At 49.9% G+C, this 115343-nt stretch carries 107 protein-coding genes and 2 pseudogenes (1 of these 109 running past the window's edge); 54 read left to right on the top strand and 55 right to left on the bottom strand.

From position 1 onward, the window contains the following. The 5 genes from ACLJRE_RS19005 to ACLJRE_RS18985 form a co-directional block, all read left to right on the top strand. Positions 1 to 1106 carry the final stretch of a nitrate reductase subunit alpha gene (locus ACLJRE_RS19005; protein ID WP_023212392.1) on the top strand. The gene continues 2635 nt to the left of window position 1, outside the view, so 1106 of the gene's 3741 nt are visible here — the last part of the coding sequence; its start codon lies off the left edge, out of view; its stop codon occupies positions 1104 to 1106. Beyond that, positions 1103 to 2647, top strand: a complete 1545-nt coding sequence (narH, locus tag ACLJRE_RS19000; RefSeq protein ID WP_000702591.1) for a nitrate reductase subunit beta — start codon at positions 1103 to 1105, stop codon at positions 2645 to 2647. The genes ACLJRE_RS19005 and narH overlap by 4 nt, the downstream gene beginning before the upstream one ends. After that, positions 2647 to 3342 (top strand): nitrate reductase molybdenum cofactor assembly chaperone, encoded by a 696-nt coding sequence (gene narW, locus ACLJRE_RS18995; protein WP_001166293.1) that lies wholly within the window; start codon positions 2647 to 2649, stop codon positions 3340 to 3342. Before narH ends, narW begins: the two co-directional genes overlap by 1 nt. Then, a complete protein-coding gene (gene narI, locus ACLJRE_RS18990; RefSeq protein WP_000617106.1) occupies positions 3339 to 4019 on the top strand; it encodes a respiratory nitrate reductase subunit gamma in 681 nt (226 codons plus the stop codon). The genes narW and narI overlap by 4 nt, the downstream gene beginning before the upstream one ends. A gap of 105 nt (positions 4020 to 4124) precedes the next feature. Next, positions 4125 to 5018 carry a PhzF family isomerase gene (locus ACLJRE_RS18985; RefSeq protein ID WP_000804290.1) on the top strand — a complete coding sequence of 298 codons (894 nt, stop codon included), beginning with the start codon at positions 4125 to 4127 and terminating at the stop codon, positions 5016 to 5018. 35 nt (positions 5019 to 5053) lie between these two features. Here ACLJRE_RS18985 and nhoA read toward each other — a convergent pair whose 3' ends face one another. Together nhoA and steA are read right to left on the bottom strand one after the other, a co-directional pair. Next, positions 5054 to 5899, bottom strand: a complete 846-nt coding sequence (gene nhoA, locus ACLJRE_RS18980) for an N-hydroxyarylamine O-acetyltransferase (protein ID WP_000200332.1) — start codon at positions 5897 to 5899, stop codon at positions 5054 to 5056. A 283-nt stretch (positions 5900 to 6182) separates the two neighbouring features. Further along, positions 6183 to 6815: a type III secretion system effector SteA gene (gene steA / locus ACLJRE_RS18975; protein WP_001629417.1), complete on the bottom strand. Its 633-nt coding sequence runs from the start codon at positions 6813 to 6815 to the stop codon at positions 6183 to 6185. Between the two features lie 512 nt (positions 6816 to 7327). On the opposite strand from steA, the gene ansP reads away from it, so the two are divergent. Continuing rightward, positions 7328 to 8821 carry an L-asparagine permease gene (ansP, locus tag ACLJRE_RS18970; RefSeq protein WP_000857112.1) on the top strand — a complete coding sequence of 498 codons (1494 nt, stop codon included), beginning with the start codon at positions 7328 to 7330 and terminating at the stop codon, positions 8819 to 8821. 76 nt (positions 8822 to 8897) lie between these two features. Here ansP and ACLJRE_RS18965 read toward each other — a convergent pair whose 3' ends face one another. Beyond that, complete coding sequence (locus ACLJRE_RS18965) at positions 8898 to 9119, bottom strand: YgdI/YgdR family lipoprotein (RefSeq protein ID WP_000825228.1); 222 nt, start codon at positions 9117 to 9119, stop codon at positions 8898 to 8900. A 144-nt stretch (positions 9120 to 9263) separates the two neighbouring features. Next, positions 9264 to 10325 carry a YncE family protein gene (locus tag ACLJRE_RS18960; RefSeq protein WP_000550636.1) on the bottom strand — a complete coding sequence of 354 codons (1062 nt, stop codon included), beginning with the start codon at positions 10323 to 10325 and terminating at the stop codon, positions 9264 to 9266. Positions 10326 to 10588: 263 nt separating this feature from the next. On the opposite strand from ACLJRE_RS18960, the gene pqqU reads away from it, so the two are divergent. Next, positions 10589 to 12709 (top strand): TonB-dependent receptor PqqU, encoded by a 2121-nt coding sequence (pqqU, locus tag ACLJRE_RS18955; protein WP_023212391.1) that lies wholly within the window; start codon positions 10589 to 10591, stop codon positions 12707 to 12709. Between the two features lie 66 nt (positions 12710 to 12775). On the opposite strand, the gene mcbR is transcribed toward pqqU, so the two are convergent. Together mcbR and ACLJRE_RS18945 are read right to left on the bottom strand one after the other, a co-directional pair. Beyond that, positions 12776 to 13441 (bottom strand): colanic acid/biofilm transcriptional regulator McbR, encoded by a 666-nt coding sequence (gene mcbR, locus ACLJRE_RS18950; RefSeq protein WP_001119592.1) that lies wholly within the window; start codon positions 13439 to 13441, stop codon positions 12776 to 12778. A gap of 333 nt (positions 13442 to 13774) precedes the next feature. Beyond that, positions 13775 to 14812, bottom strand: a complete 1038-nt coding sequence (locus ACLJRE_RS18945; RefSeq protein WP_001543095.1) for an NADP-dependent oxidoreductase — start codon at positions 14810 to 14812, stop codon at positions 13775 to 13777. A 210-nt stretch (positions 14813 to 15022) separates the two neighbouring features. Here ACLJRE_RS18945 and mddA point away from each other — a divergent pair, with 210 nt between their 5' ends. After that, positions 15023 to 15538, top strand: a complete 516-nt coding sequence (gene mddA, locus ACLJRE_RS18940; protein WP_000155373.1) for an L-methionine sulfoximine/L-methionine sulfone acetyltransferase — start codon at positions 15023 to 15025, stop codon at positions 15536 to 15538. Continuing rightward, positions 15538 to 15987, top strand: coding sequence for a DMT family transporter (locus ACLJRE_RS18935; protein ID WP_001076565.1), 450 nt, complete (start codon positions 15538 to 15540; stop codon positions 15985 to 15987). Before mddA ends, ACLJRE_RS18935 begins: the two co-directional genes overlap by 1 nt. A 4-nt stretch (positions 15988 to 15991) precedes the next feature. Here the strand turns inward: ACLJRE_RS18935 and ACLJRE_RS18930 are convergent, their stop codons facing one another. Next, the gene (locus tag ACLJRE_RS18930) at positions 15992 to 16225 is read right to left on the bottom strand and encodes a YdcY family protein (RefSeq protein ID WP_000018720.1); all 234 of its coding nucleotides are present in this window, start codon (positions 16223 to 16225) and stop codon (positions 15992 to 15994) included. A 223-nt stretch (positions 16226 to 16448) separates the two neighbouring features. Between ACLJRE_RS18930 and srfA the strand changes: the two genes are divergently transcribed. Genes srfA through srfC form a run of 3 tightly spaced genes read left to right on the top strand, consistent with a single transcriptional unit; the run spans position 16449 to position 22901 of the window. Further along, entirely contained in the window at positions 16449 to 17774 is a 1326-nt protein-coding gene (gene srfA / locus ACLJRE_RS18925; protein ID WP_001605274.1) for a virulence-associated effector SrfA, read from the top strand. A 4-nt stretch (positions 17775 to 17778) separates the two neighbouring features. Continuing rightward, complete coding sequence (locus ACLJRE_RS18920; RefSeq protein WP_023212390.1) at positions 17779 to 20760, top strand: virulence factor SrfB; 2982 nt, start codon at positions 17779 to 17781, stop codon at positions 20758 to 20760. Beyond that, on the top strand, positions 20757 to 22901 hold the full coding sequence (gene srfC, locus ACLJRE_RS18915; RefSeq protein WP_000165641.1) for a virulence-associated effector SrfC: 2145 nt from the start codon (positions 20757 to 20759) through the stop codon (positions 22899 to 22901). Before ACLJRE_RS18920 ends, srfC begins: the two co-directional genes overlap by 4 nt. 44 nt (positions 22902 to 22945) lie before the next feature. Here the strand turns inward: srfC and ACLJRE_RS18910 are convergent, their stop codons facing one another. Then, positions 22946 to 23119 (bottom strand): GhoT/OrtT family toxin, encoded by a 174-nt coding sequence (locus tag ACLJRE_RS18910; protein WP_001522647.1) that lies wholly within the window; start codon positions 23117 to 23119, stop codon positions 22946 to 22948. Between the two features lie 198 nt (positions 23120 to 23317). Between ACLJRE_RS18910 and yncL the strand changes: the two genes are divergently transcribed. Continuing rightward, a complete protein-coding gene (gene yncL / locus ACLJRE_RS18905) occupies positions 23318 to 23413 on the top strand; it encodes a stress response membrane protein YncL (RefSeq protein WP_001103198.1) in 96 nt (31 codons plus the stop codon). Positions 23414 to 23517: 104 nt separating this feature from the next. Here yncL and patD read toward each other — a convergent pair whose 3' ends face one another. The 5 genes and pseudogenes from patD to ACLJRE_RS18880 form a co-directional block, all read right to left on the bottom strand. Then, positions 23518 to 24963 carry an aminobutyraldehyde dehydrogenase gene (patD, locus tag ACLJRE_RS18900; RefSeq protein WP_000158095.1) on the bottom strand — a complete coding sequence of 482 codons (1446 nt, stop codon included), beginning with the start codon at positions 24961 to 24963 and terminating at the stop codon, positions 23518 to 23520. Positions 24964 to 25077: 114 nt separating this feature from the next. Beyond that, positions 25078 to 26502: a GntR family transcriptional regulator YdcR gene (gene ycdR, locus ACLJRE_RS18895; RefSeq protein ID WP_000760687.1), complete on the bottom strand. Its 1425-nt coding sequence runs from the start codon at positions 26500 to 26502 to the stop codon at positions 25078 to 25080. A gap of 135 nt (positions 26503 to 26637) precedes the next feature. Then, a complete protein-coding gene (locus tag ACLJRE_RS18890; RefSeq protein WP_000237721.1) occupies positions 26638 to 27408 on the bottom strand; it encodes a M15 family metallopeptidase in 771 nt (256 codons plus the stop codon). Between the two features lie 259 nt (positions 27409 to 27667). Beyond that, positions 27668 to 27899 (bottom strand): annotated as a pseudogene (locus tag ACLJRE_RS18885) (hypothetical protein). Positions 27900 to 27931: 32 nt separating this feature from the next. Next, positions 27932 to 28330, bottom strand: coding sequence for a hypothetical protein (locus ACLJRE_RS18880; protein ID WP_000747901.1), 399 nt, complete (start codon positions 28328 to 28330; stop codon positions 27932 to 27934). Between the two features lie 514 nt (positions 28331 to 28844). Between ACLJRE_RS18880 and sifB the strand changes: the two genes are divergently transcribed. Together sifB and ACLJRE_RS18870 are read left to right on the top strand one after the other, a co-directional pair. Further along, positions 28845 to 29759, top strand: coding sequence for an SPI-2 type III secretion system effector SifB (gene sifB / locus ACLJRE_RS18875; RefSeq protein ID WP_058109018.1), 915 nt, complete (start codon positions 28845 to 28847; stop codon positions 29757 to 29759). A gap of 273 nt (positions 29760 to 30032) precedes the next feature. Then, entirely contained in the window at positions 30033 to 30263 is a 231-nt protein-coding gene (locus ACLJRE_RS18870) for a YncJ family protein (protein WP_001537894.1), read from the top strand. On the opposite strand, the gene ACLJRE_RS18865 is transcribed toward ACLJRE_RS18870, so the two are convergent. Next, a complete protein-coding gene (locus tag ACLJRE_RS18865; RefSeq protein ID WP_001249761.1) occupies positions 30264 to 32228 on the bottom strand; it encodes a peptidase U32 family protein in 1965 nt (654 codons plus the stop codon). Between the two features lie 78 nt (positions 32229 to 32306). Further along, on the bottom strand, positions 32307 to 32843 hold the full coding sequence (locus ACLJRE_RS18860; RefSeq protein ID WP_000369544.1) for a helix-turn-helix domain-containing protein: 537 nt from the start codon (positions 32841 to 32843) through the stop codon (positions 32307 to 32309). 91 nt (positions 32844 to 32934) lie between these two features. On the opposite strand from ACLJRE_RS18860, the gene ACLJRE_RS18855 reads away from it, so the two are divergent. After that, a complete protein-coding gene (locus tag ACLJRE_RS18855) occupies positions 32935 to 34113 on the top strand; it encodes a benzoate/H(+) symporter BenE family transporter (protein WP_023207794.1) in 1179 nt (392 codons plus the stop codon). A gap of 53 nt (positions 34114 to 34166) precedes the next feature. On the opposite strand, the gene ACLJRE_RS18850 is transcribed toward ACLJRE_RS18855, so the two are convergent. From ACLJRE_RS18850 to tehA, 3 genes are all read right to left on the bottom strand, one after another. Continuing rightward, complete coding sequence (locus ACLJRE_RS18850; RefSeq protein WP_001259021.1) at positions 34167 to 34835, bottom strand: DUF3313 domain-containing protein; 669 nt, start codon at positions 34833 to 34835, stop codon at positions 34167 to 34169. Positions 34836 to 34990: 155 nt separating this feature from the next. Further along, complete coding sequence (tehB, locus tag ACLJRE_RS18845; RefSeq protein ID WP_023207793.1) at positions 34991 to 35587, bottom strand: tellurite resistance methyltransferase TehB; 597 nt, start codon at positions 35585 to 35587, stop codon at positions 34991 to 34993. After that, positions 35574 to 36587, bottom strand: coding sequence for a dicarboxylate transporter/tellurite-resistance protein TehA (gene tehA, locus ACLJRE_RS18840; protein WP_001243996.1), 1014 nt, complete (start codon positions 36585 to 36587; stop codon positions 35574 to 35576). Before tehA ends, tehB begins: the two co-directional genes overlap by 14 nt. A gap of 106 nt (positions 36588 to 36693) precedes the next feature. Here tehA and ydcK point away from each other — a divergent pair, with 106 nt between their 5' ends. Continuing rightward, on the top strand, positions 36694 to 37674 hold the full coding sequence (gene ydcK / locus ACLJRE_RS18835; protein WP_000599088.1) for a YdcK family protein: 981 nt from the start codon (positions 36694 to 36696) through the stop codon (positions 37672 to 37674). Here ydcK and rimL read toward each other — a convergent pair. Then, a complete protein-coding gene (rimL, locus tag ACLJRE_RS18830; protein WP_410957483.1) occupies positions 37671 to 38210 on the bottom strand; it encodes a 50S ribosomal protein L7/L12-serine acetyltransferase in 540 nt (179 codons plus the stop codon). The genes ydcK and rimL overlap by 4 nt on opposite strands. Before the next feature lie 216 nt (positions 38211 to 38426). On the opposite strand from rimL, the gene ACLJRE_RS18825 reads away from it, so the two are divergent. The 8 genes from ACLJRE_RS18825 to aac(6') all read left to right on the top strand — a co-directional run bounded on the left by ACLJRE_RS18825 (position 38427) and on the right by aac(6') (position 44424). After that, complete coding sequence (locus tag ACLJRE_RS18825) at positions 38427 to 39545, top strand: M42 family metallopeptidase (protein WP_000144624.1); 1119 nt, start codon at positions 38427 to 38429, stop codon at positions 39543 to 39545. Then, positions 39542 to 39823 (top strand): PTS sugar transporter subunit IIB SgcB, encoded by a 282-nt coding sequence (sgcB, locus tag ACLJRE_RS18820; protein WP_000976132.1) that lies wholly within the window; start codon positions 39542 to 39544, stop codon positions 39821 to 39823. The genes ACLJRE_RS18825 and sgcB overlap by 4 nt, the downstream gene beginning before the upstream one ends. Positions 39824 to 39833: 10 nt before the next feature. After that, complete coding sequence (sgcC, locus tag ACLJRE_RS18815) at positions 39834 to 41147, top strand: PTS sugar transporter subunit IIC SgcC (RefSeq protein ID WP_023212387.1); 1314 nt, start codon at positions 39834 to 39836, stop codon at positions 41145 to 41147. A gap of 13 nt (positions 41148 to 41160) precedes the next feature. Then, positions 41161 to 41967 (top strand): BtpA family protein SgcQ, encoded by an 807-nt coding sequence (gene sgcQ, locus ACLJRE_RS18810; RefSeq protein WP_000118619.1) that lies wholly within the window; start codon positions 41161 to 41163, stop codon positions 41965 to 41967. A 131-nt stretch (positions 41968 to 42098) separates the two neighbouring features. Beyond that, entirely contained in the window at positions 42099 to 42536 is a 438-nt protein-coding gene (gene sgcA, locus ACLJRE_RS18805) for an SgcA family PTS sugar transporter subunit IIA (protein ID WP_000606454.1), read from the top strand. A gap of 11 nt (positions 42537 to 42547) precedes the next feature. Continuing rightward, positions 42548 to 43180 carry a ribulose-phosphate 3 epimerase family protein gene (locus tag ACLJRE_RS18800; protein ID WP_000600602.1) on the top strand — a complete coding sequence of 211 codons (633 nt, stop codon included), beginning with the start codon at positions 42548 to 42550 and terminating at the stop codon, positions 43178 to 43180. A 15-nt stretch (positions 43181 to 43195) separates the two neighbouring features. After that, positions 43196 to 43987 carry a DeoR/GlpR family DNA-binding transcription regulator gene (locus ACLJRE_RS18795; protein ID WP_015405939.1) on the top strand — a complete coding sequence of 264 codons (792 nt, stop codon included), beginning with the start codon at positions 43196 to 43198 and terminating at the stop codon, positions 43985 to 43987. Then, positions 43987 to 44424: a cryptic aminoglycoside N-acetyltransferase AAC(6')-Iy/Iaa gene (aac(6'), locus tag ACLJRE_RS18790; protein ID WP_023212386.1), complete on the top strand. Its 438-nt coding sequence runs from the start codon at positions 43987 to 43989 to the stop codon at positions 44422 to 44424. The genes ACLJRE_RS18795 and aac(6') overlap by 1 nt, the downstream gene beginning before the upstream one ends. Before the next feature lie 46 nt (positions 44425 to 44470). On the opposite strand, the gene ACLJRE_RS18785 is transcribed toward aac(6'), so the two are convergent. The 5 genes from ACLJRE_RS18785 to ACLJRE_RS18765 all read right to left on the bottom strand — a co-directional run bounded on the left by ACLJRE_RS18785 (position 44471) and on the right by ACLJRE_RS18765 (position 51231). After that, the gene (locus ACLJRE_RS18785) at positions 44471 to 45673 is read right to left on the bottom strand and encodes a lactate oxidase (protein WP_023212385.1); all 1203 of its coding nucleotides are present in this window, start codon (positions 45671 to 45673) and stop codon (positions 44471 to 44473) included. A gap of 11 nt (positions 45674 to 45684) precedes the next feature. Further along, a complete protein-coding gene (locus tag ACLJRE_RS18780; protein WP_001024319.1) occupies positions 45685 to 46260 on the bottom strand; it encodes a YceI family protein in 576 nt (191 codons plus the stop codon). Positions 46261 to 46455: 195 nt separating this feature from the next. After that, complete coding sequence (locus ACLJRE_RS18775) at positions 46456 to 48111, bottom strand: glucan biosynthesis protein D (RefSeq protein WP_001081945.1); 1656 nt, start codon at positions 48109 to 48111, stop codon at positions 46456 to 46458. Between the two features lie 219 nt (positions 48112 to 48330). Continuing rightward, positions 48331 to 49839 carry a carboxylesterase/lipase family protein gene (locus ACLJRE_RS18770; protein WP_023212384.1) on the bottom strand — a complete coding sequence of 503 codons (1509 nt, stop codon included), beginning with the start codon at positions 49837 to 49839 and terminating at the stop codon, positions 48331 to 48333. A 48-nt stretch (positions 49840 to 49887) separates the two neighbouring features. Continuing rightward, positions 49888 to 51231, bottom strand: a complete 1344-nt coding sequence (locus ACLJRE_RS18765; protein ID WP_410957482.1) for a VOC family protein — start codon at positions 51229 to 51231, stop codon at positions 49888 to 49890. A 292-nt stretch (positions 51232 to 51523) separates the two neighbouring features. On the opposite strand from ACLJRE_RS18765, the gene ACLJRE_RS18760 reads away from it, so the two are divergent. Then, positions 51524 to 52447 (top strand): LysR substrate-binding domain-containing protein, encoded by a 924-nt coding sequence (locus tag ACLJRE_RS18760; protein ID WP_023212382.1) that lies wholly within the window; start codon positions 51524 to 51526, stop codon positions 52445 to 52447. A gap of 60 nt (positions 52448 to 52507) precedes the next feature. Here ACLJRE_RS18760 and ACLJRE_RS18755 read toward each other — a convergent pair whose 3' ends face one another. The 3 genes from ACLJRE_RS18755 to ACLJRE_RS18745 form a co-directional block, all read right to left on the bottom strand. Continuing rightward, a complete protein-coding gene (locus ACLJRE_RS18755; RefSeq protein WP_000528501.1) occupies positions 52508 to 54133 on the bottom strand; it encodes a methyl-accepting chemotaxis protein in 1626 nt (541 codons plus the stop codon). Between the two features lie 168 nt (positions 54134 to 54301). Further along, a complete protein-coding gene (locus ACLJRE_RS18750) occupies positions 54302 to 55420 on the bottom strand; it encodes an S-(hydroxymethyl)glutathione dehydrogenase/class III alcohol dehydrogenase (RefSeq protein WP_000842142.1) in 1119 nt (372 codons plus the stop codon). 31 nt (positions 55421 to 55451) lie between these two features. Beyond that, a complete protein-coding gene (locus ACLJRE_RS18745) occupies positions 55452 to 55727 on the bottom strand; it encodes a metal/formaldehyde-sensitive transcriptional repressor (protein ID WP_001120770.1) in 276 nt (91 codons plus the stop codon). Positions 55728 to 56250: 523 nt separating this feature from the next. On the opposite strand from ACLJRE_RS18745, the gene ACLJRE_RS18740 reads away from it, so the two are divergent. Beyond that, positions 56251 to 56652, top strand: coding sequence for an effector protein (locus tag ACLJRE_RS18740; protein ID WP_077905323.1), 402 nt, complete (start codon positions 56251 to 56253; stop codon positions 56650 to 56652). Between the two features lie 128 nt (positions 56653 to 56780). Here the strand turns inward: ACLJRE_RS18740 and ACLJRE_RS18735 are convergent, their stop codons facing one another. Continuing rightward, complete coding sequence (locus ACLJRE_RS18735) at positions 56781 to 57497, bottom strand: hypothetical protein (RefSeq protein ID WP_001527697.1); 717 nt, start codon at positions 57495 to 57497, stop codon at positions 56781 to 56783. Between the two features lie 425 nt (positions 57498 to 57922). On the opposite strand from ACLJRE_RS18735, the gene sseJ reads away from it, so the two are divergent. Beyond that, complete coding sequence (gene sseJ / locus ACLJRE_RS18730) at positions 57923 to 59149, top strand: SPI-2 type III secretion system effector SseJ (RefSeq protein ID WP_001131418.1); 1227 nt, start codon at positions 57923 to 57925, stop codon at positions 59147 to 59149. 120 nt (positions 59150 to 59269) lie between these two features. On the opposite strand, the gene ACLJRE_RS18725 is transcribed toward sseJ, so the two are convergent. Next, complete coding sequence (locus tag ACLJRE_RS18725) at positions 59270 to 59614, bottom strand: DUF1294 domain-containing protein (RefSeq protein WP_000281190.1); 345 nt, start codon at positions 59612 to 59614, stop codon at positions 59270 to 59272. A gap of 925 nt (positions 59615 to 60539) precedes the next feature. Here ACLJRE_RS18725 and ACLJRE_RS18720 point away from each other — a divergent pair. The 6 genes from ACLJRE_RS18720 (at position 60540) to ACLJRE_RS18695 (ending at position 66200) form a co-directional block, all read left to right on the top strand. Continuing rightward, positions 60540 to 61301: a transporter substrate-binding domain-containing protein gene (locus ACLJRE_RS18720; protein ID WP_000897695.1), complete on the top strand. Its 762-nt coding sequence runs from the start codon at positions 60540 to 60542 to the stop codon at positions 61299 to 61301. A 6-nt stretch (positions 61302 to 61307) separates the two neighbouring features. After that, complete coding sequence (locus ACLJRE_RS18715; protein ID WP_000094442.1) at positions 61308 to 61955, top strand: amino acid ABC transporter permease; 648 nt, start codon at positions 61308 to 61310, stop codon at positions 61953 to 61955. Positions 61956 to 61979: 24 nt separating this feature from the next. Further along, positions 61980 to 62711 carry an amino acid ABC transporter ATP-binding protein gene (locus ACLJRE_RS18710; protein WP_023212380.1) on the top strand — a complete coding sequence of 244 codons (732 nt, stop codon included), beginning with the start codon at positions 61980 to 61982 and terminating at the stop codon, positions 62709 to 62711. Beyond that, positions 62708 to 63388: an amino acid ABC transporter permease gene (locus tag ACLJRE_RS18705; protein ID WP_000560165.1), complete on the top strand. Its 681-nt coding sequence runs from the start codon at positions 62708 to 62710 to the stop codon at positions 63386 to 63388. Before ACLJRE_RS18710 ends, ACLJRE_RS18705 begins: the two co-directional genes overlap by 4 nt. A 136-nt stretch (positions 63389 to 63524) precedes the next feature. Beyond that, the gene (locus tag ACLJRE_RS18700) at positions 63525 to 65075 is read left to right on the top strand and encodes a glycosyltransferase family 39 protein (protein ID WP_001666977.1); all 1551 of its coding nucleotides are present in this window, start codon (positions 63525 to 63527) and stop codon (positions 65073 to 65075) included. A 462-nt stretch (positions 65076 to 65537) separates the two neighbouring features. Continuing rightward, positions 65538 to 66200, top strand: coding sequence for a class I SAM-dependent methyltransferase (locus tag ACLJRE_RS18695; RefSeq protein WP_023197416.1), 663 nt, complete (start codon positions 65538 to 65540; stop codon positions 66198 to 66200). A gap of 271 nt (positions 66201 to 66471) precedes the next feature. Here the strand turns inward: ACLJRE_RS18695 and cybB are convergent, their stop codons facing one another. From cybB to hrpA, 3 genes are all read right to left on the bottom strand, one after another. Beyond that, positions 66472 to 67002, bottom strand: a complete 531-nt coding sequence (gene cybB, locus ACLJRE_RS18690; protein ID WP_000527275.1) for a cytochrome b561 — start codon at positions 67000 to 67002, stop codon at positions 66472 to 66474. Between the two features lie 116 nt (positions 67003 to 67118). Then, on the bottom strand, positions 67119 to 67919 hold the full coding sequence (locus ACLJRE_RS18685; RefSeq protein ID WP_001629371.1) for a YdcF family protein: 801 nt from the start codon (positions 67917 to 67919) through the stop codon (positions 67119 to 67121). Positions 67920 to 67982: 63 nt separating this feature from the next. Next, positions 67983 to 71885 (bottom strand): ATP-dependent RNA helicase HrpA, encoded by a 3903-nt coding sequence (gene hrpA, locus ACLJRE_RS18680; protein ID WP_001550139.1) that lies wholly within the window; start codon positions 71883 to 71885, stop codon positions 67983 to 67985. Positions 71886 to 72085: 200 nt separating this feature from the next. Here hrpA and azoR point away from each other — a divergent pair, with 200 nt between their 5' ends. Further along, positions 72086 to 72691 carry an FMN-dependent NADH-azoreductase gene (gene azoR, locus ACLJRE_RS18675; RefSeq protein ID WP_000048931.1) on the top strand — a complete coding sequence of 202 codons (606 nt, stop codon included), beginning with the start codon at positions 72086 to 72088 and terminating at the stop codon, positions 72689 to 72691. Here azoR and ACLJRE_RS18670 read toward each other — a convergent pair. The 4 genes from ACLJRE_RS18670 to ACLJRE_RS18655 all read right to left on the bottom strand — a co-directional run bounded on the left by ACLJRE_RS18670 (position 72688) and on the right by ACLJRE_RS18655 (position 76439). Continuing rightward, positions 72688 to 73137, bottom strand: a complete 450-nt coding sequence (locus tag ACLJRE_RS18670) for a GFA family protein (RefSeq protein ID WP_001518898.1) — start codon at positions 73135 to 73137, stop codon at positions 72688 to 72690. The genes azoR and ACLJRE_RS18670 overlap by 4 nt on opposite strands. Before the next feature lie 143 nt (positions 73138 to 73280). Next, entirely contained in the window at positions 73281 to 73604 is a 324-nt protein-coding gene (locus ACLJRE_RS18665; protein WP_000760414.1) for a YdbL family protein, read from the bottom strand. A 7-nt stretch (positions 73605 to 73611) separates the two neighbouring features. After that, positions 73612 to 73803 (bottom strand): YnbE family lipoprotein, encoded by a 192-nt coding sequence (locus ACLJRE_RS18660; protein ID WP_000784063.1) that lies wholly within the window; start codon positions 73801 to 73803, stop codon positions 73612 to 73614. Next, positions 73803 to 76439 carry a YdbH family protein gene (locus ACLJRE_RS18655; RefSeq protein ID WP_053296631.1) on the bottom strand — a complete coding sequence of 879 codons (2637 nt, stop codon included), beginning with the start codon at positions 76437 to 76439 and terminating at the stop codon, positions 73803 to 73805. The genes ACLJRE_RS18660 and ACLJRE_RS18655 overlap by 1 nt, the downstream gene beginning before the upstream one ends. A gap of 239 nt (positions 76440 to 76678) precedes the next feature. On the opposite strand from ACLJRE_RS18655, the gene ldhA reads away from it, so the two are divergent. Beyond that, on the top strand, positions 76679 to 77668 hold the full coding sequence (gene ldhA / locus ACLJRE_RS18650) for a D-lactate dehydrogenase (protein WP_000762206.1): 990 nt from the start codon (positions 76679 to 76681) through the stop codon (positions 77666 to 77668). Between the two features lie 110 nt (positions 77669 to 77778). Beyond that, positions 77779 to 78189: a heat shock protein HslJ gene (gene hslJ / locus ACLJRE_RS18645; protein ID WP_000725238.1), complete on the top strand. Its 411-nt coding sequence runs from the start codon at positions 77779 to 77781 to the stop codon at positions 78187 to 78189. A 43-nt stretch (positions 78190 to 78232) separates the two neighbouring features. Here hslJ and ACLJRE_RS18640 read toward each other — a convergent pair whose 3' ends face one another. Continuing rightward, positions 78233 to 78499, bottom strand: coding sequence for a DUF333 domain-containing protein (locus ACLJRE_RS18640; RefSeq protein WP_001200684.1), 267 nt, complete (start codon positions 78497 to 78499; stop codon positions 78233 to 78235). Between ACLJRE_RS18640 and ACLJRE_RS18635 the strand changes: the two genes are divergently transcribed. From ACLJRE_RS18635 to uspF, 3 genes are all read left to right on the top strand, one after another. Beyond that, positions 78403 to 78714 (top strand): reverse transcriptase, encoded by a 312-nt coding sequence (locus tag ACLJRE_RS18635; RefSeq protein WP_410957485.1) that lies wholly within the window; start codon positions 78403 to 78405, stop codon positions 78712 to 78714. The two genes, ACLJRE_RS18640 and ACLJRE_RS18635, sit on opposite strands and share 97 nt — an antisense overlap. Before the next feature lie 60 nt (positions 78715 to 78774). Next, a complete protein-coding gene (gene nifJ / locus ACLJRE_RS18630; protein ID WP_023212667.1) occupies positions 78775 to 82299 on the top strand; it encodes a pyruvate:ferredoxin (flavodoxin) oxidoreductase in 3525 nt (1174 codons plus the stop codon). 481 nt (positions 82300 to 82780) lie between these two features. Continuing rightward, on the top strand, positions 82781 to 83215 hold the full coding sequence (gene uspF / locus ACLJRE_RS18625; RefSeq protein ID WP_001082296.1) for a universal stress protein UspF: 435 nt from the start codon (positions 82781 to 82783) through the stop codon (positions 83213 to 83215). A gap of 52 nt (positions 83216 to 83267) precedes the next feature. On the opposite strand, the gene ACLJRE_RS18620 is transcribed toward uspF, so the two are convergent. Then, on the bottom strand, positions 83268 to 83606 hold the full coding sequence (locus ACLJRE_RS18620) for an SMR family transporter (protein ID WP_000159242.1): 339 nt from the start codon (positions 83604 to 83606) through the stop codon (positions 83268 to 83270). 274 nt (positions 83607 to 83880) lie between these two features. Then, positions 83881 to 85713: a DUF4765 family protein gene (locus ACLJRE_RS18615; protein ID WP_053296630.1), complete on the bottom strand. Its 1833-nt coding sequence runs from the start codon at positions 85711 to 85713 to the stop codon at positions 83881 to 83883. 429 nt (positions 85714 to 86142) lie between these two features. Between ACLJRE_RS18615 and ACLJRE_RS18610 the strand changes: the two are divergent. Continuing rightward, positions 86143 to 86294: pseudogene (locus ACLJRE_RS18610) on the top strand (tyrosine-type recombinase/integrase); the annotation flags it as partial. Positions 86295 to 86388: 94 nt separating this feature from the next. Continuing rightward, the gene (ttcA, locus tag ACLJRE_RS18605) at positions 86389 to 87324 is read left to right on the top strand and encodes a tRNA 2-thiocytidine(32) synthetase TtcA (protein WP_001156208.1); all 936 of its coding nucleotides are present in this window, start codon (positions 86389 to 86391) and stop codon (positions 87322 to 87324) included. Between the two features lie 42 nt (positions 87325 to 87366). On the opposite strand, the gene dbpA is transcribed toward ttcA, so the two are convergent. The 4 genes from dbpA to smrA all read right to left on the bottom strand — a co-directional run bounded on the left by dbpA (position 87367) and on the right by smrA (position 92484). Beyond that, the gene (gene dbpA, locus ACLJRE_RS18600; protein WP_000123693.1) at positions 87367 to 88740 is read right to left on the bottom strand and encodes an ATP-dependent RNA helicase DbpA; all 1374 of its coding nucleotides are present in this window, start codon (positions 88738 to 88740) and stop codon (positions 87367 to 87369) included. A 486-nt stretch (positions 88741 to 89226) separates the two neighbouring features. After that, positions 89227 to 90210, bottom strand: coding sequence for a zinc transporter ZntB (zntB, locus tag ACLJRE_RS18595; protein ID WP_000387367.1), 984 nt, complete (start codon positions 90208 to 90210; stop codon positions 89227 to 89229). A gap of 145 nt (positions 90211 to 90355) precedes the next feature. After that, positions 90356 to 91510 carry a methyl-accepting chemotaxis protein gene (locus ACLJRE_RS18590; RefSeq protein WP_000945613.1) on the bottom strand — a complete coding sequence of 385 codons (1155 nt, stop codon included), beginning with the start codon at positions 91508 to 91510 and terminating at the stop codon, positions 90356 to 90358. Between the two features lie 410 nt (positions 91511 to 91920). Further along, complete coding sequence (gene smrA, locus ACLJRE_RS18585; RefSeq protein ID WP_001046799.1) at positions 91921 to 92484, bottom strand: DNA endonuclease SmrA; 564 nt, start codon at positions 92482 to 92484, stop codon at positions 91921 to 91923. Positions 92485 to 92741: 257 nt separating this feature from the next. Between smrA and ogt the strand changes: the two genes are divergently transcribed. From ogt to uspE, 3 genes are all read left to right on the top strand, one after another. After that, positions 92742 to 93257: a methylated-DNA--[protein]-cysteine S-methyltransferase gene (ogt, locus tag ACLJRE_RS18580; protein ID WP_000945036.1), complete on the top strand. Its 516-nt coding sequence runs from the start codon at positions 92742 to 92744 to the stop codon at positions 93255 to 93257. 195 nt (positions 93258 to 93452) lie between these two features. Further along, entirely contained in the window at positions 93453 to 94205 is a 753-nt protein-coding gene (fnr, locus tag ACLJRE_RS18575; protein ID WP_000611914.1) for a fumarate/nitrate reduction transcriptional regulator Fnr, read from the top strand. Between the two features lie 150 nt (positions 94206 to 94355). Beyond that, the gene (uspE, locus tag ACLJRE_RS18570; RefSeq protein WP_001262138.1) at positions 94356 to 95303 is read left to right on the top strand and encodes a universal stress protein UspE; all 948 of its coding nucleotides are present in this window, start codon (positions 94356 to 94358) and stop codon (positions 95301 to 95303) included. A 54-nt stretch (positions 95304 to 95357) separates the two neighbouring features. Here uspE and ACLJRE_RS18565 read toward each other — a convergent pair whose 3' ends face one another. Beyond that, positions 95358 to 95612 carry a DUF2534 family protein gene (locus ACLJRE_RS18565; RefSeq protein ID WP_000605645.1) on the bottom strand — a complete coding sequence of 85 codons (255 nt, stop codon included), beginning with the start codon at positions 95610 to 95612 and terminating at the stop codon, positions 95358 to 95360. A 238-nt stretch (positions 95613 to 95850) separates the two neighbouring features. Between ACLJRE_RS18565 and ACLJRE_RS18560 the strand changes: the two genes are divergently transcribed. Then, positions 95851 to 96882, top strand: coding sequence for a mechanosensitive ion channel family protein (locus ACLJRE_RS18560; RefSeq protein WP_000493666.1), 1032 nt, complete (start codon positions 95851 to 95853; stop codon positions 96880 to 96882). A gap of 85 nt (positions 96883 to 96967) precedes the next feature. On the opposite strand, the gene ACLJRE_RS18555 is transcribed toward ACLJRE_RS18560, so the two are convergent. Next, complete coding sequence (locus ACLJRE_RS18555) at positions 96968 to 97570, bottom strand: helix-turn-helix domain-containing protein (RefSeq protein ID WP_000163368.1); 603 nt, start codon at positions 97568 to 97570, stop codon at positions 96968 to 96970. Positions 97571 to 97613: 43 nt separating this feature from the next. On the opposite strand from ACLJRE_RS18555, the gene ACLJRE_RS18550 reads away from it, so the two are divergent. Further along, on the top strand, positions 97614 to 98300 hold the full coding sequence (locus ACLJRE_RS18550; RefSeq protein WP_000097265.1) for a B3/4 domain-containing protein: 687 nt from the start codon (positions 97614 to 97616) through the stop codon (positions 98298 to 98300). 27 nt (positions 98301 to 98327) lie between these two features. Continuing rightward, entirely contained in the window at positions 98328 to 98666 is a 339-nt protein-coding gene (locus tag ACLJRE_RS18545) for an antibiotic biosynthesis monooxygenase family protein (RefSeq protein WP_000051812.1), read from the top strand. 104 nt (positions 98667 to 98770) lie between these two features. Here ACLJRE_RS18545 and ACLJRE_RS18540 read toward each other — a convergent pair whose 3' ends face one another. The 4 genes from ACLJRE_RS18540 to zirU all read right to left on the bottom strand — a co-directional run bounded on the left by ACLJRE_RS18540 (position 98771) and on the right by zirU (position 103177). Continuing rightward, on the bottom strand, positions 98771 to 99328 hold the full coding sequence (locus tag ACLJRE_RS18540) for a redoxin family protein (RefSeq protein WP_001062618.1): 558 nt from the start codon (positions 99326 to 99328) through the stop codon (positions 98771 to 98773). A gap of 95 nt (positions 99329 to 99423) precedes the next feature. Further along, entirely contained in the window at positions 99424 to 100248 is an 825-nt protein-coding gene (locus tag ACLJRE_RS18535) for a ZirS family two-partner secretion-like system exoprotein (protein WP_023212669.1), read from the bottom strand. Between the two features lie 26 nt (positions 100249 to 100274). Next, positions 100275 to 102257 carry a two-partner secretion translocator ZirT gene (zirT, locus tag ACLJRE_RS18530; RefSeq protein ID WP_023212670.1) on the bottom strand — a complete coding sequence of 661 codons (1983 nt, stop codon included), beginning with the start codon at positions 102255 to 102257 and terminating at the stop codon, positions 100275 to 100277. Positions 102258 to 102331: 74 nt separating this feature from the next. Further along, a complete protein-coding gene (zirU, locus tag ACLJRE_RS18525; RefSeq protein WP_000273676.1) occupies positions 102332 to 103177 on the bottom strand; it encodes a two-partner-like secretion system exoprotein ZirU in 846 nt (281 codons plus the stop codon). 291 nt (positions 103178 to 103468) lie between these two features. On the opposite strand from zirU, the gene ACLJRE_RS18520 reads away from it, so the two are divergent. Next, positions 103469 to 104326 carry a GyrI-like domain-containing protein gene (locus ACLJRE_RS18520; protein ID WP_410957479.1) on the top strand — a complete coding sequence of 286 codons (858 nt, stop codon included), beginning with the start codon at positions 103469 to 103471 and terminating at the stop codon, positions 104324 to 104326. Positions 104327 to 104715: 389 nt separating this feature from the next. Beyond that, entirely contained in the window at positions 104716 to 105825 is a 1110-nt protein-coding gene (locus tag ACLJRE_RS18515; protein WP_410957484.1) for a hypothetical protein, read from the top strand. Positions 105826 to 106038: 213 nt separating this feature from the next. Here the strand turns inward: ACLJRE_RS18515 and ACLJRE_RS18510 are convergent, their stop codons facing one another. After that, complete coding sequence (locus ACLJRE_RS18510; RefSeq protein ID WP_001168013.1) at positions 106039 to 106275, bottom strand: YgdI/YgdR family lipoprotein; 237 nt, start codon at positions 106273 to 106275, stop codon at positions 106039 to 106041. Between the two features lie 127 nt (positions 106276 to 106402). After that, a complete protein-coding gene (locus tag ACLJRE_RS18505) occupies positions 106403 to 106993 on the bottom strand; it encodes a TetR/AcrR family transcriptional regulator (protein WP_000208475.1) in 591 nt (196 codons plus the stop codon). Positions 106994 to 107070: 77 nt separating this feature from the next. On the opposite strand from ACLJRE_RS18505, the gene bdcA reads away from it, so the two are divergent. Further along, positions 107071 to 107784 carry an SDR family oxidoreductase gene (gene bdcA, locus ACLJRE_RS18500; RefSeq protein WP_000979086.1) on the top strand — a complete coding sequence of 238 codons (714 nt, stop codon included), beginning with the start codon at positions 107071 to 107073 and terminating at the stop codon, positions 107782 to 107784. A 90-nt stretch (positions 107785 to 107874) separates the two neighbouring features. Here bdcA and ACLJRE_RS18495 read toward each other — a convergent pair whose 3' ends face one another. Then, complete coding sequence (locus ACLJRE_RS18495) at positions 107875 to 108744, bottom strand: aldo/keto reductase (protein ID WP_000456772.1); 870 nt, start codon at positions 108742 to 108744, stop codon at positions 107875 to 107877. Positions 108745 to 109019: 275 nt separating this feature from the next. Continuing rightward, positions 109020 to 109925: a LysR family transcriptional regulator gene (locus ACLJRE_RS18490; protein WP_000359206.1), complete on the bottom strand. Its 906-nt coding sequence runs from the start codon at positions 109923 to 109925 to the stop codon at positions 109020 to 109022. A 119-nt stretch (positions 109926 to 110044) separates the two neighbouring features. Between ACLJRE_RS18490 and ACLJRE_RS18485 the strand changes: the two genes are divergently transcribed. Then, positions 110045 to 110974, top strand: a complete 930-nt coding sequence (locus ACLJRE_RS18485; protein WP_000814357.1) for an aromatic alcohol reductase — start codon at positions 110045 to 110047, stop codon at positions 110972 to 110974. Between the two features lie 96 nt (positions 110975 to 111070). Here ACLJRE_RS18485 and ACLJRE_RS18480 read toward each other — a convergent pair whose 3' ends face one another. Beyond that, complete coding sequence (locus tag ACLJRE_RS18480; RefSeq protein ID WP_001216560.1) at positions 111071 to 112684, bottom strand: ABC transporter substrate-binding protein; 1614 nt, start codon at positions 112682 to 112684, stop codon at positions 111071 to 111073. Positions 112685 to 112873: 189 nt separating this feature from the next. Here ACLJRE_RS18480 and mpaA point away from each other — a divergent pair, with 189 nt between their 5' ends. After that, positions 112874 to 113602, top strand: a complete 729-nt coding sequence (gene mpaA, locus ACLJRE_RS18475) for a murein tripeptide amidase MpaA (RefSeq protein ID WP_023212672.1) — start codon at positions 112874 to 112876, stop codon at positions 113600 to 113602. On the opposite strand, the gene ycjG is transcribed toward mpaA, so the two are convergent. Then, positions 113577 to 114542 carry an L-Ala-D/L-Glu epimerase gene (gene ycjG, locus ACLJRE_RS18470; protein WP_001258075.1) on the bottom strand — a complete coding sequence of 322 codons (966 nt, stop codon included), beginning with the start codon at positions 114540 to 114542 and terminating at the stop codon, positions 113577 to 113579. The genes mpaA and ycjG overlap by 26 nt on opposite strands. A 115-nt stretch (positions 114543 to 114657) precedes the next feature. On the opposite strand from ycjG, the gene tpx reads away from it, so the two are divergent. Then, the gene (gene tpx / locus ACLJRE_RS18465) at positions 114658 to 115164 is read left to right on the top strand and encodes a thiol peroxidase (protein WP_000084401.1); all 507 of its coding nucleotides are present in this window, start codon (positions 114658 to 114660) and stop codon (positions 115162 to 115164) included. Positions 115165 to 115343 lie beyond the last annotated feature (179 nt).

Genomic DNA, 115343 nt, shown 5'->3' with positions numbered 1-115343 from the left:
GAAAAACCGCCCCCAATATCGTCGTGGTTGAACGCGATTATCCGGCCACCTATGAACGTTTTACCTCGCTGGGTCCCCTGCTGGATAAATTAGGCAACGGCGGTAAGGGGATTGCCTGGAATACGCAAGATGAAGTCGATTTCCTCGGTAAGCTCAATTACACCAAACACGATGGTCCGGCGAAAGGACGTCCGCGGATCGACACCGCGCTGGATGCTTCGGAAGTGATTCTTGCCTTAGCGCCGGAAACTAACGGCCAGGTGGCGGTGAAAGCCTGGCAGGCGCTGGGCGAGATGACCGGGCGCGAGCACACCCATCTGGCCATCAATAAAGAAGATGAGAAAATTCGCTTTCGTGATATCCAGGCGCAACCACGCAAAATTATCTCCAGCCCGACCTGGTCAGGACTGGAAAGCGAGCATGTCTCTTATAACGCCGGATATACCAACGTACATGAACTGATCCCGTGGCGCACGTTGTCGGGGCGGCAACAACTCTATCAGGATCATGCGTGGATGCGCGCTTTTGGCGAAAGCCTGGTGGCATATCGTCCGCCGATTGATACCCGCAGCGTCAGCGAAATGCGAGAAATTCCGCCCAACGGTTTCCCGGAAAAAGCGCTTAACTTCCTGACGCCGCACCAGAAATGGGGAATTCACTCCACCTACAGCGAAAACCTGCTGATGCTGACCTTGTCGCGCGGCGGGCCGATTGTCTGGATTAGCGAAGCCGATGCCCGTGAATTGGGTATTGAAGATAACGACTGGATTGAAGCCTTCAACGCTAATGGCGCTCTTTCCGCTCGTGCGGTGGTCAGCCAGCGCGTTCCGCCGGGTATGACCATGATGTACCACGCCCAGGAGCGGATTATGAACATTCCGGGTTCGGAAGTGACCGGGATGCGCGGCGGGATCCATAACTCCGTGACCCGGGTCTGTCCAAAACCGACGCATATGATCGGCGGCTATGCGCAACTGGCTTACGGCTTCAACTATTACGGAACCGTGGGTTCGAATCGCGATGAATTCATCATGATCAGGAAGATGAAAAACATTAACTGGCTGGATGATGAGGGCCGGGATCAGGTACAGGAGGCGAAAAAATGAAAATACGCTCACAGGTTGGGATGGTACTGAATCTCGATAAATGTATTGGCTGTCACACCTGCTCCGTCACCTGTAAAAACGTCTGGACCGGACGTGAAGGGATGGAATACGCATGGTTCAATAACGTCGAAACTAAACCGGGCATCGGCTATCCCAAAAACTGGGAAGACCAGCAGGAGTGGCAAGGCGGTTGGGTTCGTGATGTTAATGGCAAGATAAGGCCCCGTCTGGGCGGCAAAATGGGGGTAATTAGCAAAATTTTCGCCAACCCGGTGATTCCGCAAATCGATGATTACTATGAACCCTTTACCTTCGATTATCAGCATTTACATAATGCGCCGGAGAGTAAGCATCAGCCCACTGCCCGCCCTCGTTCACTGATTGACGGAAAACGGATGGACAAGGTGATCTGGGGGCCAAACTGGGAAGAGCTGCTCGGCGGCGAGTTTGAAAAACGCGCCCGCGACCGTAACTTCGACAACATACAAAAGGAGATGTACGGTCAGTTCGAAAACACCTTCATGATGTACCTGCCGCGCCTGTGCGAACACTGCCTGAACCCCAGTTGTGTCGCCACCTGCCCAAGTGGCGCTATTTATAAGCGTGAAGAAGACGGCATCGTGCTAATCGACCAGGATAAATGCCGGGGCTGGCGTTTGTGTATCAGCGGCTGTCCGTACAAAAAAATCTACTTTAACTGGAAGAGCGGCAAGTCTGAGAAATGCATATTTTGCTATCCGCGTATTGAATCCGGCCAGCCGACCGTTTGTTCGGAAACCTGCGTCGGGCGCATCCGTTATCTTGGCGTTCTGCTCTACGACGCCGACAGGATTGAAGAAGCGGCCAGTACCGAACACGAGACAGATTTGTATGAACGTCAGTGCGATGTGTTTCTCGATCCGCACGATCCGGCGGTCATCGAAGAGGCGCTTAAACAGGGCATCCCGCAAAACGTCATCGACGCCGCCCAACGGTCGCCGGTGTACAAAATGGCGATGGACTGGAAGCTGGCGCTTCCGCTGCACCCGGAATACCGTACCCTGCCGATGGTCTGGTACGTACCGCCGCTGTCGCCCATACAGTCATACGCTGACGCGGGCGGGTTGCCGCACAATGGCAATATTCTGCCGGCGGTGGAAACGCTGCGTATTCCGGTCCAGTACCTGGCCAATATGCTCAGCGCGGGCGATACCGGCCCGGTCATTCGGGCGCTAAAGCGGATGATGGCGATGCGCCACTACATGCGCTCGCAGACGGTTGAAGGCGTGACGGATACCCGCGCGATTGACGAAGTGGGTCTGAGCGTACAACAGGTTGAAGAGATGTATCGCTACCTGGCGATTGCCAATTATGAAGATCGTTTTGTCATTCCCACCAGCCACCGGGAAATGGCGCGCGACGCCTTTCCGGAGCGCAACGGCTGCGGCTTTACTTTTGGCGACGGTTGTCACGGCTCGGATACTAAATTCAACCTGTTCAACAGTAGCCGTATTGATGCCATCAATATCACCGAAGTGCGTGATAAAGCGGAGGGGGAATAATGCAAATCCTCAAAGCGATTGGCCTGTTGATGGAATATCCGGACGACGAGTTGTGGGAATGTCGGGATGAAGCGCTTGCCCTTATCCAACACGATGCGCCAATGCTGACCGACTTCACTCGCGAGCTGCTTTATGCGCCGTTACTGGATAAACAAGCAGAATGGTGCGAAGTGTTTGACCGCGGGCGCGCCACTTCATTGCTGTTATTCGAGCATGTTCATGCGGAGTCCCGCGATCGCGGCCAGGCGATGGTCGATTTGTTAAGCCAGTATGAAACCGTGGGCCTGCAGCTCAACTGCCGCGAACTACCGGATCACCTGCCGCTCTATCTGGAGTACTTAAGCGTGTTGCCGGAAGCGGAAGCGCGCGAGGGATTACAGAATATTGCCCCTATTCTGGCGCTGCTGGGCGGTCGTCTGAAACAGCGAGGAGCGCCGTGGTATCAACTGTTTGACGCCCTGCTGACGCTGGCGGGCAGTACGCTTACAAGTGACAGTGTCACCAAGCAGATTGTTCAGGAATCGCGGGATGATACCCGTCAGGCACTGGACGCCGTCTGGGAAGAAGAGCAGGTGAAGTTTATCGAAGATAACGCCACGACCTGTGACAGTTCACCGTTACACCATTATCAACGACGCTTTAGCCAGGACGCGGCGCCGCAGTACGTCGACGTCAGCGCGGGAGGCCCGAAATGATACAGTACCTGAACGTCTTTTTTTACGACATCTACCCCTATATTTGCGCCACGGTATTCTTCCTCGGCAGTTGGCTGCGCTATGACTACGGACAATATACCTGGCGCGCGTCGTCCAGCCAGATGCTGGATAAGCGTGGGATGGTGATATGGTCGAATCTGTTCCATATTGGCATTCTGGGGATCTTTTTTGGCCATCTGTTTGGGATGCTGACGCCACACTGGATGTATGCCTGGTTCCTGCCGATTGCGGTAAAACAGCAGATGGCGATGATCCTCGGCGGCGTGTGCGGCGTATTAACGTTGATCGGCGGCGCGGGATTACTGTGGCGTCGTCTGACCAATCAGCGTGTGCGGGCGACATCCACTACACCAGATATTATCATCATGAGCATTTTGCTGATTCAGTGCCTGCTTGGCCTGAGCACCATTCCGTTTTCGGCGCAATATCCGGATGGCAGCGAAATGATGAAGTTGGTGGGCTGGGCGCAAAGTATTGTCACCTTCCGCGGCGGGTCTTCGGAAATGCTGAGCGGTGTGGCGTTTGTTTTCCGCGTTCATCTGGTGCTGGGAATGACTATTTTCCTGCTCTTCCCGTTTACCCGCCTGGTTCATGTCTGGAGCGCGCCGTTTGAGTATTTCACCCGTCGCTACCAGATTGTTCGTACCCGCCGCTAATTCTCTTTGCCCGGGGGTACGCTTACCGGGCAAAGAAAAACGCCTGGGCGTCGTCATTCGGCAACGCACAGGCTATGATGATTCTTCAGCCAAAGGAGAACATCAATGAAACCGCAGATTTACCATGTTGACGCCTTCACCAGCGAACCCTTTCGCGGCAACTCTGCTGGCGTTGTCTTACATGCGGATACGCTAAGCGACGCGCAGATGCAGCTGATTGCCCGTGAACTTCGTCACTCGGAAACCGCCTTTTTGCTAAAAAGCGAAGAGAGTGATGTGCACATACGCTACTTTACACCGACAGTAGAAGTCCCCATCTGTGGTCATGCCACCGTGGCCGCGCATTATGTTCGGGCAACGGTACTGGGGTTGGGAAACACCACCGTCTGGCAAACCTCGTTAGCGGGCCGTCATCGCGTTGAAATTCATGCCGAACACAACGACTATCGCATCACGCTGGAACAAGGTCAGCCCTCTTTTGAACCACCGCTAGTCGGAGAGATTCGGGCTGCCATCATCACCGCACTAAACCTGACTGAAGATGATATCGTGCCGGGAGCGCCTATTCAGGTGGCTTCAACAGGACATGCAAAAGTGATGATCCTGCTCAAACCAGACGTTGATATTGATGCCCTTTCTCCGAATCTGGCAGCCCTGACGGCAATCAGCCAGCAAATTGGCTGTAACGGCTTTTTTCCTTTCCAGATTCGTCCGGGAGAAAACGAAACCGATGGGCGAATGTTTTCCCCGGCGATAGGGATTGTGGAAGATCCGGTAACGGGAAACGCCAATGGCCCGATGGGGGCATGGCTCGTCCATCATGGCCTGATGGCGCATGACGGTAAAACGCTGCAGATTCAAGGCCATCAGGGGCGCGCTTTAGGCAAAGAGGGTACTGTTGATGTTACCGTCACCATTCGCGATAACGAGCCGGAAAACGTCACCATCTCCGGCCAGGCGGTCATTCTGTTTCATGCCGAATGGGCCATTACTTTTTAATCTTTGTCAGGCCCGCAAATCCTCGCGGCAAAAAACTATTTTCCCGCCTCCGGATGGGTATCAAATGCAGCCATTACCGCGGCCAGCTCCGCCTCGGTAAAACCGTGCTTTACATCATTTACGCCGAGACCAAACTGCTGCTGAAGTAACTGATACAACGACGGTACATCCGGTACATTGACCTGTTCAACGGCATGTCCCTGGTGGTAACGCGTGAAGTGGAAATTCGTTAATGTCAGCTTGCCGCCATCAGGCAAATGGCGGCACATCAACAAATGATGACGAAAATGGGATTGCGGCCAGTGAGCCGACCAGAAATTGCCCATCACATGATCGCTCTGCTGCTGCACCGCCAGATCAAAACAGTACATCGACTGCCAGTGCTCATGGTGGCGGAATTGTAAAATCCATGTGCTCCCCTCCTGCATCAGGCGGTATTCGCCATGCGGCGTTTGCTGGGCAATTTCAGCCTGCAGACGAAGCGGCGCGGTTAGCGTTTGGCCGCCAAACCCCACGTCCGCGATCCACTGCTCATTCTCAACATCAACCAGCAGCAAACGGTGCGTGCGCGGCGGTAAACTGGCGGGATGAGACAGAATGACCCGCCCCAATAAGCTTCGGACGTTAAAACCGATGTCGCGTAACGCGCGTTCAAACAGGCCATTCAGTTCAAAACAGTATCCACCGCGTCGGGCATAAAGCAGTTTCTCCTCTAATGCCGTCTCATCGAGCTGTATTTCACGAGGCAGTAGAACATCCAGATTTTCAAAAGGAATCGCGCAGTTGTGCGCTAAGTGAAGCGTTCTGAGCGCTTCAACCGTAGGAACCCCCAACGGCTGACAATGTAATCGCGTAAAATAAGCATGTAAAAAAGAGGTCATCTGAGGCTTCCATTAACATTAATGCTTGCGTTCGGCACACAGGCTGAGGCGGATATCGCTGCGCAACAGGATACCCTATCCGTGGAATAGCGTTGGATACTTTTGAAAAAATAAGACAGGCCGGCTACAGCCGCCGGAGGTACGTGGAATTTTGGCGTACAAACGGAAATCGGGTTCTGAGAATCTCTTTGCGACACGCCGCCAAAATAGCGGCGTGTTAAAATTTTTAACGCCAGCTCAGCGAGTCTGATTTCTAACAAAACTGGCTAAACATAAACGCTTTTTAATACTTGTCCAAATAGTTATGGTAACGATCTTTTATGTCGGCCGCCCATTGCACTTTCGCCTCCTGCATGTCGCTGGCCCGAGCGATATAATGTTCTAAACTCGGAATGGCGCCTAATGCCTGAGGTAAGGCATTATATTCTGCTATTCGCTCTCTGACGGTTTTATATTTTTCATCAATATCATAATGATAGTACGCTGGCGCTTCAAAAAAGCCCTCTTCCAGTCTCATACAAATATCTTCAAAGGACCCCTTAACCTCTACGGTATGTTCGCCATCCGATATCCTGACGATTGGCTCACGTCCAGCCATCAGCGAGAGTTGTTCGAATGTTAACATCCGACCATCAGAAAGCTCGACATCTATAATAAATTGTTCATCACGTACAGCATCTGCAAGGTGATTATGGATAGTCCCTGCATTGGCACAGAACTCCTCAACTTTAGGCGTAACATTGCAATAATGTTCAATTACTCTTGTAAATCCGTAGGCTAATCCTGCTGTAAGCACATACAAGATGCCTTTCATGATTTTTGTTGATAATTTATTTTCGTAATCTCCTGCAGCAACATGAGGTAGCTTATTTCCTGATAAAGCTCTGGCATAGGTAGAAACTGATGTATGTGGCATATCCTGCTCCTTCAAATTTTGCTCAATAGCTTTATATGTCCTACTCCTCTCTCATTATGACGATATGTCAATCAACAAAATTGCTCAAAGGCATATATTTTCAGGAGAAAATGAGAATAACAGGCGCAACGGCCTTATCTTATGCTGCTGCAATATCGTCAGGTAGTTTACCGTTCGAGGTTATATCTATGACCATAAATCCCACCAGTGATTAGCGCTGATTAATTATTGTGCAACGCAATCACTACGGATTTGTGCTGGCGTCTTATCTGGCTGAATCGTGACCACACCGCACCACATCTGACCACACAAATAAACTCGACATTCTCATTTTGTTCTTTCCGTATGTTTTGCGTCATTTAACAATTGCAGGTAGGATGCTCCGCCGGCGGTTTTATCCCTGTCACAGAATCAGGGAAAAGCGGCATTCGCCATTGCAGGCAATCGATTGGTGAGCGCCCGTCGCGGCATAAGGAATTTTTCTGTCAGGACAGGCTATAACAGGTAACGTAATGAAAACACAGACTACGCACGCCGCAGAACAACATGCGGCGAAACGACGCTGGCTGAACGCCCATGAAGAGGGGTATCACAAAGCGATGGGGAATCGTCAGGTTCAGATGATTGCTATCGGCGGCGCGATTGGCACCGGTTTATTTTTAGGTGCAGGCGCCCGATTGCAAATGGCCGGACCGGCACTGGCGCTGGTCTATCTGATATGCGGCATTTTTTCTTTTTTCATTTTACGCGCGCTGGGCGAACTGGTATTGCATCGCCCTTCCAGCGGGAGCTTCGTCTCCTACGCCCGTGAATTTTTGGGTGAAAAAGCGGCCTACGTCGCAGGCTGGATGTACTTTATTAACTGGGCGATGACCGGGATCGTCGATATCACCGCAGTGGCGTTATATATGCACTACTGGGGCGCATTTGGCGACGTTCCGCAATGGGTGTTCGCGCTCGGCGCGTTAACCATTGTCGGTACCATGAACATGATCGGCGTAAAATGGTTTGCCGAAATGGAGTTCTGGTTCGCGCTGATAAAAGTACTCGCCATTGTTATCTTCCTGGTGGTAGGCACGATTTTTCTCGGTACCGGTCAACCGCTTGAGGGTAATGCCACCGGTTTTCACCTGATTACAGATAATGGCGGCTTTTTCCCGCACGGCCTGTTGCCCGCGCTGGTACTGATTCAGGGCGTGGTGTTCGCTTTTGCGTCGATTGAACTGGTCGGTACCGCCGCTGGGGAGTGCAAAGATCCACAGACGATGGTGCCAAAAGCCATCAATAGCGTGATCTGGCGTATTGGTCTTTTCTATGTAGGATCGGTCGTATTGCTGGTTTTGCTGCTGCCGTGGAACGCCTATCAGGCGGGGCAAAGTCCGTTTGTCACCTTCTTTTCTAAACTTGGCGTGCCTTATATCGGCAGTATTATGAATATCGTGGTGTTAACCGCCGCGCTTTCCAGCCTGAACTCGGGGCTTTACTGTACGGGGAGAATTTTACGTTCAATGTCGATGGGGGGTTCCGCGCCGAAATTCATGGCGAAAATGAGCCGTCAGCATGTGCCCTATGCGGGTATTCTGGCGACTCTGGTGGTTTACGTGGTCGGCGTATTCCTGAATTACCTGGTTCCCTCCCGCGTGTTTGAGATCGTTCTTAATTTTGCCTCGCTCGGCATTATCGCGTCGTGGGCGTTTATCATGGTGTGCCAGATGCGTTTACGCCAGGCGATAAAAGAAGGCAAAGCCGCAGACGTCAGTTTTAAACTGCCCGGCGCGCCTTTTACCTCCTGGCTAACACTGCTGTTTTTACTAAGCGTGCTGGTACTCATGGCGTTTGACTACCCGAATGGAACTTACACTATCGCCTCGTTGCCGCTGATCGCCATTCTGCTGGTCGCCGGCTGGTTTGGCGTGCGACGTCGTGTGGCGGAGATCCATCGCACTGCGCCAGTGACGGCGGATTCGACAGAGAGTGTCGTATTGAAAGAAGAAGCAGCGACATAACATTACCCTTCCCCGGCAGCCCCAGGCCTGCCGGGTTTAATGCGCGTTGCCGCCAACACCGCATCGCGCCCAATGCTTAGTCAGCCTTAATCAACTGCGCCACATCATTGCTGTTAATTTCCCGCTGGTTGCCTTCCTGATCGGTATAACTGGTCATTCCCGTCTCTTTATCTAACTGCGGCTTACCCTGAGTTACGATCGTTTGCCCATTCTTCGTCGTCATCACATAGTTGGTTGTGCAACCCGCAAGCATAAAAAACATCATGCCCAAACCAGAGCATATAAATAACCTTTTCATATTTTCCTCGTGAATATAATGAGTTAACTACAGCAAAAAGGCAGTGTAATTCTCACAGAATCATCAGGCTATCGGCGGGGTGTAACGAGGCGTATCGGTGCGTTTAAAGAGATGACTGGAGGGGTTTCCCCCTCCATACCCTATTTACAGAGCAATGCGAATAACATCATCCGGCTGCGTCGCTTCCTGTTCACGTGTCGATTTCTGCTTCACGCTGACGTAGAGCGTTTTACCGTCTGCCGATAGCGCCAGGCTATTCGGGTACGTCGGCGTATCGAACGTTTTAACAACGTTATAGGTCTTCGCATCGATCACGCTGACCTGCCCTGCCTGACGATGTGTCACATACGCCTCGTTACGTGTCGGGTTAAACAGGACGGCCAAAGAAGCAGGCGCCGCGATTTTGGCAAGAATATTGCCATTACGGGTATCGACAACCAGAACCTCAGTCGCCTTCGAGTCGGTGATAAACGCGCGATGACCTGCGGTATCGAGACTCAGGTTAATAAAGAAGTGTTCTTTACCGTCATCCAGCAACTTCTTACGACTGAGAATTTTATTGCTGGCGGTATCGATGGTGATAAATTCACCATCCGCATTGGTGGTGTACAGGCGTTGCGCTTTACTGTCGAGCGCCAGACCCGTACTCATTTTGCCGGTATTTTCGATCGTCGTTTTCAGTTTGATGGTTTCGCCATCCACTACCCAAATAGCACTCTCTTTACCAACACCGCTAATGTAGATCGTGTTGGTCGCCGCATCGGCAACCAGCTCACGGGGCTGTAACGGACGAACCTCTTCAGTACGTTTGCGCGCATCAAGTACCAGACGACCTTTTACATCACCCGTTTTGGCATCAATTGCGGTAACAGCGCTGTTAATGGTATTGCCAAACCACAGCGTTTGGGTCGCGGCATTGATGGTGGCGCCGAACGGCTTGAGATCGTTATGAATCGCTTGCGTGATTTCCAGCGTCACCGGGTCGAGACGATAAACTACGCCGCCTTTATCCAGTTTACGGCTTTGCGATGTAGCCAGCCAGAGCGCGTTTTCTTGCTGACTCCAGGCCATCTCATAAGCGCCTTTGCCTACCGCTTTACGCAGCATGTCTTCCGCCGCCAGCGTGCTAAATGAGGATGCGACGAGGAGCGAACCTAACAATAAAGAACCACGCAGGCGCGGCGAAAAAAGATGACGTAAGTGCATGACGACTCCCTTTGATAAAAACGTGTATAGCTGCTTCACACTACTTCGCTGCGCGGGATCTTCGTTCCGCACTTATTATAAGTTGAGAATAATAATCATTATTTATCAGAAAGTGGAGCTTTTCCTCGCCTGCGAATGTCATGGCTCTTAAATACCGCACATTTTCTTAACTTAATGTGCGATTAAAATTTCAAAACTTTACATATTGACTACCCTTAATGTCACGTTTTCCGTTGATACGCTTACATTTATCCGGCATTTTCATGAAAATTATTTCCGTTAGACAGCGACTTTATCCCGCCCTCTTATTGCCTCTGACCTTCTCCCCGGTTCTTCAGGCCGCCAGCGCGCCCAATGAACAAACCATGATAGTCACCGCAACGCCGCAAACCGTATCCGAACTGGATACACCTGCCGCCGTTAGCGTCATTGAGGGAGAAGACATGCGTCTGGCGACGCCGCGCGTCAATTTATCTGAGTCTTTAACCAGCGTCCCGGGATTGCAAGTGCAGAACCGGCAGAACTACGCGCAGGATCTGCAAATCTCTATCCGCGGATTTGGCTCGCGTTCCGCCTTTGGCGTGCGCGGCATTCGTCTGTATGTTGATGGCATTCCCGCCACCATGCCGGATGGGCAAGGCCAGATTTCGAATATTGATATTAACAGCATACAAGACGTTGAAGTGTTACGCGGCCCTTTCTCAGCGCTATACGGCAATGCTTCCGGCGGCGTGATAAATGTCACCACCGAAACCGGCAAACAGCCGCCTACCCTTGAGGCCAGCAGCTACTACGGCAGTTATGGAAGCTGGCGCTATGGGCTAAAAGCCACGGGCGCGATGGGTGACGGCACACAGCCAGGCGACGTGGATTACACGGTATCGACTACCCGTTTCACCACCCACGGCTACCGCGATCACAGCGGTGCGCGAAAAAATCTGGCTAATGCCAAACTGGGCGTTCGCCTTGACGATGTCAGTAAACTCTCGCTGATTTTTAATAGTGTGGACATTAAGGCGGACGATCCCGGCGGACTTACCGAATCTGAATGGAAAGCCGATCCGCAACAGGCGCCGCGCGCTGAACAGTACAATACGCGTAAAACCATCAAACAAACTCAGGCAGGATTGCGTTATGAACGTCAGCTCAGCGCGCAGGATGATATCAGCGTGATGGCCTACGCCGGAGAGCGGGAAACCACGCAATACCAGTCTATTCCCCTGGTGGCACAGCTAAAACCGGCCCAGGCTGGCGGCGTAATTACACTGCAACGTCACTATCAGGGCATTGATTCCCGCTGGACTCACCGGGGAGAATTAGGTGTGCCGGTCACCTTCACTGGCGGATTAAATTATGAAAATATGAGCGAAAACCGCAAGGGTTACAATAACTTCCGTCTCAACAACGGCACCCCTGAGTTCGGGCATAAAGGCGATTTACGCCGGGATGAACGTAACCTGATGTGGAATGTCGATCCTTATCTGCAAACCCAGTGGCAGCTTACGCAAAAACTCTCGCTGGATGCTGGCGTGCGCTACAGTTCCGTGTGGTTCGATTCTAACGATCACTATATCGCGCCCGGCAATGGCGATGACAGCGGCGACGCCAGCTATCACCACTGGCTACCCGCCGGATCGCTAAAATATGCGTTAACTGACGCCTGGAATCTCTATCTTGCTGCCGGTCGCGGATTTGAAACTCCCACTATCAATGAGCTTTCTTATCGCGCTGACGGCCAAAGCGGGTTCAACTTTGACCTCAAACCGTCGACCAATGATACGGTGGAAGTCGGCAGTAAAACGCGGATTGGCAACGGCTTGTTGACCGCCGCGTTATTTCAAACCGATACCGATGATGAAATTGTTGTCGCCAGTAGTATGGGAGGACGCACTACCTACAAAAACGCGGGTAAAACACGCCGCCAGGGCGCAGAACTCTCGTTGGACCAGCGCTTCGCCGGCGACTGGCGGGTGAAAGCATCATGGACCTGGCTGGATGCGACCTATCGCAGTAACGTTTGTCAGGGGCAAAACTGTGATGGAAACCGGATGCCCGGCATCGCCCGTAATATGGGATTCGCCTCATTAGGTTTTATCCCGGATGAGGGGTGGTACGCCGGAACAGACGTTCGCTATATGGGCGATATCATGGCCAATGATGAAAATACCGCCAAAGCGCCTTCGTATACCGTTGTTGGACTAAATACAGGGTATAAATTTAATTACAGTCAGCTTACCGTCGATATTTTTGGGCGGGTAGATAATCTATTTGATAAAGAATATATCGGTTCAGTGATCGTTAATGAATCTAATGGCCGATATTATGAGCCAGCGCCAGGGCGTAACTATGGCGTGGGGATTAATCTGGCATGGCAATTTGAATAAATATCCGGCAAATATCCGGCAATAGCGGGGAATCCCCGCTATTGATAAGTCATAGTTTCATGAAGGTTACATGAAGTACTGATTTTTAATCGTCGCTACGTTTTGTTGCAAAACGTTCTGTAGGCAGTGGCGACTGGCTTCTTTATCACCAGTCACTAACGCATTAAGCAATTTTCTGTACAGATTAACGCCGTTTTGATAATCATCAAGTTTAAAATTATCATATAAAAAATGCAGGCTTGGCCCCAGGCGTACCCATAATTGCTCGATCATGGCATACAGCGTTGGCATATCCGCGTAGTGGTAGATCTCAAAGCGGAATGCGCGGTTGGCCAAAAGAATTTTCTCCATAACGCCACTTTCCAGCGCCTGTTGAAATTCATCTAATAGCGCATTCAGTGTCTGCTCGCGATCCGGAGTAATCTTACCCGCAGCGGCGACCACCGCCATCTCCTCCAGGGCAGTACGAATCGTATTAATTTCCAGCAAACTTTCCAGCGAGATCTCCGGCACCATAAACGCCTGTGCTGGCGCCACCGCCAAAGCACTGGAAGAGACCAGCCTTAACAGGGCCTCACGCACCGGCGTAATACTGACGCCTAACTCTTGAGCGATATTTTTAGTGATAAGCCTTGCGCCTGGTTTTAATGCGCCAATAGACAATTGATGCTTTAACCGATTTTCAACCTGTGTGGTCAGGCTTATATGTTGTGTTTTTTCCGTACCCGGCATTTTCCTTCCTTCACCTCTTGGCAGAACAACATCGCAATCGAGTCCCGAAGAAGTTTCGGAACTTAATTGTAAAAAAGATAATCCAGGCCTGAACGGCCAAATAAATAAAAGTGATAATTTACTTGCGTGATATTCTCATCTTTTACAACAATACAGGTTTCTTTATGGCAACCGTTTTATCTCCGTCATTCCTTCATGTATCGAGATTTTTGACCGGTTCAGGCCGCTGAGGGAGATAAGCTGCCCCACCGCGATCTGAATGATGAATATAAGTAAAGCCGGAATTTTAAAATTTGCACATTTTTATGGCGACATAATGCCGCCATTTTTTCTTTACGCATCGTCCGCTAAACGTATCACGACTTTGCCAAAGTTCTTCCCCGCCAGCAGCCCCATAAATGCTTCTGGCGCATTTTCCAGCCCATCAGTAATCTGCTCCCGGTAATGTATTTTCCCTTCTTTGATCCAACGCCCCATTTCTTGCTGAAACTCATGTATCCGGTGACCATAGTCCTGGTTGATGATAAAACCTTGCAGACGAATACGCTTTTTAAGTAATGTCGCCATCAGCAGAGGCAGTCTGTCTGGACCGTCCGGCAACGCTGTCGCATTGTAGCCGCTGACCAGACCGCAGAGCGGAATCCGCGCCGACGTATTCAGTAGCGGTAAGACGGCGTCAAAGACTTTACCACCGACATTCTCATAATAGATATCGATACCCTGCGGGCAGGCCCGAGCAAGCTGTTGTGGGAAATTATCAGCGTGATGATCAAGGCACAGATCAAATCCCAAAACGTCTGTCGCATGACGGCACTTTTCCGCGCCGCCAGCAATACCCACGACCCGGCAGCCCTTCAGCTTGCCAATTTGCCCAACCGTTGCGCCTACGGGGCCGGTGGCGGCGGCGACAACCAGCGTTTCGCCCTCTTTCGGCTGGCCGATATCCAATAACCCCATATAGGCGGTAAACCCCGGCATTCCTAAAATACCCAGCGACCAGGAAGGATGTTGCGGATTATCACCCAGCTTTACCAACCCTTCGCCATCTGAAATGTCATAATCCTGCCAACCATTGTAACTCAACACCCATTCGTCTGGTCGGTAATCAGGATGGTTTGACGCGACAACGCGACTAACCGTACCGCCAACCATAACGCAGCCAGGTTCAACAGGCGGCGCATAAGAGGGTTCATCGCTCATGCGGCCACGCATATAAGGGTCGAGTGATAAAAAAACGGTACGCAATAGCACCTGCCCTTCACCGGGCGTCGCGACGTCATCTTCTTCGAGGCGGAAGTTATCCATCTGCGGCGCGCCGTGGGGACGCGAGGCCAAAACCCAACGACGATTTCGGTTGGTCTGTTGCTTCATTCTATTCTCCTCATGCCTGGCATAATCCATCAATAATAGTCGAACATTAGCTTTCTGAGGGAGTTAAACACTCTCAGATATCAGGCTGTGCGCTTTTATGAACGACTTTCCCCCCTCCTCGCTAAACATGAATTCTTGCGCTAATTCGTTGATTTATGCCGCCTTCAATAGTATTTCTAACACTATCGTAAACATTCCCTGGGGTTCCCTATGACGATTCGCTTTGCCGATAAAGCAGACTGCGCCGCGATTACCGAAATCTATAACCATGCGGTATTACATACTGCGGCCATCTGGAACGATCGGACGGTCGATACGGATAACCGCCTTGCCTGGTATGAGGCCCGTCAATTGCTGGGCTATCCGGTGCTGGTAAGCGAAGAAAATGGCGTGGTGACTGGCTATGCATCATTTGGCGACTGGCGCAGTTTCGACGGTTTTCGCTATACCGTCGAGCACTCGGTTTATGTTCATCCGGCGCACCAGGGGAAAGGACTGGGGCGAAAACTGCTCAGCAGACTGATCGACGAAGCCCGACGCTGCGGCAAGCATGTGATGGTGGCCGGTATTGAGTCACAGAATGCCGCCTCAATACGCCTGCATCATTCGCTGGGATTTACCGTTACCGCGCAAATGCCGCAGGTCGGCGTAAAATTTGGCCGTTGGTTAGATCTTACGTTTATGCAGCTCCAGCTTGATGAACACGCCGCGCCGGACGCCTGCTGATGAACCAGTCGCTGACGCTTATCTTTTTGATCGCCGCCGGCGTCGGGCTGGTGGTACAAAACAGTATTATGGTGCGTATTACGCAGACATCATCGACGATTCTGATCGCTATGCTGTTGAACTCGCTGGTAGGGATCGTTTTATTTGTGACGATATTGTGGTTTAAGCAAGGCGCTGCGGGTTTCGGCGAGCTGGTCGCCAGCGTTCGCTGGTGGACATTGATCCCCGGTCTGCTGGGGTCATTTTTTGTATTTGCCAGCATTAGCGGGTATCAGAACGTTGGCGCCGCGACGACTATCGCGGTACTGGTCGCCAGCCAGTTAATCGGCGGACTGGCGCTGGATATCGCGCGTAGCCACGGCGTCACGTTACGCGCAATGGTCGGGCCGGCGTTTGGCGCGCTGTTGCTGGTCATTGGCGCATGGCTGATTGCGAAGCGCCAGTTTTAATGGGTTACAGGATCGTGCCGCCTTTGGTGAGCTGCTCGCGGCGCGCGTCCCGATCTTCTTGATATTGCCTGCCGTGATGCGCGATAGCCGTGCGTAAACGCTGCTGCTGCACATAACGATCTTCGCGACGTAATTCAGCGTCATCGCTCAAGGCAATCAGCAATTCATTCATATGGGCAATTACGCTCTCCGCAATGGCGGCATCCACGCGGGCGCTCACTTCCTCCAGGTGCGACATAAGCTCTCCTACTCTTTATTCTGTAACAGCATGATTCGCCTATTATACGCGTTATTGTCGCCCGATGCGGTAATTCGCCGCCGCCCTCCTGATTTAACTTACGTCAAGTGAAAACACGGGGCTTAATAGACCGAGAATTCGCGCCTTTTTGCCTTTCTTCCGCCGTTTGCTTGCGTATAGACCCCGTAAAGTAGACGCGTGAAGAAGTCTAAGGGATAACAACGTGGCAAAATCTCTCTTGCGCAGCGGCAATCTGGATGATTATCAGGCCGTGGGCGGCGGCGGTCAGGCCGTATTTGAATCAGCATTGCAAATTCGCGAAACGCTTCGTCTGCGTAAACAGCAGGCGATGGTTGACTGTCTGGCGATTCCGCAACTTAACGATAATGGCGATCGGGTTGACTGGTATTCGCCGATTGAAGGTCAGGCGATAGCGTGGAAAGCGGCTGACGAAGAGACACGTTCTCGGGCTTTACGTTATTTAGCCAGCACTTTTGAAAGCGCGGCTGCACTCAGTCGCAAAAGTCTGCAATCCGGTAAAACAGCGCTTCAGCTATTTGGATCGCTACTTGAGAAAGCGACGCAATTTCCCGGCGAAAATCATGTTTTCCTGGTTAACGGCAAACCGGTTATCACCTTCTGGGGATTCGTTAATCTCAACGAAAATACACGCGATGATGTGCTGGACTGCCTGCGGATAACCGAGGCAATCCCCGACATCCCTCTGGTCGAGCCGGAGCCGGAGCCCGAAGAAAAGCCGCTGGTAGAGGCGGCGTTTAGTCAGGCGGATGAACCCTTGTTAACGTCTGTCATTGAGCCGCCGAAAATGCCGGAGGAACCTGTTGCGCCGCCCGTTATCGTTAGCGAGCCGAAGCCGGCCACACCCATCCCGGTTGCTGAGGCGAAAAGAGCTCGCCGTCTACCGCTGTGGAGCTTACCTGTCGCTGCCGTGGTTATCGCCGCCGTCGCCACGCCTTTTTTCTGGCCATCTTCATCCGTTGACGGGGCCTCTCCTGTTCGCGCCGCGCCTGTCGCTACCGCGAAAACTGACGTTACCCCATTGCCTGAACTCACCGCGCATTTGCCGCTGCATCGCGCTGAGGTGACGCCCGCCCCCAAAGTGGCGCCGCTGCCGGAAGCGCCTGTTATTATTGCCGCTATCCCCAAGGACGCGCTGGTGATGGACAGTACGCAGATGAAGCTTGGAACCACGCGCTTTTTAAACGGTAGCTGGCGGGTCAGCGTGGATGTCAAAGATCCGATTACCGGCAAGCCGCCCTCTCTGCGTTATCAGATCCAAAATAACAAAGGTATCGCGCGCGTAGTACATGGCGATAACGTGGTTTGTCGGGCGGAAATTTTCTCTGGTCTGCATCAAACGGGCGAGCTGATGATTAAAAGTCGCGGCAATGCGCGCTGCACCGACGGTTCACGTTATCCGATGCCGGAAATTACCTGTAAAGCAGGCGTCAATGACGTCGCAACCTGTACCGCCCGTTATGGCGACCACGCGGCAATTCCGTTGACGTTTAAAAAGATAGGTGCCTGATTTTATGTTGGTCAATCTGTGTGATTACAAACAGAGCGTCACGCTCATTGCAAACAGCGGCGTCCAGTTTCTTGATTTTGGCTTAACGCCGCAAGAGTCGGCCCACTACGGACGTTTTGTGCGCAAAACGGCAAACGGTCCGCTACTGCGCCTCGATTTTGATCTGACCAGCGGGCGCTACACGTTGCCAGGACGTGCTGGCGGCCAACCCGAAGTCGTGAAACCGGAAAGCACTCAGACGCTGCACTATTCTCTGGATGTACTCGACGGAATCTGGCTCCCCCTGCCGTTCCTGCGTTTTAATCCGCCGCGTACCTTTATTGACGGGCCGGATAACTGGGCGCGCATTCAGGTACGTAAACTCAGCGAGCCAGATAGCGCCGGAAACACACACCGCATCACCCTCGCCTTCGACAGTCAGCTGGCAAAAAATATGCCTGCGGCGTTGGCGCCTTGCGAAAACGATCTGCTCAATGGCACACGTTTTGCGCTCGCCTGGCGCGATGAAGAAGTTGCCGATTTTCTTGACCAGACATGGATTGACGGCTGGCTGCGCGAGTCGTTTCTTCAGTATGCCTCACAGGTGGAAAACCGTTCGGAACAGGCCATACAACAAGCGCTGCGTAGCTTTGAGTATCAGGCGCACTGGTTGAATTTACTGACGCTGTTAGGCGAACAGCTTACGGTGCCGGAAGTAAAGTTTGTGACACATACGTTAAGCACGCCCGCAATCCCGGTCGATCTGATTCTGGATGTCGGCAATACGCATACCTGCGGCGTCTTGATCGAGGATCATGGCGATGCGAATGACGGGTTACGCCAGACGGCAGAGCTTCAGGTGCGTTCTTTAAGCGAGCCGCAGTATCTGAACGATCCTTTATTTACCAGCCGGGTAGAATTCTCAGAAGCGCGCTTTGGCAAGCAACACTTTTCTGTCGAAAGCGGACGAGACGACGCCTTTGTCTGGCCTTCCATTGTGCGTGTGGGCGACGAGGCTCGCGCCCTTGCTATGCAGCGTGTGGGCACCGAAGGCAGCAGCGGTATCTCCAGCCCGCGCCGCTACCTGTGGGATGAAACCCCCGCCTTGCAGGACTGGCGTTTTAGCCAGATCCACGGTAAAACGCAGCGCGAACCGCTTGCCACCGCGTTTCCGCTGATGAATCTGATGAACGACGACGGACAGCCGTTATTCCGCCTGCCGCATGAAGAAAGGCTACCGGTTTTTTCGCCGCAATACAGCCGTAGCACCTTGATGACGCATATGTTGTGCGAAATTCTGGCTCAGGCGCTGGGGCAAATTAACAGCGTCGCCACCCGGCTGCGACTCGGCTTTCCCGCCTCGCCGCGCCAGCTACGCACCCTGATTTTAACGCTGCCTTCCGCTATGCCGAAACAGGAGCGAGAAATTTTCCGCCAGCGAATGTTTGAAGCGCTGGCGCTGGTCTGGAAAGCCATGGGCTGGCATCCGCAGGATGAGGATTTCACCACGCCTAAGCAGCGTGAAAAAAGCGTGGTGCCGGTACCAGAAATACAGATGGAATGGGACGAAGCAAGTTGCGGTCAACTGGTATGGCTTTATAACGAAGCCATTTCGCATTACGCCGGGCGTACCGAATCCTTTTTTAATGCACTCGCCAGACCGGATCGCCAGCCTGAACCCGGCGTCGTCCCCGGGCGCGCATTGCGCGTGGCATCGATTGATATCGGCGGCGGCACGACGGATATGGCGATCGTTCACTATCAGTTAGATGACGGCGTAGGGGCCAATGTAAAAATTACGCCTCATCTCCTGTTTCGCGAAGGTTTTAAAGTCGCCGGGGACGATCTGCTATTGGATATTATCCAACGCTGCGTACTCCCTTCCCTGCAAACGGCGTTGCAACGAGCAGGCGTTACGGATGCCGCCGCCCTGCTGGCGACCTTATTTGGCGATTCGGGACGAATTGATACTCAGGCCATTTTGCGCCAGCAAACGGCGCTGCAATTATTTATGCCGCTGAGCCATGCGGTACTTTCCGCCTGGGAGCAAAGCGACATTAACGATCCGTTTGCCGGTTTACATGCGACATTTGGCGATCTGCTGCTCCGCCGCCCAACGAGCAACGTGATGAACTATATCCAGCAGGCGATCGATCATGCCTTACCGTCTGGTTCGCCGACATTTGATATATTCAATGTGCCGTTGCAAATCCAGTTTAGCCAGCTTCAGGAGGCTCTGCTGGCCGGTCAGTTTACGCTGACAACGCCGCTTCATGCGGTCTGCGAAGCGATCTCCCACTATCACTGCGATATCTTGCTGGTGACGGGGAGACCGACCTGTTTACCCGGCGTACAGGCGCTCATCCGGCACTTACAACCGGTGCCGGTTAATCGCATTGTGTGGATGGATAAGTATCAGGTACATGAATGGTATCCCTTCAGTCAGCAAGGGCGTATCGGCAATCCAAAATCCACTGCCGCGGTAGGCGCGATGTTATGCAGCCTGGCGCTGGACTTACGTCTGCCGCGTTTCAATTTTAAAGCGGCTGATATCGGCGCGTATTCGACTGTGCGTTATCTCGGCGTACTGGATAATACCGTTAATACGCTTCGCGATGAAAATATCTGGTATCACGAGATCGATTTGGATAAACCCGGCGCAACGCTGGACGCTCGCCTGCATTTTCCGCTACGCGGCAACGTGACGTTGGGCTTTCGTCAACTGGCGAACAGTCGCTGGCCGGCAACCCCACTCTATTGCCTGAGCATTAATTCCGCTGAACTGGCGAAAACCATCGCTGGCGACGGCGTACTGAATGTGCGACTGAAATTACGCGGCAGTAGCAAAGATAGCGCCCCGGAATCGTTCATATTAAGTGATGCCTGGCTCCAGGACGGGACGCCGGTCGCCGCCGATGCGCTGACATTAAAATTGAATACGCTGGCTGACCGTCGCCACAGCGGCAGCCACTACTGGATAGATAGTGGGAGTGTATACCTGAAATGACAAAACCGTTAAACACCACCCAGGCTGTTATCGAGTGGGTTAACAACACGCGCCGTTACGCAACGCGACTGGATGATGAAGCCGACGCTCTGCTGGCGCAACTTACGCTTGCCGCGGCGGATGAGTCAGCGCTCAACGCCGCCTGCGCATCACATGGCTGCGTTGGTCTGTACGGGTATGCGCAATCCGCAAAAGCGCATCTGTTAACGACGCTATGCGGTAACGAGAATGGCAAGCTGGAAATTATCACGCCGGACCGTGACTATGATTATTTCAGCCACATCAATCCGGGTCATGCGCCAGCGAATATGGCTATTCGCTTTACGCGCGACATTTTTTCAAACGAGAACAGCTGGCCGTTGCGCCTGCGCTTGATCAGTGAAGCCGAACTGGTGCAGATCTTTATTGCCTGGACCAGCTCGTCCCACATTTGTCGCCAGGTCGAAAAATCCATTATCACATCACGCCTGGAGAAATGGCAATCGCTTCGCCAACCGCAGCCCGTCCCCGGCGTTACCGCTGAAGAGGTCGCGACCATCGCGAGTTTCTGGCGCTCTTGTCTTCCGTCCGCCAGACAACATATTGATGATGCGACATGGCAACACTTTGCCTCGCTCTTGCCTGCGCTGGATCTCACGACTCGGGCGCACGCCTGGGCATTACTGTGGGGAGAGCAACCGGAGATCACCCAGCAATGGCTGGCGCTGGCGCATATGTTGCAACAAACCAGCCATGCCGGGGAACTGGCGGCGCCGCTCAGCCTGCTGGTCGATCATTTTGGCTTACCGGCGGAAAACTTCCTGACGCAAATGGCGCTAACCGCCAGCGATACGCAAAGCGATGTGGTGGTGCATCCGGTTAAGGAAGGCCGACTGCTCAATGCGGTCAGCCTTTCGCTTGATTCTCTGGCGCTGCTTACCCGCGAACTGGTGCTAACCGTTGAAAACAGCGTACTGGATAATGTTGATTTACTGGATATTCCGGTCGCGCCAGACAGTCATCCTCATCCGTTATGGCGGGCGAAATTAGGCTGGATGCTGGCCCATTACCGTCAACAGGTACAGCCCGATGTTCTGGTGATTTGCAATGCTCTGGCATCTCGCTCGCAAACGCCCACCGCCGCCCGTCACTTACTGGAGTGGGTTAACGCCACGCAGCCGCAGCATGAATCAGCGTTACCGGGCGTCGTCTGGGCTATTACTCCACAGGATGCCCGTTTTGCCACCCAGCAAAATCTGGATGAAGCCGTCCAGCAGTTGATGGGTAAACCTGGCGTGCATTGGGGAACGCTGCAGGCGCTGGATAAACACAGTATGCAGCGTTTGGTGGAATGGTTATCGCAGGCGACATCGGCACCACAGCGACAGGCGCGCTTACAGGCGTTACGCGAACAACTGCGAGGCCGCGTGCGCGATCTGTTACCGATGTTTGATGACGCGCAGCTACCGGTTGAAACCGTGATCCGGCGTCTTCAGGCCCAGGCCGCCAGACATGGCGACCTGCTGGCCGGGCTGTTACCGCCGGTACAGAACTTCGAAGCGTTGCTGCGCACCCGACAGTCGCGAGAAGAACAGGTCAGCGGTTTATTTAATGACGCGATCGATCTCTTTGCCGACGAACCAACGCGCGCTTCAGCGTCAGAAGGTCATGAAACAGGCTACCAGGCGCACAAAATGTGGATCAATCATCTGCGCCAGTGGGCCCACTGCCGGGATAATGCGCAGCGTCTGGGTCTGGAACCGCAGATGCTCAACGCCGTGGCGGAGATTTTAATTACCGCCAGCTATCGCCTCGGTTTACCTCAGCAGTTACAGAAAACCATGCAGCGCGAGGAGGTGAGCGGCGCGCAGCTTCATGCCATCATTGGTAACTTCATCGCCTGGCTCGGCTACACAAATATCGAGGAGGCCCAACGCCCGGCCAGCCGCGTTCAGAAAGGCGCAGCCATTTTCGCCGCAACGTCGCGTTCGACAATGTTGCGTCTAACAAAGCTTGACGAACAGCCCGTTCACGCCGCCAGCCGCTATGTCTATGACTGGCTTGTTGCGCTGTATACCCTGGCCAATGAGAACGCAGGATATCGGCATCCGCAGGACGTTACCGACGTAGACAGAGAGCAATTAATTGCCCTGATAGCCTGACCTGGCGGAAAAACCATGCCCGGTAACCTGTATCGGGCTTGAGGTCAGAAAAGCGAAAACAGCAACGCGACGGGGAAACTTATCGGCCATGTCGCGCCAACCAAAAAGGCGCTCAGGAAACGAATTCGTTTTTTGTCATGAGTCAAAAACCAGGTGATCAGGAATGATATCACCGCCATGACGGCGTAAAAAATTAATATCTTTTGAAAGAGGGTCATATCAGGCATCCGCGCCAACCAGAGGAAAAAACGCGCGCAATATGCTCTTTTTATTTGACACACATCAAGGTTTGTCAGCCTTAACAGCAAAACGTTCTCAATGCACGGCTCCGCTCACAGAATATCCTGTTTACGTATTATTGCGGATCTCGCCAACCCGTACTATACCCATAGGGGTTATGATGAAAGGTGGCGAAAATGAATGTTTCCAGTAAAACCGTCGTGCTGATTAATGTCTTTGCTGCTGCAGGACTTTTGGGTCTGATCTCGTTGAGATTCGGCTGGTTTGCTTGAGGTGTTCAACCTTTGAGTACTTGCTGCGCATGTTGGCGGGGAGGTCCCCCTCTCCGCCAACACCCGCCTATTTTTTCATGATTTTTCTGAACAGTAAATGATCCTTAATGCTTAACCATGATGTGGCGGACAAGAGTGTAGTCTTCCAGACCATACAATGACATATCTTTGCCGTATCCCGACTGTTTTTGCCCTCCATGCGGCATCTCGCTAACCAACATGAAATGGGTATTAATCCAGGTACAGCCATACTGCAATCTGGCGCTAAGCCGGTGCGCCCGCCCGACGTCCTGAGTCCAGACGGAGGATGCCAGACCATAGCGAGAATCGTTGGCCCACCTCAGAACCTGATCTTCATCATCAAAGACGGTTATACTGACCACCGGGCCGAAGACCTCGCGTTGCACGATGGCATCTTCCTGTTTTGCGTCTGCCAGCAACGTCGGAGCGAAATAGTAACCTTTACCTTCCGTTTGACTTCCGCCAGTAATCACACGGATATGGCTGAGGGCCTTCGCCTCCTCTACAGCCGCTGTGACGCGCTTCAGGTGCGCCAGCGAACTTAACGGCCCCAGCTCTGTCGACTTATCCTCCGGCGCGCCCATTTTCAGGCTGCTCACCGCGTTCCCTAGCTTTTCGACCAGCGCATCATAGATACCGCGCTGCGCATATATACGGCACGCCGCAGTACAATCCTGTCCGGCATTATAGAAACCAAAAGTCCGGACGCCCTGCGCCACCGCATCCAGATCGGCGTCATCAAAAACAATCACCGGGGCTTTACCACCGAGTTCCATATGCGTACGTTTTATCGCTGGCGCAGTATGGCGCAGAATATGCTCCCCGGTCGCGATAGAACCGGTTAAAGAGACCATGCGTACTTTTTCATGGCCGGTCAATACATCGCCAACAGTCTGCCCTCGTCCGAACAGGACATTGAGCACCCCCGGCGGAAAGATATCCTTCGCCAGCGCGGCAAGTTTAAGCGCCGTCAGCGGCGTGATTTCAGAAGGCTTAATCACCACGCAGTTACCTGCCGCCAGCGCTGGCGCCAGCTTCCAGGCCGCCATCATGAGCGGATAATTCCACGGCGCGATAGAGGCAACCACGCCAATCGGATCCCGGCGGATCATCGACGTATGTCCTTCCAGATATTCGCCCGCCGCCAGCCCACTCAAACAACGGGCCGCGCCGGCAAAAAAGCGAAAAACATCCACGATTGCCGGAATTTCATCATTAATTACGCAGTGCAAAGGCTTACCGCAGTTTTGCGATTCAAGCCGGGCGAACTCAAGGGCGTTTTGCTCGATGCTGTCCGCCAGTTTTAACAGACATTCCGCCCGTGCTTTGGGTGTGGTCTGCCCCCATTCGGCAAACGCGCTATCGGCGGCCAGCACTGCGGCGTCAACCTGCGCGGGCGACGCTTCCGCAATCTCAAGTATGACCTCGCCTGTCGCCGGGTTATAAACAGACTGCCTTTCTCCCTCGCCGTCCACCAGCACGCCATTAATCAGTAATTGATATTGCATAGCATTTTCCCATATCGTCATTAATCGATTTCCGGCGAACGGGCCGCCGCTTTCCTAAAAATAGACGGCGCGCCAGATGCTCACCCGGCACACTCGGGAAATTTAGTCAGGTTGTGAGCTGACACGCATTCCACCTCACACAAGGCTTTTAGCGCGCAGCATCTCGCGAATCAGGCTGCCAAGCTGTTTTACGGCCTGTTCTTCCCGTTCTCCCCAATGCCATGCGGTGTTAAAACGAAAGAAACGCGTCCAGGCGCCGGACGTTGAAAACATTTTCCCCGGCGCGATACTGATAAGGTGTTCAAGCGCTTTGGCGCTAAGTTCACCGGCATCAAGCTGCTCAGGTAGCTCCAGCCAAAGAAAATAACCGCTATCGTTATGGTGAATTTTTACTTCCGCCGGGAGATGGCGCAAAAGGGTTTGCCAGGCTTGCTGTTTACGTTCGGCAAGCTGCCTTCGCAATCGGCGCAGATGCGCGTCATATCGACGTGTCGAGAGATAATCCACTAACGCCAATTGCATGGGGGAACTGGTGGATAATGTGCTCATTAACTGCAAACGCTGAATTTGTCTGGCATGGCTTCCTCCCGCAACCCAGCCAATGCGAAAACCGGGAACCAGACATTTGGAAAAAGACGAACAATGCAACACGGTATCGTCGCGATCCCATGCTTTGGCGGGCAGAGGTTTCTCGCGGCCAAAGTAGAGTTCGCTATAAACATCATCTTCAATTAGCATCACGTTATGGTGCGTGAGTAACGCAACCAGCCGCGCTTTTTTCTCAGCGCTCAGCGTGAACCCTAACGGATTCTGGCTGTTGGTCATTAACCAGCACGCTTTCACCGGATATTCCTGTAACGCTTGTTCCAGCGCCATAAGATCGATACCTTCTTTAACATCGGTGGGTATCGACAACGCTTTCAGGCGCAATCGCTCCAGGGCCTGTAGCGCACCGTAGAAACAGGGGTTCTCCACCACCACCCAGTCTCCCGGTGCCGTCACCGCCTGTAAACTAAGATTCAACGCTTCCAGCGCGCCGGCGGTAATGACAATCTCGTCAGGAGAAACGGTAATCCCCTGCTGCGCGTAACGGCGTGCTATTGCATAGCGCAATTCTGCATTACCTGGCGGCAAATTTTCGATGACGCTCATTGCCGTCGCGGTTTTACTGACCTGCGCCAGAGATCGGTTCAATTGCGGCAAGGGAAACAGACGCGGATCGGGAAACGCTGAAGCAAAAGGCACCACTGAGGTATCACGGCTGGCCTGCAGCATCTCAAAAATATAGGTATTGATATCTACGGCTTCATCCCGAATAACGTGCGCTGCCGTCGCGACTGACCGACAAACCGGATGCGGCGCGACATAATAACCGGATTGCGGACGGGCGATAATCCGTCCCTGACTTTCCAGCAACTGGTACGCATGACCGACAGTCATAAAACTCATGCCGCTACTGGCGACCTGCTCCCTCAGCGAGGGTAATCGATCGCCGGGCTGCCAAACGCCAGAGGCGATTTGTTCTCTAATTTGCTCCGCCAGACGTTGATATTTTTTCATTATTCGTTCTCATTGAGCGCTGCTTGCAGGTGGCAACCGCAGTGTATATCAGTTGTTAAAATTAACAACGATTTGCTAACTGTTATGGTGCTTTCCAACAGGCGTAATGATTAGATTTCGCAACAAAACGCCGTTTCAGGGTCTCTGCTTAACGGGAAAGTCAAACCAGGTGTTCGGGTATGGTTCATGAGTAAGGGAGAAGTGCCACCATTCAGTATCCAGTGGCGTAAAGCCCGCATCACGCATCAATGTTTGTAATAACAACCTATTTGCGCGTTGCTGAGCGGTAAGCATGGCATTATCGGGATGGGATAACGGACTAAAACAGTCAAAGCCGGTACCAAAATCCAGACTATTATCTGGCGAGCGTTGTGCCGCGGACGCAGTACAATTCACCAGTGGTCGTCCGGGATGGTATATCGGTATTTTACTGTCGAGTGGAACAATCGTTAGATCAAGCGTACTTCCCCGACTGTGGCCGGATCTGGCGGCAAGATAACCTTCCTCAAACAGACGCTTTTTCTCTACCAGCGGATAAAATTCGTTTTTCATTTGGTTTTGAGAAGGATCTTTGGCCCACGCGATAAAGTCATTCACTGCGCTTTGCGGACGGTAGCAATCATATATTTTTAAGGTAAGTCCGAAGGGGCGTAAACGATCGGCGACCTGCTTCACTGCGTTCGCGGCTGGTCGTGTTAACAGGCAAACAGGCGCGTTATAGCCTTTAATGGGGCGACCAACAAAGTTATGGGAAGTGAAGTATCGCATGTCTACCTGTACGTCGGGGGCGACCGTAGTAATATCGACAAAGTCTTTTGGCTGGTGGAGATCAATATGGTTTTCAGCTGACATTGCCTGAACGGACAACAGGCTGAACAGGAGGAAAGAAGATACGCATTTTACCATATGTTACACCTCGCGAGAGTCACAGGGGTGATTATGTATTTGAGCAGGTAAAGATTAGCGGACAGCGCTTAAACAGATGGTTAAAATAAACATCATTCCCCCCTGTAATCTGTGCCTTATCACAAACGGAGAGGTTATATTTTGCTTATATGACCATTACGCCGCCTGTTCTATACCCAAAATAATTCGAGTTGCTTAAAGGCGGCAAGGGAATGAGTCCCAGGAGCACAGATAACGATGTGTTTTCACAAAGGCGAGTCTACCTGACCAGAAAGGTTATTTGATAATCAGTAGTACAGTTGTTGTCGCCTTCCATAACTAAATAACATTGTTTCGCCAAAGATAAGACCACTATATAGTCAGGAAGGCAATTAGTGAGGAACGCGTCGATTGTCGGCGATAATGCATCTGAAATTACGATTCACCGCAGTTGTTCAAACACATAGAATCCCCCTCGAACCGAGATAATTCGGTCTGCTGCTCATAGCCATTATTCAGTAAGAAAGCAGGTTGCAGCGGCGGATCACGGGCGTGAAGAAAAATCCTGAGCCCCAAACTTTTTGGACAAGCGCTGAACCTGCCGTATACTTTTACTTAACGTACACTCCGCCATAAAAATAAACCCTGCGATGATACCGTAATGCCACAGGCATAACTTAAGGATATGCCATAAATCAAGCGAAGCATGATTTAACTTCTCAGTGATTGCGATAGTCTGTACAAATATTATGGGATGAAATAATAAGACGCCTAACAAAAATATCCCTGCCACGATCATGGCAAGTAACTGAAAAAAAGCCCATCCGATAACGAAACGGTAAAGTAACAGCAATAATAGCCGTCCACATTTTCTTAGCCATTCTGACTGCAAAATGCCCCAGGATGCTGTCTTTTCGTGAATTTCACCATCTGATTTCTTCATTTTGAGCCTCCTCGCAGGTTTTTATAATTTTATTGCCCAACTGGAAATAAATCCGTCAGCTAATCGTTACAACAAATATAATTAAGACAGAAACTAAAGAGTAAGGCATTTATATCATAAGTGCTATCAGTATTGGCCTTCTGCCCTACCGCTAAATATCTCATTGTTGTTAGCCTAATAATACTTTCAGTTTAACTTCTTATAAGAAAATTTCTACACGGTTGAGCAACAATTTACTTTATCTAAAAATAATATAGCGTGTAATTAATCATTACTTATGGTACATGATGATGTGAAAATTAAGAAAACCGTTTTAGTTTCATTCGTTTTACCTGACATACTTCATGTCCAGGAGGCGTGGGCATGACTAAAACTACGGGTCAATTTGAACGTTCAGGACAAAGCAAAAATCAGGTGTTTCACCGATAGGCAAACCGATGGGCAACATGGGATAATATTTTGAATACCACCTATTCCAGTAATGAAGTATTTATAATCACTTGTGGTCTAAATTATGCCAATTACTATCGGGAGAGGGTTTTTAAAGAGTGAGATGTTTTCTCAAAGTGCCATCTCTCAACGCTCCTTCTTTACGTTACTATGGGAAAAGATTAAAGATTTTTTCTGTAGCACGCGAAGATCCGCTGCCGATCAATATATAAAGGAATTATGTGATGTTGCCTCTCCGCCTGACGCACAACGTTTATTTGATTTATTTTGCAAGTTATATGAATTATCATCACCGTCATGCAAAGAAAAATTCCATTTTCAGCACTATAAAGATGGCGAAGATATTCCGTTATGCATTGTGATACGTCAGGATCACTACTATTATGATATAATGAATAGAACAGTACTCTGTGTTGATACTCAGTCTGCCCACCTGAAAAGATATTCTGATATTAATATAAAAACTAGCACTTATGTTTGTGAAGAGCTATGTTGCTTGTTCCCTGAGCGGTTACTACTCTCGCTATCCGGTGGTATAACATTTTCCGTTGACCTAAAAAATATAAAAGAGACGCTTATCGCCATGGCAGAAAAGGGTAATTTATGTGACTGGAAGGAACAGGAAAGAAAAGCCGCCATCTCCTCCAGGATTAGTCTGGGCATCACCCAGGCAGATCTACCACCTATTGACGACGCTATCAAAAACAAAATAGCCGCAAAGGTTATTGAGGATACTAACTTAAAGAATGCAACATTTGAACCAAATTATGCACAAAGCTCAGTTACTCAAATTGTTTATTCATGTTTGTTTAAGAATGAGATACTAATGAATATGCTGGAAGAAAGTTCCTCTCATGGCCTGCTATGTTTAAACGATCTTGCTGAATATGTAGCGCTACAAGTTCATAACAGCCTTTTTTCTGAAGATTTATCTTCACTCGTTGAAACAACAAAAAATGTGGCTCATCACCAGCGTTGACCACACCATAAATAGTATGGTTTACAATCCCCTGGCAATACCAAAACCATCTAATACAATAACTTTAAATATATACTTCCATGGAATAATGGATTTACTATGGAGCGAATTGGCTCATTATTTTTATAATTGAGATACTGAGTATTAAGTATATTTTCTCATACAACTTATCGCACTTATTGACAAACTGTTTTCGCTAATTTGAAGTGTTGAATAATAACTCAAAGAAATTATTGGCATCATAGCCTCACGACGTAACTGGAAGGTGGTATGATGTTTACAAAAACGTTATCAGTAGTTTTACTGACCTGTGCGCTGTTTTCAGGCCAGTTACTGGCGAAACAGCAAGACCACGCATTCGTATGGTTTGCGACGGGAGGGCACCAGCTTAGACACGAAGCCGACAGCGATGAATTACGGGCGGCAGCGGAAGAATCAGCGGAAGGCTTGCGCGAGCACCACAACTGGCAGAAATCGCGCAAACCAGAGAGCTATTTTCGTTAATTAAACGCCCCTGCGCTTCGGCAGCGTTTTCATCAGCGCTTCAGGGCTCACTGAAGCGACAACGCTGCCGGGCTGGGGCATTTTTAAGATATGGTTTTTAATTTTGCCAATGACATGCATTTCGCAAGGGCGGCAGTCGAATTTTAGCGTCAGTACCTCATCGCCATGCACCAACTGCATCGGCGTGGCTTTCCAGCTCTTAATATTTCCTTTCGCCTGCTTAGGACAAAGGTTGAACGCAAAACGCAGGCAGTGTTTGGTGATCATGACCGGTACCTCGCCCTTCTCCTGATGCGCCTCATAGGCCGCATCAATCAATTGTACGCCGTAACGGTGATAAAATTCCCGCGCTTTGTGGTTGTAGACATTAGCGAGAAAGCTGAGATGCGTTTGCGGATAGACCGGCGCAGGCTGCGCCACGGGTTTCCGACGACCTCGTTGATAATGGGCCAGCCGCGCCGCGTCAAGCATATCAATCGCCTCCCGACGGAACTGATTGAGCAGGCTATTTGGCACGAACAACGCCGCCGGTAATGTCACCTGCATATCACGTGCGTAGTAAGGCGTCTGTCCCAGCTTCGCCAGTCCGGCTGTTAGGTTATTCAACGCTTTTTCAGAGTTATTGGCTTCCTCAAATACCCCGTCAAGCGTATGCGTGATGCAGACACCGTCTTCACTGGTCAGCGTCAGAATAAGCTGTTCCTGCCAGCCGCCCAGCATGATATCAACCGCCACACGGCGCTCACTGGAGGTTTTTGTCAGCGCTTGCTGCCAGTTATGATCCAGATTACGATTCAACGGATGATGCGGACGGACTTTATGCAGGTCGGCAGGCATATCATTTGGCCAAACGCGGTAGCGGTTATGACCGGTTTTCTCCACCGTATTGGCGCGAAAACCCACCACTTCACGCTTAATCAACACGTTCAGACCATCGCCATTCGCCAACGGCTCCGTAGCTTCTACATCGAGATAATCCTTCGCCACATTCAGCACCTCGCCTACCGGCAAGCCAATAAATTTTGGTGAATCAAATGCGCCAATATCGCCTTTCCGCGCGTTAACAAAATAGTCGGTGCTGCCGCGGTGGAAGGTTTTCTCCGTGGAGGGAACAAAAAAGTGCTCGGTCCGACCAACCGACGCACGCGCCAGATCGCCACGTTGCTCGATAATCGCGTCCAGCATCTGACGATAATGCGCGGTGATGTTTTTGACATAGCTCATGTCTTTGTAGCGCCCTTCAATCTTGAAGGAACGTACACCTGCATCGATCAACGCGCCGAGGTTAGCCGTTTGGTCGTTATCTTTCATCGATAGCAAATGTTTTTCGTAAGAGACCACCCGCCCCTGATCGTCTTTTAACGTATACGGTAAACGACAGGCTTGCGAACAGTCGCCCCGATTGGCGCTGCGCCCGGTTTGCGCATGAGAGATATAACACTGCCCAGAATAAGCGACACACAGCGCGCCATGAATGAAGAACTCAATCGTGGCGTCAGTAGCCTGATGAATAGCCGCTATCTGACTCAAATTAAGCTCGCGCGCCAGTACAATCTGTGAAAAACCGACATCGGCAAGAAATTTCGCTTTTTCCACACTACGAATATCACACTGTGTACTGGCGTGAAGCTCAATCGGCGGGATATCCAGCTCCAGAATGCCCATATCCTGCACAATCAGCGCATCCACCCCGGTGTTGTACAAATCGGTGATTAACCGCTGCGCGGGCTCCAGCTCATCATCATGCAGGATAGTATTCAGCGTGACAAAAATCCGGGCGCCGTAACGGTGAGCAAACGGGACCAGATCGGCGATATCGCGCAGACTGTTACTGGCGTTATGACGCGCGCCAAAACCGGGTCCACCGATGTAGACGGCATCTGCGCCATGCAAAATCGCTTCGCGAGCAATTGCGGCGTCACGGGCCGGACTTAACAATTCGAGATAGTGAGGTTGCTGGCGCATACAGTCTTTCTTATCCAATAGCAGCGAAATGGCGGCTATTGTAGTCAGAAGCGCAAACTAACGAAATAGTTTTCCCGCTTAATCACGCGGGTAATGGATCAGCGAGTGAAAATGAACCGTCTGGTCACTGCTGTTGCGATAGGTATGCGCCGTATCGCCGGCAAAACGCAAACCTTTACCGGCGTCTATGGTTTGCCATACCCCACCAGTACACATGTCCAGCCGACCCTGAATCACCACCACATGTTCGATAACGCCGGCTTTATGCGGCGCTGATTCGCTGACCGCGCCAGGCGCCAGCAATAGAGAAAAATAGTCAAAACAGAGTTCAGGGTCCCACGGAAACAGCGGTGTGATTACCATCGCTTGCTGCTGGGGATCGAAGGTTGGCGGAAATTCGGCCTGCGGAGGCGAAATAAACATTGAGAATGGAACGTTCAGGCCCGTCGCAATTTTCCACAGCGTTGCGACTGTCGGGCTGGATTCATTACGCTCTATCTGCCCTAACATGGCTTTTGAGACGCCGGAGATCTCCGCCAGACGCGATAAACTCCAGCCTCGCTGATGGCGTAACGTTCTTAACGTGGTCGCCAGATAGTGTGTCAGGTTATCCATTTTTCCCCCCAGTAAGACCATAGCGTATCACTTGTACGCTATAACGCACAATGCTACATTGACTGACCGTTATAACGCACAAGAGGCGATCATGCGTCTGTTATCACTGCCGTTACCTACTGTATTATCTGGTCTGGTCGCCGTTCTGGTCGGCTATGCAAGTTCCGCCGCCATTATCTGGCAGGCGGCGCTCGCCGCTGGCGCAACACCCGCAGAGATCGCCGGCTGGATGACCGCCCTCGGTATAGCCATGGGCATAAGCACACTAACGTTAACCTTGTGGTATCGTGCGCCGGTTTTAACCGCCTGGTCAACGCCTGGCGCCGCTCTGTTGGTAACAGGGCTTCAGGGATTATCGTTGCCAGACGCGGTGGGCATATTCATTGTCGCCAATGCCCTGATTGTGCTGTGCGGCGTCACGGGATTGTTTGCGCGTTTGATGCGGATAATCCCCCATTCTCTTGCCGCCGCAATGCTGGCGGGAATACTGCTACGCTTCGGCCTGCAGGCGTTCGGGACGCTCAACGGAGAGTTTGTCATGTGCGGCGGTATGCTATTGGCGTGGCTACTCTTTAAAGTATTCGCGCCCCGCTATGCCGTTATTGCTGCCATGGTGATGGGAATAACGGTGGCTCTCATCCAGGGTGAGGTGGCGATGAGCGGTATTCATTTCGCGCCGGTGTGGCCCACCTTCGTTCCCCCCCACTTTTCATTCGCGCAAAGCCTGAGCGTCGCGGTACCGCTCTTTCTGGTGACGATGGCATCGCAAAACGCCCCCGGCGTCGCCACAATGAAGGCGTCTGGCTATCAGCTTCCTGTCTCTCCGTTAATGATTTTTACCGGATTGCTGGCGCTGCTGCTTTCGCCATTTGGCGTTTATTCTATCTGCATTGCCGCCATTACAGCCGCCATTTGTCAAAGCCCGGACGCGCACCCCGATCCAACGCGTCGCTGGTTAGCGGCCGCCGCCGCAGGCGTTTTTTATTTACTTGCCGGGTGGTTTGGCGGTTCGATAACCGCGCTGATGGTCGCCCTGCCGGTTAGCTGGGTGCAAATGCTGGCTGGTCTGGCACTGTTAAGTACGATTAGCGGTAGCCTGTATCAGGCGCTTACTCACGAAAATGAGCGTGACGCGGCAGTTATCGCATTTCTCGTCACCGCCAGCGGGCTAACGCTGATGGGCATCGGATCGGCATTCTGGGGGTTGATCGCTGGCGGGATAGGCTACGCTGTATTAACGAGAACGCGCCGCCCATCGTTGTCTGGCTGATGGCGACCGCTAATCTGCCGGGGTTTGCGCCATCTTGCGATGGCGCCGCAGAACTATTTTTTGTTAACGTCAAACATAGAGGTATCCGTCGCCATATCATCCACGACCTGTTTCAACGTCTCAAACGCCATTGGCGTACTGGAATTACTCAGGTCTTGACCTTCACCCTGGCGCACTACCTTGACGACCGGCTTGTTGGTCGCGGCATCTATCAGCTCACCCTCAAAATAAAGGTGGGTATCCATGGTTCGGTGGCCCGTCGCCATTTGCGTGCCTGCCACAATCAGCGCTACAGGGATTACCTCATAGAATTGTAGCCCTTCTTTGCTGGTATCCACGCCCGTAATCGCCCCGCGGAAAATCAAACTGCGCGGCCCTGGCGTCGTGACCAGCGGTTTGCGCTGTTCAATTGCTGATTTTACTTTACTGTTCGTATAAGCCAGCAGTTTATCAAGAACTTGCTGCCCGACCTGGGTCGTTGGCTTGGGGACGGGATAGTACGTTATCGGATTGTAAACAATATTGTCATAGTTAGAGTCATTGAAATGTGGATCTACCCAGCGCAACACCGGTTTTCCCGTGGCGGAGGTAGTTTCCTGCAGGTCCGAATAATTTTTTAAGAATCCAGAATACTTATCCGGCTGTGTGACTTTGGACGCACAGCCGGATAACGCCAGCAAGCCAGTAAGCACTGCAACTTTAAATAAAGTATGAGTACGCATGAAACGATCCCTTTAGTCTTCGCAATGATGCAAAGGAAATAATAGCAAAACGAAATCATTCTGGATGCACTAAAAATGGTAACGACAGCACAATTTGAACGCGGCGCCCGACAAAAAAATGCCGAACGCAGCGAGACTTACAGAACTTGCATCGGTCAGGCCGGTTTTCTCGCCAGCATCGTAGCAAAGCGCAGTTTGATACGGTTGCCGTTTTCGTCCGTGCGGTAAAGCTCGCCGACATCTTCGTTGTATTTCAGCATGTCCCATCCTTCGTAATAGCGGCGTAATTCGCCTTCTTTAAAAGCGAACGGGAATCCCACCGTACAGGGAAAGTCCGGCGTATCCATTGCCGCAACAATCAAATTATACCCGCCGGGTTTTGTGCAGCGTTGCATATTGGCAATTAAACCGGGAATGGTTTGCGCCTCAAGAAACATCATAACCACCGTCGAGAGAATAAAATCGTACTCGCCGTCAAAGGTCAATGTATTCAGATCGACAATGTCGGTTTGCAGATTATCCAGCCCTTCTGCCGCTTTAATACGCTCAAGGTTAGCCATACTGGCCGGATTTTTATCCCATGCGGTAACGTCATAACCGTTCGCGGCCAGATACAGACTATTGCGGCCATTGCCGCATCCCAAATCCAGCGTTCGGCCCGGCGCGACAACCTTTGCCGCCGCCAGCACATCCGAATGCGTGCGGGTTAATCCATATTTCTCAGTAAAGTAATTTTCGTCACGAACGGTCATTTTTTTCCTCCGTTTTCAACAGTGCAGCGCGCTCAGTGCGAATAAGCAACGTCCCCTGCACCAGCAATAGAAATGTACGAACCAGCAATAAGGCGATAATAGCGTTAGTGAAAATAAACAGCGGGACGGCCAGAATATGGAAAAGCCCTGATTCACTACCGTGACCAAGATGTAACCCCGTGGTCGCCAGCGCGGAAACGCCGAACGAAAAACTCCAGAAAGAAGCATTAAACGGTTGTGATAAATACCAGGGCATTAATCGCAGCATAAATAAAAGCTGTAACAGACCGTAGCCGAATAGCATTTTCGCCAGCGTGTCGCCCTCCCCGCCATTGACGCTCAGCCAGGCGCTACAGGCGACCAGCGCGGGTGCCAGTTGGATACCCAGCGACGTACGCAGCACCGCCGGTAATTCGCCGCAGCTACGCAGTCGCTGCAAAATAACCGGTTCCAGACTTAACCACGAAAAGACACCTGCGCCTAAAAACACCAGTCCGGCATCATTGTAACCGAGCGCTCCACAGGCCATGGCGCTGATAAAATTATTCGCTACCGTGGGCAGATAAAGCCCCGGGGTTGTCGCTTCTTCCGGATGCGCTCCGCGCCAAAGTCCCGCCGTCTGCCATGCGGCATACGCCAGTTGTATGACGACCCCCACGCTGAATAGCGCAACGGCCAACGGGCGATACCAGGGAACGAAGCCGATCGCGACCAGCATCGTGGTGGCGGGAAACAGGCTGACAAAACTGCTCATTACCGGATGTCGCACTTCAGCCATCACGCTATGGGGAAAGCGCACCAGACGGCTAAGGAACGCCAGGGTCAAGAGTGCCCAAATAATCATCGCCAGGATCACCATGATGTCGCCGGGCCAGTGGCTTATTGCCCATATCTGGCTGGCATAACGCCAGGCGAATCCCATACCGATAGTGCCAAGGACGATGCCAAAATAGCCCGCAGGCAGATTGAGCACGCGATCGCTCTGCTTGTGATTACGCATTTTGTTTAATTTATAAAGTATATTTGAAATGCATTTTATGGAATTTCTGGTTGTTTCGCCAGTACCTTTGCTACGGTTATCTTAATCGTTCACACGGAATTTCCCTATGATCAAATATCGACTGAGTGAAGAACCTCGTGCTTTTACTTATCAGGTAGACGGTGAGAAGAAAAGCGTCTTATTACGACAAGTTATTGCCGTAACGGATTTTAACGATGTTAAAGCCGGAACCTCCGGCGGCTGGGTTGATGCCGATAATGTGCTGTCACAACAGGGGGATTGCTGGATTTATGATGAAAACGCGATGGCCTTTGCGGGCACGGAAATTACGGGTAACGCGCGTATCACGCAGCCGTGCACGCTCTACAATAACGTGCGAATAGGCGATAACGTCTGGATTGATCGCGCTGATATCAGCGATGGCGCACGGATAAGTGACAACGTCACCATTCAGTCCTCTTCCGTGCGCGGAGAGTGTGCGATTTATGGCGATGCCCGCGTGTTAAACCAGTCAGAAATTCTCGCCGTTCAGGGACTAACGCATGAACATGCGCAGATTTTACAAATTTACGATCGCGCCACCGTGAACCATTCGCGGATTGTCCATCAGGTACAGCTTTATGGCGACGCCACTATCACACACGCTTTTATTGAGCACCGGGCGGAGGTCTTTGATTTCGCGCTCATCGAAGGCAACAAAGACAATAATGTCTGGATCTGTGACTGCGCCAAAGTCTATGGCCATGCGCGGGTTATCGCCGGCACAGAGGAAGATGCTATCCCTACCCTTCGCTACAGCTCGCAGGTAGCGGAACATGCGTTAATCGAAGGCAACTGTGTGTTAAAACATCATGTGCTGGTAGGCGGACATGCAGAGGTACGCGGAGGCCCGATTTTACTGGACGACCGCGTGCTGATTGAAGGCCATGCCTGTATACAGGGCGAAATTCTGATTGAGCACCAGGTCGAGATTAGCGGACGGGCGGCGGTGATAGCGTTTGACGGCAATACTATTCACCTGCGCGGCCCAAAAGTGATCAATGGCGAGGATCGTATTACGCGTACCCCCTTAGTCGGTTCCCTTTAATCCGTATCAATAATGCGGGCATACATATTAACGTCGTGATAGTCGCCGTTAAGATACTCCGCCTGCTTCATACAGCCTTCCAGCGTAAAATGGTTGCGCCGTGCGACCGCATTACTGGCCTGATTATCAACGCGGCATTTAATGACGAAGCGCCGAATATCGCCGCGCCGGGCATAATGTGTCATCAGCGCCTGTAATGATTGCGACATTATCCCTTGTCCCTGGAGGGACTCATCCAGCCAGTAACCGATATAGGCGGCTTTGTTTACCGGTTCGATGGCATTAAATGAGAGTACGCCCGCCATCTCATTCTGGCAGAAAATCAGGTACATTTTGGCGTAACCACGCTGGTGCAACAGTATATTACCCTGCACATGCTTACGCGTTTCCTCCTGCGACGTGACATATTGCGGCCAGTCGAGCGACTGTTGTAGCCACGTTTTGTTTTTGAGTACCAGTTGGTGCAGCGCCGGAACATGACTTTCATCTGCCGCTTGCAGTTCCAGCGTCGTGCTAACAGGAATAATTTCCATCATCGCGTTGCCCTTCTTCGTTGTTGGTCGTGATCACATAAATAGCCTGGTTTACCGATAACCCGCAGGTGATATGAGCGTTTTTATTGTATCGCCATCACATTATTTTTTATTGGCCCTATTTAGCGTATTTCCGCGTGACACATTTCACACTTATCCAACCATTCTCCGCCTATAAAACGCTCAACGACTGATTGTTTTATCACCACGGAGACGCCAATGACCTTTTCTGTGCAGGAAACGCTTTTTTCTTTACTGCGGCTAAACGGGATTTCAGGACATGAAAGCAGTATTGCAAACGTTATGCAGCACGCGTTTGAACAGCAGGCCAAAGACGTCTGGCGGGATCGCCTGGGCAATGTCGTCGCCCGTTATGGCAGCGATAAATCCGACGCGCTTCGCCTGATGATTTTTGCGCATATGGATGAAGTGGGTTTTATGGTACGCAAGATCGAACCCTCCGGTTTTTTACGTTTTGAACGCGTGGGCGGCCCGGCGCAAATTACTATGCCCGGTTCGATTGTGACGCTTGCCGGACGTTCAGGCGATATCATGGGCTGTATCGGTATTAAAGCATATCACTTCGCGAAGGGTGACGAGCGCACCCAGCCTCCCGCTCTCGATAAACTCTGGATTGATATCGGCGCAAAAGATAAAGCGGATGCCGAACGAATGGGTATTCAGGTGGGGACGCCAGTAACCCTTTACAACCCGCCGCACTGTCTGGGCAACGACCTGGTATGCAGTAAGGCGCTGGATGACAGGCTGGGGTGTACGGCGCTACTGGGCGTCGCCGAGGCCCTCGCCTCCACACCGCTCGATATCGCGGTATTCCTGGTCGCGTCGGTGCAGGAAGAGTTCAATATTCGCGGCATTATTCCCGTTTTACGACGCGTGCGCCCCGACCTGGCGATTGGTATTGATATCACCCCATCCTGCGACACGCCTGACCTGCAGGATTACTCGGATGTGCGGGTCAACCACGGCGTCGGCATCACCTGTCTGAACTATCACGGACGCGGTACGTTGGCGGGACTGATTACGCCGCCGCGTTTGCTGCGGATGCTGGAGACCACCGCGCACGAAAATAATATTCCCGTACAGCGAGAAGTCGCGCCAGGCGTCATCACCGAAACCGGCTACATTCAGGTTGAACTGGACGGTATTCCCTGCGCCAGCCTTTCTATTCCTTGCCGCTATACCCACTCGCCAGCCGAAGTCGCCAGCCTGCGCGACCTGACTGATTGTATCCGTTTACTGACTGCGCTGGCCAATATGTCGCCAGAACAGTTTCCCATTGAGCCTGAAACAGGCGCTACACAAGAGGCACGACCATGATGAAAAAGATCCTTGTGGCATGTGGTACCGGCATGTCGACATCAACCATGATTGCACAAAAACTGCAGGACTTTCTTGCGGAGCAAGGCATTGCGGCAACCACGGCGCAATGTTGTCTGAATGAGATCCCGTTGAACTGTAACGGTATGGATCTCATCGTAACGTCCATGCGTACGCACAGTGACTATGGCATCCCGACGCTCAACGGCGCCGCCCTGCTGACAGGCATCAACGACGACGCATTAAAACAAGAAATCAAGGCGCTGTTAACACAATAAAGGGGGCATTATGTTTGATTACATCCTGTCTCTCGGCGGCACCGTCTTTGTGCCCATCATTATGATTATCATCGGCTTAATCTTTCGTATTCCCTGGCTGCAGGTGGTGAAAGCCGGGGTGACGGTCGGCATCGGTTTTGTCGGCATGGGGTTGGTGATCGTCATGGCGATCGACAGTCTCAGTCCGCCGATTAAAGTGATGATTGAGCGTTTTGGCCTGACGCTGCATGTGTTTGACGTCGGCGCCGGACCCGCGTCCGGCGTCGGCTATGCGACGGCCATCGGCGCGATGATCATTCCCGTTATCTTTCTGCTCAACGTCGGTATGTTGGTGACTCGTCTGACCAAAACCATGAACGTTGATATTTATAACTACTGGCACTACGCCATTACCGGAACGGTCGTCCAGTTGATGACCGGCAGTCTGATTTATGGCGTACTGGGCGCGATTTGTCACGCCGCCTTGTCGTTGAAAATGGCCGACTGGACGGCGAAACGAGTACAGAACATTGTGGGTCTGGAAGGGATTTCTATTCCGCAAGGGTATGGCTCCAGTTCCGTGCCGTTGTTCGTATTGCTGGATGCGATATACGAAAAAATACCGTTTATGAAAGGACGCAATATTGACGCTCAGGAGATCCAAAAACGGTATGGGATGGTCGGCGACCCGGTGATCATTGGCGTTGTTCTCGGGCTGATCTTCGGACTTGCCGCAGGCGAAGGCTTTAAAGGGTGCGCAACCTTAATGATTACCGTGGCGGCGATTATGGTGCTGTTTCCGCGCATGATTCGCCTTATCGTTGAGGGATTAATGCCCATTTCCGACGGCGCGCGTAAGTTCTTCCAGAAACACTTTAAAGGGCGCGAAGTCTTTATCGGTCTGGATACCGCAGTGACGTTAGGCCACCCGACCACCATCGCGGTTGGACTGCTGTTAATTCCCATCATGTTAATTCTGGCGAGCATACTGCCGGGCAATAAAGTCCTGCCGCTGGCTGATTTACCGGTTGCGCCGTTTTTTATCTGCATGGCCACGGTTATTCATCGCGGCGATCTGATTCGTACTCTGCTCAGCGGCATCATTGTCATGATTACCGTTCTGCTGATCGCCACCCAGTTCGCACCGTACTTTACCGATATGGCGCTCAAAGGCGGCTTTAGCTTCGCCGCTGAAAACGCGCAAATTACCGCGCTGTCGGTGGGAAATATGTTTGGCTGGTCAATATCTGAATTGATGTCGCTGGGCATGATTGGCGTGGTTATTGTGGTCGGCATTGTCGCCAGCATCATACTTGTCTTACGTAAACGTGAACTACCGGAATAAGGAGCAACCCAGAATGAGTTGGCTAAAAGAGGTAATAGGAACAGAAAAAGCCGTTATCGCCATGTGCCATTTACGGGCGTTGCCGGGCGATCCCGGGTTCGATACCAGGAAAGGCATGAACTGGGTAATTGACCGCGCCCATGACGATTTAATGGCGCTACAAAATGGCGGCGTGGATGCAGTGATGTTCTCCAACGAATTTAGTCTGCCTTATTTAACGAAAGTCAGACCGGAAACGACCACCGCGATGGCAAGAATCATCGGTCAGTTAATGAGTGAAATCCGCGTACCGTTTGGGGTAAACGTGTTGTGGGACCCTGTGGCCTCGTTTGATTTAGCGATGGCGACCGACGCAAAATTTATCCGCGAAATTTTCACCGGCGCTTACGCCAGCGATTTTGGCGTCTGGGATACGAATGTCGGCGAAACCATTCGCCATCAGCATCGCATCGGCGCAGGCCACGTGAAAACGCTGTTTAACATCGTTCCGGAAGCGGCGGTGTATCTGGGAAACCGCGATGTCTGTTCAATTGCGAAATCGACCGTATTTAACAATAACCCCGATGCCCTGTGCGTCTCAGGCCTGACGGCGGGTGCCCGCACGGATAGCGCCATACTGAAGCGGGTAAAAGAGACCGTTCCCGACACGGTCGTGCTGGCGAATACCGGGGTGTGTCTGGAAAACGTTGAGGAGCAGCTCTGCATTGCCGACGGATGCGTAACGGCAACCACGTTTAAAAAAGACGGCGTCTTCGCCAACTTTGTCGACCAGGCGCGCGTGGCGAAGTTTATGGAGAAAGTACGCCATATCCGACAATAAAATGGGGATAAGCAAAACGCTTATCCCCTGCAGAGAGCGATAACTCTTCTGCCGATCTCCGTCGCCTTCGCCAAAAGACACGCCGGGGATCGGTTTCAGAGTAACCCGAACCGGCAAGGAGTCAACGATCGATGATTAATGATGTTAAGTGGGTTCAGGCGCAACGCCATGCCAGCGACTGGCGACACGCGCTGGATATCGCCGTTCGTCCGCTGATTACCTTCGGCGCGGCGGCCCCCTGCTACCTGGACGGTATTATTGAGAACACCCTTAAATGGGGGCCATATTATCTTATCGCGCCGGGGATTGCGCTGCCCCATGCCAGACCAGAGCAAGGCGCCAACCATAATCAAATCAGCGTCACTACGTTAGCAACGCCGGTCGCTTTCGGCAATGCGGATTGCGATCCCATCTGGCTGTTGCTTTGCGCCAGCGCCACGGATGCCGAAGCACATATTCGCACCATTCAACGCATCAGCCAGTGGCTCGACTCGCCGGAAAGCGTCGCGATGCTGCAAGATGCGCCAAATGACGCCGCGCTTTTCGCGCAATTAACCGCATTGCGCTGATGGAGGTTCCGATGATCCTGCACCCTTCACTGGCCTCCGCCGATCCGCTGCGCTATGCCGAGGCGTTGACCGCTTTACACGATGCGCCTCTCGGCTCGCTGCATCTGGATATCGAAGATACCAGTTTCATCAACAATATTACCTTCGGTATGAAAACCATTCAGGCAGTCGCACAACACACTCGCCATCCGCTCTCATTTCACCTGATGGTCTCATCACCGCAACGCTGGCTACCCTGGCTTGCAGCTATCCGCCCCGGCTGGATTTTCATTCATGCCGAAAGCGTGCAAAACCCCTCGGAGATTCTGGCGGATATTCGCGCTATCGGGGCGAAAGCAGGACTGGCGCTTAACCCGGCAACGCCGCTATTGCCTTATCGTTATCTGGCATTGCAACTGGATGCGCTGATGATCATGACCAGCGAACCCGACGGGCGCGGGCAGCAATTTATCGCCGCGATGTGTGAAAAAGTGAGTCAGAGCAGAGAGCATTTCCCTGCTGCGGAATGCTGGGCGGACGGCGGTATTACACTTCGCGCCGCACGGCTGCTTGCCGCCGCAGGCGCACAGCATCTGGTGATTGGCCGGGCGTTGTTCACGACGGCGAACTATGATGTGACGTTGTCACAATTCACCGCGCTATAAAGGAGTCATATGCTGATGAGCCAACAGCGCCCCGACCGTATCAAACAGATGTTGCATTACCTTTGGCAACACAGGCACCTCTCAACACAACAAGCTATTGAGCTTTTTGGCTATGCAGAGGCAACCGTGCGCCGGGATTTTCACTATATCGCCAGCCGTTATCCCGGTATGGTTCGCGGCCATGGTTGTATTGACTTCGACGACAGTACGGAAGATAAAGAATATGTTTTCGACGTTAAGCGAACGTTACAAAGCGAGGCGAAACGCGAAATCGCCGCCCTCGCCCGCACGTTCATCAAGGATGGAGACTGCTTTTTTCTCGACTCCGGCTCCACCTGTCTGGAACTGGCAAAATGTCTGGTCGACGCCAAAGTAAAAGTCATTTGCAATGACATCAAAATCGCTAATGAACTGGGTGGCTTCCCACACGTAGAGAGTTACATTATCGGCGGACTGATTCGCCCCGGTTACTTTTCGGTGGGCGAGAGTCTGGCGCTGGAGATGATTAACGCCTTTGCCGTTGAACGCGCCTTTATCTCCTGCGATGCGCTGTCGATTGAAACGGGCATCACCAACGCTACCATGTTTGAAGTGGGCGTTAAAACGCGCATTATTCAACGCTCACGCGAGGTCATATTGATGGCCGATCACTCAAAGTTTGATACTGTAGAACCCCATGCGGTGGCGACGCTGTCCTGTATTACTACCATTCTTAGCGACAGTGCGCTCCCGTCTGCTATCGCGCGACGTTATCAGCAGGCGGGATGCCGTCTCATCATGTCAGCCCCCTCATCAGGAGCGCGCTAATGGACATCAGGCAAATGAACAGAACCCATCTGGAGCACTGGCGCGGATTGCGAAAACAGCTCTGGCCCGGTCACCCGGATGACGCCCATCTGGCAGACGGCGAAGAAATCCTGCAAGCCGATCATTTGGCATCATTTGTTGCGATGGCAGACGGGGTGGCGATTGGCTTTGCGGATGCCTCAATCCGCCACGATTATGTCAATGGCTGTGACAGTTCGCCCGTGGTTTTCCTTGAAGGTATTTTTGTTCTCCCCTCGTTCCGTCAACGCGGCGTAGCGAAACAATTGATTGCAGCGGTGCAACGATGGGGAAAGAATAAAGGGTGTCGGGAAATGGCTTCTGATACCTCGCCGGAAAATACAATTTCACAGAAAGTTCACCAGGCGTTAGGATTTGAGGAAACAGAGCGCGTCATTTTCTACCGGAAGCGTTGTTGAGGGAAATCATACAGGAAAAGGTCGGGTATAGTACCCGACCTTTATATTACTGGGGCAGCTCTTTTTCAGTTAACAAGCGTGTCGTTTTCACTTGTTCAATATTCCTGGCGCCACCCAACATCATGTTAATTGTCAGCTCTTTGTTTAGCTGTTCAATCACTGATGCCACACCCTGAGCGCCGCCAAGATTAAGACCGTATAATACAGGCCGGCCAACCGCCACAATATCCGCCCCGCTGGCTAACGCTTTGAATACGTGCGAACCACGGCGTACTCCGCTGTCAAAAATAACAGGCACTCGCTTGTTGACAACTTTTGCAATCGCAGGAAGCATATCGAATGAGGACGGCCCGCTGTCTAATTGACGACCACCATGATTAGAAACCCATATTCCTGCGGCCCCGGCCTGGATAGCAATTTCAGCATCCTCCTGCGACTGAATGCCTTTTACGATAACCGGCAGACCGGAAATACGATGTACATAGGCAATATCCTCCGGCGTAAAGGCTTGTTTAGCCTGCGCGTAAATTTCACTTATCCCTGCCCCTTTGCCGGTTTTTGAACCATCGTCATTTTTTCTGGCGAACATTTCCAGGTTTGCAAAGCCCAACGGGAACTGGAAGTTATTTTTAATATCTTCTTCCCGATAGCCACCGACAGGCGAATCTACGGTCAGAATAATCGCTTTAGCGCCATGCTTTACCGCTTGTGCAAGAATAAATTCGTTAAATTGATTATTCTTACTCATATAAAGCTGGAAGAAGAACGGATTTTTCCCGGAAACGTTAGCCACCTCTTCGATGGTCTTGTTGCCATAAGTACTCAACGAGAAAATCGAACCGACCTGCGCCATGCCTTTCGCCGTCGCCAACTCTCCGGAGGCGTGGGCCAGGCCCTGCGCTGCCATCGGTGCCTGGATTATAGGCGTTTTAAGCGGAATACCCAGTAGCTGCGTTGATAAATCGATCTCTTTTAACTCAATGCCCTGTAATACGCGCGGCATAATATATTTTTTGTCAAAGCTTTCGGTGTTGCTGCGAAGGTTATTCTCATCTTCGGCTCCACCGCGAATATAACCAAATGCCCCTTTCTCCATTCTGGCTTGAACGCGCGCTTCCAGAGAGGCTACGTTCGTCATTTTTATTGCTTTTTCGTCCGTGCTGGCTTTGTACTCTTCAGCATAAGCCAGGCCTGACGTTGCCAACATCGCCAGCGAGGCCACTACCCGAATGAGGTGATGAGTTTTCATCATTATTCCCTTTATTGCTTAACCGCTTCTGCCTGGATTTTTATATCGACAACTTTCGTCATCCCCATATCGACCAGATAATCTACACCCCACTGGGTGCGATCTATTTGCGTGACAAAATCACCACCGCAAACCTGCGCCTTGAATATCGGGCTCATATAACAGCCAAACTTGGTGGTGGTTAAGGTGACGGGCTTAGTTACTCCCTTCATTGTTAGCAAACCGTCAATAGAAACCGGTTTATTATCTTCAAAATGCCATTTTGTCGATTTAAATACTATTTCTGGATATTTTTCCGCATCCAGAATATCGCTACTGCGAATATGGTTATCAAACGCATCCACCCCGGTATTTAAGGCGCTCACGGGAATCGTCACGCGCATCTCTGCGACTTGCTTTTCCGGCTGATATTTCAGTTCGCCGCTAATAGCATAAAACCCGCCATGATTGGTTGAGGTCTGGAAATGATCGATATTAAATACCGCATTGGTATGCGTATTATCAAATTTATATACATCTGCATGAGCAGCACTTAATAAACCCAGAGACAGGACAGCACCAAGAAAACTCTTTTTCATTATATTCACTTTATATCTTAAATAAGGTGAAGCTATCTTAATGTCCCCTGTCCGCAGGATCGAGAGGGATAAACAGAAAGGACTGTTGCAAAAATAGAACGATGGAAAGGCCGTGTCACAAAAACAGCGGCTCACGAATGAGTTTATGCCAGGGCAATTTCCGCAACCTGTACCGCCTTTGTGGCGGTACAGAAGGCAAACTGACTAACGCATGATACGATCGTCGACATAACGGCGCTTATCCGGCGCGGGCGGGAAATACTGATACAGCCAGGTTTCGCTGATAGCCTCCCCCTGGCAGCGCAGGAACATACGCATATCCACCGGTGCCGTAGAATCCGAGGTCGGATACCAGTCAAACTGGATACGATAACCGTCGAAAGGCTCTACGTAGAGGATCTCAATCTGCTTCGCCTCGCCACTGGAGAGCGTAATCACCGGCTCAATGCCTTTTGGCGCGGCCGCTTTCAGATCGCCGCCGACAAAATCAATAGCAAAACGGCGCGCCCATTTATCCGGGTAATGTTCGCCCGGCGCCCAACCTTCGGGAAATCCGCCCATCCCTGTACGGGTCGCCATGACCCGCGCAAGCGGCGATTGTACCGGCGGCTGCGCGCTCCAGTACAAACGATAATTGAACGCCAGCGCATCCCCGGCTTTGATCGCTTTTTCCGGCTGCCAGAAACAGACCACATTATCCAGAGTTTCACCAGTGGTTGGGATCTCCATCAGGCTAACCGCGCCTTTCCCCCACTTACTGCGCGGCTCCACCCACAGGCTCGGACGTTTATTGTACCAGCCCATCACATCCTGATAATGCGAGAAATCACGATCGAGTTGCAGCAGGCCGAACCCTTTTGGGTTATCGTCCATATATGCATTGAACTGCAATTTCTGCGGATTATTCAGCGGGCGGCAAATCCACTCGCCGTTACCCCGCCACATCGCCAGCCGATCGGAATCGTGAATTTGCGGATGAATGGTGTCGCATACCCGGCGTTCATTATTCCCACAGCTAAACATACTGGTCATCGGCGCAATGCCAAGTTGCTTAATATCTTTACGGGCGTAGAGATGGTTTTCTACATCCATGATCACCTGCGATTTTTCGCAATGAATCACAAATTTATACGCGCCCGTCACGCTGGCGCTGTCCAGCAGAGCGTAAACGGTAAATGTAGTATCGCCCGGCTTCGCGGTGTCAAACCAGAATGCGGTGAAGTCAGGGAACTCTTCCTGACCGTCAGTATAGGTATCTATCGCCAGCCCGCGAGCCGACAGGCCATACTGATAAGTATCATCTACCGCCCGGAAATAACTGGCGCCCAGGAAGGAGACGACATCGCGCCGCGCCAGTTCCGGTGCTTTAAAGACACGGAAACCGGCGAAACCGAGATCGCTCTGCCCTTCCAGTTGCGTCGTATCGACGCCGGCATCGTTGTATTTAAACAGTTCCGGACGAAAATGGATCTCGCGAGCAAGATGCGTCGTCGTATCAACGGAAAACATGCGTACGCGACGACGAAAGCCCATCCCTACGTGGAAAAACTGAATATCGAGCTGCCGGTTGGCAACACCGTTCCAGAGTGAATGCGCCGCGTCATACTGAATGCTGTTATAGGCCTGCGGCGTCAGATTGGCGAGCGTATCCGGCAAGGGGCCCGGCGCGCCGCCCCAGGGCTTTTTCGCTAACGCCTGGGCCATTGATTGCAGACCAGCAAAATCAAAACGGACAATTTTACCATCCGCAATATCGGATTCCGCGGCAAACGCCGCCTGAGAAAAGAGTGAAGCAATACCGCTGGAACCGCACACGGCGGCCATTGCCATTGAACCTTTAATAAATCGTCTACGATTCATACCTGAAAATGAGTCCTTCTGGTCTTGTGAATGGTCCCGCGCTGGTTTTTTCAGCAGCAAGAATGTGCCCGTTTCTGACCGCTCACTCTAGACAAAATTCATTAATAATCCAATTGTTGGTCGCCTGGAAACTGTGCAAAAGCGTAAATATTTTATGTCGATAAGAACCGACCTAATCGGATGTAAACCTCACGCAGCATTCTTCAGGTTATGAAAAGTTTATTCCAGACTAACGTGATGTTTCATGACTCGTTTAAACAGCGCCAGACGCGCACGCATAAAGCGGTTTTCCACTTTAAAACCGGCAAGTTTGTTCAGCCCAATCCGCAACAGACGATCTCGCCCCCGAATGCTGGCGGGCCAGCGAACCGGGCCGTGCAGCACGTCGCGCGTGCGGCTGGCATGACGAGCGAAATTCACCCAGTAATCCGCCACCTGCGAGGCAAAGGCCAGGTCATTCTCATTCACATAATGGCATGTGGGCTCAGCCCGCGTTAACGTATCGAATACATACGGTATTTCATTGCCATGACAGGCACCATTCGCGTAGGTGTTATGCTCCGCTTCGGCGACATAATCAAACCAGTAACGCCAGCACGGTTCGCCGATCCGCTGCTGCGCTTGCATGACGACATAACCCAACGTGGTAAATACCATATCCCGACAGACCTGCCGCCCTAGTGCTTCGTCGCCTTTCACTCCAGGATAAAGCAGCCGGATTAACCCCAGGCCAACACGCCGCTCACGGCGCATTTTTTGAATTTGACCGGCAATATCGACGCCAAAAACTGCCAATACGCTGGCTTCATCGCTATTCGAGCCGATCATCACCGGTATGGGATGCTGTTTCGCCGCAAAGAAGGTTTCCAGCATCGGATGCGGCAGCACGACGTCGCCGGAAATCGGCGTCGGCGCAATTTTAAAAGGCTCGTCCAGCGGCCAAAACGTCTCTGCCGGTAAAGCGCGTAGCTGTTCGGCAGTGGCATTGGCTAAACCAAGATGTTCTGCCAGCGCAACGCCTTTTTTTAGCGCCACCTCGCGGGGCGTATCCGGCAGCGTATAACCACTCTGAATAATCGCTTTATGAAAAAGCCCCTTCGCCAACGGCGAAGCCATCAACGACAGCACGCTGCGGGCGCCGGCGGATTCGCCAAATAACGTCACATTCTGCGTATCGCCGCCAAATGCGGCAATATTGTCCTGCACCCAACGCAGCGCAGCGATTTGATCGAGTAAAGCGAAATTATGAATACACTCCGCCTCTCCGCCTTCCAGCGCCGGATGCGCGAAAAAGCCCAGATGGCCAAGCCGATAATTGACCGTCACCACGATCGCGCCGCGCTTCGCCAGCGCATGTCCGTCATAGGGCGGCAAACTCCCCGCGCCAATGGTGTAACCGCCGCCGTGTAGCCAGACCATGACCGGCAACGGTTCATGACGTACGGCGGGAGCCCAGACGTTCAGATAGAGACAGTCTTCGGAAAAATTTCCCGGATCGCCGCCGCCGAGTTCGCGACACCAGGTAATATCCTGCCAACTGGCGCAGGAGAAACAATCCGCCTGGCGCACATCCTGCCAGGCTGTAACAGGCTGCGGCGCACGCCAGCGTAGCTCCCCTGTTGGCGGCGCGGCATAAGGTATACCGCGCCAGATATGGATTTCTTCCTGTACGACGCCCACGATTTTACCGTGACGCGTCGCCACCAGCGGGATGGAGGGATTCAACATAACGCCTTCCTTTTACAGTATCCTCACAGCCTGTGAAGCTTACCGCTTTTAAAGCAGACCGCAACGGCGTTTACTGCGTTCTTCCGCTTCCTGATATAACGAAAATTCATCCCGTACTGCACATCCCAGCGCCTGTTCAAAGGCGTCGCGGCTGGCATTACCGTGCCTTCTGGCCAGCGTTTCATTTCCCAAATTCGACTGAAAAATGCCGGCTGCGCTGACCGGAAGAAAATCTTCATAGGTAATCGGCTGCGCGATCACCCAACCGCGCTCAATAAGCGGCTGCGGATCGTCGCCAGGATGAATCGCCTGACGATGCGCCTCGCCGGAAGGCGTTAAGCGATAGCGGAACCAGGCAAGCCCCTGCTGGCGAAGCAGAAATTCGCTATCCGGAAAGGCGTTAAAGACCTCCTGCAAATGGAGTTGATGCGTGAAGTTATCCTTACCCGTTCCCGCCTTGTGCAATAGTTCATCATATAATCGACGACCTTTTGGCGTCAGCGCGACGCCACGTTGCTCAATTTCGCCGAAGCGCGCCGTGTGCGTACCCTGCTTTTCATCAACGAAGAGCACCTGCTCTTCCAGGGCTTTGAAACTGGTTTGCCGCAACAGAATAGGCACTTCGCGGCGAGGCGGACCTTCGATAAGAATTTTAGGCGTAATGCCGCACTCCGGCATCATGGCCTGTACCCGGTCGATATCCAGAGTACGCGGCGTCAGATGGTTAATGTGACATCCCGGAAAACAGACCACATCGGCAATTAAACGATGCTCACGATGCAGGCTGCGGTACGTTTCTTCATCAACGGTAGCCTGACGATGCCAGCGAAAAGTCTCCAGCGTTTCACGGACGAACTCTTCGACCTGAGCAGCACTAAAACCGCCCTGCTCGTCGTACTCATCCAGCAATTGTCGGCAGCGCGATGTAAAAATATCCCGCTGCGATAAGATTTCCGCCGCCCGCTGGCGTAATGCCGCGTTTTCAATGAGCTCCAGGCGTAATAGCGAAGTGAACATGCGAAAGGGATTACGCGAGAGCGAAGCCTCGTCAATGGGACGAAATGCCGTGGAGTGCACAGGCACGCCCGCCTGAGAGAGATCGTAATAACTTACTGGGTACATCCCCATGATGGCGAATATCCGACGCAAGGTAAAAAGTTCTTCTGCGGTTCCAACACGAATGGCGCCATGTCGTTCCACGTTCAATCGCGCCAGTTCATCGGCATTAGCCAACTGCTCATACAGTTTGGGATTATTTTCCAGCACCGCCAGATTCACGTCAGCCACAAGTTCCAGTAACGTACCGTACTGCGGAACTTCCTGCTGGTACATTGCCGACATTGCCTGCGAAAAGTGTTCCCGAATCTCATCTGCCGTGATGGTGTTCGCCATAATGTCATGCCTCCAGTGAATGTTACCTGGAGTGTAGAAAACCTCATCCATTCCGGGGAGAAGAATTTACAAACTGTGATCCGGCCTGAATTCATTGTGTAGGACGGATTGACATGAGCTGGCGTATCCCCAACCAGATCGCGGCTTAACACGCTTAACGGCAGTTGAATCATCAGTAAAATAAAACAGTTGTAACTTGAAATGGTAAAATGTTAATAATATTTTGCTATCAGGTTATCAAAAACAAACAACTTTACTTGTCACCCGCACGGCTCTGTTTTTAACATCGCTTATGGAAAAAAATGGTCTGTTTAGTCAGCGCATTCGGTTGCGCCACCTTCATACATTTGTCGCCGTTGCGCAACAGGGAACGCTGGGGCGCGCGGCTGAAACCCTTAACCTGAGCCAGCCAGCGCTTTCTAAAACGCTGAACGAACTGGAACAACTCACCGGAACCCGTCTGTTCGAACGCGGGCGACTGGGCGCGCAATTAACGGTTCCTGGCGAACAATTTTTGACTCATGCGGTAAAAGTATTAGATGCATTGAATACCGCCGGGCAGGCGCTGAATCGCAAAGAGGACGCCAGCGCCGATGTGGTGCGTGTTGGCGCGCTCCCCACCGCTGCGCTGGGTATACTCCCGGCGGCTATTGGGCGGTTCCATCAACAGCAAAAATCGACCTCGTTACAGGTCGCGACCATGAACAATACGATGTTGCTTGCGGGTCTCAAGTCAGGCGAGATCGATCTGGGTATTGGCCGCATGTCAGACCCGGAATTAATGGGCGGTTTAAATTACGAACTGCTGTTTTTAGAATCGCTTAAATTAGTGGTACGCCCCGGTCATCCCCTGTTACAGGAGACGATCACGCTCAGTCGGGTTATGGAATGGCCGGTAGTCGTCTCGCCAAAAGGCACGGTACCGCGCCAGAATGCGGAAACCCTGTTGCAAAGCCAGGGGTGTAAAATGCCTGCCGGATGTATCGAAACGCTATCCGCATCGTTATCACGACAACTGACCGTAGATTACGATTACGTCTGGTTCGTCCCCTCTGGCGCGGTTAAAGAAGATCTTCGCCAGGCAACGCTGGTCTCATTACCCGTGCCGACCCAGAGCGCAGGCGAACCGATAGGTATTCTTACGCGAGTTGATATCCCGCTCTCAACCGGGGCGCAAATGCTGATTGCGGCGATCCGTAAATCGATGCCGCTGTGATAGCGGCTGTCGGGCATTAAACGCGCCCGCGGCTAAAATAGCCCGCTGGCGCGACGCTCATTAAAGGAAGGATGATCGCATCGTCGCGCCAGTATCCTGTAAATGAAACGCATCAACGGCTTGCGTCAAGCGGGCGGCCTGTTCTTCAAGCGAAGCCGCCGCCGCGGACGCCTCTTCGACCAGCGACGCGTTTTGTTGCGTAACCTTGTCCATCTCAGAAATCGCCTGACTGACCTGAACAATACCGCGACTTTGCTCATCAGAGGCTGCCGCGATATCGAGCATAATATCGGTGACGCGTTTGACGGCATCCACAATCTCATTCATGGTGCTCCCCGCAGCGATAACCTCTTCAGATCCTTGTTCAATCAGGCTGACCGATGCGCCGATCAAGCCTTCAATCTCTTTTGCCGCCTGCGCGCTGCGACTGGCGAGGGTACGAACCTCACTGGCGACCACCGCAAAACCGCGTCCTTGTTCCCCGGCACGTGCCGCCTCGACCGCCGCGTTCAGCGCCAGTATGTTGGTCTGGAAAGCGATACTGTTAATGACGGCGGTAATTTCCGAGATTTTTTTCGAGCTGGTGGAAATATTCCCCATCGTTTGTACGACCCCGGAAACCATCTGGCCTCCGCGACTGGCTTTACCGGAAGCATCTTCCGCCAGTTTGCTGGCGTGATGCGCATTATCCGCATTCTGCTTAACGGTTGCCGTCAACTGTTCCATACTGGCCGCGGTTTGTTCAATGGCGGCAGCCTGCTGTTCAGTACGAGAAGATAAATCCGTATTACCGGCGGTAATTTCGCTGGTGCCTCGATAAATTTCCTCCGCCCCCTGACGCACCGCCCCTACCGTTTGTTGCAACGCATGCTGCATCTGCTGAAGATGATGACTCAGACGACCAATTTCACTGCGTCCTGTGGGCTCGTCAGCCATGGTCAGATCGCCCGCCGCAATGCGTTCGATACGTGACGCAGACTGCTGCAAGGGTTGTATCACCGTGCGACGCAGCACCATGAAGGTCATTAACGTCAATACCAGCGCCAACGTAAATGCGCCAATCATAAACATCATACCGAGCCGGGTACGTTGGTAAGCCTGCTCGCTAAGTAGTCTCGCCCGCTCGGTGCGCAGTTCAATCGCTTTCAACAGGACATGGTTATATGCGGCATCCAGTTGTTTTGCCTGCTCGTTTTCATGATTAATGATCGCTTCGAACATGCCATTTTTGGCAAATTTCAGCATCGGTTGCAGGCCGTTGATATAGGCGGTGTAACGGGCGTTTAACTCGTTATCCAATGCATCATCGGCGGGTGTTTTCACCGTTCTGGACATATAAGCGTTAAAGCCGTCCTGAGACTGCTTGATCCGCGTTTCCGCAGCGGCAATATTGGCTTTCATTTCATCCATTTCAGCAATCCGGCTCGCCGCGCCAGCGTGGATCATATTGATACGTGCGGTACGTAAGTGGTTAGCGCTGTTGGATAATCCCATCCGTACCTGAATCTCGTCCGTGACATCACGCTGATCGCGATCGGCCTGTAACAGAAAATAGCCTGCCAGCCCGGCGCTCAAAGCAAAAAGAAGAAGGATGCCACCGAGAATGGAGGAAAACAGCGGAACCAGCCGAATATGATGCAGGAAGCCCAGTTTATGCGAGGCTTGCATCGAGAATGTGTTGCCCATGACCGTCGACTCTCTTGTAGGTTTTATGCGTAAAACACGCCCGTTAGATAGTCATCGGCACTTCATGACGTTTGCTTATCGCGAAAAGCATCGCCTTCGTCACATTTTCACAACATTCATTCCAGAAAATTCAGAAAAGCGCCAGCGGAAAATCCGCTGGCGGATGAATCAGTTATCGCTAAAGTGGATAACAGTACGGATGGATTTACCCTGATGCATCAGTTCAAAGGCATCGTTAATCTGCTCCAGCGGCAGGCGGTGAGTAATAAAAGGATCTAAACGGATTTTACCGTTCATCGCATCTTCGACCATCCCTGGCAGCTGCGTGCGCCCTTTCACGCCGCCAAAAGCGGAGCCACGCCAGACGCGACCAGTCACTAGCTGGAAGGGACGGGTTTTGATTTCCTGCCCTGCCCCCGCTACGCCAATAATAATGCTTTCGCCCCAACCTTTATGACAACATTCCAGCGCCGCTCGCATCACGTTAACGTTGCCGATACATTCAAAACTGAAATCTACGCCGCCATCAGTAAGCTCAACAATAACGTCCTGGATCGGTTTGTCGTAATCATTCGGATTAATAAAGTCCGTAGCCCCCATTTCGCCCGCCAGCGTAAATTTTTCCGGATTCGTGTCGACAGCTAAAATACGCCCGGCTTTAGCCTGAACCGCGCCCTGAATAACCGCCAGCCCAATACCGCCTAAACCAAAAACGGCAACGGTGTCGCCCGCTTTCACTTTAGCGGTGTTATGGACGGCGCCAATACCAGTCGTCACGCCACAGCCCAACAGACACACTTTATCCAGCGGCGCCTGCGGGTTCACTTTCGCCAGAGAAATTTCCGCGCAAACGGTATATTCGCTGAACGTGCTGGTTCCCATATAGTGATAAACGGGTTCGCCGTTATAAGAAAAGCGGGTAGTGCCATCCGGCATCAGCCCTTTTCCCTGAGTGGCGCGTACGGCCTGACAAAGGTTAGTTTTACCGGACTTACAGAACTTACACTCGCCGCATTCCGCCGTATACAGTGGAATAACATGGTCGCCGGGTTTCAGGCTGGTGACCCCCTCGCCGACCTCGACTACCACGCCGCCGCCTTCGTGACCCAGGACTGCCGGGAATACGCCTTCCGGATCATCGCCGGAAAGGGTAAAAGCATCGGTATGGCAAACGCCGGTATGGGTGATTTTGACCAGAACTTCGCCTTTTTTCGGCGGCGCAACGTCAATCTCGACAATTTTTAGCGGCTGACCGGGACCAAAAGCAACTGCTGCACGTGATTTCATATATCTCTTCCTGTTACGGTGAGGGAAATTGTTATTTTAGATAAGCGCGAAGGAGATGGCCGATTTCCGCCATCCGAACCGCGCGCTGATCTGGCGTAGTTTCCCCGCTGACCAGCTCATCTTTCAGATGGATTTCAACCATTTCACTCATCAGGCCATTAGACGCGCCGCGCACGGCGGCAATCTGTTGCAGAATCGCCAGACAAGGTTCGCCAGACTCAAGCGCCCGCTCCAGCGCTTCGACCTGCCCGCGTATGCGACGAACACGGGTAAGGATACGTTTTTTATCTTCAGGTGAATGCGGCATTCGACCTCCATATACTATAGGGGGGTATACTATCAGAATTTTATATTTATGTAATTGTAAAATTACACACAATATAAAAATCAATAGCTTATAGCTTTCCGGCATAGACCATTAAGAATCAGTTCACATTCAGCATATTCAGCTCACGGGAACTTTTTCAGGCCACAGACAATAAACACCAAAGCTTTCTTTCTAAGCTGCAATGTTCTGCCCGACTGGGGCACAGAGGTAATGCCGGTAAATCCAGTCCCATTACCCAGAAGTAAATATTTGCTTAATAGTTTTTATTTACTCACCAGGTGGTAATGAATAAAGGTTATGATATGCAGATGTCAGTCTTGTAAGAACGTAACATCACAACTGCGATACACCGCCGACGGGTAGCGAAAATATCTCAACCCTGTGTCTTTCCAGACTTAGTTAATAGTGGACAAAAAATCAAATGAGCGTTATTTGAAAGATTTTTAATACCCAAAAGCGTCATCATTATTGTTAATTTGAAATCAATCTCAGGTAATAATCCATGCCTATTTCGATTTGTAAACATGGTGCTCCTTTTGTTGTTCAACATGAAAATCGGTACGGTTCCGGTGCAAGTCAGTCATCATCACTTTTCAAATCAATACGCCATATTAGCAACTCTCATGAGGCAATAAACTTTATAAGTTGCTATAGTGCAAATGGAAGCTGTTTTTCCAATGCACAGATGCTAGCCAATGCCTCAGGGAGCCCTGTTATAGGCTACTTTGGGAAAATAAATAAGTTAACAGCCAATCTGGATAATAGCGGTCGTATATTCCGCCCACAGCATAAGCTTGCGGCCAGGATTTGTTATGTAGGTAATCGGCTTCTGAGCGGTCCAATTCAACTTGGGTTTGGCCTGAAACATCTGCTAAACTGCCACTCAGATGGTAATGTCAGATAAAGTGTCATGCCATGCCCTTCCCGGCATTGCTATTCCACAGCCTACAGATATAGGCGCTCAGTTCTTTCTCTAATCTCTGCCATGGGAAGCTCTGGCGTCATTTCACGCTCTTGCCAACCAGTATTTTATTAAAGTCTGACTTTTACCAGGGTAATTTCATAAGAGTGTCCATCTTCTGGTCTAAAAATAATAAATCTATTGTTATTTTTAGTAAAGGATTTCGACAAAATAAAACTATCATGATACCTGGCCAGGACGTAGTACCAGCCTCCATCATACAATATCATTTCGTATTCTTTCTTTAATTGTGGCTTATAGATCCCAACAAAAAAAGAAAATATAAAAAAATATATAATAAAACCAATCATAACTATAGTGAAACAATGTCTTCGCACCCAACTGAGTTGCGTAAAACAAATCACTGGCATCAATTTACTATAAAAACGCATCCCCACCGATAGGCATAAAGCCACCAGTAAAATGATAAAAAAAAGCTCCCACAAAAACGATTCTGTTAAGAGAGAAAACTCGATAACAATTGGAATAAAGAACAAAACCGCTGCCAAAAAAAGGCGTAAGAAGCTAAGGTCGTGGATACGTGCTTTTTGCTTTACTAAAAAAAATAATAGAATACCCACTCCCCACGCTATTATGAATATAGCCATCAGGCTAATCGCATGGAATAGACTTCGGGCAATGTTGTCAGGGCCGACGCCTACATACCACCACGGGAAACCATAGTACGCGGAGACGCCCCAGCCATAAAAATAGGCGCTCCCCCATCCCAGACCACCTAAATAGGCCAAAAGCATTGAAGAGTTTTTAATAATTGAATCATCACTCATTATAGTTAACTCACTTAAGAAATATTTAATATGAAAATAGAAATCAACACGTTATATAAAACACCACCCCCTTGGAAATAATAGCTTGATGATAAGCTTACCTAATTTTCCTGAGTATCAAGCCAGCTCATACCCACGCCAGCACACTAAAATCAGGAGTGGCTACTTTTTTTAGAGGTTTGCCTTAACCAGACGCACAGTCAATAATGATAGCAGTCAGATAATATGTACCCGGCATTAACCTCACGTTGTTGATGATATATTTACTTCGTTGAAAAATAATAAATATTGCATGTGTTTTTTTGGCGGCGACAAACTGTTAAAGAAGCGCAATTCTATATACACCATTTACCTGATTACTTTTCTTGCTAATATTTGTTAATTAATGTTTTGCTAAAGCGTGATTAATTAGTAAGGAGGACACTATGCCATTGAGTGTTGGACAGGGTTATTTCACATCATCTATCAGTGCTGAAAGATTTAATGTGATAAAAGAAAGCGCACGCCCTCCGGAATTAAGTTTATGGGAGAAAATCAAAGCATATTTCTTCACCACTTACCATGCCGAGGCGCTCGAATGTATCTTTAAACTTTACCACTATCAGGAACTGAATCTAACACCGGTACAGGTTCGCGGAGCCTACATCAAACTTCGAGCCTTAGCGTCTCAGGGATGTAAAGAACAGTTTATTATAGAATCACAGGAACACGCCGATAAGTTGATTATTAAAGATGATAATGGTGAAAATATTTTATCTATTGAGGTTGAATGTCATCCGGAAGCTTTTGGTCTTGCCAAAGAAATCAATAGATTACATCCCAAGCCAAAAAATATTTCTTTAGGTGATATTACCAGACTGGTATTTTTTGGCGACAGTTTATCTGACTCCATGGGGCGTATGTTTGAAAAAACACATCATATCTTACCCTCCTATGGTCAATACTTTGGCGGAAGGTTTACTAATGGATTTACCTGGACTGAGTTTTTATCATCTCCACACTTCTTAGGTAAAGAGATGCTTAATTTTGCTGAAGGGGGAAGTACATCGGCAAGGTATTCCTGCTTTAATTGCCTCGGTGACTTTGTATCAAATACGGACAGACAAGTCGCATCTTACACCCCTTCTCACCAGGACCTGGCGATATTTTTATTGGGGGCTAATGACTATATGACACTACACAAAGATAATGTAATGATGGTCGTTGAGCAACAAATTGATGATATTGAAAAAATAATTTCCGGTGGAGTTAATAATGTTTTAGTCATGGGGATTCCCGATTTGTCTTTGACGCCCTATGGCAAACATTCTGATGAAAAAAGAAAACTTAAGGATGAAAGCACCGCTCACAATGCCCTGCTAAAAACTAATGTTGAAGAATTAAAAGAAAAATATCCCCAGCACAAAATATGCTATTTCGAGACTGCCGATGCATTTAAGATGATAATGGAGGTGGCCAGTAATATTGGTTATGATACGGAAAACCCTTATACTCACCACGGCTATGTACATGTTCCCGGGGCTAAAGACCCTCAGCTGGATATATGTCCGCAATACGTCTTCAATGACTTTGTCCATCCAACCCAGGAAGTCCATCATTGTTTTGCCACAATGTTAGAAAGTTTTATAGCTCATCATTATTCCACTGAATAATGTTCCATCGGCTGCGGTACGCCTTGAGCAAAACACAGCTCAATATCATAGTGCCGGTGGCATGAAAATATGAGGTTGTCTTTGCTGCCGGTTGGTCAATAAGTGATCCATACTCTATGTTCAGTAGGACAAAAATGGATAGAGTCGATAGATCGCCACCGTAACTACAATACTCACTATCACACTGACGATAAAGTATGTTTTGAATGGCTGCTTTTGCGTTTTATGACGGAAGAGTTGTTGACCAACAATCGCACCAGGCCACCCACCGACAACCCCAAACACCAACAAAGTGGATTCCGGCACTCTGCGCCAGGTTTTACGTGCCGCCGTTTTGTCTATACCGTAGATCGCCAGCGTTAGCACGTTGGCGAGCAGGAACCACATCGCGACGGGATGCGATGTAAAAATGCTTCCGACCGCAGCGGAGATCAGGAGTAAATAACAAAAGCGGTTAAGATACATATTATTATGTCATAGCAATGATTAGGGACATCGGAGCCCATTATACGCGATACATGCGCCTATGTGATGTAGAATTTTCTTTTCATTCAGCCAACGAGTCATCGAGTCATCGAGTCATCGAGGATTCATTTTTAATTACCATGGTAATCATAAGGTAATTAACGTGTTGTGAACACGATTAAAATGGGTAAAGCCACCAAAAATGTTACCACCTTAACCATTGCCAGGATAACTTAATGAAGAGCCCTCTTTATTGCTGTTTGTTATCCGGTTGGCAGTCTCAGTTTTGGATTTATTTATCGTATTTATATTTATTACATAAGATGTACGATGTTAATTTGAGAATTTTATCTCGACAACCGCATATATTAAGATATTTCTGAATTAAGATTATTGTCGATTAAAACAAGTTAACGTTTTGATAAACATAACAACATCGTCAGAACTCCTGATTTGTTGTCGTTTGTTCATAGGATAAATAATTTATATGCTTGCAAATATAGATAGCACGCAAATCAAATTAGCTCAGAAAATGTATTTGACAAGCAAAGATAAGTCTTTATATTGGCCCTGGATAGAGTGGCAAGATGATACTTAGAGACATTAAATACACCGTCACTGAAGCATTTATCTGCTTATCATGTAAATATGTATGCGTAAATGGAGCATAAACTATGTCCAGTATACTAATGTCTATGGTATTTTTACATTTTCACCTTTCATGGGGTCGCTGCACTCATATCCAGTTGATATCTCATGGTATATTCAATCCATTCCCTTTGATGATTCCTGTCAAACCTCCTGATTAAATTAGTTAACAGCGATGGAATACATAACGTTAAGTACTTTACGCCTGCAAATGTCAGGTTCACGCCCTAATGCTTAATTTATAATACACATTACCTTACTACAGGAAATAGATAGCATGTTATTCAAAAAAATTGGCTTATCGATGATAGTGTTGGGAATAATGTCGTCTTCAGCTTTTGCTGATAGCATCGTTGAAGGGAAAACACTCAATGTCGCAGTATCACCGGCCTCTCCCCCTATGTTATTTAAAAGTGCTGATGGCAAATTGCAGGGGATAGATCTGGAGCTTTTTTCGTCTTACTGTCAGTCACGGCATTGTAAGCTAAACATCACCGAATATGCCTGGGATGGAATGCTTGGCGCAGTGGCGAGTGGTCAGGCAGATGTCGCATTTTCGGGAATTTCAATCACAGATAAACGTAAGAAAGTTATTGATTTTTCTGAACCTTATTACATCAACTCTTTTTATCTGGTCAGTATGGCCAATCATAAAATAACGCTCAATAACCTCAATGAATTAAATCAATATTCTATTGGATACCCTCGAGGAATGGCTTACTCCGACCTTATCAAAAACGATCTGGAGCCCAAAGGATACTACTCGTTAAGTAAAGTAAAATTGTATCCAACATATAATGAGACGATGGCTGATCTAAAAAATGGCAATCTTGATCTGGCTTTTATAGAAGAGCCGGTTTATTTTACCTTCAAAAATAAGAAAAAGATGCCGATAGAAAGCCGTTATGTTTTCAAGAATGTTGATCAGCTTGGCATTGCCTTTAAGAAAGGCTCTCCCGTGCGCGATGATTTCAACTTATGGCTTAAAGAGCAAGGGCCACAAAAAATATCTGACATCGTCGATAACTGGATGAAATAGTAAGCTATGTCATCAGGTAATATGCTGGCTATCTTTTATTTCCTATTGGAAGGGATTGGTAATACGCTGCTTGTAACCTTTACCTGTTTTCTCTCAGCGTTTTTTACCGGGCTTACAGTCGCCGTATTACGGCGACTATCCCCCCTTCCACTACAGAAGATACTCGACGCAATGGTCTTTATTCTTCGGGGAATTCCAATACTTATTGCTGTTTTTCTTGTTTATTTTGGATTGCCATCGATTGGCATATATGTTTCACCTCTGGTAGCCATGAACCTCAGCGTCGGCTTAATCAGCGGGAGTTATCTTGCCGAGGTGTTCAGAGGGGCGCTTAAATTAGTTGAGCCATTCGAAATCACGGTAGCGAAAGTAGCAGGAATGCGTCAATTACAGATTATATTAAATATTGAGTTGCCACAGATGTTGCGATTTTCTGTGCCCGGTATTATCAATGAGTTTTCTTCTGTATTAAAAGCGACGCCCTTTGCTTATACTGTAGGTATCGCTGAAATAACGAAGCAGGCAATGTCACTGACAGCCATCACGCTGAACGGGTTACAGATCTATACTCTTGCCGGGGTATTATATTTCATTATTTATAAAATTTTTACTCTTCTGGCCGGAGTGTTTGAGAAAAAATATCGCATCAGTTGAAGCATAAAAATAGAGGTGATACTCATGGCTTTACTGGAACTAAAAGAGATAAGTAAGGAATATTCAGGAAAAAAGGTTCTTGATACGGTTAGTCTAAAAATTCAATCGGGAGACATGAAAGTAGTCATGGGGCCATCGGGTTGTGGAAAAACGACGCTTTTACGCTGTCTGCTTCGATTAGAAGAGCCTGATTATGGTGATATTTATTTTCACGGGAGAAATATTTATGACAAGGAATTTACTATTCTTGAGTTCAGAAAAAAAGTTGGTTGTGTCTTCCAGAATTACGCTTTGTATCGCCATCTTAACATCATGGATAATATTACCCTTGCCCTATGTAAAGTGTTTGGCATGCCGGGACAACTAGCCCGGGAGAAAGCCTTACATGAGCTACAAAAACTTGATATGGTCTCGCATAGCGCGAAATACCCTTCGCAATTATCGGGCGGGCAGCAACAGCGCGTCGCCCTGGCCCGTACAATGGTCACCGACCCAGAACTCATTATTTTTGATGAGCCGACGTCTGCGCTTGATCCGCTCATGACTCGTGAAGTCGGAATGTTGATCAAGCAACTTCACGACAATGGCGTCACTATATTATGCGTCACTCATGATATTCGCCTCGCCAGATTACTAAGCGATAACGTAACGTTTCTTAATCATGGCAAAATTCGTGCAGAAGGCGCTTTTACCGATCTTGCTTTACGAGAAACGGATCCAGATATCCACTGTTTTTTTAGCGAGGCACAACGATGATCGCTGGCTGGTCTCTCTTCTTTAATGACCTGACTGAACAACTGCCACTTGTTGTGGACGGTATTAAAGAAACCTGTAAACTTGCGCTGATTGTTTCCATCACCGGTTTTTTGTGGGGAATTATTATTTTCTTTCTGAGCCTGAGCCATCGCCCCGTGGTAAAAGCCATAACTCGACTGTACATGGATTTCTTTATCGGTACGCCACTCATTCTTATTCTGTTTGTTATCTATTATGGTTTACCTCAATCTGGCATTCACCTGTCCTCTTTTACCGTGGCGGTTACAGGGTTTACTTTAAACGTCGGCGCATATAATGCCGCGTACATGACAACGGCCTATAACGCATTGAATAAATATGAAACGGAGGCCGCAGTCGTTCAGGGGTTGAACAAACGGCAGGTCTTTTTGTGGATTATACTGCCTCAGGTATTGCTGTCTTCCATTCCAGCCTTAACGAATCAGGTGATTAATAACCTTAAAGACAGCACCATCGTTTTTCTTATCCAATATACTGAGTTTTTCGCGCGAATTCAGGAGGTTGCTGCAACCAGCTTTAAATTCTTCCATGCTTACCTTTTTGCCGCCATAGTGTACCTTATTGGCGTTACCTTTATTGTCGGTTTGACCCGGTTTTTAGAGCATAGACTGCTTCGCCATTACGGTCAGGATTACTGAGTTGCACTGCACTATTCTGATTAATTCATCGCTGACATTATCAAAGTTATTTTTATTTAGTGTTGGTTAAGATTTTAACCTTCATTATTGCGTTAGGTGTCCATTCTGGTCTAAGTCTTACTCCATTGAGGATATTATGGCGCTACCACAACTATCAATATGGCAGCCCGGCGATGGGTTAAGAAAAATAAAGTATAAATATCATGTTTGTCTCATTGTCATATTCTCCGTCCTTATACGGTTGCTGTTTATAACTGACCGCTACCTTTGGTGTGACGAAGCGTCCAGCGTGCTGATTAGTCGACATAGCGTAGATAATCTGCTCTTCCATGCCGCTTTTGACGTGCATCCCCCGCTTTATTATCTGTTACTGCATGACTGGATCATATTATGGGGTGATAGCATTGCAGCGGTACGCTCTCTCAGTCTACTCTTTGGGATCCTGACAGTTGTGCTGGTTATCGCGCTTACGCGATGGCTGGCAAATGAGCGTACAGCCTTATTGGCAGGATGGTTTGCCGCCCTGATGCCGATGGCAGTCCATTACAGTCAAGAAACGCGCATGTACGCGTTAATGGGAATGCTAACGCTCGCAGCCGCGTTAGCATTGATGATGTGGATAAAAACACCCACCCATAATCGCTATCTTGTCGCGTATGCTTTACTTATGACGTTCAGCTTTTACACCCATTATTTCACCCTATTTGCACTTATTGCCCACTGGATCGCAGTAACAATATTATCCTGCCAAAGCCATAAAACGGCCTGCTACCTTAAACTTCCTGGCTGGTGGTTTGCTAACCTGGCGATTGCTGTCGCTTATCTCCCCTGGTTGCCCGTATTGTTTAATTTACTGACTCATCTGGCGCAGTTGAGAGCCGGTAATGATATCGGTTGGATTCCCCCCGTAACATGGCGTGACCTGCCTGCGATGTACTGGCATTTTTTTACCGGAAACAACGGACAGGGTTTTCCGTCGTTCATTCTGTGGCTGGCTGTGGGAGGTTTTATCGGTACTGTGGGGCGAATATCTTTATACAACGGAGAATATGAAAGATATCAGCTGATATTATTTTGTAATCTGGTCATCCCTGTAATGCTGGTCTTCATCATTTCCTGGTGGATGCCGTTATTTATCGATCGTTATTTCTTCTTCTCATCGCTGAGCATTCCTCCCCTGCTCGCGGTATTACTTACCCGCGCAAAAAAAGCGGTTTGTGGCTTCTGGTTTATCTTATTCACCTTATTATTCGGCTATGGTTCATATCATAATAACCCTGAGCACATAGACGAGTTTAAACCACTGGTAAACTATATTAATACCCGTCACCAGCCTAATGATGCCGTGGTAGTCAGTAAAATGTTCGATTATTTAAGTTATGTGTATTATAATAAGCGAGATTATCGTACATTTCTTTATACACCGCCTAACGCACACGGAACATCAGGCAGACCGAATGCCTATGGCTTTGGTTCACTGTTTTATGCGCAAGCCGATCAGACATATATTGATACTCTGACAACGCTTTCAAAAAGTCACCATCGTGTCTGGTTGATAAGCGGCGGTAACTTCAGTCAGGATTACCCCTTGCCGTCAGAATGGCAAAATATCGCAAACTTCAGAAGTGATAGATTTCAGGTACAATTATTTGTAATACCGACTCAACAGACGCGTCAAATGCAATGATTACCGTTTTTTATCCAGTACAGTGATAAACAGTACTGCCACTGCCAGACCGCCTAAAAGTAAGGTCCAGCCAAACGCTTCAAAAACCTCAATCATATCGCCTCCGGGTAGGTGATATTAAATCAAGATGGCTATCTCATCGTAACATTTAAAATATCAATTAATGTGCAATAATCGCTTTATATGTATGAATAAATATTGTTCCTCCTGCATTTAATTGCATGCTATTATCATAGGGCTTAATATGTGTATATTAACGATTATTAATTATCAGCTTATAATAATATAACTGTCCAATTCATTTGCCAGCTATTATTATCCTATATCTTCTTTAAGATAACCGCTTAACTCATAATATCGCCTTTATTCGTCGCATTAAATTACTCACTCACCTGATTAATGCTTGCCTAACGATTGCTTCGTTGTTTTAATTCCAGCGCGAAATTATTTAGTGAGAGAACAATGAAGCATACACAACAATCAGGCGCAAAAGTCTATAACCCATTCACGCTTAGCTTATATGACTGGTGGGTACTCAATATCTCAAACAAATATGCCTGGAAGTGTCCTACTGATACGCGACTACTTCCTTTCTTCCTGCATCACATGGGCGAGACTCACCTGGATATTGGCGTAGGTACAGGTTATTACCTGAAACATGCACCTGCGACTCATGCCATTTCGCTGATGGATTTAAATCCGGATAGCCTAAAAATAGCCGCCAGCCGAGTGGGTAATACAAAAATCTGCGCCACACTACAACACGATGTTTTCGACACGTTCCCGGCGGACTGGCACGGGCGCTTCGATTCCGTTTCGATGTACTATCTTCTGCACTGCTTACCTGGTGAGATGACAACAAAAGCGAAGGCAATTAAAAATGCCGGTATGGCGCTTAAACCCGGCGGCACACTTTTTGGCGCCACGATTCTGGGCAAAGAGGTTCCTCACAATGCTTTTGGCAAGAAATTGATGGCTGTTTATAACAAGAAAGGAATATTCAGTAATACCAATGATTCAGCCGATACGTTACGCAGCGTGTTGGACGAACATTTTGCTAAGGTGACTTTGGAGCAACATGGCGCCGTTGCGCTATTTTTCGCCACTACGCCACGTTCATCGTAAGTGTAGGCACTCCCGAGCGGTCGGGCAGCGCGATCATGTGGGTTTAACCCGTTGATTAAACATTGGATTACGGAATAGCAATTGCTTATTTTATTTGTCATACAAATAAGTATAATACCCGCTTCCGATGTAGACCCGTCCTCCTTCGCCTGCGTCACGGGTCCTGGTTAGACGCAGGCGTTTTCTGTATGGAATACGCCATCCCCGCTGATAGATGCCTTGTTTGCCTAAAGCGGTTAACCCCGCCTGCGACAAACGTCATACAGGACGGTTAGTCACGCTTACGCGGCATCATCCGTAACAGCGTATTGTCTTTCCAGAAATAGTGATGCATCAAAGCAGCGATGGCATGAAGTCCAATAACAAAATAGCCCAGATTCGCCAGCGTGACGTGCCAGGATTTCAGCATATCTACGCGTTCAAAGTTAGCCTCGGCGGCATGGGGCATAGTAATGCCAAATGCGACCCAGGGATTGCCGCGGTTATACATCATGACCAGACCAATAACAGGCAGCACGATAAATAACAGGTAAATCACCAGGTGTCCTAAATGCGCCATTCCGGTCATCATCGGTTTTGGACGAGGAACAATGGGCGGCGTGGGATATTTCAGCCGAATAAACAAGCGTGCCACCATTAAAAGCAAAATAGTGATACCACATGAAACGTGCGTCATATTAAACCAGGGCCGATAACTACGCGGCGCAAAACCGCGTAGCTCCATCGCGGCGTAAGCCACAATAACCAGAAAAAAGACTAACCAGTGAATACCAATTTGCAGGCCGGAATACTTATTGCCCATAGCGCGTCCTGAATGAAAACCGTAAAGCGACAACATAACCAGCTTTTATAAATAATTCATCAAATTTATGAGATGGTGGTCGCACTTGCCCGTTCACCCTCGCAAACGGGCGATTTTTAGCGTAAAGCTCTCTGTTCTAACGCACTGCGCAGCGTAGTATCTGCCTGCAATACCTGCCATGCGTTTTCAATATCACGTGGGATATCAACGTGAATGATAAAATCTTTACCACGCGGTCCATACCCTGTTTCATCGTCACGCAAACGTGGCAGCTCGCCAGCAATCAGAGACAGATAACGCTCCACCGTCCAGATGCCCTCTTCAACATTGGCAAAACGTGTACCGTCATTAAGGTGGCGCAGTACCGGAACAAAGCCAGGAAAACTCAGCCAGTGCGGCGCATCGGTGTCGTCGTTTGTCACGCGCCGAAACGCCGCGATAGTGCGCCGCTGCATGGTGGGGTCTTGCACAACGATAGCCGTGTTAATGTTTTCTTTCGCCTGACGGATCAGTGCGCAGGAGAAACGGGCATTTTCGCCGCAATTAGTTGACCGATCTTCCAGCCAAATTTTCTCAGCCGGAATATGCCAGAACTGGTTCGCGATATCCGCGAGGATCGCGGCTTCAGCGCGTCCGGTTGTGCGAATAGTGTGGTAGCGCGGATGCCGGGCAATCACGGCGTACAAAAACGGCGTCGAATGGCCTATACCGCCGCTAATCAGTAAAGGAACACCTTGCGCTTTGGCGATGCGACAGGCCGCGTCGATAGTGGGGATCACCGCATTGCCCGCCAGGACGACGCAATCCGACGAATAAGGTTGTTCGCCGGAAAAATCATTTTGCGCCAGCCACTGTCCGACGGTATTCACCGCCAGCAATGTTTCCGCAGAGAGCGCCGGAAATGGCGTTGTATTCATAATTCCTCCTTTTTGTTCCGAACCTGTACCGGATCTCTTTGAAAGACGTCGTCGCCTGGCTTTTTAGGCCGTAATCTGATCCATGGCCTGTAAAATACGCTTATCGGAAATAGGATAAGGCGTACCGAGCTGTTGCGCGAAATAACTGACACGCAGTTCTTCAATCATCCAACGGATCTCTTTAACATCATCATCTTCGCGACGCGCTGGAGGCAATTTATTTATCCATTGTTGCCACGCCTGCTGGACGCTTTCGACTTTCAGCATTTGCGCCCGATCGCGGTGCGGATCGACAGCCAGTTTCTCCAGCCGCTTTTCAATTGCCTGCAGATAACGCAGCGTATCGCCGAGACGTTTAAAGCCGTTGCCAGTCACAAAACCACGGTATACCAGACCGCTCATCTGCGCCTTGATATCGGAAAGCCCCAACGCCATGCTCATATCCACCCGCCCTTTCAGACGCTTATTGATATTGAATACGGTCGTCAGGATCCGCTCGACCTGCTTCGCGATATCCACCACAGTATCATTCAGCTCGGCGCGTACCTTTTCGTGCAGCGCGGTGAAACCTGCTTCGCTCCACACCGGTCCGCCGTTGGCATCTATCAGTTTATCTACCCCGCAGGCGATACAGTCATCAATCAACTCCAACACTTTGCCGTACGGGTTAAAGTACAGCCCCAGCTTGGCTTTATTCGGCAATTTCTCATGCAGATACTTAATCGGTGAAGGAATGTTGAGCAACAGCAGACGGCGTAAACCGCACCACATCGCCTGTTGTTGTTCCAGCGGATTATCAAACAATTTGATAGCGACGCTGTCACGCTCATCCACTAACGCCGGCCACGCCTTCACTTTATAATTACCGCGTTTCTGTTCGTAGCTTTCCGGCAGCTCGCCGAAACTCCAGATATGCAGCCCGCTCTGCTCAATGCCGTCATCCGCCACCGCCGAGAGCGTCTCCTGCACTTTGCCTTTCAGCGCATTTTTAAGCTCGGCGAGCGAACGCCCTTCCTGCAGTTTCTTGTTTTTGTCATTCACCACGCGAAACGTGATTTTTAGATGCTCGGGCACCTGATCCCAATGCCAGTCTTCCCGGTCGACCGTGACGCCGGTCATCCGGCGCAGTTCACGCTCCAGAGCGTCCAGCAGCGGCAGCTCCAGCGGCGTTACGCGACCCAAAAACGCTTCAGCATAGTTTGGCGCCGGAACAAAGTTGCGACGTACCGGTTTTGGCAACGATTTAATCAGCGCAATCACTAATTCACGGCGCAGCCCCGGGATCTGCCATTCAAAACCGCTCTCGTCAACCTGGTTAAGTAGCGGCAACGGAATATGGACGGTCACGCCGTCAGCATCCGCGCCCGGTTCAAACTGATAGCTCAAACGCAGCTTGAGATTGCCCTGGTGCCAGAAGTTCGGGTAATCCAGTTTGCTGATTTTTTCCGCGCCTTCTTTAATCAGCATACTTTTTTCAAAGTTGAGCAGATCCGGCGTCTCGCGGCTGATTTTTTTCCACCAACTATCAAAGTGGCGGGCGGAAATAACGTCATGGCTAATACGCTGGTCATAAAACTCAAACAGGGTATCGTCATCCACCAGGATATCGCGGCGGCGAGATTTGTGCTCAAGTTCCTCGACTTCCGCACGCAATTTTAGATTCTCACGGAAGAAGGCGTGACGGGTTTGCCAGTCCCCCTCCACCAGCGCATGGCGGATGAACAACTCGCGACACAACGCCGGGTCAATCTGGCTGTAATTCACCTTGCGCGCGGCGACAATCGGCAGACCGTAGACAGTAACCTTTTCCGTCGCCATCACCGCGCCTTGCGCCCGCTCCCAGTGCGGTTCGCTATATGAACGTTTAATCAGGTGCTGGGCTACCGGTTCCACCCATTCTGGCTCAATGCGGGCAGCGATGCGCCCCCACAGGCGGCTGGTCTCCACCAGTTCTGCGACCATTGTCCATTTCGGCGGTTTTTTGAATAAACCGGATCCGGGGAAAATAGAGAATCGGGCGTTACGCGCGCCGGTGTACTCTTGTTTATCGGCATCTTTCATCCCGATATGCGACAACAGCCCCGTTAACAACGCAACGTGAATTTCCCGGTACTCTGCGGGTTCACTGTTTACCGGAATCCCCAGTTCTTTGACCACCTGACGCAGTTGGGTATAGATATCCTGCCACTCACGCACGCGTAAATAGTTCAGATAGTCGGTGCGACACAGACGGCGGAATTGATTCGACGACAGGGCCTTTTGTTGCTCGCCGAGGTAATTCCACAGGTTAACAAACGCCAGAAAATCGGACTCCTTATCATGAAAGCGCCGGTGTTTCTCATCGGAAGCCTGCTGCTTGTCCACTGGGCGCTCGCGCGGATCCTGAATAGAGAGTGCGGAAGTAATGATCATCGCTTCGCGCACACAGCCATGCTTTTGCGCTTCCAGAACCATACGCGCCAGGCGCGGGTCGACCGGCAACTGGGATAATTGTCGGCCCAGCGGCGTCAGCTTATATGCCGTTTGCTGTTCGTCGGCGGTAATCGCCCCCAGCTCTTCCAACAAACGCACGCCATCCTGAATATTGCGCTTATCCGGCGCTTCGACAAACGGGAAGGCAGCGATGTCACCCAGCCCCAGGGCGGTCATCTGCAAAATAACCGACGCCAGGTTGGTACGTAGAATTTCCGGGTCGGTAAATTCCGGACGTGACAAAAAGTCATCTTCCGAATACAGACGAATGCAAATCCCTTCCGATACGCGTCCGCAACGCCCTTTACGCTGGTTGGCGGAAGCCTGTGAGATCGGTTCAATCGGCAGGCGCTGCACTTTAGTGCGGTAGCTGTAGCGGCTGATGCGCGCAGTGCCAGGATCGATCACATATTTGATACCCGGCACCGTCAGCGAGGTTTCCGCCACGTTAGTCGCCAGCACGATACGGCGTCCGCTGTGCGACTGGAAAACGCGGTTCTGTTCGCTGTTCGACAAGCGTGCATACAGCGGCAACACTTCGGTATGCCGTAAGTTCAGCTTGTTCAGGGCGTCGGCGGTATCGCGGATTTCCCGCTCTCCGCTCATAAAAATCAGAATATCGCCGGGACTTTCACGCCCCAGTTCATCAACAGCGTCGAAAATTGCCTGTAGCTGATCGCGTTCAGTGTCGTCAGCCTCTTCCACGATAGGGCGATAACGAACTTCTACGGGATACGTTCGGCCAGAGACTTCGATAATCGGCGCGTTATTAAAGTGGCGCGAGAAACGTTCCGGGTCGATGGTCGCAGAGGTAATAATCACTTTCAGATCGGGGCGACGCGGCAGAAGCTCTTTCAGATAGCCGAGCAAGAAGTCAATATTCAGGCTGCGTTCATGCGCTTCATCAATAATGATGGTGTCATACTGCATCAATAGCCTGTCCTGCTGGATTTCCGCCAGCAGGATACCGTCAGTCATCAGTTTGACCATGGTGTTGCTACTGACATGATCGCTGAAACGAACTTTATAGCCGATGCAGCCGCCAGGCTCCGTTTGCAACTCTTCGGCAATGCGGTTAGCAACGGTGCGCGCCGCCAGGCGACGCGGCTGAGTATGTCCAATAAGTCCTTTAATTCCGCGTCCCAGTTCCATACAAATTTTCGGTAACTGGGTGGTTTTACCGGAACCGGTTTCCCCTGCCACGATCACCACCTGATGATCGCGGATCGCTTCCAGAATGTCCTGTTTTTTCTGGCTAACAGGTAAATTTTGCGGATAAGTGATTGAGGGGCGCGCCGCTTCGCGTAGAGCGACCTGCGCCGCAGCCTGTTCAATTTCTTTCGCCATCGTCTGGAAAATAGCCTGTTGCGCATCAGGATTTTTTACTTTCTTTACGCCATGCAGGCGGCGAGCAAAGCGCTGTTTGTCGCGCAGCATCAGTGCATCCAGCCGCTGCTGTAACACCTGAAGCGTCAACGTAGATTGTTCAGTCATAAAGCTCTTGGGCAGCATTCTGCCTGTTTAAAATCGTTTTAAATGATAGGTATAGAGTACCACATTGGGGCTTTTTTTGTGTTGTTCAATAATTTCGAACAAAGGGTTCGATATATTGCGCTATCCCTGCGACATATTTGTGAATAAAGTGTCAACAAGCAACGGGGCCCGCCCCTTCAAACACATAAAAGGAAACACCCATGAGCAAGGTATTAGTTCTTAAATCCAGTATTCTGGCAGGGTACTCTCAGTCTGGTCAGTTGACTGACTATTTTATTGAACAATGGCGCGAAAAACACGTCGCAGATGAAATTACTGTCCGCGATCTGGCGGCCAACCCTGTTCCGGTGCTGGATGGCGAGCTGGTGGGCGCGATGCGTCCGGGCGATGCGCCTTTAACGCCACGTCAGCAGGAGGCTCTGGCGCTGTCTGATGAACTCATTGCTGAACTGAAAGCCCACGACGTCATCGTTATTGCGGCACCGATGTACAATTTCAATATCCCGACGCAGCTGAAAAACTACTTTGATCTGATTGCCCGCGCCGGTATCACTTTCCGCTATACCGAAAAAGGCCCGGAAGGTCTGGTAACCGGTAAACGCGCGGTGGTTCTCTCCAGTCGCGGCGGTATCCATAAAGACACCCCGACGGATTTGATTGCGCCTTACCTGAAAGTGTTCCTCGGTTTTATCGGTATTACCGACGTGAATTTTGTCTTTGCCGAAGGCATCGCCTACGGGCCGGAAGTGGCGGCTAAAGCTCAGGCCGATGCAAAAGCCGCGATTGACAGCGTAGTGGCCGCTTAAATATTTTTGCCTCCCGTTTCGACGGGAGGTGACTTCTTCGGTTCGTAGCGCAAATATCCTACCACGCCGCTACTGCCGCCATCGCTGGGATGCGTTACCCCATCATTGACTTCAACGCAGGCGAAATCAAAAGGCGACACATTTTCGATGCACGCCACATTGACCCCATATTGATCGGGATTGGATCGGCGTTGATGAAAAGTATATATCCCGCATACCGAACAGAAAAAATGCACCGCCTTGCCCGTATTAAAGCGATATTCGGTAAGCTTATCCTGCCCTTTTAGCACTTTAATACCCGATAGCGGCGCAGACACTGCCACTGCTCCGCGCATCCGGCAAAAGGAACAGTTGCAGCGCCTGGCGGTATGAAAGCCATCGCTAAGTTGAACGGTAAACACGACGCTGCCACAATGGCAGGCAGCAGATAATTTTTCAGACGTCATACCTGGTTACTCTCGCGAATAGTGATACCAGTCAACAGTATAGAAATGGCGTTTCCGGTTCGCCTAATATAAATACGACCTTCATATTCAGAAATTACCCATATAAAAATGCATTTTGCGGTAAAAAAATTGTCGGAAAGCGGTTATTTACGCATCCATTTGCCATTAATTCCCTGGACATATTCTCCCGGCCTGGCGCGCTCAACCAGTTTTTGCCCTGCCATCTTCGCCACCTCGTCCACGGGAAGATGATTGCTATCCGCTAACTGCTGATAACTGGCGCGACGGGCATGATTAATATCAAGCACCAGTTTCTGGGTTTCGGCATCATTCTTTAAGGCCACCAGATAGCCATTCAGCGTTTCCCCAACCCGGCCCTGCGTGCGCGCTTCGTCCAGGGTTAAGGCCCACACAGAAGGTGTGAGCAAGCTCAGCGTCAGCACCCATAGCATTAAATACTTTTTCATTATGGCCTCAGAATAGATCGCTGCGTGATTTCAGGAGTTCTTCAACATCTTTATCGACTTTGATATGTATTTCATGCTCGATCTTTACATTCATGTTGATGGTAATCGGCTGTTCCGGCGCGGCGACTTCAATACGTGGCGTGCACCCCACCACGATAAATGACGCAAGCGCTGACAGCATGGCAATACTCATTTTCATTATTTATCCTCACAGTCCTTGTCTTTCCGGCAAGGAGGTTGCGGCAACGCTGTATTTTGTTCAAGCCATGCCTGTAAATTGTCGCCAAAACGCAAACTGCGCCACAGCGTAAACACATTTTCTTCATGGGTATAGTTCAAGTTAACGATCGCGGTTTTACCATCTACCCGGCTTTTGCCGGTAATAGCCGCCTGCATCGTTAGTACGCCCAGGTTATCAACGTTAATTTTCGTCCACGAATGCGTAATCTCCATATAACGTAGCCAGTTAATCGCCGAGCCTGCCGTGACATTATCCTTCACCACCGCATCCGCAGTATCTTTATCGATGCGCAATGTCATTGGCCCAGGGTTGGTAAGCCAGCCATCTTTGATTATCCATTTTTCATTGTTCAGCCACAGCGGCAACGCGCCGCTAACAGGGCCAGACATGGCGAATTGCTTTGGATTTATGGCGCTAATCAATTCGCTGGATGAAATATTTTGCACCCGCAAAAGCGCCGGGTCGTGCTGCGGCATTCGCAACTGTTTCATAATGATTTGACCGCCCAGCACGTCTACGCTGACATCGCTTAGCAGTAATGGATTCGACTCGCTCCAGGGATAACCACCCTGTAAATCAGCGGTGATATTTTTCGCCGTGACCTGGTTGACTATCCCGGCAATACGCAGCGAGACGGGCCCGCGCGTCCCCAATTGCCACGCGCCGTTGTGGAAGCGAAATGGCAGAATGAAATCGACGCCGTTGATTTTGTTATCCGGCATCCAGGCGCTACCGCCTTTTAACACGCCGTGTCCACCTGCTTCAAACCCCTGCCCCTGTGCGGCGGAAAAAGCCACCTGCGCATACAGTGAGCCTTCGCGCAGCGTCATTTTCCAGTTTGGTGGAAGCAACGGCTGGAAAACGATAAGCGACTGCTTCGGCCACCAGGCCTGTCCGCGAAGGCGTTCGCCATCCCAGCGCCCATTCAGCCGTACCGGTCCTATCGCCCCCGCCCGAAGGTCGCCTTTAAACTGGAACAGGGTTGGCTCTCGCCCTTCAACGCTAAAATTAACGGTAGAAGGCGGCAGCACGCTCCCGCTGGTAAATACGGTTTTCCCCGCCTCCAGAGACAGCGCGCCCTGTAGCGACGGCGTTGTGGCGTCGCGAACCCAGACAATAGGTTTATTCAGCGCCAGTCTTGGCGATGTGACAGTCATTGCGCCATAGTGCAACTGATCAAAACCGGTGGATAAACTGGTCAACCTGATGGTGTTATCATGCCATTCGCCCTGTCCGGCAATATCCCAGCGGGCGCGCATTGGCGTAAAGCTTCCTTGCCCCCAATAGCGCCACCGCCAGCGACCAGCATCAGGGAGAAAATCATTCGCCAGGCCATCAAGATGAAGAACGAAATCGCCCATCTCATTTTCGTGCGCCCGTAAAATAGCCTGTAATCGACCATCAACGCCGCGCGGCGTCACCTTAACGCCCGCCAGCGGCCAACGAATTTCATCAATATCTAACGCATCAATCACCCGTCCGCGCGAGCGTAGCAATGCGCCAGGTGCAAAGGTGAGCTGCGGATCGGCCAGACTGCCGCGGAACATAGCGGGCAATACGGCATAAAAGATTAAATCCTTCTGTTTAGCCTCGCCGGTAAGCTGTAGAGGCATCTCACTGCTGTCCATGCTGAGTTTTCCCGGGCCGATAGTCAGTACAGCGTTCGCTTTACCGGCATCGCCCTGGGTCAGAATATTCAGGCGTCCGCTGACTCGTGCATTATCCGGCCCGGCTTGCCAGTTATCGATATTAAAAGCCAGACGTCCGCTCAAGGGGAATCCCTGATATGGCCAGTTCCAGCGGCCATCGCTGATGGTAAGCCGCTGACGCGTTACCGCCCAGGGGAGATCGAGAATCGGGTCAGGATTACCTCGCGCCATCACGATGAGCTGTCCGGCGTTATCACGCCACTCCAGTTCCGCATCCACCAGCGACGGTTCCTGCGGCAGACGCAAGGTCGCTGCCGCATGACCGCTGACCGGCAGGCCATCCGGTACCAGCGGCAACATAAACTCCCCCGCCAGGCTAACGGGAGGCTGGTTGGCCAGCGCGGCGATCTCCAGTTGGCTCACCGTCAATGCCTGACCGCGTAACTGCCCTTGAAATTTTACTTTTTCGCCCTGATAACGTATCTGCTGAATGAGCGGCGTCATGGAGATCGCCAGCTTGCCCTGCCATTCCGGCCAGGGCGCGAGAATGACATTATCAATGTTAATCCAGGTATTGGGCAGCATTGACTGCCACTGCGCCAGCGTACGCGGCGCGGCGGGAGAAGCTTCCGAAGCGGGCAGTTTCGCCAGGCACGCGGCATCCAGTTTAAGGCTTTTAATATTCAGCAACCAACGGCTGGGATGCGTCAGTTCCGCCTGGGTAATATGCGCTAACGAACAATCATTGACCAGATAGCGAAGATCGGGAATCACTAACCCATGACGTGTCAAGCGTGGACTTTGTTCCAGAGCGATACGGGTACCGACCGGTAGCCAAATTCCCGCCAGAGTGGGAACCCACAGCCCGAGGGTCATCAGTAGCGTCAGAGGGACAAGAATCAGCAGTAACAGTAGCGCAAGGGCGGCTTTATATTTACCCTTCATGGGCCATTAATTTCCTGATTTAACGAAAAATTCAGTCGGCTATCTCTTTATTTTGGCATGATTGCCCGTATATAGCCTAATAGTTCATGTTGCAGGGGCGCCCTCCGGCTATTTGAGGCGTTGTGGAGAATGATAACCTAAAATTATTCATTATATGTATGACTATCAATTATTTTTGATTTTTTGTAAGATAATTTTAAGCATATTTGTGTGATTCTAACATCACTGGAGAAGGTCATATGAAACTCGCCGTCTATAGTACCAAACAGTATGACAAGAAATATCTACAGCAAGTGAACGAAGCGTTCGGTTTTGAACTGGAGTTTTTTGATTTTCTGCTAACCGAGAAAACGGCGAAAACCGCCAATGGATGTGAAGCAGTTTGTATCTTCGTGAATGACGACGGGAGCCGACCGGTACTGGAAGAGCTGAAAAAACACGGCGTGAAATACATCGCGCTGCGTTGCGCCGGATTTAATAATGTCGACCTGGATGCCGCTAAAGAACTCGGTTTGCAGGTGGTGCGCGTACCGGCTTATTCTCCGGAAGCCGTCGCTGAACATGCGATTGGCATGATGATGACATTGAACCGCCGTATCCACCGCGCTTATCAACGCACCCGCGACGCTAACTTTTCCCTTGAGGGGCTGACCGGCTTTACCATGCACGGAAAAACCGCTGGCGTCATTGGTACCGGTAAAATCGGCGTCGCCGCGCTGCGTATCCTGAAAGGCTTCGGAATGCGTTTACTGGCGTTTGATCCCTATCCCAGCACCGCCGCGCTTGACCTCGGCGTAGAGTATGTGGATCTGCAAACGTTGTTTGCCGAATCGGATGTCATTTCCCTGCACTGCCCGCTCACGCCGGAAAACTACCATTTACTGAACCATGCGGCATTCGATCAAATGAAAAATGGCGTTATGGTCATTAATACCAGTCGTGGCGCGCTGATTGATTCCCAGGCGGCTATCGAAGCTCTGAAGAATCAGAAAATCGGCTCGCTGGGGATGGATGTGTATGAAAACGAACGCGACCTGTTCTTTGAAGATAAGTCAAACGATGTTATCCAGGATGATGTTTTCCGCCGTCTGTCGGCCTGCCATAACGTACTGTTTACGGGGCACCAGGCATTCCTGACCGCAGAAGCGCTGATCAGCATCTCTGAAACCACGCTACAAAACTTAAGCCAGCTTGAGAAGGGCGAAGCCTGCCCGAACGCGCTGTTCTAATCCTGTCGCTCCCCTGCGCTCAGGGGAGCATTTTCGGATAACCCCTGAAGATCTATCCGGTCATATTATTACTATAGTCAGTGTTAACTATCAGATTACAGAGAATATCAATGAAGAAAATCGTCACGCTGGTCGCCCTGAGCATCATAATCACAGGGTGCGTGAGCAGTGGAAAAGTGTCCGTCAAACGCGAGCAACTGGAGCACCACCGCTTTGTTCTGGAAAGCGTAAACGGTAAAACGGTCACCGGCCCGGAGCTCAGCTTTGGCGAGGACATGACGGTATCTGGCAAAATGTGCAATCAATTCACCGGCGAAGGAAAACTGTCGGACGGCGAATTAAAAGTGAAAAATTTAGCGATGACCCGAATGATGTGCGCCGATCCGCAGCTTAATGCGCTGGACGGCACCCTCAGCGAGCTCTTCAGCAAAGGCGCACAGGTCGATTTAACCGCGAACCAGTTAACGCTGGCGACGGCAGAAACAACGCTAATGTATAAACTGGCGGATTTAGCGCACTAAGCCATTAAGTGAAAAGTTATACGCGTCAGGCGAAACGCCGCGCTTAATAACTCCCGCAGCTTCCGGCGGCAAGCGACTGTTCACTACAACGTTTGCCGTTGGGTAGCGCGCACATACCAATTACTGAACCATCAAGCTGTCGGGCCGCTGAAAGCGAACCGCCAATCATAGCGCAATTCGCTTCGCCGGCGCTGGACATCGCCGCTTTCATCCCTGGCGAAACATGCGCCGCGGTTGCCTGCTGAACAGGTTCGCTACTGCAAGCCGACAATAATAACGCGGCCCCCCCCACCCAAAACGCTGCGCGCATTTCTCTCCCCTCTGTTTATTCATCCAAACGACACCGCCCTAAATAATAGGCAGCAGAAACTGACGCGTCGAGAGGCAAAGCGCGCATTTATGCGCTTCATTAACATTTACTGGCAATTTTTTACGCCTTTTCGGCAAGAAATCGTCATTCTCCTCCCGCCAGGGACACAAAAGCGAAAATGGGGCTTGAAGGGCTTTGCTAAAATAAAAGGATAACTACAGGATGCGCTCACGATTATGCGTGTCTCTCTTTTTTGCGCAATGTAAGGGTGTCATATGCAAACAATTGACGGTAATGGCGCAGTAGCGTCGGTGGCGTTCCGTACCAGCGAGGTTATCGCCATTTACCCGATTACGCCCAGTTCAACAATGGCTGAACAAGCGGATGCCTGGGCCGGTTATGGGCTTAAAAATGTCTGGGGCGATACGCCGCGTGTGGTAGAGATGCAGTCGGAAGGCGGCGCGATCGCCGCCGTTCACGGTGCGTTACAAACCGGTTCGCTTTCTACGTCATTTACATCATCGCAGGGGCTGCTGCTGATGATTCCAACGCTGTATAAACTGGCGGGGCAGCTCACGCCGTTTGTACTGCACGTTGCCGCACGTACCGTCGCCACACACGCGCTTTCTATTTTTGGCGACCATTCCGATGTGATGGCGGTCCGCCAGACAGGCTGCGCGATGTTATGCGCCGCCAGCGTTCAGGAAGCGCAGGATTTTGCGCTGATCGCACACAGGGCTACGCTGAAAAGCCGCGTTCCGTTTATTCATTTTTTTGATGGCTTCCGTACATCGCATGAAATCAACAAAATTATACCGCTAACGGATGAAACCATTCTGAACCTGATGCCGCAGGCGGAAATCGACGCTCACCGCGCCCGCGCGCTGAATCCGGAACATCCGGTGATTCGTGGAACTTCAGCGAATCCGGACACCTACTTCCAGTCTCGTGAAGCGACCAATCCGTGGTACAACGCCGTTTATGATCATGTTGAAGAGGCGATGAAGGCATTTGGCGACGCTACGGGCCGCCACTACCAGCCATTTGAATATTATGGCCATCCCCAGGCTGAACGCGTCATCATTATGATGGGCTCCGCCCTCGGCACCTGCGAAGAGGTCGTGGACGAGCTACTGATACGCGGAGAAAAGGTCGGCGTTCTGAAAGTCCGTCTGTTCCGCCCCTTCTCCGCCAAACATTTGTTACAGGCATTACCGGAAACCGTTCGCGCTATCGCCGTGCTGGATCGCACCAAAGAGCCTGGCGCGCAGGCCGAGCCGCTTTATCTGGACGTGATGACCGCACTGGCGGAAGCCTTTAATAATGGCGAGCGCGAAACGTTGCCGCGCACCATTGGCGGCCGTTATGGGCTATCATCCAAAGAGTTCGGCCCGGCGTGCGTACTGGCGGTCTTTAATGAACTCAGCCATGCGAAACCCAAGCCACGGTTTACGGTGGGCATTTATGATGACGTTACTAACCTCTCGCTGCCGTTACCGGAAAATACCCTGCCCGGCAGCGCTAAACTTGAAGCGTTATTTTACGGTCTGGGAAGCGACGGCAGCGTATCCGCCACGAAAAATAATATTAAAATTATCGGTAATTCTACACCGTGGTATGCGCAAGGTTATTTCGTTTATGACTCTAAAAAAGCTGGCGGGCTCACGGTATCGCACCTGCGCGTCAGCGAGAAACCCATTCGTTCCGCTTACTTAATTGCTCAGGCGGATTTTGTCGGCTGCCACCAATTACAGTTTATCGATAAATATCAGATGGCGGAGCGTCTAAAGCCCGGCGGTATCTTTCTGCTTAATACGCCGTACAGCGCCGACGAGGTCTGGTCGCGTCTGCCGCAAGAAGTTCAGGCGGTGTTGAATCAGAAAAAGGCGCGTTTTTACGTGGTTAACGCGGCGAAAATCGCCCGCGAATGTGGACTTGGCGCCCGCATCAATACCGTCATGCAAATGGCTTTCTTCCACCTGACGCATATTCTTCCGGGCGATAGCGCCCTGGTTGAGCTGCAGGGCGCGATTGCCAAAAGCTATAGCAGCAAAGGACAGGATCTGGTTGAGCGTAACTGGCAGGCATTGGCTCTGGCGCAGGCATCGCTGGCGGAAGTGCCGTTGCAGGCGGTTAATCCGCATAGCGCGCATCGCCCGCCGGTCGTCTCCGACGCCGCGCCGGATTTCGTGAAAACCGTTACCGCCGCCATGTTGGCGGGCCTCGGCGACGCACTGCCTGTTTCCGCGCTGCCGCCGGACGGAACATGGCCAATGGGCACCACCCGCTGGGAAAAGCGCAATATCGCCGAAGAGATTCCTGTCTGGAAAGAGGAGCTGTGTACACAATGTAATCACTGCGTCGCCGCCTGCCCTCACTCGGCGATTCGTGCGAAAGTCGTTTCCCCGCAGGCGATGGAAAACGCGCCAGCCAGTCTGCATTCGCTGGACGTGAAGTCCCGCGATATGCGCGGCCAGAAATATGTGCTGCAGGTCGCGCCGGAAGACTGTACTGGCTGTAATTTATGCGTAGAGGTCTGCCCGGCTAAAGATCGGCAAAATCCGCAGATCAAGGCGATTAACATGATGTCGCGCCTTGAGCATGTGGAAGAAGAGAAAGTGAATTATGACTTCTTCCTCGACTTACCGGAAATCGATCGCAGCAAACTGGAACGGATTGATATCCGCACGTCGCAGCTCATTACACCGCTGTTTGAATATTCCGGTGCCTGTTCCGGCTGCGGTGAAACGCCGTATATTAAACTGCTGACTCAGTTATATGGCGACAGAATGTTAATCGCTAACGCCACGGGGTGTTCCTCTATTTACGGCGGTAATTTGCCCTCAACGCCTTATACCACCGATGCCAACGGACGCGGCCCGGCATGGGCGAATTCGTTATTTGAAGATAACGCGGAATTTGGTCTCGGTTTCCGTCTGAGCGTGGATCAGCACCGGGCGCGCGTCATGCGTTTACTGGCGCAATTCGCCGATCGCATTCCGGCGGAATTAAACGATGCGCTGCATGCCGAAGCAACGCCTGACGTTCGGCGTGAGCAGGTCGCCGCATTACGCCAACATCTGAAATCGGTTGCGGGCGCAGAGGAACTGTTAAAGGATGCTGATGCGCTGGTAGAAAAATCAATCTGGCTGATTGGCGGCGATGGTTGGGCATACGACATCGGCTTTGGCGGTTTAGACCATGTGTTAAGCCTGACGGAGAATGTCAATATTCTGGTTCTGGATACGCAGTGTTACTCCAATACTGGCGGCCAGGCATCGAAGGCGACGCCGCTTGGCGCCGTCACTAAGTTTGGCGAACATGGCAAGCGTAAAGCCCGTAAAGATCTTGGTGTCAGCATGATGATGTATGGTCATGTTTATGTCGCGCAAATCTCGCTGGGCGCGCAGTTAAACCAGACGGTGAAAGCCATCCAGGAGGCCGAAGCCTGGCCAGGACCGTCGCTGATCATTGCCTATAGCCCCTGTGAGGAACATGGCTACGATCTGGCGCTAAGCCATGACCAGATGCGCCAGTTAACGGCGACCGGTTTCTGGCCGTTATACCGCTTTGATCCCCGCCGTGCGGATGAAGGCAAGCCGCCGCTGGCGCTGGACTCTCGGCCACCGTCTGATGCCCTGGCGGAAACGTTGCTTAATGAACAGCGTTTCCGTCGCCTGAATGCGCAACAGCCTGAAGTAGCTGAACAATTATGGCGAGATGCCGCATTGGATTTGCAAAAACGCTATGACTTTCTTGCCTTGCTGGCAGGAAAAGCGGAAAAACCCGGCGCAGATTAAAAAATATTCTAAGGATTAACCTGGAAACAAAAAAAGCCCGAACATTCGTTCGGGCTTGTCAATTTATACGCTGGAAAGCAAAGGTTAACGCAATGGCCCAGCGACAAAATGAATATGTGACAATAAAGGCATATAACAGGCGTAGAATATCGTAACCGAATGATATTGTATAATTTTTATTTCGTATAATACCCCCAAAAGCATTCGTATAAATTATATCTATTTCACTGCGAATTATTTCATTAATTATTGAATTAAACGGTAACATCTCTTTTTAGGTCTTTCCTGACAAGGCATAAATAACGTTTTAACGTCAACTCGCTGATTATTTACGGGGAATGCGCTTAATATTACGCCGTCCTCCCCTGTTGGTAGTCCCCGCAGAGTATCGTGGAGCAGCACCTAAAATGTGACGTATGTCATTGTACATAAAGTGCCTTTAGGGAGTAGAATTTCAGTGGATACTTAAACAGGAGGTTTTATGAACAGAACGATTCTTGTACCCATCGATATTTCAGATTCAGAATTAACTCAACGCGTGATTTCACATGTTGAAGCCGAAGCAAAGATTGACGACGCTAAAGTGCACTTTTTGACTGTAATCCCGTCTTTGCCCTATTACGCTTCACTGGGACTGGCTTATTCAGCAGAGCTCCCCGCAATGGACGATTTGAAAGCCGAAGCCAAATCTCAACTGGAAGCGATTATCAAGAAATTCAACCTTCCCGCGGACCGCGTGCAGGCGCACGTTGCAGAAGGCTCTCCTAAAGATAAGATTCTGGAAATGGCAAAAAAATTACCGGCCGATATGGTGATTATCGCCTCGCATCGTCCGGATATTACTACCTATCTGTTGGGTTCCAACGCCGCAGCCGTTGTGCGTCATGCGGAATGCTCCGTACTGGTGGTGCGCTAAATACCCGAGCCCGCATAAGAGAGTGCGGGCTCAAATCAACCATCATCATCGCCTAGTGACTGACGCTTTTTGAAAACAGATTGATTACGATTACGCCGCAGATGATAAGCAACATGCCAATAATAGCCGGCACATCCAGTTTTTGGCCAAGAAACAACCATCCTATCAATCCAATAAGAACAATCCCTACCCCAGACCAAATGGCATAAATGATACCAGCAGGGATGGTTCGCATTGGGATGGTAAGGCACCAGAACGCGATACAATATCCGATGATGGTAACGAGGCTCGGTACCAGACGCGTAAAACTATCCGATAATTTTAATGAGATCGTGGCGATAACTTCTACCACGATGGCGATAAATAGAAAGATTACAGCTTCTTTAGTCATACATCTCTTCGTTCCGATATTTTTCTGAGCGTGATGACATCTTAATTAATACGGATGACAGAATAAAGACGCTTTTGAACCATTGCGTATCTTGCCATAACATACTTCAGGTTGCATGTGCTGCGGCTGCGTTCCCTTACCCCAGTCACTTACTTGAGTAAGCTCCTGGGGATCCGCTCGCTTGCCGCCTTCCTGCAACTCAAATTATTTAAAGTATAAAAGCAATCTTTTATACACGAGAGATAAAAACAATAAACTTGTTCAGGATTTATGATTACTTAGAAGCGTTTGCCTGCCCCGTATTTTCTGCTTTACCATATGTTCTGTCAATTATACCAACAGGGTCCACTGGTGTTTTTTTTGGCATAACCCAGCCGCTTTCACTGACGCTACCTCGTGTAAGATATTTGACTTTTACCCTAACGATAATAAGATAATGCTCCCTGCTGAACCTGTCGGCAACACTAAGATCGGTGGTATATTCAGGTACGATTCTTCCACTTCGAACCTGCTCTTTGGCTATTTCAGCAGAGACAGGCAATACCTCTACATCGCCCCCCTCAATACCGCCTGCTGTTTTAAAACTAACAATATTTTCAGCCTGCGGACCTATTGTACCTCGGCATAATACAACTTCAGTCTCCCCTGCTGCAGCATCCCCACTCTGGTATTTCTTATAAATACTTTGTACATTTTCTTCTGATGTAGGGTATAAATCTTCTGACAGAGAGGCCAGTATATCTTCCAGTAAGGGGGAATCATCCGTAATATCCAGAAGCTCTTCATCATAACCCGTGTCTCCTTCTCTTAACTCTGAATAAGGCTTATCAATATGGCGAATAAGCCCCCCACCTTTCAGCCCTGACGCCTGATAAAATCTTCCATCAGAAGATCGGTAAAATGTCATGGCTGAATTTTTTCCGCTATCCGAATAGGTTGCCTGATACGTTTCTGAACCGGGTTCTTTAGTTAAAACGAGCTCTCTGTCGCCATATTTTATCGTATTAGGCGCTTCCGATGACAGCGGTGGATATGAGGCTTGTTTTCTGTAGCATCCCCCTGCCATAGATGTAACGTGTTCAAATAGGCCATCTAACACCTTACCTGCCAGGTTAGGCTCCGTAGTTGGGGCAGGATGATCCTCCGGGAGAGCCCTTTCATATTTCTGTAATTCTTTAACGGGTAAAAAATCATTCTCACCCTCTGAATTACCATTTTTTATCCTATAATCACCAGATGTTACTGCTAATCTTGATGATAATAACAAACCAGTTACTGCAATGTTTTTAATACTCCTGTCCATTTTATGAATGGTTACTGGCTGAAGATGATTGCGGCTATGAGAAGATAAGAAAATTTGCTTTTGAATTTCCTTTCCCTCAAATATAATTTGCTCAGTGCTTTTAGGTGGAACAGTTACGCTATCTACATTAAATAGCTCATGTTCACCACTCATCGTTACCTGAGAAAAACACGACGATGTATGTGCAATTGCAGCGGGATCAATCTCTTTATAAATAACATTGGCGTAAACGTTTGCAACTTCACCGCTTGCATTTAAATGATCGTGCAAAATATGTTTTAGAAATAGATCTAACAACAATTTTTTTGATGTGATTCCATTTACACAGTTGTGAAAGTCAGGGGGAATTGGATAGCCGTTTTGATCAAATGGAAGCGATAAACATCCTCGCCCCCCATCAATATTTTCGTAACTGTAATTTAGAGATATCTTTACCTCGCATTTATTGGTATCTACATCGTCATTGATACTGCGCTCTACTTTATAATTAACCAGCCTACGGAAGGTTGCGCTATTTGAATAATAAAAATCCAATGTTGATTGGATTTCTTCACATATAATTTCATGTGTTGGCTCAAAGAAGAATTCATAAATATTTAAGCTGTTCTTTTCTTCATCTTTGGCCATCTCATCCAGCTTAATATATTCTTCTGGTAAATTAGATATTTGCTCATGAAAGATATCGTCCTGATAAAGTCCATCCAACATTGAAAGGTACGGTATGGTATCCCAACTTCTGATAGCTTGTATCTGTACCGTCTGCTGTGATTCTCTGGTTGATATATCACTTACTGTTATACGCATTACGTTCTCCAGCCAGAATTATGGTATACATCATAAGATGTAGATATCAGGTAGCAATTCTCATCGCAAATAATTTGTCTGAACTGTACATATGAAACAGGCTATTTTTAATTCAATACGACCACCAGAATAGGCAAGAAAATTTTAAATAGTATACGGTAAACTGATCTTACCCAACGATAATTAAACACTCTGCACTATCTTAGTAGATAATAAAATACTGATACCGTATTTTATATCACCAATAAAAGAGCAAAAAGGGTGTGCCGAATATCATTTTACACCTGTCCCGGTTCACCCCACGGAACCACTTGAAACGTACCATCATCAGGACGCAGCAGCGCCTGAATTTCAGTTGAGCCCGTCACTTCTTAACGGACCTGGCTGCATGATGTATACAGTTGACAATATCCGAAGGTACTATCTCTATTAAAACGTGCTGGCATTCGTCGCCGTAATCCGTACCATACGCGACATACTTTTGCCTGCTGGCTGTTGACGGCAGGAGCGAACCCGGCATTTATCGCCAGCCAAATGGGGCATGAAACTGCGCAATGGTGTATGAAATTTACGGTATGTAGATTGATGACATGAACGACGAACAGGTAGCGATGTTGAATGCGCGGTTATCGTAGTTGCAAAGTTCGCCCCATTTAGTACCAGAGAACTGAAATAATGCAAGAAATTCAAAAGAATACAAAAAAAGAGCAATACAACCTCAACAAGTTGCAAAAGCGCCTGCGCCGTAACGTTGGCGAAGCGATTGCCGATTTTAATATGATTGAAGAAGGCGATCGCATTATGGTTTGCCTTTCTGGCGGCAAAGATAGCTATACAATGCTGGAAATTTTACGTAATTTGCAGCAAAGCGCCCCGATCAATTTTTCACTGGTCGCCGTCAATCTCGATCAAAAGCAGCCAGGTTTTCCGGAGCATATCCTGCCAGCCTACCTTGAGCAGCTGGGCGTAGAATATAAAATCGTCGAAGAAAACACCTACGGCATTGTGAAAGAGAAGATTCCGGAAGGAAAAACCACCTGCTCGCTGTGCTCGCGTTTGCGTCGGGGTATCCTGTATCGTACTGCGACTGAACTGGGCGCGACCAAAATCGCCCTGGGCCACCATCGCGACGATATTCTGCAAACCCTGTTTCTGAATATGTTCTATGGCGGAAAAATGAAAGGGATGCCGCCGAAGCTGATGAGCGATGACGGCAAACATATCGTGATCCGCCCGCTGGCTTACTGCCGCGAGAAAGATATTATCCGTTTTGCTGAGGCCAAAGCCTTTCCTATCATTCCTTGTAATCTGTGCGGTTCGCAACCCAACCTGCAACGCCAGGTGATTGCCGACATGCTACGCGACTGGGATAAACGCTATCCTGGACGGATCGAGACGATGTTTAGCGCCATGCAGAATGTCGTGCCGTCTCACCTTTGTGACACTAACCTGTTCGATTTCAAAGGGATCACTCACGGTTCCGAGGTCGTCGACGGCGGCGATTTAGCGTTCGATCGTGAAGAGATTCCATTGCAGCCCGCTGGCTGGCAGCCGGAAGAAGATGACACCGCCTTAGAGGCGTTGCGGCTTGATGTTATCGAAGTGAAATAATCTGCAGGCGTCTCAGCACCCGCTGAGACGCCATGCTATCGATCATTTTAATAGCCGTACCCGGCATGACTTGCCTTTGATCTTCCCGTTTTGCAACTGCTTCCAGGCTTTTTGCGCTACTGCTTGACGTACGGCGACGTAAACGTGCATGGGATGCACGTTAATTTTGCCAATATCCGCCCCGTCTAATCCAATATCGCCGGTCAGCGCGCCCAAAATATCTCCCGGACGCATTTTCGCTTTTTTGCCGCCATCAATGCATAGGGTAGCCATCTCTGCGGCCAGAGGGAGTAACGGCTGCCGGGCGGGCGCATTCAGCCAGTTCAGCTTGAGTTGCAGCATTTCTGAAAGAATATTCGCCCGCTGCGCCTCTTCCGGCGCGCAGAAACTGATCGCCAGGCCGCTGCTTCCCGCGCGCGCCGTACGGCCAATACGATGGACATGCACCTCCGGGTCCCAGGCCAGCTCATAGTTAACCACCAGTTCGAGCGATTTAATGTCTAACCCTCGCGCGGCAACGTCGGTGGCAACCAGAATGCGCGCGCTGCCATTAGCAAAACGCACCAACGTCTGGTCGCGGTCGCGTTGTTCCAGATCGCCGTGGAGCGCCAACGCGCTTTGTCCTACCGCATTAAGCGCATCACAAACGGCCTGACAATCTTTTTTGGTATTGCAAAACACCACGCAGGACGCTGGCTGATGCTGGCTAAGCAACGTTTGTAGCAGCGAAATTTTTTCATGCGCAGATGTTTCGAAGAACTGTTGTTCGATAGCCGGTAGCGCATCTACCGTATCGATTTCAATACGTATTGGCTGCTGCTGTACACGACCGCTAATCGCCGCAATGGCGTCAGGCCAGGTTGCTGAAAACAATAACGTCTGGCGCGTCTCAGGCGCAAAGCGGATCACCTCATCAATGGCGTCACTGAATCCCATGTCCAGCATTCGGTCTGCTTCATCCATTACCAGAATGTGCAGCGCATCCAGCGATACGGTTTCTTTTTGTAAATGATCCAGCAGGCGCCCCGGCGTCGCGACAATGATATGCGGAGCGTGCTGAAGCGAGTCGCGCTGTGCGCCAAAGGGTTGCCCGCCACACAAGGTCAGAATTTTGGTATTTGGCAGAAAACGGGCCAGGCGACGTAACTCTCCGGCAACCTGATCCGCCAGCTCCCGCGTCGGACACAGCACTAATGCCTGTGTCTGGAACAGAGTGACATCAATTCGATGCAAGAGCCCAAGACCAAACGCCGCCGTTTTGCCGCTACCGGTCCTGGCCTGCACACGCACATCATTTCCTGCCAGAATGACGGGTAATGCTGCGGCCTGAACAGGCGTCATCTCAAGATAGCCCAGCTCAGTAAGGTTATTGAGCTGGGCGGCGGGCAAAACATTCAGGGTTGAAAAAGCGGTCACAATTTACTCTCGCGGTAACGACTCATAGTCAGCAGGCGCGTATCCTCGCAGATCCGCGCGTTTGATGCGACATTTTAATCGGTTCTTCGTCCGGCGGCGGGTCGGGCATCGGCTGAGGACGGGGAAGCGGCTCAGGAATGGGAACAGGGTCAGTGGGAATCGGGTCCGACAAGGACGAGTGTAGATATAATAAGGTCAAAAGACAGCTCATATTACCCTCCAGAATGTCATTCAGACTCTTAAAGGGTAGACGCAGATATTCTACAGGCAAAAAAAAGCCGACTAATCTAAGTCGGCGTCGTACGAATCAATTGTGCTATGCAGTAATTCAAAAAAGGAAGTAAGACAATATGGAGCGCAACGCCCATCGCTTGACGTTGCATTCACCTGCGAGAGAGATATTGCCCCGAATAGGTAGATGGTTTATTGACTTCGCTCAAATTTCTCGGCGTTTTTTCATACGAAATGGTCTGAAAAGCGCTTTTGTTACAACCATTTACTGCGATGCAACCATAAAGTAACACCACCGATCAGGACAACTAACAGAATACAAAACAGAGAAAAGCCGAACCGCCATCCGCCGCCAGGAATACCGCCCAGGTTAACGCCAAATAACCCTGTTAAAAAGGTGCTGGGCAGAAAAACCATCGCCATAAGCGACATGGTATAAGTTCTGCGCGCCAGAGACTCCTGCATCACCTGGGCAATTTCATCCGCCATGATGCCAGTACGCGCGATACAAGCGTCAATTTCATCCAACCCCCTTCCCAGCCTGTCGGCGATATCCTGCATTCTGCGCCGGTGATCGTCGCTCATCCACGGCAGCCGTTCACTCGCAAGCCGGGCATAGACGTCGCGCTGCGGCGCCATATAGCGACGCATAACAATTAGCTGTTTACGTAGCAATGCGAGGAAACCGCGCGGTGGGATTTGCTGGTCGAGAAGATTATCTTCCAGATCGATAATTTTATCGTGTAGCTCTTCAATAAATTCACTGGCGTGATCGGTTAACGCATCGCACACATCCACTAACCAGCCGCCGCAATCTACGGGCCCGGTGCCCTCCTGCAAATCACTGACCACATCGTCCAGCGCCAGAACCTTTCGCTGACGGGTAGACACAATGAATCGCTCGTCCATATATAAACGCATTGCCACTAATTGATCCGGGCGTTCGTCAGTACTGCCATTAATACAGCGCAGCGTAATGAGCGTCCCTTCCCCCAAACGACTTACGCGCGGGCGCGAGCTTTCACCAGCCAGCGCATCACGCACGTTATTGGGGAGTAAAGGCGTTGAAGCCAACCAGCGGGCGCTGTCCGGGTGGGTATAATTAAGATGTAGCCAACAGAGATGCTGACTATCGATCACATCATTATCTTCGAGCGGTTTTACTCCACCACGACCATCCAGTAGCCATGCGAAAACGGCATCCGGCACGTTCACATCCGATCCCTTAATGGCTTCCACAGCGCCTCCACGTCACAACTCTCATGCCGTTAGTCTAGCTTTCGGGAAAGGTTAAGCAATCTCTCATTTTCTCATTGCGCAAAAAGAATGACGGGAACGTGCGGAAAAAGCGCCTTAGCAACAGGCGCTTACCAAACATGTATTATCAGGCCTGGCCGCGCCTGGTGATGGTCGAAAGAGATGATACATGAGAGCGCGTCAGCGCATGTTCACTGTAACCCGGCTGGCTTAAACGAAATTTGTCGGTTTTAGTCTGTAACTCGATCACCTGCGCCTTTAAAACATCCGAAGAAGCAGATAGCGCTTCAACCATTAAGACATTGCTATGGGTTGCGCTTTCCAGATCGCTCAACGCCAGGGTTATCTGGTTAATGCCCTTTTCCTGCTCCCGCGTGGTGGTGGAAATTTCATTCATCAGCACGTTTAATTGCCCGGAGCCGCCAACAATCTCCTGCATATTTTTTTCAGCCTCCTGCACTATGGCGGCCCCCTGCCGCACATTGTCATGCGTAACGTCGATCAGCGCCTTGATACTTTTTGCCGCCTCGGCGCTACGATGCGCCAGATTACGCACTTCCCCGGCCACCACGGAGAAACCTTTTCCATGATCGCCCGCCCGCGCAGCCTCTACCGCCGCATTAAGCGCCAGAATATTAGTCTGGAATGCGATACCGTCAATCAATGAAATAATCTCCGTCATCTGCGAGGCACAGTCGGTAATAGAACGCATATTTTCTGTAACCCGCCCCATTAATTCACCGCCTTTACGGGCGCATTGGGTTGCACAATCCGCCTGTATGCTCGCCATTCGGGTATTATCCGCATTGTTTTTGGTACTCGCCGCCATTTCATCCATACTGGCGGCAGTTTGAATTAACGAGGCCGACTGCTGTTCCGTCTTTACGGATAGCGACATACTGCGCGCCGCCAGTTGTTCGGAAAGGGTCATTGCCGTTTGCGAAGAGGATCTGATTTCACGTACCAGCGCGGAAATATTCTCCGACAGGCTATTAATCCCGGGGATGAGTCGTCCGGCGCAATTATTGCCAAATTCGGAGATATGAATAGACAAGTTTCCTGCTGCGACCTCTTCAATACTTTTCTTCACGGTATTAATCGGCACTACCAGATAGCAGGTCATATACCACCAAAGCAGTAATGCCGAGATCAGATAAATGATATTACACGTAATTAAAATAGGGAGATCGTGCAGAAAAGCTATTTGTAAAGTATCCACCAAAAGAAACGTACATACCATAAATAGAATAATGCATGTCCTGACGCTGATATTTCTCAACATTTTTGACGGCCTACAACCAGGATAGGAGACAGGTTTTATTTTTATAGCATTTCAGATATCTATTGCCATTCGTTTCTTTGACATTCTCCATATTCAATACCAGACCATCGCCATTTCCCTTAGTGCAACAGATAAAATTACCTATATTCGCTATGCCAGGATATTCATCCATCCATATTGACAAGTGATGTACTTATCACCATTTTCTGCTTAATAGTTAAGTCGAAAGCCAGTATATTTTAATAGACGCTTAAATAAGCGAATGACTGTTTCTCCGTGTTATTACCGCGGACAGCGTTATCGCCCGTTCTCTTGCAGAATCCTGAGCATTTGGATGAGGCGTTATATCAGGCATAAAATCGGGTTCGCGCGAGCTTGCGCTGGCGGTCCTGTCCGCCAGCGGCAACGATTTACCGACTACGCTTCGCATGGCGCTCCCAGTTATCCTGCTTAGCCTGCACCGTTTTACGTAACGCGACATAACATGCCCCGCCGCCGCCATGATGCGGCAGCGCCGAACAATAAGCCTGTACATCTTCAAACTCTGTCAACCAGCGGGCCACATAGCTTCGGACGATATTGGCATGCGACTTCGCCTCTCGCCCTTTACCATGAATGATCAGGACATTACGCAACCCCTCTTTCTGCGCCTCCAGGATAAAACGAAACAGCATTTTTCGGCACGTTTCGACCGGCTGGCGTAACAAATTGAGGCTGGCTTGCTGAGGATATTTCCCACTGCGTAACTTATCGATGACACCCTGCTGCAATCCTTCCCGACGAAATTCCAGCGGTTCATTCAGCGGCAGAATATCCAGAAAGCCCGTCGTCAGGAAATTATCAAGCTGAAGCGTGTCGATACGCTGGGGCGTTTTAAGATTACGCGTTGGCTGCCAGTGTACATCAGTATGGCGTTTCAGCGGCTGGACATCCTCCATGGCGTCAAGAAACAGCGCTTTATCGTCAAGGTTCATGGTTCATCCTCCAGCGTTTTTGCGACTGCCGTTATCATAACCGTGCCCTGTTATACCGACAACGGTTTACAGTTATTTCCAATAACAGCGACAATGTCAGGCAATTAACCGCCTCGCCCGGCTCCCTTTTTCTCCGCCAACGATATTACTGGCGCTAAATGTGTTATCCCTGACTATCTTTTAAGGAGTATGGTTGCGGGTATTCCTGGCATGATATCTTGTCTCTTACGTTAGATTAAGACGATGTGAGAGAACGGATGCTGAGATTACTTGAAGAGAAGATAGCCACGCCATTAGGTCCGTTATGGGTGGTTTGCGATGAGCAGTTTCGACTGCGGGCCATTGAGTGGGAACAGTACCGCGATCGTATGGAGCAACTGCTAAATATCCACTACCGTCACGAAGGCTATGAACGCGTTTCCGCGACTAACCCCGGTGGACTCAGCGATAAGCTTGCAGATTATTTTGCAGGCAATCTCGCCGTAATTGATACCCTGGAAACCGCAACGGGGGGCACACCTTTTCAACGGGAAGTATGGCAGGCGTTGCGCGCTATCCCCTGCGGGCAGGTGATGCACTATGGTCAGCTGGCGGCGCAACTGGGACGACCGGGCGCCGCACGCGCAGTCGGTGCTGCGAATGGCGCTAACCCCATCAGTATCGTTGTTCCCTGCCATCGCGTCATCGGGCGTAACGGCACTCTGACCGGATACGCTGGCGGCGTGCAGCGAAAAGAGTGGCTATTACGCCATGAAGGCTATCTTTTATTATGAATATACAGGCAAAAAGTGCCTTATCGGTCACACTTTTATGTAAAGCAACAACAAATAAATTACGTATTTTCAAATAGATAAAAATATTCATCAAACTTATACTTGAATTATTCCTTCTCCGGGATAGCTCAGACTTACGCGCTCACCAAAAAGATGTTAAAATTGACAAATATCAATTACGGCTTGAGCAGACCTATGATCCCGGAAAAGCGAATTATACGGCGCATTCAGTCTGGCGGTTGTGCTATCCATTGCCAGGATTGCAGTATCAGCCAGCTTTGCATCCCGTTCACACTTAACGAGCATGAGCTTGATCAGCTTGATAATATCATCGAGCGCAAAAAGCCCATTCAGAAAGGGCAAACTCTGTTTAAAGCAGGTGATGAATTGAAATCGCTCTATGCTATCCGCTCCGGAACGATTAAGAGCTACACCATTACCGAGCAAGGCGATGAGCAGATTACTGGATTCCATTTAGCAGGCGACCTGGTGGGTTTTGACGCCATTGGCAGCGGTCATCATCCGAGCTTTGCACAGGCGCTGGAAACCTCAATGGTATGTGAAATACCCTTTGAGACACTGGATGACCTGTCCGGCAAAATGCCTAACCTGCGTCAGCAAATGATGCGTCTGATGAGCGGTGAAATTAAAGGCGATCAGGATATGATCCTGTTATTGTCGAAGAAAAACGCCGAAGAACGTCTGGCTGCGTTTATTTACAACCTGTCCCGCCGCTTTGCGCAGCGTGGTTTTTCACCGCGTGAATTCCGCCTGACGATGACCCGTGGCGATATCGGCAACTATCTGGGCTTAACGGTCGAAACCATTAGCCGTCTGCTGGGGCGTTTCCAGAAAAGCGGCATGCTGGCGGTGAAAGGTAAGTATATTACTATTGAAAACAGCGATGCGCTGGCGGCCCTCGCCGGTCATACCCGCAACGTCGCTTAAACGTCAGCTAAACCATTGATGTTATCTTCTGCCATATCGTTAAATTTTTCTCATTTATTGATCTGGCAGAAGCGCTTCCTCTGTTTCATTCACCATATTTGAGTTACTCTTTAGTTACAAACTGCGATGACAGTTGTAAGGAGACCCTGTATGGCTATGTATCAAAATATGCTGGTGGTCATCGATCCCAATCAGGACGACCAACCCGCATTACGGCGAGCAGTTTATTTGCATCAACGGATTGGCGGCAAAATTAAAGCTTTCCTGCCTATTTACGATTTCTCGTATGAGATGACCACCCTGCTTTCTCCTGACGAACGCACCGCAATGCGTCAGGGCGTAATAAGTCAACGCACAGCCTGGATACGTGAGCAGGCGAAATATTATCTTGAAGCCGGTGTCCCCATTGAAATTAAAGTGGTCTGGCACAATCGTCCCTTTGAGGCCATCATCCAGGAGGTTATCGCCGGCAGTCACGATCTGGTGTTGAAAATGGCGCATCAGCACGATCGACTGGAAGCGGTCATTTTTACCCCTACCGACTGGCATTTGCTGCGTAAATGCCCAAGCCCCGTGTGGATGGTCAAAGATCAGCCGTGGCCAGAAGGCGGCAAAGCCCTGGTCGCCGTGAACCTGGCAAGCGAAGAGCCCTATCACAATGCTCTCAACGAAAAGCTGGTAAAAGAGACCTTACAATTGGCGGAGCAGGTTAATCATACCGAAGTACACCTGGTCGGCGCCTACCCCGTTACGCCAATCAATATCGCCATTGAGCTGCCGGAATTTGATCCCAGCGTGTATAACGACGCCATCAGAGGCCAGCATTTACTGGCGATGAAAGCGCTGCGCCAGAAATTCAGCATCGATGAAAAAGTTACGCATGTAGAAAAAGGCTTGCCGGAAGAAGTTATCCCGGATCTTGCCGAACATCTCCAGGCGGGGATCGTTGTGCTTGGCACCGTTGGACGTACCGGACTCTCGGCCGCGTTTTTGGGGAACACGGCCGAACAGGTCATTGACCATCTGCGCTGCGACCTGTTAGTCATTAAGCCTGATGAGTATCAAACACCGGTTGAACTGGACGACGAGGACGATTAATCCCTCTTCCGTCCTGCCGGATGGCGCTGCCATCCGGCCAATACCCTATTCCTGTTACTCATCTCCGCCGAGGAAATAGATCCCCAAAGGAATCGCCAGCAGAATAGTGAACACCAGACTGTAAACGAAAATCATTGCCGACTGAATGGCATACATAGAGCTTGTCCACTCGGACAGTGGAATATGATATTGCTCAATCACACCGCCGATAGTCGCGCGCGTTACCACCGATGCCGCAACGATAAACACTGCCAGCAGGCATAACAGAAATTTTTTCCCCTTCGCCGATTTCAGCTTCATCATGATCATAGTATTGTCCTTTACAGATGGCTTTGTTACCTGATAGCAACAATATCATGACAATCACGCGATGTCTGCCCTATAAAACGTGACATTGTATTTACATAAAAAGTAAACCACTGAGATTAAAGCTGATAGCACTATTTCTTCTTTTTACTTATCGATGATCTACGCGTTTATCCTGGGTAAAATACCTGTTAATCAGGTCATTCTGAGCTGTTATCGTAGGAAGGAGCGGAAAACAATAATGTTCACTGAATTTTTTCTCAAAAACGCATTTAATCTGGCGATACTTTTCAGTTGCGGCATGGCGTTGCTGGTCGTGAGATTTTGGCTCAGCCGTAACGTACAGTGGAAGAAAGGATTCACGTTCCATGCGGCACAGTTTTTTATTTACGCGATTATTATTGGGACCATCGGGAGCATCCTGAATAATGCTATTGAAGATTATAATTTGCGTTTTATCTCTTCCGGGGTCATTGATTTTATCTGCACCTCGCTCATTGCGCTTATTCTGACGATAAAACTTTTCCTGATTATTAACCAATTTGAAAAAGCACAGGTCAATAAAGGTAGAGATGTCACCAGTACCCGTATTCTGGCACGGGTCATAAAAATAACCATTATTGTCGCGATTGTCTTATTGTATGGCGAACATTTTGGCATGAGTCTGTCCGGTCTGCTGACCTTTGGCGGTATCGGCGGTATCGCTGTTGGTATGGCGGGCAAAGATGTCCTGAGCAATTTTTTCTCCGGTATTATGCTCTATTTCGATCGCCCCTTCAGTATCGGAGACTGGATTCGTTCTCCTGACAGAAATATCGAAGGTACGGTCGCCGAAATCGGCTGGCGAATTACGCGAATTAACACATTCGACCACCGCCCGTTGTACGTGCCTAATTCCGTCTTTTCATCCATTAGCGTTGAGAATCCGGGACGGATGACCAACCGTCGAATAAAAACGGTTATTGGATTACGTTACGAAGATGCCGACAAAATTGGCCTCATTGTTGACGCTATCAGAAACATGTTGCAGGCGCACAGAGATATCGATCAGAAACAGACGCTGTTGGTCTATTTTAATGAATTCGCCGACTCTTCGCTGAATATTATGGTGTATTGCTTTACCAAAACAACAGTATGGCAGGAATGGCTTGCCGTACAGCAGGATGTTTACCTGAAAATTATTGCGATTGTCCAGGAAAACGGCGCTGACTTCGCCTTCCCAAGCCAGACGCTCTATATCGATGACCCGGAGACCGCGCCTGCGACAAAATAAAAGATAGCCGGTGCCCGATAACGCTTATCGGGCACCGAGGCTTCTCTGTCCGGATGACGGGTTGTTAGCGCCTTCCTCACGGTGATCAACGGCTCTTTTCATTCACCGTCATGGTAAATTCAAGCACCTCATTAGTGTCGTTAACGTAGGCATGAGGCATGTCGGTTCTGGCTACAGCGGAGCAGCCCTCCCGAATAATAAAGCGTCTACCGTTGACTGTTAATGTCAGTGTTCCCTGATTAACAAACAGTAATTCACAGGTGTCTGCTGGATGCCCTGCCGATTCAAACTGTTCACCAGGATGCATTATCCATTGCCAGAGTTCCAGCATATCCGGCCCGCTGGTTCCCGCCATCAGTTTTGCGCTGCCGCCTTTCTCGCCGCGCCACAACACCGGAATAGCATCCCGGTCGATAAGATGGACCATCGGCTCGCTGGCGACGTTGACAAAATCCGCCACGGACACTCCCATTGCCGCCGCGATCTTACATAATAGCGCAATGCTTGGATTGGCTTTACAGCCTTCAATTTCCACCAGCATTCCTTTACTGACGCCGGAACGCCGCGCAAGCTCATCCAGCGACATCTTTTTTTGGCTACGAAATTGTTTGATACGTTGGGAAACAGCTTCATTTATCGTGCTGACGTCGGCGCCCGCCGTGGTCGATAAGTTGACTTTTTTGGTCATTGGTCGATATCATAGAAGAAAATAGTCATTACAGGATTATGCGATGTCTTCTATGTTACCGTCAATCAGCCCGGAACTGGCCCGTATCGCTCCCGGCTTTCGTGCATTAAGTATTAATGTTATTGCCGCTCCGGTTCGCGATGCGCAGGTCGGAGAAATCGCGTTAAAAGAGGCCTGTCAGGCCGTAATCAACGGACAACCGGCGTGGGCACAGGCGCATATAGACGCCTGGAATGCAGTGTTTAAAGCATTCGGCGCAAAACCAAAGCGCACCCCCTGCTCGGCTGAAGCGCTACGAAAACGCGTGTTGAAGGATGGAACAATGGCGTCGCTGGACCCGGTTGTTGACCTTTATAACGCCGTGAGCCTGCGCTATGCCGTACCGGTAGGCGGCGAAAATAGCGCGGCTTATTGTGGATCGCCGCGGCTGGTTTTCGCAGACGGAAGTGAAACATTTGATACCCTGAAAGAAGGACAACCCGTCACCGAGTCGCCAGAACCGGGCGAAGTTATCTGGCGCGATGACAGAGGCGTCACCTGTCGGCGCTGGAACTGGCGTCAGGGAGTACGTACCCGACTAAGCGCTTCAGATAAAGCGATGTGGTTTATCCTTGAAAGCTTGCCGGAAATGCCGGTTGATGAATTGTACGCGGCAGGAAACATGCTGACTGACGGCCTTGAAAAAATGATGCCAGGTTTACGTTTTGAATCCACGTTGATGGGTGTCTGATTGATATTGCGTAACAGGAGAAATACCATGTCGCTGTTTCTGACAAGTTTTATTTTCGAAAAAAAAGAGTACGACGAAGAGTTTTATCAACTGGATGGCTGGATTGAGCGCTATACGCAGTCTATTGATGGCTATATTGGGATGGAAAGCTATACCGATGCCGCCAGCGGAAGAATGGTTAATAATTATTACTGGCAGACCCGCGAATCAATGGAGCTATTGATAAATAATTTACAGCACCAGCAGGCCAAATCACAAAGTCATAAGTGGCTTTCCGGTTACCAGACGATTATTGCAGAAATTCAGGGGTGCCATAACGTTAACCTGCCCCATCCGCTGGCATCATTTTCAGTTCCTTATGCGTGATGCAATAGTATATGTATTAAATGTGGGGGCACACAAGAGAATGCCTGCGCCCCTGCATTGCCGGTTATTCGGTTCTCTGTGCAGGGGCGTGCTGATATAAGTGATTAGTAAACAGGAAGATGAGTGATATCTCGTGGTACACTAACACGCGTAACCACATTGTTTTCATCGCACTCTATCAACGCTCTGGCAAAAATACTGAGCTCATTAATTTTCAGCCCGGAATTATCCAAAAACTGGCGGCAAGCGTAGTCAGAAAAAAAGGTTATGCCGGGATGAATATCATGTTCCCGAATAAAACGGGCCTGAGCAAATGGCGTATCCATACTCAGCACATATACCGCCCGGTTTGAGTGGCTACCCGCTGATTTAAGGCGGTCACTATAGTCTTTTACCTGCCATTCACAAACCGGCGTATCCAGTGACGGGACGACAATAATCCGCTTTTTTATCCCCGGGATACAGTAACCCGGTAATAAATTATGGCTCACCAGCCCCTTTGTGCAGGGTAATGGTTTGCCTTCAGCCAGTATACCGGGTTTGAGGGTCAGCTGCGTTTTGCCAAAGGTGACAGCGTGTTCCTGACCCAATGAGATATAATCTTGTGTTGTTGCTGGTGTCATAAAAAGTTCTCCTTTTAACGTTTGTATTATTTTAGCCATAATAATTATTTAGCAATCTACTAAAGAACCAAGTCAACATCCATAATAAGAGCAGTGAAATAAAAGCCAACCCATTATTCATTGCTGTTTTTACTCTACTTTTTTATTGTCCCGGAGATAGTAAATTTATCTTTAATCAATTCCCCAAAATATTTATATGTCAATTTCAACTCTCCATTTGAACCTCCATTATAAGTTACCGTCTGAAGATACTCTCCGGGATTACCCCCGGCTTTGATATCGCATCGACTATTCCAACTTCCTGTTGAAAAATGCCCACACTGGAGATTGAGATTAGATATGGGGTTATTATTTATATCTTTAACAATAATTTTCACAACAGCACTCTCTCCTGGCATCAGTAAAGATTTATCTGCACTAATGACAGATAAATCTTTACTCAATTTAACTATACGTTTTGTTTCAATAGAATGGAGTTCAGAAACCATCGGCACAGGCGTATATCCTGGTGCTGAGACCATATCTGTTTCGTTATAATGCTCAATTCTTATCTTCGAACCTACATTATCCTCGCTGATAACAATTTCATATTTACACGGCTTTTCACGTAGAAGCTCATGCTGTGAGTCATCTTTCTCAACGCGATAATACGTACATACTGTGGTAGCCGTTTCATTAGCTTGATATTTTTTAGAATCAAGATCACTGACTCTCCCAACCATTCTTGCTTTTAAAAGCATGCCTGGTATAGGTATATATGATTCAAAATATCCATAATCCCCATTCAATTCCAACCCATAATCACTCAACGGCGAACTAGGCCTGTGCCCAACGCTCGGCGCCGTAGGAGGAGAAAACATCCCGACGGTTGCCGCGGACGTTGTCGACGAATCCGCCAAGACGCTTATCGGCGCAGCCGCCAGAAGCAGGCTATAGATAATAAGATTATGTTTCGACATACGCACTGTTGATCCTTTTTAAAACATTAATTCGCATCAGATGCTGCGGTAGAACTCTTAGCATTTTCTTTATCAGAAATAATTCTGACGCGAATATATTTATTCTGTAGCGATTCCCCGTTAAGGCTATAAGGGATAAGCCAGGTGGCTTTTGTCGCCCCCGGTACGGATTGCCAGGATTTCATTTCATCCGAGATTTCCCACTGATAATTAAACGCATCAGTACAGTCCGTGTTATTTATACAAAGCGTTCTGGCTCGCATTTCCGTTCCGACGACTGGCGCGGTAACGCTTCCGTTGGCTTCTTCAGTACCCGGCGTAAAAAGCACCTCCACAGAAGTGACCTTCTGCGCAATACTGTCTGACTGCGCTTGTAGTAGTACGGTACCCTTCACCGGATGTTTATCGTCTGGTCCGCTTGCTTCAATATGTAATTTGAGCGAGCGGGCATCGTCACCGATATGGGTCACCAGAACCCGTTCAACCCAATGGCCGTCACGCTCTGTACCACCGAGCGCTTTAAATGCCAGACCCGGCATATCTGATTGATACTTAATATGACGTGGTTTGAGCGACGCCCACTCCTCTTCAGAACGCTCGCGCACGTAGTGCCACTCAATAACCTTCCCCTCTTCTCCGGCAGGAAGCGGAGTACTGATAACAAAGTTGCCGTCCTCAACCTGAACATCGTCATTGATAACATTTATCCAGGAACGGAAACTGGTCTCATCCTGTGTCACCCTTACCGGGATACGCTCGGAGGTCACGCGAGTACCCCGGCTGTCAGTCACCGTCAAATAAAGGCTATACTCCTGACCGTCGGTCGCTGTCAGCGGAAGTTGAGGAAGGATAAGGCCGCTGCCCAAACTCCCCTGAAGCTGAAGTCCGGCGAGAAGCTCCGCATCACCCGACCACTCAACTTTCTCAATCGGGTAACGGCTATCTACCGTCGCCATTAATGTCACCAGCGTCCCGGACAGGCCTGACACCGGCATTGCCGTAATGCGGATTTTACTGGCCTGCTCCCGATACGCCATGACGATATCGTAATTACGATCGACAAAGGCACGCCGATTAGTCGTATTCGACGGCGCCCCAACGTTGCGGTAATCAAGCTGTTCATGTAACGGCGTACCGAAGGAATAGTTGACTCTCAGACCGCCCTCAGCCTGCGATCCGCCGTTACCGGCGTCCCGATATCCTGCTCTGACCTCAAGCAAGGGGACAGGATTCCAGACCAGAGCCGCACCTGCGGCGCGGGGATTCCGGCTTAATGTACCGTTACCCAATAGATCAACTTTATCCCCGTAATACTGTTCATATGTCAGCTCGCCACTGAACCAGGGAAAATCGGGAAGCGTGCCTTTTGTTCGCAGATCAAAGCCATATGCCGGACGCTCATCATGTAATTCATGAACTGCTGACGTTTTCCAGCCGGTGAGAGGGAAATAATAGTTGCCGGAAAAGGCCAGACTGTCTTTATAAACTTCCCCGCCAATGCCGCCACGTAAGTGGGAATAACGGATGTCGGCATCCAGAAATGTATTGACGCCGAGCAGCCATCCATTGACCTCCTGGCGATAACCCACACCAACGTTAACATAGGTGCGGCCATCGAAACTGCTGCTGTCGTGGTCGCGAAAGCCAAGCTGGCCAAAGAGTAAAGACGATGTTGTTTCCTCGACGGGAATAAACATATCGAACTCTGATGAGCGATATTTCGCGCCATCTTCAAGATTGACGCCACCACGGAAAATAATCTCCGGAAAAGCGCTCTTCATCCCCTCGTTCACCAAATGATTAGCGGCTTGCCCTGGTAATGCCTTTATTTTTCCTTTGGCATAATCCTCCAGCGTCCCCTCCTGCAGATGCGGAGAAATAGACGATGCCGTCCCCGCAATCCACGACTGAATTTCATTATCGCTATCAGCGATGACCGGGAGTGAAATCTGACTGGTAACAATGGCCCAGGTTATATATTTAGTAATGGGTTTTTTAGAAAAAACCACTTTATTGTCTCCTGCTATATCCCCCTGCCTGGCAGAGGGAGTATTAAAATAAGATGTTTATTTGGCGATAACCATCAGCGACGGATAGCGCGTTTATTCTCCGGCGTGGCTTTCGTCGTTTTAGGCGTAACGTGGACACGGAACAGTTTATTCTGCTCAGTTCCCTTAATAATATATTTATGTTTTTCAGCGTTGGTATTATTCAGATCGGTGAACTTATCTGGTGTCCCGGCATCCGCCATCTGCCAGGTAAAGTTATAATTACTGACCTCACACTCAGCCGCCGCTGTGGCGGCACATTCCAGTACCGCTTCAAGGGTGCCGCCCACCACTGGGGTGTTGGCGTCATTGGTACCGTTGAGTTCATCAGTTGGTTTACCACTTTCATTCACCACATTGATAGTGACAGAACGTAGCTTATTAGAAATCGTACCGTCTGCGGCGGAGTCGCCGCCCACGCCAGAAGATGAAGAAGTTAATAAGACAGTGGCAGGCAAGAATGCACTATCCGGCGTCCCCGTTGCCGTCTTAATCCGGTAAACGATTTTAATTTTTTTACCGCCTGCATCAGCAGGAATGGTAAAAGCCGTCCCGGTTGCCGCCGGGGTTCCAGAAGGATCGGCAGCCTCATTATCCACCAGGTACCATTTAATATCGTCGGCATTATTCATTTTATCCAGCGATAAGGGATCCCCATCCTCATCCCTAATAAAAACATCCGCTATCTGGAGGGTTGAACCGGTCGTCAGTTCCCCAGACACTTCTATCTTTTTTGCATTAGTAGTTGCCACAGGACGGTGACCAACAGAAGCAGGTGTAGCAGAAGAAGCCATATCATTGGCTCTGGTATTCGCCACCGCCTCTACTGAGACCACGGATGCACAAATCGCTAACGCTAATAAAGATTTTTTGAAGTACAAAACAATCCCCTTTTATTTAATCATTAGAAATAATTACGAGATTTATAATCTCACGAGCTAAAAATTCAGGGTTATTCAATCATTTTAACCCCCTGTGAAATTATGCCCTTCGCCATGCTAATTACTTAGCTTTACTGGCAAAAACCGATCTCCAAGTGTAAAGTTTATTCAAAAACGTCAAGAAATTTAAATATTTCTTGTTTTGCCAGAAAAGCTAACAACCCCACTAGTTTAATAACACAGTATGTCAAATACCTTAAATATTTATATTTTCGGCTTCAATAAAGAGGAATGATGATGAAAAAAGCCATAATAATCTCAGTATTAGAGCAAATAGAAAAAAATATTGAAGAGAGGATTGATATTGAAAAGCTGGTTGTTATAACAGGTTATTCGCGAAGGAGTTTGCAGGATTTTTTTAAAGAAAAGTGTGGAGTCTCTATCGGAAAATATATCAGACAACGCAAGTTGAGCAGAAGCGCCACTCTGCTAAAGCTGACCTCTCAGTCGGTCACAGATATCGCGTTCAGAATGGGGTTTGATTCAGTGCAGTCCTATAGTCGAGAGTTCAAAAAAACATTTGGTGTCAATCCCAATAACTATCGCAAGGCTGATTTCTGGGATCTCAGAAACCTACGGCCTCCCTACTGGCTTGACTGTGATGAGCATTATCAGTTCGAAATTTGTCAGCTTACGTCAAAAGAAATTTTCGGATTTCAAACATCTCATCAGATCGCAACAAATGACCTTCCTAAAAAAGCGTCGCCTATAAAATGGAAAATCATTCATGAGACGCTCAGAACGTGGGGCGAAAATGTGTATTGTCTCTCGTCTTTTAAGCCGGATAATACCAATGACCAGGTCATCGCCGTAAGCAGTTTTTTTGGTATGGAACATAATTCCGTCGATGGAGGCAAAATACCCATGTCGAGGGTAATAAAATGTGGTAAATATGCAAAATTCCATTTCGTTGGTCATAAGGAAAAATATCAACAATTTTCCAATACAATATATATGTGTATATTGCCAAAACTGAATCTTATCAGGAGAGAAGGAGAAGATATTGAATACTTCCATTTGGCATTCGTCCAAAAGCAACAGAATAATGAATCCATTGTCGATCTTTATTATTATATCCCTGTACTGTAATGACTTCGTACCATCCACGTATTTCATCTGAAAAGCCTTCTCTTTTCAGAGCGGTAATAAAACTCTCAGTATTGATTCTGATAAAATAAGTGACTATTAAATAAGTTAACATTTTGAAAGGATTGAGAAAATAACTTGTTGTCACGCAACACCGGAGCCAGGTTTCTGACAGTACTGTACGGTGTAGTGATCAGGTAATATTGGCTACAGTTTACGGTAAAAGCAAAGTCCATACTTTAACTATTAATGGGAGTATGCTGGCCGGGCGGCCTCCGGGGCCTTCATACTCCCACATCTATAATGTTGGTATGATTACATTCTCTCTATACTTTCCTGTGCTAACCTTTTATCTCGTTGAGATAACGTTTAATTAAAATGTTCTCTTTTTGATGTACATTATAAGAGGAGACATTATTCATATTTTCGAAATCAGGGCAGACGATATGTATACAACCATCAGAAACTCAGCGCTAGCAATGGTAGCTTGTTTTTCGTATATCGCACATGCCAGTACCCACCCTCCTCTTATTATCACCAGGGGAGCCGGAGGAGACGCCTCCGGAGCCACAGTCATTCATGATAATTGGCGGCATGGCACTCCTGACCTGGTCAATCTTACCGATATCCCCATAGATAAAATCAGACCAGAAAAATACAGTTGCGTACTGATTATTGGGCAAGGAGCTATAAAAGAAATGCTTCTTGCGAAAAATGCCTCAGCAATACTTTCCGGAAAAACTGTTGGTCTGTATACTCATCTGATCGATCAGAACACGCTCAGATTACTTCGGCAATTGCAGAACAAAGTGAGATTCAATCTCTTTTTTACCCGTTCACAGATAACTCTACTAAAACTAAGGAACATTTCAGAATATAATTTTTTGAGTTCTAAAATAAATAATGTCTGGGGACAAGACTCACTAGCAATTGAAACGGTGGCACCTGACAGGGGTAATATACCGGAAAAAGCCCTTCCCCTCAAAACAACAGATTATGTGATCTGGCTGGGTGGAAACTATACTACCTCCTTTGGTACGCAGCGTATCTTCACAAACGATCAGATTGTTGTAGCCCTGAAACCACTACATAATGTTATTTCACCAAATGCATCGATTGCTATTATGCTTTCACCACGTTTTTTTGATAATAGCATGAGTAAAGAAGCAAAAGTTAAACGACTGAAGGAAGTGCTTAACACCTTTTCGCGAAACAGGGTCACATTTTATATGAGTAAGGAGATGTTTGCTAATCTGAAAGAATTTGATTTGCCTGTTCAACTATCCCCTTCTTACGCAGAGCTGATGCGAATGCCCTGGGCCAGCGCTACCCGGCATTTTGCCTCTGTGGATCAATATAACCTGTTTGCTGATCTCATACCTAAAGTCACGCCGTTTCTTCTTGAACCGAATGATGCCGATCAAGCTCTCTATGCGACGGATTATCTTAATACCCGGCGTGTAAGTCTGACCCAAAATATTCTTAACCACGGTTGTGACTAAATAAAACGCGCAGAATCCGGGATAGTTAGCAATCCAAAACAGACCGTTAGCCATGAGTACTGTTTACCTTCAATATACAGGGAACAACCAAATAACTGACGACACAAATCAAGCTGAGACCCGGAATTCGGCTATACAGGCACTCTATTCAATTCAGGCCCAGAAACTGTCCGGTACCCATACAGGACACGGCCTCCCAACTGCTTTAGCGCATTACCAGTCCAGTTTCGATGCGCCTTCTGTCGTCTGCACTATTTCACTGGTTTTAATGACGCGATGATAACCATAAGCATCAGCGTATTTCGTCATTCCGGTTGCGGTGTCAACCTCCGGCTTACCCTGCGTTTCAATAATATCTCCCGTCCGGGTCGTCATGGTATAGGTCGTTGTACATCCGGCTAGCATCAACACTGATAAGCTAAGTACCGTAATAAGACTACATTTTTGCATCTCTCGTTTCCCTGACACCTCTATTTTTGATGTACTTTACCGAATACCGCAACGGCAAGATGGATGATTAGGGCTATTGCTCCCTGTTTGCCCGTACTGATTGGCTCAGGTTTTTTGATGCGCTGCGTTAATCCGGTAGTAATCGCTCCAGCACATCTCCAGCCAGAAGTACGCTCTCCTGAAGACGCTCCAGGCTATACCCCGCTCGCGCCTTGGCGGAAAGCCCCGCCATTAGCGTCCCCATAAAGTCAGTCATCCGGTCAGCCTCTTGCGGATACCGCATGGCGACATAAGTGCGAATCAGGTTTTCAGCAGCGATGTAAAACTCGCAGGCGGCCTCTCGTGCCGGTTTATCGTTACAATGAGCGCCCTCCAGAACCAGACATCCAGTGGCATCAGGATCGGCAACGTAACGTCTTGCCGCTTCCATCAGCACATCAATAAGGCACTTCGCGGTCGGGCGATCGTGACGCAGAAGCGCCCCGAGCGGAATCGCGTCGGTCATCCTGTAACGCTTTAATACGCGGGTATACAGCCCCAGCTTGCTGCCAAACGCCGCATAGAAACTGGGAGGATTGATCCCGAACGCTTTTGTCAGATCCGCTACGCTCACCGCGTCGTAGCCGCGCGAATGAAATAAGTGTTGAGCGGTTTCAATGGCTTGCTCCGGATCGAACTGGCGAGGACGACCCGGCGTTCGACTATGTTTTGTAGTCATTACTACATAACTCCTTGACGGCATGATTTCATTACGCATATTGTAGTGGCTACTACAATATCATAAAGGACATCCTGATGATGCTATTTCGCAACAAATCTGTACTGGTTTTAGGGGGAAGTCGTGGTATCGGCGCGGCTATTGTACGACGCTTTAGCGCTGACGGCGCATCGGTCGTTTTCAGCTACGCCGGATCGCGCGAAGCCGCCGAAAAACTGGCAGCGGAAACCGGAAGCACCGCCATCCAGACGGATAGCGCCGATCGGGATGCCGTCATCAGCCTCGTGCGTGAGTACGGACCACTGGATATTCTGGTCGTCAATGCGGGCGTGGCTCTCTTCGGCGATGCGCTGGAACAAGATAGCGATGCGATAGATCGTTTGTTCCGTATTAATATCCATGCGCCTTACCATGCGTCAGTCGAAGCAACCCGCAACATGCCGGAAGGTGGACGCATTATTATTATCGGTTCCGTGAATGGCGATCGGATGCCCGTACCGGGAATGGCCGCGTACGCCGCCAGTAAATCAGCCCTGCAAGGGCTGGCGCGCGGCCTGGCTCGTGATTTTGGCCCCCGCGGGATTACGATAAATGTGGTGCAGCCAGGCCCCATTGATACCGACATCAATCCGGAAGATGGCCCCATGAAAGAGCTGATGCACAGTTTCATGGCGATCAAACGACACGGAAGACCTGAAGAAGTGGCTGGAATGGTGGCATGGCTTGCCGGCCCGGAAGCCTCTTTCGTCACCGGCGCGATGCACACCATCGATGGTGCCTTCGGCGCCTGACGGCCAGGCGAATATCATACGGTTGCCGTCTACGCTCCGGCAACCGTGTTAGAAGCTGTTCATGCGAGAAAACATCCGCAAGCGCCGGGATCAATCGTGGATTTTAACGCCAAGACAACCGCGAACAAATTCAGGATTAAAATGCTTCACCGCTTCGCCAACATAGCCTAAATCAAGTGTGTTGATTTGAGCCATTTCGTTATCCGTTAGTGAGAAATCCCAGATGGCAAAGTTCTCTTCAATACGTTCCTGTCGAGTGGATTTAGGAATAACCGTGACGCCACGCTGCACGTTCCAACGCAGGACAACCTGAGCGATGGTTTTTTGATGGGCATCGGCAATCCTTTGAAGCATTTCATTTTCATACGGTTTATGTCTCCCGCCGCCTAACGGCGCCCACGCTTCAGGCTGAACGTTATAATGCTTCATAGTTTCCAGCGCGGCGGGTTGTGCAAAGTATGGATGCAATTCGACCTGGTTTACCATTGGCGTAATTCTGACGGTTTCACAGAAGTTGGCTAACACATGCGCATAGAAGTTGGACACGCCAATGGCTTTTAGTTTACCGGCTTCATAAGCGTCTTCCAGCGCGCGCCACGCACTAAAATAATCGCCCATTGCCTGATGCAATAAATAGAGATCAAAATAATCTAACCCGGATTTTTTCAGCGACGCTTCAATACCTGCTTTGGCCAGATCGTAGTTAGCCATATCTTGCACCCACAGTTTAGAAGTAATAAATAACTCCTCACGGGTACACAGGCCTGTCGCGATGGCTTCACGAACAGCGTCACCAACGGCATCTTCATTGCCGTATACCGCAGCGGTATCGATAAGACGATAACCGCTGCGAATAGCGCTTAACACTGACTGCTGACATTCTTCTTTGTCGGTTACCTTAAAAACGCCAAAACCCACCATAGGCATTTTAAGGTTGTTACTTAATATTGAATATTCCACGCTAAAGCACCCTTTCGTTGTAAAGACGCCATGATAAGAGCAAAAGACAGGTACAATGAGTATTGTTAAATCCGATTATTTTTATACAAAAAGTTCATTAATAACAGTTGTACAGATTTTTTATTGCATCCAAACGTTCAGTGCTTGCTATATCCTCGCCGTGTAGCACCTGTTTGATAATGCCTTTTACTTATGCGTCAAAACCAGTACCGTCATTTTGACCGTCTGTGAAAAAGTTTTCTAAACAGGCAATGCGATATCCGGAATAATATTTTTTAGCGAAGAGACTCCGGCTGGCTCAGCGCCGTTTTGCACCAGTCATAAAAAGCGCGTACCGTAGGCGGCAGAAACCTGTTTTGCGGATAGACCAGCGCAAGCGGCAAATCATAAGAATGGTTGTCCATGCAGGTCACCAGCGCCCCACTGTGCAGATACGGCGCAACCAGATAGCTGGCGACGCGAATTAACCCCAGCCCCTGTATTCCGGCCTGAATATAAGCGTCCGTATCATCGACAACCAGCGTCTCCTGCACCCGCATCGCGTAATCCTTCCCCTCACGCGTAAAAAACCAGTCGGTGGTACGCCCAGTGCGGTGGTTCAGGTAGCCGACCGCATGGTGTTTTTGCAGATCATCTAAATTTTCAGGGCTACCGTAACGCTCAATGTAAGTGGGCGATGCTGCTATCACCCAGTTAAAGCTGGCAAGTGGACGGGCAACCAGCGTGGTGGAATCATCGATCCTGCCGGCCCGAATCACGCAGTCATACCCTTGCAGGATAATATCCTCCACGCTATCGCTGGAACAAAGTATCAGCTCCAGCTCCGGATACTGGCGCAAAAAGGCCGGGAGCGTGGGAATAATGCAATGCCGGGCGAGAGATTGCGGCATCCCTACTTTAAAACGCCCTTTGGGTTGTGCCGCCCGGCCGGGAAATGACGACTCCATGGCCGCGATATCTGCCAGTACTCTTTTGCACTCTTCGTAGTAACGCCGCCCCTCTGCGGTCACGCTAAGTTTGCGGGTTGTACGTTGCAAAAGCTGAATCTTAAGCCAGGATTCCAGTTCTTTAACCACCCGCGATACCGTTGAGCGCGGCACGCCCAGCACTTCGGCGGCTCTGATAAAACTATGGGTATCCACTACGCAAACATAGACCTGCATCGCTTCCAGCTTGTCCATTTTCCCCCCGCCAATTATCCCATTTATCAGAACAGTCTAACCCGTCTTCGGCGTCTTATCGAACGCAGAACCCTGACGTAATCTTTAATCTACAGGTGAACCAACACAGAGAGGTGCAAATGAAACAATCCAATAATCAGGTGGGTGAAAAAGTATTGGTGCTGGGCGCGGGACAACTGGGGGCGTCAGTGCTGGCGTCGTTGGTTCCGGCGGTCACACAGCGTAATGGTTCCGTTAGCGTTATTGTGTCAGGGCAATCCAGGGATAAACAGAGCAAACGACGTTCCAGCATTCATCAACAACTGGCGGATGCCGGTGCGCGGTTTATCCCGGTCGACATCGCGGGCAGTTCGGTTGCAGCGTTAAAAGATCAATTCCGCGGTTTTGATACGATCATCAATTGTATGGGGTTTGTCGCCGGTGCGGGTACCCAGATAAAAATCACCCGCGCGGTACTGGAGGCGGGCGTTAAGCGCTATTTCCCCTGGCAGTTTGGCGTGAATTACGATGTGGTCGGCAAAGGCAGCGGCCAGCCGGTGTGGGACGAACAGTATGACGTCAGGACGCTTTTGCGCGAGCAAAACGTCACAGAGTGGGTGATTGTTTCAACCGGTATATTTACCTCTTTTCTCTTCGAACCGGCCTTTGATGTGGTCAACTTAGCCAAAAAAACCATCAATGCCCTCGGCGGATGGGAAATGCAGGTCACCGTCACGTCGCCTGCGGATATTGGTCGCCTGACCACTGAAATTTATCTGCATCAGCCGCGTATCACTAACGAAGTCGTCTTTGTCGCGGGGGAAACGACCTCTTATGCAAAACTGGCGGAAACGGTCGAACGCGTGACGCAGCAAACTTTTACCCGAGGCGTATTGACGCTACCTGACTTACAGGAGCAGCTCCGTTTACATCCGCATGACCCAATGCTGCGCTATCGCGTCGCCTTTGCGCGTGGTGACGGTATGTGGTGGCCGATGAGTGACACCTGGAATGCACAACATCATCTGCCGACACAGGATATTGCCGCCTGGCTGAAAACACACCAATGAGAACGGCGGCATCAGGCGATCGCTTAATTCCCATGCCTTCTGCCAGCATCAGGCGGCGGGCGTGGCTACCTTGCGTTAACAAGAAACCAGTACGCATCAGTGCTTCACGATATACATCGTACGGCTATAGGCCACATCTTCCGGGTTAGTAATGGGGTATCCCTTTACCCACGGTTTAATTAACCGGCCATTGGTATACTGATAAATAGGCGCTATAGGCGCTTGTTCCGTTAAAATTTTCTCCGCTGCATTGTAATCCGCGTTACGCGCTTCGGCGGTATTTTCCATCGTCGCTTGCGTCAGGATTTTGTCATAAGTCGGATTAGTAAAGCGTGAAATATTCCCCGTATGCGTGGACGTTAATAAGGATAAGAAAGCCGACGGTTCGTTGTAATCACCCACCCAAGAGGCGCGAATAACATCAAAATTACCGGTATTCCGGCTGTCGATATACGTTTTCCACTCCTGGTTTTGCAATTTCACATCCACCCCCAGATTTTTCTTCCACATTGACGCCACCGCAATCGCGATTTTCTGATGGTTTTCTGAGGTATTGTAAAGCAGGGTTAATTTAAGCGGCTTCTGCGATCCGTAGCCTGCTGCACGCAGCAATGTTTTCGCCTGGGCATTAAGTTCTTCCTGGCTCATTTGTTCAAACGGTGAAGGATCGGGCTTAAATCCTGCCGTGACATCCGGTGTAAAATGCCAGGCCGGTTTTTCACCGGTACCTAAGACTTTTTCCGCCATCAAACGGCGATCAATGGTCATACTTAGCGCCAGACGAACGCGGGAATCCGCCGTCGGCCCTTTCTGCGTATTAAACGCATAATAATAAGTCCCTAATTGCGGCGGCGTATAAACTTGCCCTGGAATATCCTTCAATAATTTCTGGTACATATTTTTAGGGAAAGATTCGGTGATATCAATATCACCGGCAAGATAACGTTTCGTCGCAGCCGACTCCTGGTTAATGGGTAAAAATGTCACTTTTTGCAGTACCGTTTTCGCGTTATCCCAGTAATGCGTATTAGGCACGACCACCAGTTTTTCATTTACCACGCGCTCTTTAAGCACATACGCGCCATTGCCGATCAGTTTTCCCGGCTTCATCCAGTCTTTACCGCTTTCAACATTCGCTTTTTGGACCGGATAAAAGGCAAAACTGGCGGTCAGACTGGCAAACCAGGGCAACGGCTTGTCAAGCTGAATACGCAAAGTGTGCGCGTCCACGGCACTGACGCCAAGCTGATCCGGCGTGGCTTTACCGTCGATAATGGCTTGCGCATTAGTGATGCCAGCCAGAGCGGCAAACCAGGCGAAGGGGGAAAGCGTTTTGGGATCAACGAGACGTTGCCAGCTATAGACAAAATCCTGGGCGGTCACCGGCGTTCCATCGGCCCATTGCGCATTATCCCGCAACGTAAACGTCCAGATACGATTATCATTGCTCTTCCACTGGCTGGCGACGCCAGGGATAATTTCACCCTTTTCGTTCTGGTTAACCAGCCCTTCAAATAGATCGCGGATCACCTGAATTTCAGGCAGCCCAACGGCTTTCGCTGGATCTAACGAAGCGGGCTCATCTTTGATATGACGCACCAGTTCTTGTTTCTCTGCCAGTACCGTTCCACCGGGAACATCCGCAGCATATGCCAGGGAAAAGCTGCTAACCAACAGCGCACAACAGGTTACTGAAACAGAATGCCTCATAGAAGTTCCTCAAAGATGAGTTAAATAACAACGTAATTATTTGTTTCAGCAGAAAGAAATGCAATTATCTTCCGCCAGAAAGTTGATATCGCGCCATACAAGAGGGTAAATAGAAACCATTTGATAATCGGCGGGTTTTACACAACACTACGATGATTACCCTACTGGTCTCAGCTTCGGGAAACATGTATGACTGTCACACGCCCCCGTGCCGAGCGCGGCGCATTTCCGCCAGGCACTGAACATTATGGACGTTCGCTACTAGGCGCACCGCTAATCTGGTTTCCGGCGCCTGCCGCCGATCGCGAAAGCGGCCTGATACTGGCTGGCACCCACGGGGATGAAACCTCATCCGTGGTGATGCTCTCCTGTGCGTTACGCACCTTAAATCCTTCCCTTCGCCGTCATCATGTCGTACTTGCCGTTAATCCTGATGGCTGTCAACTGGGATTAAGGGCAAATGCAAATGGCATTGATTTAAACCGTAACTTTCCCGCCGCCAACTGGAAAGCGGGTGAAACAGTTTATCGCTGGAATAGCCGCGCGCAAGAGCGTGATGTCGTGCTGCTAACCGGCGACCATCCCGGCTCAGAACCGGAAACCCAGGCGCTTTGCCAGTTAATACATCGACTCCAACCCGCCTGGGTCGTCTCTTTTCACGATCCGCTAGCCTGCATTGAAGATCCACGTCGCAGCGAGCTAGGCGAGTGGCTGGCCGATGCGTTTGCGTTGCCGCTGGTGACCAGCGTTGGTTACGAAACGCCCGGTTCGTTTGGCAGCTGGTGCGCCGACCTCAACCTGCACTGCATTACCGCCGAGTTTCCCCCTGTTTCTGCCGATGAAGCCAGCGAAAAATACCTGCTGGCTATGTCGAATCTGCTCCGCTGGCATCCTAAAGATGGAGTTGACCCGTCGTAAAGCGTAGCGCGGGCTCAACATCAACCGCCAGCCATGTTGGGCCATCAAGATCGGCGAAGCTCACCTGCGGCATAAGCGGCAGCGCGGCGCTAATCGCTCTTGATGTACAGAGCATACAGCCCAGCATCAGGCCGAATCCTTGCTCCCGCGCCTCCGTTGCCAGCGCCAGCGCCTCGGTCAGACCGCCGGTTTTATCCAGCTTAATGTTAATCATATCGTAGCGCCCCGTCAGGGCTTTCAGACTACTGCGAGTATGGCAGCTCTCATCTGCACAGATGGGCAACGGATGAATAAAATTTTCCAGGGCGGCGTCATCCTGCGCGGGCAGCGGCTGCTCCAGCATCGCGACATTCAGATCCGCCAGTAACTGGCAACGCGCCGCCAGCCCCTCCGGACGCCACGATTCATTGGCGTCCACAATGAGCGTCGCCTCCGGCACCGCCGCGCGGATCGCCACCATACGTTCGCTAATCAGACGAGCATCGAGTTTGATTTTCAGCAACGTCGCCCCTTTTTCCCATAGTGCCGCCGCACTGGCTGCCATCTGTTCCGGCGTGCCTATCACTACCGTTTGCGCGGTAGTAAAAACCGGGGACAGCGTCACGCCGAGCAGCCCGGCAAGGCTTTGCTGCCGCTGGCGGGCCTGCAAATCCCATAAGGCACTATCCACCGCGTTGCGCGCCGCGCCTGCCGGCAACAGTTTCTGCAATGCTTCGCGAGTCAGCCCGTTTTCCAACTGAGGCACAATACTCATGATTTGCGCCATGACCGAGGCATCACTTTCACCATAACGTGGATATGGCGTACATTCCCCGATGCCTTTTACGCCCTCTTCTTCCAGTTCGACAACGACAACATGCGCTTCGCTTCGGCTACCACGCGCAATAACGAAAGGCGTATGCAACGGCCAGGTTTCCTCATATACCTTAACAGATCTCATCTCTTCCCCTCTGATAGCGCCGGACGCGGCTTGCTACAAATAGTATTTGCCGTGTTAATGAATAATGACTTAAACTGGATTTCGACGTTAACTATAAGTAAATAGGAACATAATTATGTCACAGACTGTACATTTCCAGGGTAACCCGGTCACCGTTGCCAACGTTATTCCGCAGGCTGGTAGCAAAGCACAGGCTTTTACTCTTGTCGCAAAAGATTTGTCTGACGTTTCCCTCAGCCAATATGCAGGCAAACGCAAAGTGCTGAATATTTTCCCAAGCATTGATACTGGCGTATGCGCCGCATCAGTTCGTAAGTTTAATCAACTGGCCACAGAAGTGGAGAATACCGTCGTATTGTGCGTTTCTGCTGACCTGCCTTTTGCACAGTCGCGTTTTTGCGGCGCGGAAGGCCTGAGCAACGTTATTACGCTTTCCACTCTGCGTAATAACGAGTTTCTGAAAAACTACGGCGTCGAAATCGTTGACGGCCCGCTGAAAGGTTTGGCGGCGCGCGCAGTCATCGTGCTTGACGAAAACGACAACGTTATTTTCAGCCAGTTGGTGGATGAAATCACCCACGAGCCGGATTACGACGCCGCGCTTAATGTCCTGAAGGCATAAGCCAGCGCCTGCTGGCGCTACGTTTGTCAGTGCTACAGGCGGTGCTCTTTTGTCACAAGAAGGCCTCTATCCAGAGGCCTTCTTTTTGTCTATGGAAAACCCCCAGCTAGGCTGGGGGTTCCGGAAAGCTTTCAGCTTTAAGTCAGTTATTAAAACCCCTTTTGATTTGTTAAAACATC

This window comes from Salmonella sp. SAL04157, from assembly GCF_046551635.1.
Lineage (GTDB): Bacteria > Pseudomonadota > Gammaproteobacteria > Enterobacterales > Enterobacteriaceae > Salmonella > Salmonella enterica.
The sequence above is the reverse complement of the archived record's forward strand: the minus strand, read 5'-3'. Positions and strand labels throughout refer to the sequence as shown.

Bases quoted from the DNA above. Each gene is read 5' to 3' on its own strand.
- narH (WP_000702591.1), top strand. From the start codon at position 1,103: ATGAAAATACGCTCACAGGTTGGGATGGTACTGAATCTCGATAAATGT.
- narW (WP_001166293.1), top strand. From the start codon at position 2,647: ATGCAAATCCTCAAAGCGATTGGCCTGTTGATGGAATATCCGGACGAC.
- narI (WP_000617106.1), top strand. From the start codon at position 3,339: ATGATACAGTACCTGAACGTCTTTTTTTACGACATCTACCCCTATATT.
- ACLJRE_RS18985 (WP_000804290.1), top strand. From the start codon at position 4,125: ATGAAACCGCAGATTTACCATGTTGACGCCTTCACCAGCGAACCCTTT.
- nhoA (WP_000200332.1), bottom strand. From the start codon at position 5,899: ATGACCTCTTTTTTACATGCTTATTTTACGCGATTACATTGTCAGCCG.
- steA (WP_001629417.1), bottom strand. From the start codon at position 6,815: ATGCCACATACATCAGTTTCTACCTATGCCAGAGCTTTATCAGGAAAT.
- ansP (WP_000857112.1), top strand. From the start codon at position 7,328: ATGAAAACACAGACTACGCACGCCGCAGAACAACATGCGGCGAAACGA.
- ACLJRE_RS18965 (WP_000825228.1), bottom strand. From the start codon at position 9,119: ATGAAAAGGTTATTTATATGCTCTGGTTTGGGCATGATGTTTTTTATG.
- ACLJRE_RS18960 (WP_000550636.1), bottom strand. From the start codon at position 10,325: ATGCACTTACGTCATCTTTTTTCGCCGCGCCTGCGTGGTTCTTTATTG.
- pqqU (WP_023212391.1), top strand. From the start codon at position 10,589: ATGAAAATTATTTCCGTTAGACAGCGACTTTATCCCGCCCTCTTATTG.
- mcbR (WP_001119592.1), bottom strand. From the start codon at position 13,441: ATGCCGGGTACGGAAAAAACACAACATATAAGCCTGACCACACAGGTT.
- ACLJRE_RS18945 (WP_001543095.1), bottom strand. From the start codon at position 14,812: ATGAAGCAACAGACCAACCGAAATCGTCGTTGGGTTTTGGCCTCGCGT.
- mddA (WP_000155373.1), top strand. From the start codon at position 15,023: ATGACGATTCGCTTTGCCGATAAAGCAGACTGCGCCGCGATTACCGAA.
- ACLJRE_RS18935 (WP_001076565.1), top strand. From the start codon at position 15,538: ATGAACCAGTCGCTGACGCTTATCTTTTTGATCGCCGCCGGCGTCGGG.
- ACLJRE_RS18930 (WP_000018720.1), bottom strand. From the start codon at position 16,225: ATGTCGCACCTGGAGGAAGTGAGCGCCCGCGTGGATGCCGCCATTGCG.
- ACLJRE_RS18920 (WP_023212390.1), top strand. From the start codon at position 17,779: ATGTTGGTCAATCTGTGTGATTACAAACAGAGCGTCACGCTCATTGCA.
- srfC (WP_000165641.1), top strand. From the start codon at position 20,757: ATGACAAAACCGTTAAACACCACCCAGGCTGTTATCGAGTGGGTTAAC.
- ACLJRE_RS18910 (WP_001522647.1), bottom strand. From the start codon at position 23,119: ATGACCCTCTTTCAAAAGATATTAATTTTTTACGCCGTCATGGCGGTG.
- yncL (WP_001103198.1), top strand. From the start codon at position 23,318: ATGAATGTTTCCAGTAAAACCGTCGTGCTGATTAATGTCTTTGCTGCT.
- patD (WP_000158095.1), bottom strand. From the start codon at position 24,963: ATGACGATATGGGAAAATGCTATGCAATATCAATTACTGATTAATGGC.
- ycdR (WP_000760687.1), bottom strand. From the start codon at position 26,502: ATGAAAAAATATCAACGTCTGGCGGAGCAAATTAGAGAACAAATCGCC.
- ACLJRE_RS18890 (WP_000237721.1), bottom strand. From the start codon at position 27,408: ATGGTAAAATGCGTATCTTCTTTCCTCCTGTTCAGCCTGTTGTCCGTT.
- ACLJRE_RS18880 (WP_000747901.1), bottom strand. From the start codon at position 28,330: ATGAAGAAATCAGATGGTGAAATTCACGAAAAGACAGCATCCTGGGGC.
- sifB (WP_058109018.1), top strand. From the start codon at position 28,845: ATGCCAATTACTATCGGGAGAGGGTTTTTAAAGAGTGAGATGTTTTCT.
- ACLJRE_RS18870 (WP_001537894.1), top strand. From the start codon at position 30,033: ATGTTTACAAAAACGTTATCAGTAGTTTTACTGACCTGTGCGCTGTTT.
- ACLJRE_RS18865 (WP_001249761.1), bottom strand. From the start codon at position 32,228: ATGCGCCAGCAACCTCACTATCTCGAATTGTTAAGTCCGGCCCGTGAC.
- ACLJRE_RS18860 (WP_000369544.1), bottom strand. From the start codon at position 32,843: ATGGATAACCTGACACACTATCTGGCGACCACGTTAAGAACGTTACGC.
- ACLJRE_RS18855 (WP_023207794.1), top strand. From the start codon at position 32,935: ATGCGTCTGTTATCACTGCCGTTACCTACTGTATTATCTGGTCTGGTC.
- ACLJRE_RS18850 (WP_001259021.1), bottom strand. From the start codon at position 34,835: ATGCGTACTCATACTTTATTTAAAGTTGCAGTGCTTACTGGCTTGCTG.
- tehB (WP_023207793.1), bottom strand. From the start codon at position 35,587: ATGACCGTTCGTGACGAAAATTACTTTACTGAGAAATATGGATTAACC.
- tehA (WP_001243996.1), bottom strand. From the start codon at position 36,587: ATGCGTAATCACAAGCAGAGCGATCGCGTGCTCAATCTGCCTGCGGGC.
- ydcK (WP_000599088.1), top strand. From the start codon at position 36,694: ATGATCAAATATCGACTGAGTGAAGAACCTCGTGCTTTTACTTATCAG.
- rimL (WP_410957483.1), bottom strand. From the start codon at position 38,210: ATGATGGAAATTATTCCTGTTAGCACGACGCTGGAACTGCAAGCGGCA.
- ACLJRE_RS18825 (WP_000144624.1), top strand. From the start codon at position 38,427: ATGACCTTTTCTGTGCAGGAAACGCTTTTTTCTTTACTGCGGCTAAAC.
- sgcB (WP_000976132.1), top strand. From the start codon at position 39,542: ATGATGAAAAAGATCCTTGTGGCATGTGGTACCGGCATGTCGACATCA.
- sgcC (WP_023212387.1), top strand. From the start codon at position 39,834: ATGTTTGATTACATCCTGTCTCTCGGCGGCACCGTCTTTGTGCCCATC.
- sgcQ (WP_000118619.1), top strand. From the start codon at position 41,161: ATGAGTTGGCTAAAAGAGGTAATAGGAACAGAAAAAGCCGTTATCGCC.
- sgcA (WP_000606454.1), top strand. From the start codon at position 42,099: ATGATTAATGATGTTAAGTGGGTTCAGGCGCAACGCCATGCCAGCGAC.
- ACLJRE_RS18800 (WP_000600602.1), top strand. From the start codon at position 42,548: ATGATCCTGCACCCTTCACTGGCCTCCGCCGATCCGCTGCGCTATGCC.
- ACLJRE_RS18795 (WP_015405939.1), top strand. From the start codon at position 43,196: ATGAGCCAACAGCGCCCCGACCGTATCAAACAGATGTTGCATTACCTT.
- ACLJRE_RS18785 (WP_023212385.1), bottom strand. From the start codon at position 45,673: ATGAAAACTCATCACCTCATTCGGGTAGTGGCCTCGCTGGCGATGTTG.
- ACLJRE_RS18775 (WP_001081945.1), bottom strand. From the start codon at position 48,111: ATGAATCGTAGACGATTTATTAAAGGTTCAATGGCAATGGCCGCCGTG.
- ACLJRE_RS18770 (WP_023212384.1), bottom strand. From the start codon at position 49,839: ATGTTGAATCCCTCCATCCCGCTGGTGGCGACGCGTCACGGTAAAATC.
- ACLJRE_RS18765 (WP_410957482.1), bottom strand. From the start codon at position 51,231: ATGGCGAACACCATCACGGCAGATGAGATTCGGGAACACTTTTCGCAG.
- ACLJRE_RS18760 (WP_023212382.1), top strand. From the start codon at position 51,524: ATGGAAAAAAATGGTCTGTTTAGTCAGCGCATTCGGTTGCGCCACCTT.
- ACLJRE_RS18755 (WP_000528501.1), bottom strand. From the start codon at position 54,133: ATGGGCAACACATTCTCGATGCAAGCCTCGCATAAACTGGGCTTCCTG.
- ACLJRE_RS18750 (WP_000842142.1), bottom strand. From the start codon at position 55,420: ATGAAATCACGTGCAGCAGTTGCTTTTGGTCCCGGTCAGCCGCTAAAA.
- ACLJRE_RS18745 (WP_001120770.1), bottom strand. From the start codon at position 55,727: ATGCCGCATTCACCTGAAGATAAAAAACGTATCCTTACCCGTGTTCGT.
- ACLJRE_RS18740 (WP_077905323.1), top strand. From the start codon at position 56,251: ATGCCTATTTCGATTTGTAAACATGGTGCTCCTTTTGTTGTTCAACAT.
- ACLJRE_RS18735 (WP_001527697.1), bottom strand. From the start codon at position 57,497: ATGAGTGATGATTCAATTATTAAAAACTCTTCAATGCTTTTGGCCTAT.
- sseJ (WP_001131418.1), top strand. From the start codon at position 57,923: ATGCCATTGAGTGTTGGACAGGGTTATTTCACATCATCTATCAGTGCT.
- ACLJRE_RS18725 (WP_000281190.1), bottom strand. From the start codon at position 59,614: ATGTATCTTAACCGCTTTTGTTATTTACTCCTGATCTCCGCTGCGGTC.
- ACLJRE_RS18720 (WP_000897695.1), top strand. From the start codon at position 60,540: ATGTTATTCAAAAAAATTGGCTTATCGATGATAGTGTTGGGAATAATG.
- ACLJRE_RS18715 (WP_000094442.1), top strand. From the start codon at position 61,308: ATGTCATCAGGTAATATGCTGGCTATCTTTTATTTCCTATTGGAAGGG.
- ACLJRE_RS18710 (WP_023212380.1), top strand. From the start codon at position 61,980: ATGGCTTTACTGGAACTAAAAGAGATAAGTAAGGAATATTCAGGAAAA.
- ACLJRE_RS18705 (WP_000560165.1), top strand. From the start codon at position 62,708: ATGATCGCTGGCTGGTCTCTCTTCTTTAATGACCTGACTGAACAACTG.
- ACLJRE_RS18700 (WP_001666977.1), top strand. From the start codon at position 63,525: ATGGCGCTACCACAACTATCAATATGGCAGCCCGGCGATGGGTTAAGA.
- ACLJRE_RS18695 (WP_023197416.1), top strand. From the start codon at position 65,538: ATGAAGCATACACAACAATCAGGCGCAAAAGTCTATAACCCATTCACG.
- cybB (WP_000527275.1), bottom strand. From the start codon at position 67,002: ATGGGCAATAAGTATTCCGGCCTGCAAATTGGTATTCACTGGTTAGTC.
- ACLJRE_RS18685 (WP_001629371.1), bottom strand. From the start codon at position 67,919: ATGAATACAACGCCATTTCCGGCGCTCTCTGCGGAAACATTGCTGGCG.
- hrpA (WP_001550139.1), bottom strand. From the start codon at position 71,885: ATGACTGAACAATCTACGTTGACGCTTCAGGTGTTACAGCAGCGGCTG.
- azoR (WP_000048931.1), top strand. From the start codon at position 72,086: ATGAGCAAGGTATTAGTTCTTAAATCCAGTATTCTGGCAGGGTACTCT.
- ACLJRE_RS18670 (WP_001518898.1), bottom strand. From the start codon at position 73,137: ATGACGTCTGAAAAATTATCTGCTGCCTGCCATTGTGGCAGCGTCGTG.
- ACLJRE_RS18665 (WP_000760414.1), bottom strand. From the start codon at position 73,604: ATGAAAAAGTATTTAATGCTATGGGTGCTGACGCTGAGCTTGCTCACA.
- ACLJRE_RS18660 (WP_000784063.1), bottom strand. From the start codon at position 73,803: ATGAAAATGAGTATTGCCATGCTGTCAGCGCTTGCGTCATTTATCGTG.
- ACLJRE_RS18655 (WP_053296631.1), bottom strand. From the start codon at position 76,439: ATGAAGGGTAAATATAAAGCCGCCCTTGCGCTACTGTTACTGCTGATT.
- ldhA (WP_000762206.1), top strand. From the start codon at position 76,679: ATGAAACTCGCCGTCTATAGTACCAAACAGTATGACAAGAAATATCTA.
- hslJ (WP_000725238.1), top strand. From the start codon at position 77,779: ATGAAGAAAATCGTCACGCTGGTCGCCCTGAGCATCATAATCACAGGG.
- ACLJRE_RS18640 (WP_001200684.1), bottom strand. From the start codon at position 78,499: ATGCGCGCAGCGTTTTGGGTGGGGGGGGCCGCGTTATTATTGTCGGCT.
- nifJ (WP_023212667.1), top strand. From the start codon at position 78,775: ATGCAAACAATTGACGGTAATGGCGCAGTAGCGTCGGTGGCGTTCCGT.
- uspF (WP_001082296.1), top strand. From the start codon at position 82,781: ATGAACAGAACGATTCTTGTACCCATCGATATTTCAGATTCAGAATTA.
- ACLJRE_RS18620 (WP_000159242.1), bottom strand. From the start codon at position 83,606: ATGACTAAAGAAGCTGTAATCTTTCTATTTATCGCCATCGTGGTAGAA.
- ACLJRE_RS18615 (WP_053296630.1), bottom strand. From the start codon at position 85,713: ATGCGTATAACAGTAAGTGATATATCAACCAGAGAATCACAGCAGACG.
- ttcA (WP_001156208.1), top strand. From the start codon at position 86,389: ATGCAAGAAATTCAAAAGAATACAAAAAAAGAGCAATACAACCTCAAC.
- ACLJRE_RS18590 (WP_000945613.1), bottom strand. From the start codon at position 91,510: ATGTTGAGAAATATCAGCGTCAGGACATGCATTATTCTATTTATGGTA.
- smrA (WP_001046799.1), bottom strand. From the start codon at position 92,484: ATGAACCTTGACGATAAAGCGCTGTTTCTTGACGCCATGGAGGATGTC.
- ogt (WP_000945036.1), top strand. From the start codon at position 92,742: ATGCTGAGATTACTTGAAGAGAAGATAGCCACGCCATTAGGTCCGTTA.
- fnr (WP_000611914.1), top strand. From the start codon at position 93,453: ATGATCCCGGAAAAGCGAATTATACGGCGCATTCAGTCTGGCGGTTGT.
- uspE (WP_001262138.1), top strand. From the start codon at position 94,356: ATGGCTATGTATCAAAATATGCTGGTGGTCATCGATCCCAATCAGGAC.
- ACLJRE_RS18565 (WP_000605645.1), bottom strand. From the start codon at position 95,612: ATGATCATGATGAAGCTGAAATCGGCGAAGGGGAAAAAATTTCTGTTA.
- ACLJRE_RS18560 (WP_000493666.1), top strand. From the start codon at position 95,851: ATGTTCACTGAATTTTTTCTCAAAAACGCATTTAATCTGGCGATACTT.
- ACLJRE_RS18555 (WP_000163368.1), bottom strand. From the start codon at position 97,570: ATGACCAAAAAAGTCAACTTATCGACCACGGCGGGCGCCGACGTCAGC.
- ACLJRE_RS18550 (WP_000097265.1), top strand. From the start codon at position 97,614: ATGTCTTCTATGTTACCGTCAATCAGCCCGGAACTGGCCCGTATCGCT.
- ACLJRE_RS18545 (WP_000051812.1), top strand. From the start codon at position 98,328: ATGTCGCTGTTTCTGACAAGTTTTATTTTCGAAAAAAAAGAGTACGAC.
- ACLJRE_RS18540 (WP_001062618.1), bottom strand. From the start codon at position 99,328: ATGGCTAAAATAATACAAACGTTAAAAGGAGAACTTTTTATGACACCA.
- ACLJRE_RS18535 (WP_023212669.1), bottom strand. From the start codon at position 100,248: ATGTCGAAACATAATCTTATTATCTATAGCCTGCTTCTGGCGGCTGCG.
- ACLJRE_RS18520 (WP_410957479.1), top strand. From the start codon at position 103,469: ATGATGATGAAAAAAGCCATAATAATCTCAGTATTAGAGCAAATAGAA.
- ACLJRE_RS18515 (WP_410957484.1), top strand. From the start codon at position 104,716: ATGTACATTATAAGAGGAGACATTATTCATATTTTCGAAATCAGGGCA.
- ACLJRE_RS18510 (WP_001168013.1), bottom strand. From the start codon at position 106,275: ATGCAAAAATGTAGTCTTATTACGGTACTTAGCTTATCAGTGTTGATG.
- ACLJRE_RS18505 (WP_000208475.1), bottom strand. From the start codon at position 106,993: ATGACTACAAAACATAGTCGAACGCCGGGTCGTCCTCGCCAGTTCGAT.
- bdcA (WP_000979086.1), top strand. From the start codon at position 107,071: ATGATGCTATTTCGCAACAAATCTGTACTGGTTTTAGGGGGAAGTCGT.
- ACLJRE_RS18490 (WP_000359206.1), bottom strand. From the start codon at position 109,925: ATGGACAAGCTGGAAGCGATGCAGGTCTATGTTTGCGTAGTGGATACC.
- ACLJRE_RS18485 (WP_000814357.1), top strand. From the start codon at position 110,045: ATGAAACAATCCAATAATCAGGTGGGTGAAAAAGTATTGGTGCTGGGC.
- ACLJRE_RS18480 (WP_001216560.1), bottom strand. From the start codon at position 112,684: ATGAGGCATTCTGTTTCAGTAACCTGTTGTGCGCTGTTGGTTAGCAGC.
- mpaA (WP_023212672.1), top strand. From the start codon at position 112,874: ATGACTGTCACACGCCCCCGTGCCGAGCGCGGCGCATTTCCGCCAGGC.
- ycjG (WP_001258075.1), bottom strand. From the start codon at position 114,542: ATGAGATCTGTTAAGGTATATGAGGAAACCTGGCCGTTGCATACGCCT.
- tpx (WP_000084401.1), top strand. From the start codon at position 114,658: ATGTCACAGACTGTACATTTCCAGGGTAACCCGGTCACCGTTGCCAAC.